Annotated in this window: 97 protein-coding genes and 1 pseudogene (2 of these 98 only partly in view); 48 read left to right on the forward strand and 50 right to left on the reverse strand. The window is 71.8% G+C overall.

Translation table 11 applies throughout. The features are described from left to right. Nucleotides 1-114, reverse strand: partial view of a M55 family metallopeptidase gene (locus tag ACIRJR_RS17290; RefSeq protein WP_403780742.1) — the start only. Its footprint begins 720 nt before the window's first position; 114 of the gene's 834 nt are visible here — the first part of the coding sequence; it begins with the start codon at nt 112-114; the stop codon falls past the left edge of the window. Between the two features lie 178 nt (nt 115-292). Continuing rightward, nucleotides 293-1,294 carry an aldo/keto reductase gene (locus ACIRJR_RS17295; RefSeq protein WP_403780745.1) on the reverse strand — a complete coding sequence of 334 codons (1,002 nt, stop codon included), beginning with the start codon at nt 1,292-1,294 and terminating at the stop codon, nt 293-295. Nucleotides 1,295-1,418: 124 nt separating this feature from the next. Here ACIRJR_RS17295 and ACIRJR_RS17300 point away from each other — a divergent pair, with 124 nt between their 5' ends. After that, a complete protein-coding gene (locus ACIRJR_RS17300) occupies nt 1,419-2,312 on the forward strand; it encodes a LysR family transcriptional regulator (RefSeq protein WP_403780748.1) in 894 nt (297 codons plus the stop codon). Between the two features lie 62 nt (nt 2,313-2,374). Here the strand turns inward: ACIRJR_RS17300 and ACIRJR_RS17305 are convergent, their stop codons facing one another. Next, nucleotides 2,375-3,376 carry a chitinase gene (locus ACIRJR_RS17305; protein ID WP_403780751.1) on the reverse strand — a complete coding sequence of 334 codons (1,002 nt, stop codon included), beginning with the start codon at nt 3,374-3,376 and terminating at the stop codon, nt 2,375-2,377. Nucleotides 3,377-3,659: 283 nt separating this feature from the next. Between ACIRJR_RS17305 and ACIRJR_RS17310 the strand changes: the two genes are divergently transcribed. The 3 genes and pseudogenes from ACIRJR_RS17310 to ACIRJR_RS17320 all read left to right on the forward strand — a co-directional run bounded on the left by ACIRJR_RS17310 (nt 3,660) and on the right by ACIRJR_RS17320 (nt 5,574). Next, nucleotides 3,660-4,229 (forward strand): hypothetical protein, encoded by a 570-nt coding sequence (locus ACIRJR_RS17310; protein ID WP_403780754.1) that lies wholly within the window; start codon nt 3,660-3,662, stop codon nt 4,227-4,229. After that, nucleotides 4,229-4,504, forward strand: a pseudogene (locus ACIRJR_RS17315) (bi-functional transferase/deacetylase); the annotation flags it as partial. The gene ACIRJR_RS17310 and the pseudogene ACIRJR_RS17315, both read left to right, overlap by 1 nt. Before the next feature lie 89 nt (nt 4,505-4,593). Next, the gene (locus ACIRJR_RS17320) at nt 4,594-5,574 is read left to right on the forward strand and encodes an acyltransferase (protein ID WP_403780757.1); all 981 of its coding nucleotides are present in this window, start codon (nt 4,594-4,596) and stop codon (nt 5,572-5,574) included. A 47-nt stretch (nt 5,575-5,621) separates the two neighbouring features. On the opposite strand, the gene ACIRJR_RS17325 is transcribed toward ACIRJR_RS17320, so the two are convergent. Both ACIRJR_RS17325 and ACIRJR_RS17330 read right to left on the reverse strand, forming a co-directional pair. Further along, complete coding sequence (locus tag ACIRJR_RS17325) at nt 5,622-8,102, reverse strand: MFS transporter (RefSeq protein ID WP_403780760.1); 2,481 nt, start codon at nt 8,100-8,102, stop codon at nt 5,622-5,624. 200 nt (nt 8,103-8,302) lie between these two features. Beyond that, a complete protein-coding gene (locus tag ACIRJR_RS17330; RefSeq protein WP_403780763.1) occupies nt 8,303-8,746 on the reverse strand; it encodes an SRPBCC family protein in 444 nt (147 codons plus the stop codon). 148 nt (nt 8,747-8,894) lie between these two features. Here ACIRJR_RS17330 and ACIRJR_RS17335 point away from each other — a divergent pair, with 148 nt between their 5' ends. From ACIRJR_RS17335 to ACIRJR_RS17345, 3 genes are all read left to right on the forward strand, one after another. Beyond that, a complete protein-coding gene (locus ACIRJR_RS17335; protein WP_403780766.1) occupies nt 8,895-9,926 on the forward strand; it encodes an Rv2578c family radical SAM protein in 1,032 nt (343 codons plus the stop codon). 127 nt (nt 9,927-10,053) lie between these two features. Then, entirely contained in the window at nt 10,054-11,628 is a 1,575-nt protein-coding gene (locus ACIRJR_RS17340; protein WP_403780769.1) for an alpha/beta hydrolase, read from the forward strand. 346 nt (nt 11,629-11,974) lie between these two features. Then, complete coding sequence (locus ACIRJR_RS17345) at nt 11,975-13,966, forward strand: HEAT repeat domain-containing protein (protein WP_403780772.1); 1,992 nt, start codon at nt 11,975-11,977, stop codon at nt 13,964-13,966. 21 nt (nt 13,967-13,987) lie between these two features. On the opposite strand, the gene ACIRJR_RS17350 is transcribed toward ACIRJR_RS17345, so the two are convergent. Further along, nucleotides 13,988-14,560: an adenylosuccinate lyase gene (locus ACIRJR_RS17350; protein ID WP_403780775.1), complete on the reverse strand. Its 573-nt coding sequence runs from the start codon at nt 14,558-14,560 to the stop codon at nt 13,988-13,990. 346 nt (nt 14,561-14,906) lie between these two features. Here ACIRJR_RS17350 and ACIRJR_RS17355 point away from each other — a divergent pair, with 346 nt between their 5' ends. From ACIRJR_RS17355 to ACIRJR_RS17405, 11 genes are all read left to right on the forward strand, one after another. After that, nucleotides 14,907-16,688 (forward strand): 3-hydroxyacyl-CoA dehydrogenase family protein, encoded by a 1,782-nt coding sequence (locus tag ACIRJR_RS17355; protein ID WP_403780778.1) that lies wholly within the window; start codon nt 14,907-14,909, stop codon nt 16,686-16,688. A 139-nt stretch (nt 16,689-16,827) separates the two neighbouring features. After that, nucleotides 16,828-17,643, forward strand: a complete 816-nt coding sequence (locus tag ACIRJR_RS17360; RefSeq protein WP_403780781.1) for a TetR family transcriptional regulator — start codon at nt 16,828-16,830, stop codon at nt 17,641-17,643. A 149-nt stretch (nt 17,644-17,792) separates the two neighbouring features. Further along, nucleotides 17,793-18,578: a GNAT family N-acetyltransferase gene (locus tag ACIRJR_RS17365; RefSeq protein WP_403780784.1), complete on the forward strand. Its 786-nt coding sequence runs from the start codon at nt 17,793-17,795 to the stop codon at nt 18,576-18,578. Nucleotides 18,579-18,943: 365 nt separating this feature from the next. After that, entirely contained in the window at nt 18,944-20,281 is a 1,338-nt protein-coding gene (gene ccrA / locus ACIRJR_RS17370; protein WP_403780787.1) for a crotonyl-CoA carboxylase/reductase, read from the forward strand. 8 nt (nt 20,282-20,289) lie between these two features. Then, nucleotides 20,290-22,302, forward strand: a complete 2,013-nt coding sequence (locus tag ACIRJR_RS17375; RefSeq protein ID WP_403780790.1) for a protein meaA — start codon at nt 20,290-20,292, stop codon at nt 22,300-22,302. After that, the gene (locus tag ACIRJR_RS17380) at nt 22,299-23,276 is read left to right on the forward strand and encodes an HpcH/HpaI aldolase/citrate lyase family protein (protein ID WP_403780793.1); all 978 of its coding nucleotides are present in this window, start codon (nt 22,299-22,301) and stop codon (nt 23,274-23,276) included. The genes ACIRJR_RS17375 and ACIRJR_RS17380 overlap by 4 nt, the downstream gene beginning before the upstream one ends. A gap of 1 nt (nt 23,277) precedes the next feature. Further along, the gene (locus ACIRJR_RS17385) at nt 23,278-23,805 is read left to right on the forward strand and encodes a MaoC family dehydratase (RefSeq protein WP_403780796.1); all 528 of its coding nucleotides are present in this window, start codon (nt 23,278-23,280) and stop codon (nt 23,803-23,805) included. 2 nt (nt 23,806-23,807) lie between these two features. Then, on the forward strand, nt 23,808-25,013 hold the full coding sequence (locus tag ACIRJR_RS17390; RefSeq protein WP_403704260.1) for an acyl-CoA dehydrogenase family protein: 1,206 nt from the start codon (nt 23,808-23,810) through the stop codon (nt 25,011-25,013). A gap of 182 nt (nt 25,014-25,195) precedes the next feature. Beyond that, the gene (locus tag ACIRJR_RS17395; RefSeq protein ID WP_014153043.1) at nt 25,196-25,843 is read left to right on the forward strand and encodes a phosphatidylserine decarboxylase; all 648 of its coding nucleotides are present in this window, start codon (nt 25,196-25,198) and stop codon (nt 25,841-25,843) included. After that, nucleotides 25,830-26,684 (forward strand): CDP-diacylglycerol--serine O-phosphatidyltransferase, encoded by an 855-nt coding sequence (pssA, locus tag ACIRJR_RS17400; RefSeq protein ID WP_103514475.1) that lies wholly within the window; start codon nt 25,830-25,832, stop codon nt 26,682-26,684. Before ACIRJR_RS17395 ends, pssA begins: the two co-directional genes overlap by 14 nt. 171 nt (nt 26,685-26,855) lie before the next feature. Further along, nucleotides 26,856-28,991 carry a SpoIIE family protein phosphatase gene (locus ACIRJR_RS17405; protein ID WP_403780800.1) on the forward strand — a complete coding sequence of 712 codons (2,136 nt, stop codon included), beginning with the start codon at nt 26,856-26,858 and terminating at the stop codon, nt 28,989-28,991. An 87-nt stretch (nt 28,992-29,078) separates the two neighbouring features. On the opposite strand, the gene ACIRJR_RS17410 is transcribed toward ACIRJR_RS17405, so the two are convergent. Beyond that, nucleotides 29,079-30,452 carry a glycoside hydrolase family 5 protein gene (locus ACIRJR_RS17410; protein ID WP_403780803.1) on the reverse strand — a complete coding sequence of 458 codons (1,374 nt, stop codon included), beginning with the start codon at nt 30,450-30,452 and terminating at the stop codon, nt 29,079-29,081. Between the two features lie 283 nt (nt 30,453-30,735). Here ACIRJR_RS17410 and ACIRJR_RS17415 point away from each other — a divergent pair, with 283 nt between their 5' ends. Further along, nucleotides 30,736-33,105, forward strand: a complete 2,370-nt coding sequence (locus tag ACIRJR_RS17415; RefSeq protein ID WP_403780806.1) for a discoidin domain-containing protein — start codon at nt 30,736-30,738, stop codon at nt 33,103-33,105. A 53-nt stretch (nt 33,106-33,158) separates the two neighbouring features. On the opposite strand, the gene ACIRJR_RS17420 is transcribed toward ACIRJR_RS17415, so the two are convergent. Genes ACIRJR_RS17420 through ACIRJR_RS17440 form a run of 5 tightly spaced genes read right to left on the reverse strand, consistent with a single transcriptional unit; the run spans nt 33,159 to nt 37,983 of the window. Next, nucleotides 33,159-34,412, reverse strand: a complete 1,254-nt coding sequence (locus ACIRJR_RS17420; RefSeq protein ID WP_403780809.1) for an ABC transporter substrate-binding protein — start codon at nt 34,410-34,412, stop codon at nt 33,159-33,161. Continuing rightward, nucleotides 34,409-35,533, reverse strand: coding sequence for a branched-chain amino acid ABC transporter permease (locus ACIRJR_RS17425; protein WP_403780812.1), 1,125 nt, complete (start codon nt 35,531-35,533; stop codon nt 34,409-34,411). The genes ACIRJR_RS17420 and ACIRJR_RS17425 overlap by 4 nt, the downstream gene beginning before the upstream one ends. Continuing rightward, complete coding sequence (locus ACIRJR_RS17430; protein WP_403780815.1) at nt 35,526-36,416, reverse strand: branched-chain amino acid ABC transporter permease; 891 nt, start codon at nt 36,414-36,416, stop codon at nt 35,526-35,528. The genes ACIRJR_RS17425 and ACIRJR_RS17430 overlap by 8 nt, the downstream gene beginning before the upstream one ends. Further along, the gene (locus tag ACIRJR_RS17435) at nt 36,413-37,198 is read right to left on the reverse strand and encodes an ABC transporter ATP-binding protein (protein ID WP_403780818.1); all 786 of its coding nucleotides are present in this window, start codon (nt 37,196-37,198) and stop codon (nt 36,413-36,415) included. The genes ACIRJR_RS17430 and ACIRJR_RS17435 overlap by 4 nt, the downstream gene beginning before the upstream one ends. Next, complete coding sequence (locus ACIRJR_RS17440; protein WP_403780821.1) at nt 37,186-37,983, reverse strand: ABC transporter ATP-binding protein; 798 nt, start codon at nt 37,981-37,983, stop codon at nt 37,186-37,188. The genes ACIRJR_RS17435 and ACIRJR_RS17440 overlap by 13 nt, the downstream gene beginning before the upstream one ends. Nucleotides 37,984-38,199: 216 nt before the next feature. Here ACIRJR_RS17440 and ACIRJR_RS17445 point away from each other — a divergent pair, with 216 nt between their 5' ends. After that, nucleotides 38,200-38,916 carry a PucR family transcriptional regulator gene (locus tag ACIRJR_RS17445; protein ID WP_403780824.1) on the forward strand — a complete coding sequence of 239 codons (717 nt, stop codon included), beginning with the start codon at nt 38,200-38,202 and terminating at the stop codon, nt 38,914-38,916. 48 nt (nt 38,917-38,964) lie between these two features. Here ACIRJR_RS17445 and ACIRJR_RS17450 read toward each other — a convergent pair whose 3' ends face one another. Beyond that, complete coding sequence (locus ACIRJR_RS17450) at nt 38,965-40,080, reverse strand: glycerate kinase (protein WP_403780827.1); 1,116 nt, start codon at nt 40,078-40,080, stop codon at nt 38,965-38,967. A gap of 131 nt (nt 40,081-40,211) precedes the next feature. On the opposite strand from ACIRJR_RS17450, the gene ACIRJR_RS17455 reads away from it, so the two are divergent. After that, nucleotides 40,212-40,706: an NUDIX domain-containing protein gene (locus tag ACIRJR_RS17455; RefSeq protein ID WP_403780830.1), complete on the forward strand. Its 495-nt coding sequence runs from the start codon at nt 40,212-40,214 to the stop codon at nt 40,704-40,706. A gap of 4 nt (nt 40,707-40,710) precedes the next feature. Here ACIRJR_RS17455 and ACIRJR_RS17460 read toward each other — a convergent pair whose 3' ends face one another. After that, the gene (locus tag ACIRJR_RS17460) at nt 40,711-40,911 is read right to left on the reverse strand and encodes a type II toxin-antitoxin system VapB family antitoxin (protein WP_403780833.1); all 201 of its coding nucleotides are present in this window, start codon (nt 40,909-40,911) and stop codon (nt 40,711-40,713) included. A 69-nt stretch (nt 40,912-40,980) separates the two neighbouring features. Between ACIRJR_RS17460 and ACIRJR_RS17465 the strand changes: the two genes are divergently transcribed. Beyond that, nucleotides 40,981-41,709, forward strand: coding sequence for an SIR2 family NAD-dependent protein deacylase (locus ACIRJR_RS17465; protein ID WP_403780836.1), 729 nt, complete (start codon nt 40,981-40,983; stop codon nt 41,707-41,709). 168 nt (nt 41,710-41,877) lie between these two features. On the opposite strand, the gene ACIRJR_RS17470 is transcribed toward ACIRJR_RS17465, so the two are convergent. After that, a complete protein-coding gene (locus ACIRJR_RS17470; protein ID WP_403780839.1) occupies nt 41,878-42,288 on the reverse strand; it encodes a (2Fe-2S) ferredoxin domain-containing protein in 411 nt (136 codons plus the stop codon). A 316-nt stretch (nt 42,289-42,604) separates the two neighbouring features. On the opposite strand from ACIRJR_RS17470, the gene ACIRJR_RS17475 reads away from it, so the two are divergent. Continuing rightward, nucleotides 42,605-43,189, forward strand: coding sequence for a TMEM165/GDT1 family protein (locus ACIRJR_RS17475; protein WP_403780842.1), 585 nt, complete (start codon nt 42,605-42,607; stop codon nt 43,187-43,189). A gap of 51 nt (nt 43,190-43,240) precedes the next feature. Here the strand turns inward: ACIRJR_RS17475 and ACIRJR_RS17480 are convergent, their stop codons facing one another. Together ACIRJR_RS17480 and ACIRJR_RS17485 are read right to left on the reverse strand one after the other, a co-directional pair. Further along, nucleotides 43,241-43,759, reverse strand: a complete 519-nt coding sequence (locus ACIRJR_RS17480; protein WP_403780845.1) for a methylated-DNA--[protein]-cysteine S-methyltransferase — start codon at nt 43,757-43,759, stop codon at nt 43,241-43,243. 19 nt (nt 43,760-43,778) lie between these two features. Continuing rightward, nucleotides 43,779-45,254, reverse strand: a complete 1,476-nt coding sequence (locus ACIRJR_RS17485) for an AlkA N-terminal domain-containing protein (protein WP_403780848.1) — start codon at nt 45,252-45,254, stop codon at nt 43,779-43,781. A 429-nt stretch (nt 45,255-45,683) separates the two neighbouring features. Between ACIRJR_RS17485 and ACIRJR_RS17490 the strand changes: the two genes are divergently transcribed. The 4 genes from ACIRJR_RS17490 to ACIRJR_RS17505 all read left to right on the forward strand — a co-directional run bounded on the left by ACIRJR_RS17490 (nt 45,684) and on the right by ACIRJR_RS17505 (nt 50,859). Further along, nucleotides 45,684-46,916, forward strand: a complete 1,233-nt coding sequence (locus ACIRJR_RS17490; protein WP_403780851.1) for a right-handed parallel beta-helix repeat-containing protein — start codon at nt 45,684-45,686, stop codon at nt 46,914-46,916. Between the two features lie 1,143 nt (nt 46,917-48,059). Further along, nucleotides 48,060-49,382 carry an ammonium transporter gene (locus ACIRJR_RS17495; protein WP_403780854.1) on the forward strand — a complete coding sequence of 441 codons (1,323 nt, stop codon included), beginning with the start codon at nt 48,060-48,062 and terminating at the stop codon, nt 49,380-49,382. After that, nucleotides 49,379-49,717, forward strand: coding sequence for a P-II family nitrogen regulator (locus tag ACIRJR_RS17500; RefSeq protein ID WP_403780857.1), 339 nt, complete (start codon nt 49,379-49,381; stop codon nt 49,715-49,717). The genes ACIRJR_RS17495 and ACIRJR_RS17500 overlap by 4 nt, the downstream gene beginning before the upstream one ends. A gap of 170 nt (nt 49,718-49,887) precedes the next feature. Next, nucleotides 49,888-50,859 carry a helix-turn-helix domain-containing protein gene (locus ACIRJR_RS17505; RefSeq protein WP_403780860.1) on the forward strand — a complete coding sequence of 324 codons (972 nt, stop codon included), beginning with the start codon at nt 49,888-49,890 and terminating at the stop codon, nt 50,857-50,859. A gap of 57 nt (nt 50,860-50,916) precedes the next feature. Here the strand turns inward: ACIRJR_RS17505 and ACIRJR_RS17510 are convergent, their stop codons facing one another. After that, nucleotides 50,917-51,867 (reverse strand): AraC family transcriptional regulator, encoded by a 951-nt coding sequence (locus ACIRJR_RS17510; RefSeq protein ID WP_403780863.1) that lies wholly within the window; start codon nt 51,865-51,867, stop codon nt 50,917-50,919. Nucleotides 51,868-52,098: 231 nt separating this feature from the next. Here ACIRJR_RS17510 and ACIRJR_RS17515 point away from each other — a divergent pair, with 231 nt between their 5' ends. After that, a complete protein-coding gene (locus ACIRJR_RS17515) occupies nt 52,099-52,941 on the forward strand; it encodes an alpha/beta hydrolase (protein ID WP_403780866.1) in 843 nt (280 codons plus the stop codon). A gap of 182 nt (nt 52,942-53,123) precedes the next feature. On the opposite strand, the gene ACIRJR_RS17520 is transcribed toward ACIRJR_RS17515, so the two are convergent. Beyond that, nucleotides 53,124-54,539: a phytoene desaturase family protein gene (locus ACIRJR_RS17520; RefSeq protein ID WP_403780869.1), complete on the reverse strand. Its 1,416-nt coding sequence runs from the start codon at nt 54,537-54,539 to the stop codon at nt 53,124-53,126. An 86-nt stretch (nt 54,540-54,625) separates the two neighbouring features. Here ACIRJR_RS17520 and ACIRJR_RS17525 point away from each other — a divergent pair, with 86 nt between their 5' ends. Continuing rightward, nucleotides 54,626-55,444: a nucleotidyltransferase domain-containing protein gene (locus tag ACIRJR_RS17525; protein ID WP_403780873.1), complete on the forward strand. Its 819-nt coding sequence runs from the start codon at nt 54,626-54,628 to the stop codon at nt 55,442-55,444. Here ACIRJR_RS17525 and ACIRJR_RS17530 read toward each other — a convergent pair whose 3' ends face one another. From ACIRJR_RS17530 to ACIRJR_RS17560, 7 genes are all read right to left on the reverse strand, one after another. Next, on the reverse strand, nt 55,445-56,290 hold the full coding sequence (locus ACIRJR_RS17530) for an inositol monophosphatase family protein (RefSeq protein ID WP_403780876.1): 846 nt from the start codon (nt 56,288-56,290) through the stop codon (nt 55,445-55,447). A gap of 45 nt (nt 56,291-56,335) precedes the next feature. Then, nucleotides 56,336-58,141 carry a gamma-glutamyltransferase family protein gene (locus ACIRJR_RS17535; RefSeq protein WP_403780879.1) on the reverse strand — a complete coding sequence of 602 codons (1,806 nt, stop codon included), beginning with the start codon at nt 58,139-58,141 and terminating at the stop codon, nt 56,336-56,338. Between the two features lie 89 nt (nt 58,142-58,230). Next, nucleotides 58,231-59,187, reverse strand: a complete 957-nt coding sequence (locus tag ACIRJR_RS17540; protein WP_403781913.1) for an ABC transporter ATP-binding protein — start codon at nt 59,185-59,187, stop codon at nt 58,231-58,233. 83 nt (nt 59,188-59,270) lie between these two features. Continuing rightward, nucleotides 59,271-60,440, reverse strand: coding sequence for an ABC transporter ATP-binding protein (locus ACIRJR_RS17545; RefSeq protein ID WP_403780882.1), 1,170 nt, complete (start codon nt 60,438-60,440; stop codon nt 59,271-59,273). Continuing rightward, on the reverse strand, nt 60,437-61,327 hold the full coding sequence (locus ACIRJR_RS17550) for an ABC transporter permease (protein WP_403780885.1): 891 nt from the start codon (nt 61,325-61,327) through the stop codon (nt 60,437-60,439). The genes ACIRJR_RS17545 and ACIRJR_RS17550 overlap by 4 nt, the downstream gene beginning before the upstream one ends. Next, entirely contained in the window at nt 61,324-62,277 is a 954-nt protein-coding gene (locus ACIRJR_RS17555; RefSeq protein WP_403780888.1) for an ABC transporter permease, read from the reverse strand. The genes ACIRJR_RS17550 and ACIRJR_RS17555 overlap by 4 nt, the downstream gene beginning before the upstream one ends. Beyond that, nucleotides 62,274-63,881, reverse strand: a complete 1,608-nt coding sequence (locus ACIRJR_RS17560) for an ABC transporter substrate-binding protein (RefSeq protein ID WP_403780890.1) — start codon at nt 63,879-63,881, stop codon at nt 62,274-62,276. The genes ACIRJR_RS17555 and ACIRJR_RS17560 overlap by 4 nt, the downstream gene beginning before the upstream one ends. A gap of 457 nt (nt 63,882-64,338) precedes the next feature. Here ACIRJR_RS17560 and ACIRJR_RS17565 point away from each other — a divergent pair, with 457 nt between their 5' ends. The 4 genes from ACIRJR_RS17565 to ACIRJR_RS17580 all read left to right on the forward strand — a co-directional run bounded on the left by ACIRJR_RS17565 (nt 64,339) and on the right by ACIRJR_RS17580 (nt 67,452). Continuing rightward, on the forward strand, nt 64,339-64,779 hold the full coding sequence (locus ACIRJR_RS17565) for a DUF6325 family protein (RefSeq protein WP_403780893.1): 441 nt from the start codon (nt 64,339-64,341) through the stop codon (nt 64,777-64,779). Nucleotides 64,780-64,804: 25 nt separating this feature from the next. Then, nucleotides 64,805-65,098: an SHOCT domain-containing protein gene (locus ACIRJR_RS17570; protein ID WP_403780896.1), complete on the forward strand. Its 294-nt coding sequence runs from the start codon at nt 64,805-64,807 to the stop codon at nt 65,096-65,098. 170 nt (nt 65,099-65,268) lie between these two features. Continuing rightward, a complete protein-coding gene (locus ACIRJR_RS17575; RefSeq protein WP_403780899.1) occupies nt 65,269-66,267 on the forward strand; it encodes a DUF389 domain-containing protein in 999 nt (332 codons plus the stop codon). A gap of 120 nt (nt 66,268-66,387) precedes the next feature. Continuing rightward, nucleotides 66,388-67,452, forward strand: a complete 1,065-nt coding sequence (locus tag ACIRJR_RS17580) for a biotin/lipoate A/B protein ligase family protein (protein ID WP_403780902.1) — start codon at nt 66,388-66,390, stop codon at nt 67,450-67,452. Here the strand turns inward: ACIRJR_RS17580 and ACIRJR_RS17585 are convergent. The 5 genes from ACIRJR_RS17585 to ACIRJR_RS17605 all read right to left on the reverse strand — a co-directional run bounded on the left by ACIRJR_RS17585 (nt 67,370) and on the right by ACIRJR_RS17605 (nt 75,169). Beyond that, nucleotides 67,370-68,818 (reverse strand): diaminopimelate decarboxylase, encoded by a 1,449-nt coding sequence (locus ACIRJR_RS17585; RefSeq protein ID WP_403780905.1) that lies wholly within the window; start codon nt 68,816-68,818, stop codon nt 67,370-67,372. The genes ACIRJR_RS17580 and ACIRJR_RS17585 overlap by 83 nt on opposite strands. A gap of 155 nt (nt 68,819-68,973) precedes the next feature. Beyond that, nucleotides 68,974-70,614 (reverse strand): helix-turn-helix domain-containing protein, encoded by a 1,641-nt coding sequence (locus ACIRJR_RS17590; RefSeq protein ID WP_403780908.1) that lies wholly within the window; start codon nt 70,612-70,614, stop codon nt 68,974-68,976. Nucleotides 70,615-71,015: 401 nt separating this feature from the next. After that, a complete protein-coding gene (locus ACIRJR_RS17595; RefSeq protein WP_403780911.1) occupies nt 71,016-73,235 on the reverse strand; it encodes an NADP-dependent isocitrate dehydrogenase in 2,220 nt (739 codons plus the stop codon). A 99-nt stretch (nt 73,236-73,334) separates the two neighbouring features. Next, nucleotides 73,335-74,027 carry a response regulator gene (locus ACIRJR_RS17600; RefSeq protein ID WP_403780914.1) on the reverse strand — a complete coding sequence of 231 codons (693 nt, stop codon included), beginning with the start codon at nt 74,025-74,027 and terminating at the stop codon, nt 73,335-73,337. After that, nucleotides 74,024-75,169, reverse strand: coding sequence for a sensor histidine kinase (locus tag ACIRJR_RS17605; protein WP_403780917.1), 1,146 nt, complete (start codon nt 75,167-75,169; stop codon nt 74,024-74,026). Before ACIRJR_RS17605 ends, ACIRJR_RS17600 begins: the two co-directional genes overlap by 4 nt. A gap of 169 nt (nt 75,170-75,338) precedes the next feature. On the opposite strand from ACIRJR_RS17605, the gene ACIRJR_RS17610 reads away from it, so the two are divergent. Continuing rightward, complete coding sequence (locus tag ACIRJR_RS17610) at nt 75,339-76,322, forward strand: carboxymuconolactone decarboxylase family protein (RefSeq protein WP_403780920.1); 984 nt, start codon at nt 75,339-75,341, stop codon at nt 76,320-76,322. On the opposite strand, the gene ACIRJR_RS17615 is transcribed toward ACIRJR_RS17610, so the two are convergent. Together ACIRJR_RS17615 and ACIRJR_RS17620 are read right to left on the reverse strand one after the other, a co-directional pair. Continuing rightward, nucleotides 76,288-77,799: an amidase gene (locus ACIRJR_RS17615; protein WP_403780923.1), complete on the reverse strand. Its 1,512-nt coding sequence runs from the start codon at nt 77,797-77,799 to the stop codon at nt 76,288-76,290. The two genes, ACIRJR_RS17610 and ACIRJR_RS17615, sit on opposite strands and share 35 nt — an antisense overlap. A gap of 174 nt (nt 77,800-77,973) precedes the next feature. After that, nucleotides 77,974-78,333, reverse strand: a complete 360-nt coding sequence (locus tag ACIRJR_RS17620) for a hypothetical protein (RefSeq protein ID WP_403780926.1) — start codon at nt 78,331-78,333, stop codon at nt 77,974-77,976. Nucleotides 78,334-78,532: 199 nt separating this feature from the next. Between ACIRJR_RS17620 and ACIRJR_RS17625 the strand changes: the two genes are divergently transcribed. Further along, the gene (locus ACIRJR_RS17625; RefSeq protein ID WP_403780929.1) at nt 78,533-79,294 is read left to right on the forward strand and encodes a hypothetical protein; all 762 of its coding nucleotides are present in this window, start codon (nt 78,533-78,535) and stop codon (nt 79,292-79,294) included. Nucleotides 79,295-79,390: 96 nt separating this feature from the next. Here the strand turns inward: ACIRJR_RS17625 and ACIRJR_RS17630 are convergent, their stop codons facing one another. After that, on the reverse strand, nt 79,391-80,080 hold the full coding sequence (locus ACIRJR_RS17630) for an HAD family hydrolase (protein ID WP_403780932.1): 690 nt from the start codon (nt 80,078-80,080) through the stop codon (nt 79,391-79,393). Further along, complete coding sequence (locus tag ACIRJR_RS17635; RefSeq protein WP_403780935.1) at nt 80,077-81,294, reverse strand: acyl-CoA dehydrogenase family protein; 1,218 nt, start codon at nt 81,292-81,294, stop codon at nt 80,077-80,079. The genes ACIRJR_RS17630 and ACIRJR_RS17635 overlap by 4 nt, the downstream gene beginning before the upstream one ends. Before the next feature lie 92 nt (nt 81,295-81,386). On the opposite strand from ACIRJR_RS17635, the gene ACIRJR_RS17640 reads away from it, so the two are divergent. Continuing rightward, the gene (locus ACIRJR_RS17640; protein WP_403780938.1) at nt 81,387-81,992 is read left to right on the forward strand and encodes a TetR family transcriptional regulator; all 606 of its coding nucleotides are present in this window, start codon (nt 81,387-81,389) and stop codon (nt 81,990-81,992) included. Nucleotides 81,993-82,020: 28 nt separating this feature from the next. Here ACIRJR_RS17640 and ACIRJR_RS17645 read toward each other — a convergent pair whose 3' ends face one another. Beyond that, nucleotides 82,021-83,076 carry a ScbA/BarX family gamma-butyrolactone biosynthesis protein gene (locus tag ACIRJR_RS17645; RefSeq protein ID WP_403780941.1) on the reverse strand — a complete coding sequence of 352 codons (1,056 nt, stop codon included), beginning with the start codon at nt 83,074-83,076 and terminating at the stop codon, nt 82,021-82,023. A gap of 233 nt (nt 83,077-83,309) precedes the next feature. On the opposite strand from ACIRJR_RS17645, the gene ACIRJR_RS17650 reads away from it, so the two are divergent. Next, nucleotides 83,310-83,954 carry a ScbR family autoregulator-binding transcription factor gene (locus ACIRJR_RS17650; RefSeq protein ID WP_403780944.1) on the forward strand — a complete coding sequence of 215 codons (645 nt, stop codon included), beginning with the start codon at nt 83,310-83,312 and terminating at the stop codon, nt 83,952-83,954. Between the two features lie 60 nt (nt 83,955-84,014). On the opposite strand, the gene ACIRJR_RS17655 is transcribed toward ACIRJR_RS17650, so the two are convergent. From ACIRJR_RS17655 to ACIRJR_RS17705, 11 genes are all read right to left on the reverse strand, one after another. Beyond that, on the reverse strand, nt 84,015-84,845 hold the full coding sequence (locus tag ACIRJR_RS17655; RefSeq protein WP_403780947.1) for an alpha/beta fold hydrolase: 831 nt from the start codon (nt 84,843-84,845) through the stop codon (nt 84,015-84,017). 37 nt (nt 84,846-84,882) lie between these two features. Further along, complete coding sequence (locus ACIRJR_RS17660) at nt 84,883-86,349, reverse strand: MFS transporter (protein WP_403780950.1); 1,467 nt, start codon at nt 86,347-86,349, stop codon at nt 84,883-84,885. A gap of 45 nt (nt 86,350-86,394) precedes the next feature. Beyond that, the gene (locus tag ACIRJR_RS17665; protein ID WP_403780953.1) at nt 86,395-87,600 is read right to left on the reverse strand and encodes a cytochrome P450; all 1,206 of its coding nucleotides are present in this window, start codon (nt 87,598-87,600) and stop codon (nt 86,395-86,397) included. A gap of 140 nt (nt 87,601-87,740) precedes the next feature. Next, entirely contained in the window at nt 87,741-89,300 is a 1,560-nt protein-coding gene (locus ACIRJR_RS17670) for an MmgE/PrpD family protein (protein WP_403780956.1), read from the reverse strand. A gap of 96 nt (nt 89,301-89,396) precedes the next feature. Further along, on the reverse strand, nt 89,397-89,765 hold the full coding sequence (locus ACIRJR_RS17675; protein WP_403780959.1) for a nuclear transport factor 2 family protein: 369 nt from the start codon (nt 89,763-89,765) through the stop codon (nt 89,397-89,399). Between the two features lie 103 nt (nt 89,766-89,868). Next, nucleotides 89,869-90,828, reverse strand: a complete 960-nt coding sequence (locus ACIRJR_RS17680; RefSeq protein WP_403780962.1) for a diacylglycerol/lipid kinase family protein — start codon at nt 90,826-90,828, stop codon at nt 89,869-89,871. Between the two features lie 171 nt (nt 90,829-90,999). Beyond that, nucleotides 91,000-91,767, reverse strand: a complete 768-nt coding sequence (locus ACIRJR_RS17685) for a thioesterase II family protein (RefSeq protein WP_403781916.1) — start codon at nt 91,765-91,767, stop codon at nt 91,000-91,002. A gap of 20 nt (nt 91,768-91,787) precedes the next feature. Then, nucleotides 91,788-92,888 carry an LLM class flavin-dependent oxidoreductase gene (locus ACIRJR_RS17690; RefSeq protein ID WP_403780965.1) on the reverse strand — a complete coding sequence of 367 codons (1,101 nt, stop codon included), beginning with the start codon at nt 92,886-92,888 and terminating at the stop codon, nt 91,788-91,790. Nucleotides 92,889-92,926: 38 nt separating this feature from the next. Then, nucleotides 92,927-94,519, reverse strand: a complete 1,593-nt coding sequence (locus ACIRJR_RS17695) for a fatty acid--CoA ligase (RefSeq protein WP_403781919.1) — start codon at nt 94,517-94,519, stop codon at nt 92,927-92,929. A gap of 44 nt (nt 94,520-94,563) precedes the next feature. After that, on the reverse strand, nt 94,564-100,305 hold the full coding sequence (locus ACIRJR_RS17700; protein WP_403780968.1) for an SDR family oxidoreductase: 5,742 nt from the start codon (nt 100,303-100,305) through the stop codon (nt 94,564-94,566). 32 nt (nt 100,306-100,337) lie between these two features. Next, on the reverse strand, nt 100,338-100,649 hold the full coding sequence (locus ACIRJR_RS17705) for an acyl carrier protein (RefSeq protein WP_403780971.1): 312 nt from the start codon (nt 100,647-100,649) through the stop codon (nt 100,338-100,340). 216 nt (nt 100,650-100,865) lie between these two features. Here ACIRJR_RS17705 and ACIRJR_RS17710 point away from each other — a divergent pair, with 216 nt between their 5' ends. The 11 genes from ACIRJR_RS17710 to serS all read left to right on the forward strand — a co-directional run bounded on the left by ACIRJR_RS17710 (nt 100,866) and on the right by serS (nt 111,575). Beyond that, entirely contained in the window at nt 100,866-102,497 is a 1,632-nt protein-coding gene (locus ACIRJR_RS17710) for an aldehyde dehydrogenase family protein (protein WP_403781922.1), read from the forward strand. Between the two features lie 35 nt (nt 102,498-102,532). After that, complete coding sequence (locus ACIRJR_RS17715) at nt 102,533-103,669, forward strand: acyl-CoA dehydrogenase family protein (protein ID WP_403780974.1); 1,137 nt, start codon at nt 102,533-102,535, stop codon at nt 103,667-103,669. 57 nt (nt 103,670-103,726) lie between these two features. Further along, on the forward strand, nt 103,727-105,010 hold the full coding sequence (locus ACIRJR_RS17720) for an aspartate aminotransferase family protein (protein ID WP_403780977.1): 1,284 nt from the start codon (nt 103,727-103,729) through the stop codon (nt 105,008-105,010). 2 nt (nt 105,011-105,012) lie between these two features. Next, on the forward strand, nt 105,013-105,495 hold the full coding sequence (locus tag ACIRJR_RS17725; protein ID WP_403780980.1) for a type II toxin-antitoxin system RatA family toxin: 483 nt from the start codon (nt 105,013-105,015) through the stop codon (nt 105,493-105,495). A 21-nt stretch (nt 105,496-105,516) separates the two neighbouring features. After that, nucleotides 105,517-106,050 carry a hypothetical protein gene (locus tag ACIRJR_RS17730; protein WP_403780983.1) on the forward strand — a complete coding sequence of 178 codons (534 nt, stop codon included), beginning with the start codon at nt 105,517-105,519 and terminating at the stop codon, nt 106,048-106,050. Further along, entirely contained in the window at nt 106,047-106,601 is a 555-nt protein-coding gene (locus ACIRJR_RS17735; protein WP_403780986.1) for a flavin reductase family protein, read from the forward strand. Before ACIRJR_RS17730 ends, ACIRJR_RS17735 begins: the two co-directional genes overlap by 4 nt. After that, on the forward strand, nt 106,598-107,581 hold the full coding sequence (locus ACIRJR_RS17740; RefSeq protein ID WP_403780989.1) for a VlmB-like protein: 984 nt from the start codon (nt 106,598-106,600) through the stop codon (nt 107,579-107,581). Before ACIRJR_RS17735 ends, ACIRJR_RS17740 begins: the two co-directional genes overlap by 4 nt. Further along, entirely contained in the window at nt 107,578-108,585 is a 1,008-nt protein-coding gene (locus ACIRJR_RS17745; RefSeq protein ID WP_403780992.1) for a beta-ketoacyl-ACP synthase III, read from the forward strand. The genes ACIRJR_RS17740 and ACIRJR_RS17745 overlap by 4 nt, the downstream gene beginning before the upstream one ends. Nucleotides 108,586-108,690: 105 nt before the next feature. After that, on the forward strand, nt 108,691-108,921 hold the full coding sequence (locus ACIRJR_RS17750) for a phosphopantetheine-binding protein (protein ID WP_010983730.1): 231 nt from the start codon (nt 108,691-108,693) through the stop codon (nt 108,919-108,921). Then, entirely contained in the window at nt 108,921-110,141 is a 1,221-nt protein-coding gene (locus ACIRJR_RS17755; RefSeq protein ID WP_403780995.1) for a beta-ketoacyl-[acyl-carrier-protein] synthase family protein, read from the forward strand. The genes ACIRJR_RS17750 and ACIRJR_RS17755 overlap by 1 nt, the downstream gene beginning before the upstream one ends. Nucleotides 110,142-110,297: 156 nt before the next feature. Next, nucleotides 110,298-111,575, forward strand: coding sequence for a serine--tRNA ligase (gene serS / locus ACIRJR_RS17760; protein WP_403780998.1), 1,278 nt, complete (start codon nt 110,298-110,300; stop codon nt 111,573-111,575). Nucleotides 111,576-111,648: 73 nt separating this feature from the next. Here the strand turns inward: serS and fabI are convergent, their stop codons facing one another. The 3 genes in view from fabI to ACIRJR_RS17775 are tightly spaced (at most 12 nt apart) and all read right to left on the reverse strand, a layout consistent with a single transcriptional unit that may run on beyond the window. Beyond that, a complete protein-coding gene (gene fabI / locus ACIRJR_RS17765; RefSeq protein ID WP_403781001.1) occupies nt 111,649-112,422 on the reverse strand; it encodes an enoyl-ACP reductase FabI in 774 nt (257 codons plus the stop codon). Next, nucleotides 112,419-112,745: a ferredoxin gene (gene fdxA, locus ACIRJR_RS17770; protein ID WP_403781004.1), complete on the reverse strand. Its 327-nt coding sequence runs from the start codon at nt 112,743-112,745 to the stop codon at nt 112,419-112,421. Before fdxA ends, fabI begins: the two co-directional genes overlap by 4 nt. 12 nt (nt 112,746-112,757) lie before the next feature. Continuing rightward, a protein-coding gene (locus ACIRJR_RS17775; protein WP_403781007.1) for an MFS transporter crosses the window boundary here: on the reverse strand, nt 112,758-113,559 show its 3' portion. 599 nt of this gene lie beyond the right edge of the window; the window shows 802 of its 1,401 coding nt (coding positions 600-1,401); its start codon lies off the right edge, out of view; it ends in the stop codon at nt 112,758-112,760.

Here is a 113,559-nt window from a genome sequence, read left to right on the forward strand (position 1 = left end):
GTCGGAGGTGAACAAGGAGCGGCACCGCTCCCACTGCGGGGTACCGGGCAGCACGTCGGCCGGCCAGGTGACTCCGGTGGCGCCTTCCATGTCGGCGCTGACGAGGATCTTCACGGTGCGCGGTCCTGTCCCTGGTCGGTCGCTCCCCACACCCGTCGCCGGGAAGAGGATCTTCGTGCCGGATCACGGTACGCGCCGGGACAGCGTGGGACCAGAGCCGTCGTGATCTGTCACTGGTCCAGTCCGGTGAAGCCGTTCGCCGCCCGGGTGCCGGGCGGCGGACGACACGGGTTCAGGGGCGGGCGGTCCCCTTGACGAGCTCTTCGATCCGGGCCAGCTCGTCGTCGCCGAACTCCAGTCCCCGGACGGCCTCGACGCTGTTCTCGAGCTGCGCGACGCTGCTGGCGCCGACGACGGCGGAGGTGACCCGGCCGCCGCGCAGCACCCAGGCGAGCGCCATCTGGGCGAGGGACTGTCCGCGCTCCCGCGCCAGATCGTTCAGCGCGCCGAGGCGGTCCACGAGGTCCGGGGTGACGGCCTCGGCGGAGAGGAAGGGGCTGCTCCCCGCCGCGCGCGATCCCTCCGGGATGCCGTGGAGATAGCGGTCCGAGAGGATCCCCTGCTCCAGCGGGGAGTACGCGATGGAGCCGGTGCCCAGCTCGTCCAGGGTGTCCAGCAGCCCGTCCTCGACCCAGCGGTCCAGCATGGAGTAGCGCGGCTGGTGGATGAGGAGGGGGGTGCCCAGCTCGTCCAGGATGCGGGCGGCCTCGCGGGTCTGCTCGGCGGAGTAGTTGGAGACGCCCACGTAGAGCGCCTTGCCCTGGCGCACCGCCGCATGGAGGGCACCCATGGTCTCCTCGAGCGGGGTGTCGGGGTCGAAGCGGTGCGAGTAGAAGATGTCGACGTAGTCGAGGCCGAGCCGGGTCAGGCTCTGGTCCAGCGAGGAGCGCAGGTTCTTGGCGGAGCCCCACTCCCCGTAAGGGCCCTCCCACATGTGGTAGCCGGCCTTGGTCGAGACGACCATCTCGTCCCGGAGTCCGGCGAAGTCCGTCTTCAGGGCGCGGCCCATGGCGGTCTCGGCTGAGCCGGGCGGCGGACCGTAGTTGTTGGCGAGGTCGAAGTGGGTGATGCCGAGGTCGAAGGCCCTGCGCAGGATCTCGCCCTGGCTCTCGGGGGTCCGGTCACCCCCGAAGTTGTGCCAGAGCCCGAGCGACAGCGCGGGCAGCAGCAGACCGCTGCGCCCGGTGCGCCGGTAGGGCATGGCGGAGTAGCGGTCGGCGGACGGAAGGTACATGCGGGCACTCCACGGGACACGGCGTAGCGCGCCAGGTCTGGTGCGCGATCCCAAGACTGACGGAGAAGGATCCAGCGGTCCAACAGGAGATTCCACTGGGATTCATCGGCTAGGTTGCTCAATCATGGAATTGCGCCAGCTGGAGCACTTCGTCGCCGTCGCGGAGGAGCAGCACTTCACCAGGGCGGCCGAACGTCTGGCCGTCTCCCAGTCCGGGCTGTCGGCCTCCGTGCGGGCGCTGGAGCACGAGCTGATGACGCCGCTGTTCAGCCGTACGACGCGCACGGTCCGGCTGACCGAGGCGGGCGCCGCCCTGCTGGTGGAGGCGGAGCGCACGCTGGCGGGGGCCAGGGCGGCGCGGGACGCCGTCGACGCGGTGCGGGGGCTGCTGCGCGGCACACTGACGCTGGGGGTGGAGCAGTGCGTGGCCGGGGTCAGCACGGCCCGGCTGCTCGCGGCCTTCCACCGGGAGCACCCGCACATGGAGATCAGGCTCCGGCAGGAGGGCACGTCCAGCCTGCTGGAAGGGGTGGCCGGAGGCCGGCTCGACCTCGCGTTCGCCGCGACCGTCAGCCCGCCGGAGTGGCGTGGCGAGCTCGTGCCGCTGGCGCGGGAGCCCATGGTCGTCCTGTGCGCCGCCGGGCACCGGCTCGCCGAGGAGGGCGCGGTCGCGGAGTGGAGCGAACTGTCCGGAGAGTCGTTCATCGACTTCCACCCGGACTGGGGGCCCAGGCGTGCCGCGGACGAGGCGTTCGCCGGGGCGGGGGCACGCCGTACCGTGGCGCTGGAGGTCAACGACGTGCACAGCCTGCTGGAGCTGGTGCACGAGGGCCTCGGCATCGCGGTGGTGCCGCACCACTTCTCCCGCAAGCCGGAAGCGCGCGGCCTGGTGGCCGTGGAGCTCGGCGGGACGCGGCGGCCGGTCTACGAGAGCGTCGTCGTACTCCCTCCCGCCCGGGCCATGAGCCCGGGGGCCAAGGCGCTGATGACGCTGGTCCGGGAGGCCCCGCTGCGCTGACCGCGGCCGGCCGCACGGCCGCTCTCACCGCTCAGCGCTTCCGCGAGGCCGCACGGCCGCTCTCACCCGCTCAGCGCCTCCGCGAACGCGCCCGTGTCCTGGTCGACGCCGCTGCAGGAGTCGGAGGCCGCCGTGGTGTCCTCGTCCGCGCCGCACTCCTGGTCGCGGAAGGACGCCCACAGCGAGAGCGCGCCGACCCCCCGGCGTGCGGCGAACGCCCGCAGGGACACGGCGTCGTCGAGGGTGAAGGTCTCCCCCGCGACATCGTTGACCCCGATCATCACGGTGATGTGCAGCGCCTTCCACGCCGCGTCCTGCGACAGGCCGAGCGCGTCCACGAGCTGGTCGTGGGACGCGGCGGCCGCCTGCTCCGCGTAGTCGCCCATGTCGCCGGTGTGGGACGTGCTGTAGTTCATCGCCATGATGTTGACCGCCGAGACGTCGACGCCCTGGTCCACGGCGTCCTCGATGACGGCGAGCCCGGTGTCCTCGAGACCCGTCGGCATGACGGGCAGCGTGTAGGTGACGTCGAGGTCGCGCTTCTCCTGGAGCAGGGCGAGGGCCTCGTTGCGGCGGGTGACGGACGCGGTGTCGGCGAGTGCGTCGCCCTCGATGTCGAAGTCGGCCTTGGTGGCCCCGACCGCGTCCAGGACCTCGGCGTAGGCGTCGGCCAGCTCCTCCGCACTGTCGCAGGCCAGCGCGGCCTCCGTTCCCGCGGCTCCGCCGAAGGAGACCCGGAGGTCCGCCCCGGCCCCGGTGAGCGCCTCGGCCCGGGACGCGACCGCGCCGCTCCCGGCCGCGGCGGTGCCGCCCCAGAGGGGGGTGCACCGCGATCCGGCGGTGGTGACGAACGCCAGGTTGTACGTGTCCGGGGAGCCCGCACCGTCCGCGCCCGCGGCCGTCGTGGCGCTCACGTACGGGGTGTACGCGGTCTCCGCCGCCGGTGGGGGCGGCGCCGATCCCTTCGCCTGGTCGGCGACGCCGCCCGTCGCGCAGGCCGAGCACGCGAGGCCGAGCGCGATCAGCCCGGCGGCGACCGAGGGAACTCGTGTGCGCCTTTGCATGACGTATCTGCACCTGCTCTCGAAGAGGTCGTCCACAACGGCGGCCGGTGCTGCCGGGACACCATGAACCTCTCACACCGAGGCGCTGCGCGAGGACACAGGAGACTCATGGGAAGCGCCCTCCCTGTCGGGCAATTCCCTTGCGGGGAAGGGGTCGAGGACCACGACGCCGGCCACCCCCGCGCGGCGCCCTCTCAGCACCCCGACAGGTTCGAGCCCGTTTCACAGCGCGCGGCCAGGAAAGCTCCAGACTTCGCACAACCGCCTTCGCCACCATGCGCACATGCAATCCGACACCGTCATCGAGAAGGACCCGGCGCAGCGCGGCCGACGCCGGGCACACGCCGGCCCGGCCCGCGCGGCCGGACGCCGACGCGCGGCGGCGCAGCCGCAGGAGGGGCCTGTCTTCGTCGACAGCTCCGGACGCCGGGCCAGGCTCCTGCGCCGCGCGGGCGTGCTGCTGGGCACCGTCTGCGTCGGCTACGCGGCCGTGCTGGCGCTCGCCTTCATGGGCGGCATCTCCCTGACTCCCTCCCAGCTCCTCCCCTTCGACGGCGGCCCGGCGGCGGAGGCAGGCCCCGGCGGCGGGACGCGGCCCGGCTACGGCCTGCCGCCGGGTGACACCGTGACCCCGGGCGGCGCGCCGGCACCGGGGCGGGCAGCACCGTCCGACCATGCCTCGGCTTCGGCTTCGGGTTCGGCCTCGGGCTCGGGCTCGGGCTCGGGCTCGGGCTCGGGCTCGGGCTCGGGCTCGGGCTCAGCGTCGGCTTCGGCTTCGGCGTCGGCTTCGGCTTCGGCTTCGGCTTCGGCTTCGGCTTCGGCTTCGGCTTCGGCTTCGGGCGGGGCGAACTGATGGCCGCTTCGCGCCGCCGGCACGCCACGCCCGGCAGGATCGGCCGCGTAAGGCGCCAGGCCGTCCCACGGCCCCGCGTGATCATGGCCCTGCTGCTGTTGCTGGGGCTCGTCTGCACGATGCTGCTGGACGGCTATCTGCGCGCCGAGGTCGGCGACGACCAGCGGGTGCGCTCCGACGCCCCGGCGGACACGGTGCCCGACGACGTACTGGAGGGCGGGCCCCTCCTGAGCTTCCCCGGCGGCACCGCCCGCACCCAGTCGGTGCCGGACAGGCGGGGGCGCACCGCAGGACGGCACTCGCGTCGCCGGCGGCCGCGGCCGCCGGCACCGGCCGCGACCGGTCCTTCGACGTGCTGCGGGCCGTGGCGCTCGTCCGCGTGGTCGCCTACCACACCTTCGAGTGGCCCTGGCTGGGATACGTCTTCCCTTCGATGGGCGTGATGTTCGCGCTCGCCGGCTCTCTCATGGCCCGCTCGCTGGAACGCCCGGCCGCCGGTGTGGTCCGCGGCAGGCTGCGGAGGCTCCTGATCCCCGTGTGGCTGTTCGGCCTCGCGCTCGGGGTGGCGATGCTCCTGCACGGCTGGGTGCCGGGGCCCGACGTCCTGCTCTGGGTGCTGCCGGTCGGCGATCCGCCGGGCGACGCGTGGGGCGAGCAGGCATGGGCGGTGCTCTGGTACCTGCGCGCCTACCTGTGGTTCGTCCTGCTCTCGCCTCTGCTGCTGCGTGCCTTCCGGCTCGCACCCCTCCCCGTGCTCGTCCTGTCGCTCGCCCCCGTCGTGGTGCTGGAGGCGGTGTCCGGTGTGCCGGACGGACGGCTGGGGAGTGCGCTCGGCGACGCCTCGGTGTTCCTGTTCTGCTGGCTGCTGGGGTTCGCACACCGCGACGGCGTGCTCGGCCGGCTGCGCGGATCGGGAGCGGTGGCCCTCGCGGTGCCACTGATGGCCACCGGTGCGTGGTGGGCGTCCGGGCACCCGGTGGACGGCTCGTTCGACCTGGACGACATCCCGCCGGCCCAGGCGCTGTGGTCGGCGGGGTTCGTGCTGCTCCTGCTGCGCTTCCGGCCGCGCTTCGACCGGCTCGCACGCCATCCGGTGGCCGACCGGACCGTCACGGTGTTCAACGCGCGCGCGGTCACGGTGTACCTCTGGCACGAGGTGGCACTGATGGCCTCGGTGCCGCTGATCGACCAGATGTGGAACGTACGGGCGCTGGAGCGGTATCTGCCGCTGGACAGCCCGTGGTGGCAGTTCGGTGTCGCCTGGGTGCTGATCGCGGTCGCCGTGGTGTGCGTGGGCTGGGTCGAGGACGTCGCGGCGCGGCGAAGGCCCCGTCTGCTGCCCTGAGCGGCGGGTGTGCGGCGCCCCGCGCACACCCGCCGCCCGACCGGCTCTCAGTCCTCGTGTCCCAGCTGGAGGTCGCGTTCGGTCCTGCCCCCTCCGGGGAGCTGGAGAACGGTGGCGACCGGCGGGTACCCGGCGGCGATGACGGTGTACTCACCGGTGGAGAGGTCCACGAACCGGAAGGCCCCGTCGGAGCCGGTGGTCAGGGTGTCGACCACGTTGCCCGCCGCGTCCAGGAGCGTGACCCTGGCGTCCTCGACGGCCCGCCCGCCGGGGGCGCGGACGATGCCGCGCAGCACGGCTCCGCCGGCCAGCTCGATGTCCTGCCTGGTCTCCCGGGCGGCCTGCACACTGACCGGGAGGGCGGCGGGCCGGTAGGCCGGCGCGCTGGCGGCCAGGGTGTACTCCCCGGCGACCAACTCGCTGATGACGTAAGCCCCTTCGCGCCCGGTCCGGGTCGTCGCGACGACTTCGCCCCGTACGTCGGTGAGGGTGACCGCCGCGTCGCGGACGGGGGCGCCGTCGGGCGTGAGGACCGCTCCCGCCAGCCGTCCCGCGCCGCCCAGGACCACGTCGAGCTCCACGGGCCGTTCGCCGACCGTGACACTGACGGCCTGCGGCTGGTGCCCGCCCGCCGCGGCGATCAGCACATAGGCACCGGCTGCGGGCGCGCTCAGCGCGTACCGCCCGTCGTCGCCGCTCGCACCGCGCCCGACCTGCCGCCCCTGGACGTCGATGAGGGTGAGCGCGGCCCTTCCCACCTTCGTGCCGTCGGGGTGCTGGACGCGTCCGCACACGGGGACTCCGGAGAGGGAGCCGGCCTGCGGGGGGCCGGCGTCGGGGCGCGCCGCCGGGATCGTGGACGGGCTCGCGGACGGGCTTGCGGACTGGTCGGCGGCCGTGGAGGAGATGGGGTGGGACACCAGGGGTTTCTCCTTGAGGAAGAAGGCGAGGAACAGGCCGAGCAGGAGCACCGGCACGAGGTAGAGGAAGATCCGCGGCATCGCGTCGGCGTACGCCTGGATGTAGGCGTCGCGCAGCGCGGGCTCCATGGCGTGGACCAGCTGCGGGGTGATCGACTCCGCGTCGGGCAGGTCGGCGCCGGAGGGGAGCCGCACACCGAGCGCGTCGGCGAGCCGTCCCGCGAACAGCGTGCCGAAGATCGCGGCGCCGACGCTGCCGCCGATCTGCCGGAAGTAGTTGTGGGCGCTGGTGGCGGTGCCGAGGTCGGAGGGACGTACGGAGTTCTGGACGGCCAGCACCAGGATGGACATGACCAGACCGATCCCCACGCCCAGTACGGCCTGCCAGATGCCGTACTCCAGCGCGGAGGTACCGGTGTCCAGGCGGGAGAGCAGCCACATGCCGACGACCGACACTGCCCCGCCGACGACCGGGTAGACGCGGTAGCGGCCGGTGCGCGAGACGAGCTGTCCGGAGACGACGGAGGCGACGACGATGCCTCCCATCATGGGCAGCATCAGGAGCCCCGACTCGGTGGCGGACACGCCCTCGACCATCTGGAGATAGGTCGGCAGGTAGCTGGCGGCCCCGAAGAGCGCGACCCCGACGACCGCGCCCACCAGCGAGGTGACGTTGAAGACCGAGTCGCGGAACAGCCGCAGCGGGATGATCGGTTCGGCGGCCCGGTGCTCGACGACGAGGAAGAGCAGGGTCGTTCCGGCGGCACCGGCGGCGAGCCCGAGAATGGTTCGCGAGCCCCACGCGTACTCCGTACCGCCCCAGCTGGTGAGGAGGACCAGGCAGGTCGACGCGGCGGCGAGCAGGAGGGCTCCCAGCACGTCGAGGCGGGGACGGACGGCCGGTTTGGGCAGCTTCAGTACGAGCGCGATGACGGCGAGGGTGACGATGCCGAACGGCACGTTGATGTAGAAGCACCAGCGCCAGGAGGCGTGGTCGGTGAAGAAGCCGCCGAGGAGGGGCCCCGCGACGGAGGCGAGGCCGAAGACCGCCCCGATGAGGCCCATGTAGCGGCCCCGCTCCCTGGACGGGACGATGTCCGCGATGATCGCCTGTACGCCGATCATGAGTCCGCCGCCGCCGATGCCCTGGACGGCCCGGAAGGCGATGAGTTCGTCCATGGTCCGCGACCAGCCGGCGAGGGCGGAGCCGATGACGAAGACGACGATCGCGAACTGGAAGACGCCCTTGCGGCCGAAGAGGTCGCCGAGCTTCCCGTAGATCGGCAGGCCGATCGTGGAGGCGAGGAGGTAGGCGGTGACCGCCCAGGACATCTTGTCCAGGCCGTGCAGCTCACCGACGATCTTCGGGAGCGCGGTGGCCACGATCATCTGGTCGAGCGCCGCGAGCAGCAGGGTGAGCATCAGGCCGAGAAAGACCAGCCGAACCCTGCGGGGGCTGATGTCGTCGGGCGGTGCGGGCGGTCCGCCGGCGGCCGGCGGTGCCGGCGGGCCGGGCTCCGCTTCGGCGCCGGACAGCGGCCAGGCACCGGGGGGCCCGTACTCCGTGCCTCCCGGCCCGTCCTTCACCAGAGTGATCCCACCCACCACGTGACGCTCCCCTCGTCGCAGCTGCGCCGCCCATTTCTCGCACCAGGTGGCAAGGCGGGGCAAACGCGACCGGGCGTGCGCACGGCGCACACAGAGGGCTTACGCCCCGGTGGGAGGCACTACGGCGCACAACCGGCCACCCCGGAAAACCACCCGTTCCGGTGAGGCCGGCCGCGACGCCAACAGCAGGAGGAGCAGGGTTACTTCTCGACCTCGGCGGCGAGGTTCTGCAGCAGTTCGTCGTAGATCCGGCCGAGCCCCTTGGGCGCGAAGGTCTTCTCGAAGAACCCGCCGATGCCTCCCGCGCCGTTCCAGACGGTGGTGACGACGGCCTTCGAAGTGCCCTCGCCCGCCGGGGTGACCGTCCACGTGGTGACCATCGTGGAGTTGCGGTCCTTCTCGACCAGCTGCCCGTCGGTGGGCTCGGTGACCTCGAGCAGGCAGTCGCGTACCCGCTTGCTGGTGGCCTGGAGCTTCCAGTGGACGAGGGTGCCTTCGCCGTCTCCGCCCTCGCGCACCTCGTACTCGCTGAAGTGCCCGGTCAGCACCTTGCCCCGGACCTCCTTGTAGTCGGCCAGCGCATCGAACACCGTCTCTGCGTCCGCCGCGATGATCCGCTCTGTCGTGGCCTCGACCTGCGCCATGCCTGCTCCTCCAGCACTCGGTTGTTCGGGGTGCTGCTGAGCCAACCACCTCGGGGACGGCCCCTCAAAATCGGGTCCGGCCTTCCACCGGGCACGATCAAGGGAACATATGTTCTATTCTCTGCGGAGTGCTACCGAGGAGGCGTTCATGCGCTGGGACAATCTTGCAGAGAACACCACAAAAACGGGCGACGGTGCCCTCTTCGCCGCGGACGCGGTGACCACACGCACCTTCGACACCCCGGAATTCAGGGGAATCACCTTCCACGAGATCCGGGCCCGCTCGATCGTGAACCGGGTGCCCGGCGCCTCCCGCATGCCGTTCGAATGGACCGTGAACCCGTACCGGGGGTGCAGCCACGCCTGCGTGTACTGCTTCGCGCGCAGGACCCACAGCTATCTGGACCTGGACACCGGGCTGGGCTTCGACTCCCAGATCGTCGTCAAGGTCAACGCCGCCGAACTGCTGGGCCGCCATCTGGCCTCCCGGCAGTGGCAGGGCCAGCACATCGCGATGGGGACGAACGTCGACTGCTACCAGCGGGCCGAAGGACGCTACCGGCTGATGCCCGGCATCATCGCCGCCCTGCGCGACCACGCGAATCCGTTCTCCATCCTCACGAAGGGCACCCTGATCCTCCGCGACCTCGACCTGCTGCGGCAGGCCGCGGAGGTCACCGAGGTCGGCGTCTCCGTCTCCGTCGGCTTCACCGACCCCGAGCTGTGGCGGACCGTCGAACCGGGCACCCCCTCCCCCGAGCGCCGCCTGGACGTCGTGCGCGCCCTGGCGGACAACGGGATCGGCTGCGGAGTCCTGATGGCACCGGTCATCCCCTTCCTCGGCGACCATCCCGACCAGCTGCGCGCCACGGTCCGCGCCATCGCCGCCGCCGGGGCGACGTCGGTGACCCCGCTCGTCCTGCATCTGCGGCCGGGCGCCCGTGAGTGGTTCATGCAGTGGCTCGCCCACCACCACCCGCACCTGGTGCACCGGTACGAGCGGATGTACGCGGACGGGGCGTACGCGCCGACGTGGTACCAGCGGGGCATCACCCGCCGGGTGCACGAGCTGGCCGCGGAGTTCGGCATCGGCCCGGCCGACCGGGGCGGCGCCCGGCGCACCGTACGCGAGACACCCGCGGCTCCCGCCGCCGGCGCCACCCAGCTGAGCCTGCTCTGACCGCATCCGTCTCCCGGCCCGAACGGGTCAACTCTCGGCCTCACGTGTCCTTCCGCTCCCGGATCCGGGAAGCATGCGGCGGGAGCTGTGCCCACCACAGCCGCGTTGCCCCACCACGGGAGGCCCCATGACGAAACGTGCAGGAATTCTGGTCGCCGTCGGCGCCACGGTCGCCGGTCTGGTGACCGCCGCGCCCTCCACCGCGTCCACACCGTCCGCCACCCCCGCCGCCGCGCCGCTCAAGTGGACCGGCTGCGGGACGAAGTCCTATCCGACGCTGCAGTGCGCAACGGTCACCGCGCCGCTGGACCATGACAACCCGTCGGGCAGGCCGGTCACGCTCGCCCTCTCCCGGATCCCCCACACGGCGAAGAAGTCGCAGGGGCCGCTGCTGGTGAATCCCGGGGGCCCCGGCGGCAGCGGACTCTCCATGGCCGGCTTCGTGGCGGGGTCACTGCCGAAGAAGCTCGCCGCCCAGTACGACGTGATCGGGTTCGACCCGCGCGGAGTGGGCAAGAGCCGGCCCGCGCTGAACTGCCTGCCGAAGTACTTCGCCCCCGTGCGCCCCGACTCCGTGCCGGACTCCTACGAGGCGGAGAGGACCGCGCGCGACCGGGCCGCGTCCTTCGCCACCGCGTGCGGCGAGAAGCACGGCGACCTGCTGCCGTACATGGACACCGTCAGCGCCGCGAAGGACCTCGACGTCATCCGCCGCTCCCTCGGCGCGAAGCAGATCAACTACTTCGGATACTCGTACGGCACCTACCTCGGGGCTGTCTACGCCAAGCTGTTCCCCGAGCGCGTACGCCGCCTGGTGCTCGACTCGGTGGTCGACCCCGACGGCGTCTGGTACGAGGACAACCTCGGCCAGGACCACGCGTTCGACGCCCGCCACAAGGCCTTCGCCGCCTGGGTCGCGAAGAACGACGCCACGTACAAGCTGGGCAGCGACCCGGCCCAGGTGGAAGCCGCGTGGTACGGGATGCGCGAGGCGGTGAAGAAGCACCCCGCGGCCGGCAAGGTCGGGCCGGGCGAGCTCGAGGACACCTTCATGCCGGGCGGCTACTACGACGGCTACTGGCCGCGCCTGGCCGAGGCGTTCGCGGCGTACGTGAACGACGACGACGAGGACGCGCTCGCCACCGCGTACGAGGACTTCGCCGCCGTGGACAAGGCCGGGGAGAACGGGTACTCCGTCTACGCGGCCGTGCAGTGCCGTGACGCCGGCTGGCCCCGCACCTGGAGCACCTGGCGCAACGACACCTGGGAGGCGCACGCGAAGGCGCCCTTCATGGCGTGGAACAACACCTGGTACAACGCTCCCTGCGCCACCTGGCCCGTCGAGCCCCTGGAGCCCGTGCGGGTCACCAATGACGAGATCGGGCCGGCCCTGGTCTTCCAGGCGACCGATGACGCGGCGACCCCCTACGAGGGCGGCGTCACCATGAGCCGCGAGCTCAGGGGCTCGGGCCTCGTCGTCGAGCAGGGCGGCGGGAACCACGGCATCACGCTGAGCGGCAACAACTGTCTGGACAAGCACCTGGTGCGCTACCTGACGGACGGCACCCTGCCTGCCGCCGCCGGCAGCGGGCCGGACGCGGTCTGCGCCGCCCTGCCGGAGCCGAAGGCGACTGCGTCCGCGAAGGCGGGTGCGAACACGAAGGGCAGCACCCTGCACGGCCTGCTGGGCTTCCGCGGCTGATGCGCGGCTGAGAGAGGCCGGGCCCCAGGCCGGGGGCGTACGCGAGGACGGACCACGTGACCACGCATCCCATTCCCGCGTACGCCCCCGGCCCGCTCATACGCCCGGAGCGCACGGGCACCGGGCGCACTCCCGGCCGAGGTGACGGCACGTGCCCGTGCGGACGGTCTCGTGAGGATGTCCCTGTGGGACCTCGAGGACACCGCCCGGGCCCGCCGCTTTACGGTCCCGGAGGTCAGGTACATGCGCGATCCGACGCGCCGCCCGAGCGGTTCGCCTTCGGCACACGGCGCGTTCACGGGTCCGGCCGCGACGCCGGCCGCCCGCCCCGCGTAGGGTCACCCGCATGTGGGGGGAACGGGACACGGTCGGCTGGGCCACGCTCAGGCACAACTACGGATCCGCGAAGGACGTGCCCGGCCTGTTGCGCCGGTGCGCGGGCCCGGATCCGCGCGACGCGGAGCGGGCGGCGGACGAGCTTCTCAACAACCTCTTCCACCAGGGCGGCTGGATCTGCTCCGCCGCCACGGCCGCGCTGCCGTATCTGCTGCGCCTGGCCGCTACGCCGGATGTGCCGAGCCGTCGGACGTTGCTGGGCATCGTGTCGAGGCTGGTGTCGGAGGTCGGGCGGGTCGCCGAGGAGCGGCTGGATCCCGGCTGGCCGGCGGCATGGGAGCGCGCGCTGCCGGAGGTACTCGCGCTGCTCGACGCCGCGGACCCGGCGGTGCGGCGGGACGCGGCCGACGTCATCGGTTCCTGCCGGAGTCCCGGAGAGCTCACGCTGCCGGCGCTGCTCCGCCGCTGGGAGGTGGAGGACGACGCGGCGACGCGTCTCGACCTGGTCCTCGCACTCGGACGCGCGGCGCTGCAGGAGCCGTCGGGCGAACACGGCGCCGAGGCCCGTGCGGTGCTCCGCGGGCTGCTCGACGCCCCCGAGGCGCAGACACGTCTTGCGGCGGTGCACGCGATCGCCCCTGCCGACCCCGGCCTTCCGGCACAGCGGATCGACATCCTGCTGGAAGCGGTGCGCGACCCGGACGTCGAGCTGTGGCAGCACACCAGCACGGTGGAGTCCGGTGTTCAGGGTGTGCAGCACTGGACGGCCGCCCTGCTCACCGGCCCCTCCCCGTCGTTCACGCTCGGCCTGCTGGACGACCACCCCGACGTCGAACAGCGCGTCGGCGGGCTGGCCCGTGCGGGCGGGCTGTTGGCCCGGTGGCGCTCGCCGGCCACCGCGCTTCTTCCGCGCCTGGCCGCCCGGCTGGACGATCCCGCCGCCGAGGTCCGCTTCCGGGCGGCCGAACTGCTGGCCTGCCTGGGGCCGGTGGCATCGCCGTACGCCGATGACGTCGCCGCGCTGCTCGGTGACACCGGCGTCCGGGACACACGCCGACGGGAGACCGTCGCCGAGGCCGCCGTATGGGCGCTGGCGCGGATGAACGACCCTCGCTGCGTGCCGGGGCTGATCGAAGCGGGGGCCAGGCCACAGTCCGGTTTCGCGTCGAACTCCGCCCACTACCCGTCCGCCGACTGGCATTACCCGGTCCTCCCCGCGCTCCATGAGGTCGTCGGCCACCTCCCCGACCACGCCGAGCCGCTCCTCCCGATGATCCGCGGCCGGCTCGACGCCGCCGCGGAGATCCACATACTCCGTTCGTACTGCGACGTGCTCGCGGACTGGGGCCCGGCAGCGGAGCCGGCGGTTCCCGAACTGCTAGGCCTGCTGGAGGACGACCGGGCCTGGACCGCGGCGGCGACGGCACTGGCCGGGATCGGAACACCGGGCAGGGTGGCACGGGAAGTCCTGTCGGCCCGTTCGCGGCCCGGCGACGCACACGCGGAACTCGCTGCCTGGGCCTGCTGGAAGGTCGGTGGCGAACCCGGTCCGGTCCTCGAAGCGCTGGACCGGACCCTCACCGCCGACGGCTTCCCCCGCCCCGCCCTACGCATACTCGCCGACCTGGGCGCGCACGCCGCACGCTACGCGGACCCGCTGAGGACGATGACCGCGGACACCGGGGCCTGGGCCCGTGTCGAAGCGGCGCACGCCCTGTGGGCGGTGACCGGTGACACCGAAAACACCGTCCCGGCGCTGACGACCACCGTGCGAGGGCTGGCCGAGGGTGCCTCCCGGCCGGTCGTGCTCCCTGCCCTGCGCCACCTGGCACGGATCGGCCCCGCCGCCCGGCCCGCCGCCCAGCTCCTGCGCGAGGTGCCGGCCCGTGACCAGCGGCTCGGCAGCGGCGGCGGCTGGCGGGGGTTCCTGGAGGACGAATCCGTCCGCGCCGCGGTCGAGGAGCTGCTGGCAGCGTGCGACGTGGAGGAACTCGCACCCTGAGGGCCGTCCGGCGCCCGCCCCTCACCCCGTCGGCAGCCGCCTGAGCGCCTCCGCCGCCGCCGTGCCGAGGCGCGGGTGCGGCAGGGCGGCTTCCAGGACCGGACGGGCCCTGCCGTCGCCCAGGGTGCCCAGCCCCTCGACGCAGGCGAGCGCGACGCGCCAGTGCGGCTCACCGGGGATCAGCAGCCGGTGCAGGGTGCTGACCAGAGCGGGTACCGCCTCGGGGGCGCGCAGGGCGGTGAGCAGACGCACCGGGTGCAGGGCGTAGGCCGTCCGCAGGCTGTTCGTGGCGAGCGCCGCCGCCGCGCGGGGTGTCCGGGGGTCACCGAGCAGCCGCAGGGCGTGCGCGGCCGAGACGCAGCGTTCGGGATCGCGATGGTTGAGCAGGAGCACCAGTGCCTCGAAGGCCCGGCTGTCTCCCTTGCAGCCGAGCCGGAACGCCGCGATCTCGCGGGCCCACAGCGGGCGTTCGCGCTCGACGAGCACTCCGGCCAGTTCCTCGTCGTCCTCGGTGGCGAGCAGGCGGCGGAAGGCCTCCGACCCACCCGCCTCGCCCTCGAGCCGGTCCGTCAGCGAGCGGAACTCCTCATTCATGACGGTGAGTTTATCCCTGCGCACGTTCCGTGTTCATGGAACTGTGTGCCAGCGCACAGACAGCCAGGGCTGGCGCGCTCGTTACTCGCCGGTTAATCTCAAGTGAGCGGGACACACTCCCCGCCGGCTCCGGTGGCCTGGTGACGCAGCCACCCGGAGTGCTTGTCGGTTCGGCAGTTGTGGACGCGGCCCGGGACAGGGCCCGTCACCTTTCACCCGGTGTGCCGTGCGCACCCGGGATCGTGCACCACGACACGCAATGTCCGCGCACAGAGCGCCGGTTGGGATTTCGGCCCCGCGCGCCGCCGTGCTCCTCCTCAGTCGTCACTCACCCTGGAGTCCCGTGATGGACACCCCGCTCACCACCATTGCCGTCGTCGGCCTCGGCACCATGGGAACCGGCATCGCCGAGGTCCTGGCCCGTGCCGGCCGCGAGGTCATCGGCATCGACGTCAGCGAAGCCGCCGCCCGTCAGGCCGTCGCCTCCCTGGAGGCCTCCACCGCGCGTGCCGTGCTCCGTGAGCGCATCACAGAGCAGGAGCGGCACGACGTCCTCGCCCGGTTCCGCACCTTCTCCGACCTGCAGGCCGCCGCCGACGCGGAGCTGGTCATCGAGGTCGTGCCGGAGACGTACGAGATCAAGCAGCAGGTCTTCCGCGAGCTCGACGCGGTCGTCTCCCCCACCGCGATCCTCGCGACGGGGACGAACGCCCTGTCGGTGACCCGGCTGGCCGCCGAGTCGAAGCACCCCGAGCGGGTCCTCGGCCTGCACTTCTTCAACCCGGCCCCCGCCATGAAGCTCGTCGAGGTGGTCTCGTCCGTCCTGACCGCCCCGCCGGCCGTGGAGAGCGTGACCCGGCTCGCCCGCGAGCTCGGCAAGGAGCCGGTCGCGGTCGGCGACCGTCCGGGTTTCGTCGCGGACGGCCTGCTGTTCGGCTACCTCAACCAGGCCGCGGCGATGTACGAGGCGAACTACGCCTCCCGTGAGGACATCGACGCCGCCATGAAGCTGGGCTGCGGGCTGCCGATGGGCCCCCTGGCACTGCTCGACCTGATCGGGATCGACACGGCCCGCACGGTCCTGGAAGCCATGTACACGGCGTCCCGCGACCGGCTGCACGCCCCGGCCCCGGTGCTCGGGCAGCTCAGCGAGGCCGGGCTGACCGGCCGCAAGGCGGGCCGCGGCTTCTACACCTACGACGCCCCCGGCGGCCAGGACGTGGTGCCGGACGCCCTGACCCCCGCGGAGAGCGCGGGCGCGGTGGCCGGACGCGAGGTCTCCTCGGTCGGTGTGGCCGGCTCGGGGACGATGGCGTCAGGCATCGCGGAGGTCTTCGCGAAGGCCGGCTACTCCGTGGTCCTCGCCGCGCGCAGTCAGGAGAAGGCGGACACGGCCAAGGCCCGGATCGCCAAGTCCCTGGGGCGTTCCGTCTCGAAGGGGCGGATGACGGAGGAAGCCCGGGACGAGACGCTCGCCCGGATCACCCCCGCGGGCACGCTGGACTCCTTCGCCGATGTCGATCTCGCGGTCGAGGCGGTCGCTGAGGACCTGGAGATCAAGCGGGAGCTCTTCACGACGCTGGACAAGGTCTGCAAGCCGGGCGCGGTGCTCGCGACGACCACCTCGTCGCTGCCGGTCGTGGCGGTCGCACGGGTGACCTCGCGCCCCGAGGACGTCATCGGGATGCACTTCTTCAACCCGGCCCCCGCCATGAAGCTGGTCGAGGTGGTCCGCACGGTGCTGACCGCCGACGACGTGCACGCCACCGTCCGTGAGGTCTGCCTCAAGGTGCGCAAGCACCCGGTGGACTGCGGTGACCGGGCCGGGTTCATCGTGAACGCGCTGCTGTTCCCGTACCTCAACAACGCGATCAAGATGGTCGAGGAGCACTACGCGACGCTCGACGACATCGACGCGGCGATGAAGCTCGGCGGCGGCTACCCCATGGGACCGTTCGAACTCCTGGACGTCGTCGGCCTGGACGTGTCGCTCGCCATCGAGAAGGTCCTGCACAGCGAGTTCCGCGACCCGGGCCTCGCCCCGGCGCCGCTGCTCGAGCATCTGGTGGCCGCGGGCTGCCTCGGCCGCAAGACGGGGCGCGGATTCCGCGAGTATGCCCGCCGCTGAGCGGTCGGCGGCAGGCGACGCCAGGTCGCCTGCCGCCGGCCCCTCCGGGCCGGGGGCCCGGTGGGGCGGGTTGCTCGGACCCCCGGGTGACCAGCCCCCGCAGGCGCACTCCGCCGCACCGATGGGTTACGTTCACCTCATGTCCCAACCCGCCAAGTCCCCCCGCTCCTCCGCCGCGACGGACGCCCCGGAGAGTGCCGCGAGCACCCGGGCCGCCGCGCAACGGCTCAAAATGCGCCGCGAGCTGGCCGCGGCGGCGATGGAACTCTTCGCCACGAAGGGGTACGAGGCGACGACGGTCGACGAGATCGCGGGGGCCGCCGGGGTCGCCCGGCGCACGTTCTTCCGCCACTTCCGCTCCAAGGAAGAGGCCATCTTCCCGGACCACGACGACACCCTCGTCAGGGCCGAGGCCGTCCTCAACGCCGCTCCCGCGCACGAGCACCCGCTCGACACCGTGTGCCGCGGCATCAAGGAGGTCATGAAGATGTACGCGGCGAAGCCCGCGGTCTCCGTGGCGCGCTACAAACTGACCCGTGAGGTGCCCACGCTCCGCGAGGCGGAGATCGCCTCGGTGGCCCGCTACGAGCGGCTGTTCACGCGCTATCTGCTGGGCCACTTCGACGAGCGCGACCACCACGTCGGCAACGACGACCCGCTGCTGGCCGAGGTGGCCGCGTCCGCCGTGGTGACCGCGCACAACCATGTGCTGCGACGCTGGCTGCGCGCGGACGGCCAGGGCGACGTCGAGACACAGCTCGACCACGCCTTCGCGATCGTGCGGGAGACCTTCGGCACGGGGATCGGCGCCGGCAGGACCGTGGGCGGCGACACCGGGAGGGCGCCCGCGGCGTCGGCGTCCAGGGAGGGCGAGGTGCTGGTCGCCGTGGCACGTACGGACGCGCCGCTCGACGAGGTCATGCGCACGATCCAGCAGGCCCTCAAGGAGGCCTGAGCCCGGTCCGGGCCGTCTCCCGGCCGTCGGCGGGCCGCACGTCCGCTCCCGCGTACCAGGGCGGTGGCGCGGCGCCTCGCTCCACGCGGTGAGACCGGCGGGAGGAAACCCGGTGGTCGGGGCGGTGGCCGGCGTGCTCGGATGCGTGCATGGAATCCGACGAGATGCTGGCCCTCTTCGATCACGAGATGCGCGAACACGCCCGCCCCGAAGGTCCCGGCGTACGGGTCGAGCGCCGCCCCGACGTCGTCCGCCAGGTCGGCGCCGCCGACGACTGGAACGGGGTCGTCTGGACGGCTCCGGACCTCGATGCCGTACGGGCCGAAGCGGTGATCGCGGAGCAGGTGGAGCACTACACCGCCCTCGGGCACGACGAGTTCGAGTGGAAGCTGTACTCCCACGACCGGCCGGCCGACCTCGGCGGGAGGCTGCTGGCCGCGGGTTTCGCGGCGGAGCCGCCGGAGACCCTGTTCGTCGCCCCGGCCGCCGGCCTGGCCACCCCCGTGGAACTCCCGGCCGGCACGGAGCTCAGGGCGGTGTCCGACGCGGCGGGGGTGGAGCTGATGGTCCGGGCGCACGAGCTGGCCTTCGGCACCGACGGTTCACGGCTGCGCCATCAGGCCCTGGCCCGCCTGACCGACGACACCTTCCTCGCGGTCGTGGTCCTCGCGGACGGCGAGCCCGTGAGCGCGGCCCGGATGGAGCTCCACCCGGGCACCGGCTTCGCGAGCCTCTGGGGCGGCGGTACGGCGCCCGAGTGGCAGCGCAGGGGCATCTACCGGGCACTGATCGCCCACCGGGCCCGTGTCGCCGCCGAGCGCGGCTACCTCTTCCTCCAGGTCGACGCGACGGATCGGTCCGCCCCGATCCTGCGGCGGCTCGGCTTCACGGCGCTGAGCACGACGACGCCGTACGTGTACCGCACCGCGCCGTAGCGCGCACAAAAGAGGGAGCACTGGGGCATACCACCCATGATGTTGCTCATGCGTGCCTACGAGATGACAACTGAGAGAAATTGTTGGCACTGGGTGCCTTGCCACCTGTCACGGAGTGCCATACGTTGAAGGCGTCCGGGCGGCCGGCGTGCAGAGATCTCTCGTACGCCGGCTGTCCCCGCAGACCACGTGTCAGCGCGCCCGGACGCCTGCGTCACAGGCAAACCCTTCTGCTCCACCGAGCAGGCACACAGCACCGCCCGCCGAACCGACGGCACACCTCCACACCGCACCGCTCCCCTGACCACAGGGGTCCTCCGGCGTTTCCCTCGACGCCGGAGACCCGATCTGCCGGAGGCATCACCGTGAAGGAAATCCTGGACGCGATCCAGTCGCAGGACAGCACCGCCGCCGACTTCGCGGCCCTGTCCATCCCCGAGTCGTATCGCGCGGTGACCGTGCACAAGGACGAGGCGGAGATGTTCGCCGGCGTCGCCAGCCGCGACAAGGACCCGCGCAAGTCCCTCCACGTGGAGGACGTGCCGGTGCCCGAGCTCGGACCGGGCGAGGCCCTGGTCGCGGTCATGGCCAGCTCGGTGAACTACAACTCCGTCTGGACCTCGATCTTCGAGCCGGTCTCGACCTTCGGCTTCCTTGAGCGCTACGGGAAGCTCAGCGACCTCAGCAAGCGCCACGACCTGCCGTACCACGTCATCGGATCCGACCTGGCGGGCGTCGTCCTGCGCACCGGGCCGGGCGTCAACGCCTGGAACCCGGGCGACGAGGTCGTCGCGCACTGCCTCTCGGTCGAGCTGGAGTCCTCCGACGGCCACAACGACACGATGCTCGACCCCGAGCAGCGCATCTGGGGCTTCGAGACCAACTTCGGCGGCCTCGCCGAGATCGCGCTGGTCAAGTCGAACCAGCTGATGCCCAAGCCGAAGCACCTCAGCTGGGAGGAGGCCGCGTCCCCCGGCCTGGTCAACTCCACCGCCTACCGCCAGCTCGTCTCGCGCAACGGTGCGGGCATGAAGCAGGGCGACAACGTCCTGATCTGGGGCGCGAGCGGCGGCCTCGGCTCCTATGCGACGCAGTTCGCGCTGGCCGGCGGCGCCAACCCGATCTGCGTCGTCTCCAGCGACAAGAAGGCGGAGATCTGCCGGAAGATGGGCGCGACCGCGATCATCGACCGCAACGCCGAGGGCTTCAGGTTCTGGAAGGACGAGCACAACCAGGACCCGCGCGAGTGGAAGCGCTTCGGCAAGCGCATCCGTGAGCTGACCGGCGGCGAGGACGTGGACATCGTCTTCGAGCACCCGGGCCGTGAGACCTTCGGCGCGAGCGTGTACGTGACCCGCAAGGGCGGCACCATCGTGACCTGCGCCTCGACCTCGGGCTACAACCACGAGTACGACAACCGCTACCTGTGGATGTCGCTCAAGCGGATCATCGGCTCGCACTTCGCCAACTACCGCGAGGCGTGGGAGGCCAACCGCCTGATCGCCAAGGGCAAGATCCACCCGACGCTCTCCAAGGTCTACTCCCTGGAGGACACCGGCCAGGCCGCGTACGACGTGCACCGCAACCTCCACCAGGGCAAGGTCGGCGTCCTCGCGCTGGCGCCCCGCGAGGGTCTCGGCGTGCGTGACACAGAGCTCCGCGAGCAGCACATCGACGCCATCAACCGCTTCCGGAACGTCTGAGGTCCACCATGACCGATCGTCAGAAGGACCGTCCGTGGCTCATGCGGACGTACGCCGGCCATTCGACGGCCGAGGCGTCCAACGAGCTGTACCGGCGCAACCTCGCCAAGGGCCAGACGGGTCTCTCGGTCGCCTTCGATCTGCCCACGCAGACCGGGTACGACCCCGACCACGTCCTCGCCCGCGGCGAGGTGGGCCGGGTCGGCGTGCCCGTCTCGCACCTCGGTGACATGCGACGGCTGTTCCAGGACATCCCCCTGGAGCAGATGAACACCTCGATGACGATCAACGCCACCGCGATGTGGCTGCTGGCGCTCTACCAGGTGGTCGCGGAGGAGCAGGGGGCGGACCCCGACAGGCTCCAGGGCACGACGCAGAACGACATCGTGAAGGAGTACCTGTCGCGGGGGACGCACGTCTTCCCGCCGGGTCCCTCCCTGCGGCTGACGACCGACATGATCACGTACACGGTCAACCGGATCCCGAAGTGGAACCCCATCAACATCTGCAGTTACCACCTGCAGGAGGCGGGGGCCACTCCGGTCCAGGAGATCGCGTACGCCATGTCGACGGCCATCGCGGTGCTCGACGCCGTGCGCGGCTCGGGGCAGGTGCCCGAGGAGCGGTTCGGCGACGTCGTCGCCCGCATCTCCTTCTTCGTGAACGCGGGGGTCCGCTTCATCGAGGAGATGTGCAAGATGCGCGCCTTCGGCCGCATCTGGGACCAGGTCACGCGCGAGCGCTACGGCATCGCGGACCCCAGACAGCGCCGCTTCCGCTACGGCGTACAGGTCAACTCGCTGGGGCTCACGGAGGCGCAGCCGGAGAACAACGTCCAGCGCATCGTGCTGGAGATGCTGGCCGTCACCCTCTCCAAGGACGCGCGTGCCCGTGCCGTGCAGCTGCCCGCCTGGAACGAGGCGCTGGGTCTGCCGCGGCCGTGGGACCAGCAGTGGTCGCTCCGCATCCAGCAGGTGCTCGCGCACGAGAGCGATCTGCTGGAGTACGAGGACGTCTTCGCCGGTTCGCACGTCATCGAGGCCAAGGTCGACGAGCTGGTCACCGAGTCGCTGGCCGAGATCGACCGCATCCAGCAGATGGGCGGCGCGATGGCCGCCGTCGAGTCGGGCTACCTCAAGTCTGAGCTGGTCTCCTCGCACGCCGCCCGGCGGGCCCGGATCGAGGCCGGCGAGGAGAAGATCGTCGGCGTCAACATCTACGAGACGACGGAGCCCAACCCGCTGACCGCCGACCTGGACGCGGCGATCATGACGGTGGACCCCGAGAACGAGGCCCGGGTCGTCAGCGCGCTGCACGAGTGGCGCGACAACCGCGACGAGGCCCGTGCCACCGAGGCGCTGACGGCGCTGAAGAAGGCCGCGGCGGGCACCGCGAACATGATGGAGGCGACCGTCGAGTGCGCGCGTGCGGGTGTCACCACCGGTGAGTGGTCCTGGGCCCTGCGCGATGTCTTCGGCGAGTTCCGTGCGCCGACGGGCGTCTCGTCCGCGCCGGTGGCCGTCACCGCCGAGCCCGGCACCCCGCTCGCGGTGGTCCGCGAGAAGGTGTCCCGCACCGCCGGGGACATGGGCGTGGGACGGCTGCGCCTGCTGGTCGGCAAGCCGGGCCTGGACGGGCACTCCAACGGGGCCGAACAGATCGCCGTACGGGCCAGGGACGCCGGCTTCGAGGTGGTCTACCAGGGCATCAGGCTGACGCCCGAGCAGATCACGGACGCCGCGCTGGCCGAGGACGTGCACTGCGTCGGCCTGTCCATCCTGTCCGGCTCGCACGCCGAGCTGGTGCCGGACGTGCTGAACCGGCTGCGTGAGGCCGGTGCGACGGACGTCCCGGTGATCGCCGGCGGCATCATCCCGGGGGCGGACGCCCGCGCCCTCATCGAAGCCGGCGTAGCCGCCGTCTTCACTCCGAAGGACTTCGGCATCACCGAGATCATCGGCCGTATCGTCGACGAGATCCGGAAAGCGAACAAGCTCGACCCACTGGAGGTCCCCGCATGACCACGCCCAGCCCGTCGCCCGTGAACCGTCTGCGTCCGCGGCGCTCGTGTCTCGCCGTACCCGGATCGAACCCGCGCTTCCTGGAGAAGGCCCAGGGCCTCCCGGCCGACCAGGTCTTCCTGGACCTGGAGGACGCCTGCGCGCCCCTCGCCAAGGAGGGCGCCCGGCACCACATCGTCGACGCCCTCAACAACGGCGACTGGACCGGCAAGACCCGGGTCGTCCGGGTCAACGACTGGACGACGCACTGGACGTACCGCGACGTCATCACGGTCGTCGAGGGCGCGGGCCCGAACCTCGACTGCATCATGCTGCCGAAGGTCCAGGACGCGCAGCAGGTCGTCGCGCTGGACCTGCTGCTGACCCAGATCGAGAAGACGATGGGCTTCGAGGTCGGGAAGATCGGCATCGAGGCGCAGATCGAGAACGCCAAGGGCCTGGTGAACATCGACGACATCGCCGCCGCCTCGCCCCGCCTGGAGACCCTGATCTTCGGCCCGGCCGACTTCATGGCCTCGATCAACATGAAGACCCTGGTCGTCGGCCAGCAGCCGCCCGGCTACCCCGCGGACGCGTACCACTACATCCTGATGCGCATCCTGATGGCGGCCCGTACGCACGACCTCCAGGCGATCGACGGCCCGTTCCTGCAGATCCGCGACGTGGACGCGTACCGCGAGGTCGCGGGCCGTGCCGCGGCGCTGGGCTTCGACGGCAAGTGGGTGCTGCACCCCGGCCAGGTCGACGCGGCGAACGAGGTGTTCTCCCCCTCGCAGGAGGACTACGACCACGCCGAGCTCATCCTCGACGCGTACGACTGGTGCACCTCGGAGGAGGGCGGCAAGAAGGGCTCGGCGATGCTCGGCGACGAGATGATCGACGAGGCCAGCCGCAAGATGGCCCTGGTCATCGCGGGCAAGGGCCGCGCCGCCGGCATGCAGCGCACCTCCAAGTTCGAAGCCCCGGAGGCCTGACATGCAGTTCGGACGCACGTACGAGGAGTTCGAGGTCGGTGCCGTCTACAAGCACTGGCCCGGGAAGACGGTCACGGAATACGACGACCACCTCTTCTGCCTGCTGACCATGAATCACCATCCGCTGCACATGGACAGCAACTACGCCGAGAAGACGACGGACTTCAAGAAGAACGTCGTGGTGGGCAACTACATCTACTCACTGCTGCTCGGCATGTCCGTGCCGGACGTATCCGGAAAGGCGATCGCCAATCTGGAGGTGGAGTCGCTGAAGCACGTCGCGCCGACCTTCCACGGTGACACGATCTACGGCGAGACGACCGTGCTCGACAAGACGCCGTCGAGGTCCAAGAGCGACCGCGGCATCGTTTATGTGGAGACCAGGGGCTACAAGCAGGACGGCACGCTGGTCTGCGTGTTCCGCCGCAAGGTGATGGTGCCCACCGAGACGTACATCAAGGAGCGCGGCGGGGAGCAGCCCGGCCGCCCGGAGATCGTGTCCCCGTCGAGCAAGAACGCGGAGAAGTAGCCATGAGCCGACTCGCGCAGACCGCCGGTCTGACGGACGTCCAGCAGGAAATCCTCTCCACGGTCCGGGATTTCGTCGACAAGGAGATCATTCCCGTCGCGACCCAGCTGGAGCACCGCGACGAGTATCCGACGGAGATCGTCGAAGGACTCAAGGAGCTCGGCCTGTTCGGGCTGATGATCCCGGAGGAGTACGGCGGCCTGGGCGAGTCGCTCCTCACGTACGCGCTGTGCGTCGAGGAGATCGCCCGGGGCTGGATGAGCGTGTCGGGCATCATCAACACGCACTTCATCGTGGCCTACATGCTGAAGCAGCACGGGACGCAGGAGCAGAAGGACACGTTCCTGCCCCGGATGGCGCTGGGCGAGGTGCGGGGCGCGTTCTCGATGTCCGAGCCGGCCCTGGGCTCCGACGTCTCGGCGATCACGTCGAAGGGCGTGAAGGACGGGGACGAGTACGTCCTCGACGGCCAGAAGATGTGGCTGACGAACGGCGGCACGTCGACTCTGGTCGCCGTCCTCTGCAGGAGTGACGAAGGACACCCCGAGGGAACGGCCCCGCACAAGTCGATGACGACCTTCCTCGTGGAGAAGGAGGCGGGCTTCGGCGAGGTCCGCCCCGGTCTCACGATCCCGGGGAAGATCGACAAGATGGGCTACAAGGGCGTCGACACGACCGAGCTCATCATGGACGGACTGCGCATTCCGGCCAATCGCGTGCTGGGGGGCACCACCGGCCGAGGTTTTTACCAAATGATGGACGGTGTCGAGGTGGGGCGCGTCAATGTCGCCGCCCGTGGCTGCGGCGTCGCACAACGTGCATTCGAATTGGGCGTTTCGTACGCCCAGCAGCGCCAGACCTTCGGAAAGCCGATCGCCCAGCACCAGGCGATCCAGTTCAAACTGGCCGAAATGGCCACCAAGGTCGAAGCCGCCCATGCGATGATGGTGAACGCAGCACGCAAAAAGGACTCCGGGGAGCGGAACGACCTGGAGGCAGGGATGGCGAAGTACCTCGCCTCCGAGTACTGCAAGGAAGTCGTCGAGGACGCCTTCCGTATCCACGGCGGCTACGGCTTCTCCAAGGAGTACGAGATCGAGCGCCTCTACCGCGAGGCCCCGATGCTGCTGATCGGTGAAGGTACCGCCGAGATCCAGAAAATGATCATCGGTCGCCGGCTGCTCGAGGAGTACCGGCTCCAAGGCTGAAATGTCCCTTACAGGGTGATTTGGCAGCGAAGAACATCACAGCCGGTCACCTCCGTCGGGAGCCTTTCAGCTGTCCGACTCGGCTCCTGGCTTGCCCAGTTGCCGCTCGCACCCGATAGCATCGCCGGAAAGCCGCCGTCCCCCCGTTGCCAGCGCGGCATCATCCGCTACGAAGGTCATCCATGCCCGACAGCCAAATCCCTGCAACGCGCGGCGGGGTCCGCCTCGCCCGTGGAGCATCGCCGTGGCTCCTCCCGACCGTCGCCACCGCGGCACTCAGCCTCGCCCGGGCCCGCAAGTCCGGACGCTGGGCCGCCGTGGCCGTGCCCACCACCGCGCTCGCGGCGGGCATGCTGTGGTTCTTCCGTGACCCCGAGCGCGAGATCACCCAGGGTCGCGTCATCTCGCCGGCCGACGGCGTGGTGCAGAGCATCATGCCGTGGAAGGACGGGCGCACCCGCGTCGCGATCTTCATGAGCCCGCTGAACGTTCACGTCAACCGCGCCCCACTGGCCGGCACCGTGACCTCGGTGGAGCACATCCCGGGAGGGTTCGTCCCGGCGTTCAACAAGGAGAGCGAGAACAACGAGCGTGTTGTCTGGCACTTCGACACCGAGCTCGGCGACATCGAGATGGTGCAGATCGCGGGAGCGGTCGCCCGTCGGATCGTCCCCTACATCCCGCAGGGCACGAAGGTGGAGCAGGGCGAACGCATCGGTCTGATCCGCTTCGGCTCGCGCGTGGACATCTACCTTCCGGAAGGTGTCGATGTCGCGGTCGAGGTCGGGCAGGCCACCACCGCGGGGGTGACTCGAATTGACCGTAGTTGATCCTGAGACGCAGGCCGGGTGGGTCCCGGAGGCCGACGAGGAGGACGACGCCGAGGACATGCCGCTCTCCATGCGGCTGTCGATAGCGGACACCCTCACCCTCGGTAACGCCACGTGCGGATTCATGGCGGTGTACTTCACCACCACGGGCATCCTCATCCCGCACCTCACCGGCAGTGACGAGTCGGGCATGGCCCGCCACTCCGCTGCCACCGCGGTGATCCTCATGCTCATGGCGGCGGTGTTCGACCTCTTCGACGGCCTCGTGGCACGCAAGCTGCGTTCCTCGCCGATGGGTGCGGAGCTGGACAACCTCTCCGACCTCATCAGCTTCGGCCTCGCACCGGCGTACTTCGTGCTGGTGTACGGCATGGTCGCGGACGACGCACACCAGCGGGTGTCGGCGCTCGCGGCGATCGTGGTGCTGCTGGCGGTGGTGCTCAGGCTTGCGCGCTTCTCGTGCGTGACCTTGAAGGACGGCATGTTCCAGGGCATGCCGAGTCCCTTCGGAGCGCTGACGGTCGTCTCGATCGTGCTCCTGGAGCTGCCCTTCGTGCCGACGCTGCTCGCGATCATCGGAGTGGCGTGGCTGATGGTCAGCCGGGTCGAGTACCCGAAGCCGCGGGGTGTCCTCGCGGTGGCGATGCTCAGCTGGATCGTGGCCGCGATGGGGCTCCTCGCCGCGTGGGCGTTCGACGCTCCCGGCGGGCAGCTGCTCCTGCAGACCGGCTGCGCCCTTCAGGTCGTCCTGGGGGCGGTGATCCCGCTCTTCGCCACGGCACGGCGGGTGAACACCTTCCGCGACAACCGGCGCGAGGCACGGGCGGCTCAGCTCCCGTAACCACGCGTGGACAGACTGCGACGAGGGCCCGGACGCTCCCCAGCGTCCGGGCCCTCGCGCGTACGGCGACGGGACGGCCCGGTACGCCACGCGCCAGGCCCCCGGCCGCCCTGCCCCGCTCACGGCCCGCAGCGGGTGCGCGGCCGCTCGTCGCGGGGGACGCTGGAGAGCGTGCAGGACCGCGCAGAGTCTGTCGCCGCCACGGGTTCGGGCACGGAGCTGCTGGACAGCGCCGTGGCCCACGTCGTGCGGGAGACCGGCGCGTCCGTGGCGATGCTGTACCTCCAGTCGGAGCGCGACGGCACCCTGCACCTGGCCGTGCTCGTCGGGGTGCCGGCCCAGCTGGCCGCCCCCTGGACCCGGGTGCCGCTGTCGGCTCCGATCCCCGTGGCCGACGCCGTACGCCTGCGCTGCCTGATCTGGCTCGGCAGCCAGGAGGAACTGGCCCGCCGGTACCCGCGCCCCGCGCTCGTCCTGCCGTACCAGTTCGCGATGGGCGCCGCTCCCATCCGGACGGGCACCACCGACCGGGGCGGCCTCGTGCTGATGTGGCCGGGCTCCCACTCCTCGGAGCTGTCCGCCGCGGAGCGGGCCGCCATGACCGGCGGGTGCCACGGCATCGGGATGCTCCTCCAGCAGGCCGAGGGCAGCGGCTACCCGGTCCGGCCGGGGAGCCAGCCGCGCGTGCTGCTCCCACCCGAGCCGCCCCGCCCCGAGCCCTCCGAGGCCGCCGCCGCGGCGGAATTCGTCCACCGGCTGCCCGGCGGGAGCTGCGCCCTGGCCCTCGACGGGAGGGTCACCTACCTCAACGACGACGCCGCGGCCCTCCTGGGCGCAGGCGCCGGGGAGGTGCTGGGCACCCTGCCCTGGGAGTCGCTCCCGTGGCTGAACAACCCGGTCGTCGAGGACTACTACCGTGCCGCCGTCATCGGCCGCCAGCAGACGTCGTTCACCGTGTTGCGGCCACCGGACCGGTGGCTGGCCTTCCATCTGTTCCCGAGCGCCACCGGGATCAGCGTCCGGATCCTGTCCATCCCGCGGCCCGGCCCCGCGGAAGCTCCGCCGCCCCGGCTCCCGCCGACCTCGGACGTCCCCAGCCGGGCCACCGCCCTCTACCACCTGATGCATCTCGCGGCGACGCTCACCGAGGCCGTCGGCACCCAGGACGTGATCGGCCTGGCGGGCGACCAGCTGATGCCGGCCTTCCGTATCCAGACGCTCGTCGTCATGACCTCCGCGGAGGGGCGGCTGAGGGTCGAGGGCCGTCGCGGCACCCATCCCGCGCTCATGGACCGCTTCGACGGCGCCCCGCTGACGTCGGCGACCCCCGCCGCACAGGTGCTGACGACGGGCATTCCCGAGTTCTACCCCACCTTCACCGAGCTGGAGCGCGCCTATCCCTCGGCGGGGCTGCGCAACGCCGTCGCCGCCTGCGCCTTCCTCCCGCTGATCGTCTCCGGGCACCCGGTGGGCTCGCTGGTCCTCGCCTACGACCGTCCGCACCCCTTCGAACCCGAGGAACGCGCGCTGCTGACGTCGATCGCGGGGCTGCTCGCCCAGGCCCTGGACCGCGCCCGGCTCTACGACACCAAGGACCGCCTCGCCCACAGCCTGCAGGCCCATCTGCTGCCCCAGACCCTGCCCCGCATCGACGGACTGGACGTGGCGGCCCGCTACCTCCCGTCGACCCGGGGCATGGGCATCGGCGGGGACTTCTACGACCTCATCCGGCTGGACGGGACCACGGCCGCCGCGGCCATCGGCGACGTGCAGGGCCACAACGAGAACGCCGCCGCGCTCATGGGCCAGGTCCGCACCGCCGTGCACGCGTCCGCGGGGGCACCGCCCGACGAGGTCCTGGCCCGCACCAACCGCCTGCTCACCGATCTCGACCCGGGACTGTTCACCAGCTGTCTCTACATCCACCTCGACCTCGCCGGGCACAGCGCACGGATGGCCACCGCCGGCCATCCCCCGCCGCTGCTGCGGCAGCCGGACGGGCAGACCGAGGTCCTCGATCTGCCGCCCGGCCTCCTCCTCGGCATCGATCCCGCGTCGCGCTACCCGACGACCGATGTGCCGCTCCCTCCCGGTGGGGCACTCGCCCTGTTCACCGACGGGCTGGTGGAGGCACCGGGGGTGGCGTTCGACGACGCGACCGCCGAGCTGGCCGCGCACTTCGCCCTCGCCCTCGAACAGGACATGGAGTCCGTCGCCGACACGCTCGTGCGGTACGCGAAGCGGGCCACGCCCGGCACCGACGACATCGCCCTGCTCCTCATCAACGCCCTGCGGCGGGAGCACTGACGGCCGGATGCGGGGGTGGAGGGTCCTGAGGTGCCGAGGCGGTGGGTTCATCGGCACCCCAGGACGTCGAGGGGTGATGCGGCGGAGTCAGCCGCCGTAGAGGTCGCCCAGGCTGATGCCGGTGGCACTGGCCGCGCCGCCCAGCCTGACCTCGTGGTCGAGGCTGACGAACTTCCCGCCCGACTGCCAGAGCGCGGGCTTGAGCACCGCGTACTTCGCCTCGTCCCAGGTGGCCCAGTCGTAGCCCAGCAGGCCGCCGGTGTCACCGGAGTTGGGGTTGAGGCACCAGAAGGTCTGGTGGATGCCGTTGTCCACGATCAGATCCCGCAGGGCGGTCATCCACTTCTGGTTCGGGCCGTTGTCGAGGTGGCCGCCCCACTCACCGATGAACAGCGGCGCGGTGCCGTCCTTGTGCAGGTAGAGCCAGTTGGGGTCCCAGACGTCGCGTTCCAGCGTCGTGCGGTTCCACTCGCCCTGGAACCAGGGCTGCTGGTAGACCGACGGCCCGTAGTCGTGCGGGGAGTAGACCAGCTGGTCCTGCTGCGCGCCGAGGTCGACCGGGTGGTCCTTCGCGCCTCGCAGGTTCCCGCCCCACCACATGCCGTGGTAGTCGGCCGCCGAGGTGGAGGACCAGTTCGCGCCGTCCTTGGGGTAGATCTCGATGCCTTCGCACAGGACGAGGACCTGCGGGTTGATCGCGAGGATCCGCTTGCCCGCGGTCTGGCAGGTGTGCTTGAAGTTGTCCTGGTCCGTGGACCCGTCCCACTTGGCGCGAGGGCTGTCGGACTGCTTGCCGTGCGGCTCGTTCTTGACGTCCATCGCCACGAGCGTGTCGTTGCTCCTGTAGCGCTCGGTCACCCACTCCCAGGCGGTGTAGAACTGCTCGGGGGTGATCGAGCCCTTCCACCAGACCGGGTGCACATGGCCGGAGTTGTCGGCCTCGGCGCTGTGCACGTCCAGCATGACCTTGATGCCGTACTTCTCGGCCACCCCGAGGAAGGCGTCGAAGACCCCCAGGGTCGTCTTGCCCGCGAGTTCGGGGTTGGCCCAGGTGTTGACCGCGCTGGAGGCCGCGGCCTGACCGTTCTTCCACTCCAGCAGGAGCTGGGTGGAGATGGGCACACGGACGATGTTGATGCCTCGCTCCGCCATCTGCCGGGTGACCGTGTCCAGGTTGGCCGACCAGAGCCCGTGGAAGACCCGCTCCGTCGCGTTGAAGCCGAACCAGTTGACCCCGGTGAGCCAGACCCGGTTGCCCTGCGCGTCGACGATCCGGTTGCCCTCGGTGTGCAGCCAGTCGGTGCCGGTGCCGGCCGCGGGCGCCGCGGCCGGCGGCCGGGACACCTGAGCTGCCTGTGCCGGCTGCGCGGCGACCGGGCCGGACAGCGTCATCAGCAGTGCGGTCGCGGTGACGGCGGCGGCGAGCGCCCTGCCCAGTCGTCTTCTCGTCCGTGGCTTCATCCGTTGTCGCCTTTCATGGGGGTGAGGCGGGCACGACGGGTGGGAGCGCTCCCACCTCCTTGTTCACATGAAGCCAGGACCACGGAACGACTGTCAATGGACATGACAACGTTCACTTCTTGAAGACGTATGCCCACCACGACCGCTCGCTATTCCCGCACTTGAGTCATTTATTTGAGCGATGCAGACGAAATCTTGCGCAGGACCGTGGACTTCTTTACTGACGTGCTCCTAGCCTGTGGGGCGTCCGAAGTGCCCCTCGAGCCGCAAGGACGACTCACACGTGACCCCACCACCGCCTGGACCACGACTCCTCAGACGCTCCCTCTCCGCATCCCTCTCCCTCGCCCTCACCGCCGCCGGTACCGCCGCGGCGTTCGTGCTGGCCGGCGCTCCCCCCGCACAGGCAGCCGCGGTTCCCGCGCCCTCCCCCGTCGGGATATCCGGTCGGGGCGCCACGGTCCCGTTCAAGGAACAGGAGGCCGAGTACGCCGCCACCAACGGCACCCTGATCGGCCCGAACCGCCTCTACGGCACCCTGCCGTCCGAGGCGTCGGGCCGGCAGGCCGTCACGCTCGACGCCGCCGGTGAGTACGTCGAGTTCACGCTCACGGCCCCCGCGAACGCGATGACCTTCCGCTACTCGCTGCCGGACAACGCGGCCGGGACGGGCCGGGACGCCTCCCTCGACCTGCGGGTCAACGGCAGTCCGCTCAAGAGCGTGCCCGTCACATCGAAGTACGGCTGGTACTACGGGGGTTACCCCTTCAACAACAACCCGGGCGACACCGACCCGCACCACTTCTACGACGAGACGCGGACCATGTTCGGGTCCACCCTGGCCGCCGGGACGAAGGTCCGGCTCCAGGTGGCCTCCACCGCCGCCTCACCGTCGTTCACCATCGACCTGGCGGACTTCGAGCAGGTCGGCGCTCCGGTCGGCAGGCCCTCGGGCGCCCTGGACGTGGTGAGCGACTTCGGTGCCGACCCGACGGGCGGGGCGGACTCCACGGCGAAGATCCAGGCCGCGGTCGACGCGGGCCGCACCCAGGGCAAGGAGGTGTACATCCCCCAGGGCACCTTCAAGGTCCAGGACCACATCGTCGTCGACAAGGTGACCCTGCGCGGCGCCGGTCCCTGGTACAGCGTGCTGACCGGACGTCACCCCACGGACCGGAGCAAGGCGGTCGGGGTGTACGGGAAGTACGCGGCCCAGGGAGGCAGCAGCAACGTCACCCTCAAGGACTTCGCCATCATCGGCGACATCCGTGAGCGCGAGGACAACGACCAGGTCAACGCCATCGGCGGAGCCATGTCCAACTCCCTCGTCGACAACGTCTGGATGCAGCACACCAAGTGCGGCGCCTGGATGGACGGCCCGATGGACAACTTCACCATCAGGAACAGCCGCATCCTGGACCAGACCGCCGACGGTGTGAACTTCCACTACGGCGTCACGAACTCCACGGTGACCAACACGTTCGTCCGCAACACCGGCGACGACGGTCTGGCCATGTGGGCGGAGAACGTCCCGAACGTGAAGAACAAGTTCACGTTCAACACGGTGACCCTGCCGATCCTCGCCAACAACATCGTCACGTACGGCGGCAAGGACATCACGATCTCCGACAACGTCATGTCGGACACCATCACCAACGGCGGCGGGCTGCACATCGCCAACCGCTACCCGGGCGTCAACTCGGGCCGGGGGACGGCCGTCTCGGGTACGCACACCGCTGCTCGCAACACCCTGATCCGGACCGGGAACAACGACTTCAACTGGCGCTTCGGCGTCGGTGCGATCTGGTTCAGCGGACTCAACGAGCCGATCAGCAACGCCACGATCAACATCACCGACAGCGAGGTCCTGGACAGCTCCTACGCGGCGATCCACCTGATCGAGGGCGCGAGCAACGGGCTGCACTTCGACAACATCAAGATCGACGGCGCCGGCACGTACGCCCTGCAGATCCAGTCCCCGGGAACAGCCTCCTTCAACAGGGTCGTCGCCACGCACATCGCACAGTCCAACCCGATCCACAACTGCGTGGGCAGCGGCTTCCAGATCACCCAGGGTTCCGGCAACTCGGGCTGGTACGCCGACCCGCCCGCCTGCACGGGTGTCTGGCCCGACCCGGTGTGGACCAACGGCGGGGTTCCGGGCGGAGGCGGCGGGCCCACCGACCCGCCGGACCCGACCGACCCGCCGGACCCGACAGACCCGCCCGAGGAGACCGGCAACCTCGCCCAGGGCCGCCCGGTCACCGAGACGAGCCACGCTGACGTGTACGGCGCGGGGAACGCGGTGGACGGCAACGCCAACAGCTACTGGGAGAGCCGGAACAACGCCTTCCCGCAGTCCGTCACCGTCGACCTCGGTGCCGCGAAGGCGGTCAAGCGGCTGGTGCTGAAGCTGCCGCCGGCCGCGGCCTGGGCGACGCGCACCCAGACGATCGGCGTCACGGGCAGTACCGACAACTCCACATACAACTCACTCAAGGCGCAGACGGGTTACACCTTCAACCCGTCGAGCGGGAACACCGCGACGGTGACGCTCACCGGGGCGCCGGTCCGGTACCTCCGGCTGACGTTCACCGCGAACAGCGGCTGGCCGGCCGGCCAGCTGTCCGAACTGGAGGCCTACACCAGCTGATCACGCACGACGGGCCCGGCCTCGCGGCCGGGCCCGTCACTGTGCGGGGTGGATCAGGGCTTGAGCGTGAAGGACTCGGCGGCGGGTGCCACCTCGGCCGGACGGACCACCTTGAGCCCGCCGGGCGCCTTGGCGTCCGGCTTCATGATGACGGTCTCCTTGGTGGACGGTGCCGCCGGGTCGGTGAAGTCGTGCGAGATCCCGAAGTCACCGCCGAAGTCCTTGATGGTGAGCAGGGCCTTGTCGACACCCTCGCGGGTCAGGTCCTTCGACTCGCAGGCCGCCTTCAGCGCCTCACCGAAGACGGTCGCCGCGTTGTATCCGGCGATGACCCCGTTGTCCAGGCCGTCCTTCGGGTACTTGGCCGCGTAGGCCTTGGAGAGCTTCGCCGGACCCTCCGCCGGGTCACCGATGGGCAGGGTGGAGGAGCCGATGAAGTAGTCCTTCTGCAGCGCCGCGCCCGCCTGGGTGGCCAGGAGCTGCGGTGCGTACGCCGAGTTGTTGCCGACCACCGGGACGTCGAAGCCCGTGGCGGCGGCCACGCCCACCAGCGAGGCCGCCTGACGCGGTCCGGCGCTGATGACGATCGCCTTCACTCCGGCCTGCTTGAGCGCGGAGACCTGGGCGGTCATGTCGTTGTCGGTCGGCTTGATCTTCTGCTCGACGACGGTCAGGCCCGCCTCCTTCGCCGCGTGCTTCGAGCCGGCCAGGGCGTTCTCGCCGTAGTCGCCCTCGAAGTAGACGTGACCGATCTTGTCGCCCTTGGCGATGCGCTTCTCGTCGAGCAGGAAGTCGATCAGGTTGATCGTCTCGACGTCGTACGTGGCGCCGATGACGCGGACGTACTTGGACCCGACGAGGTTCGCCGACCATGCCTGCGGCAGGACGATGCCCTTGTCCTGGCCGTCGATGCGCGACTCGACCGCGGAGACGAACGGGGAGCCGATGAACTGGGTGAATCCCAGCACGTCGGGTTCCAGCTCGGTGTAGGCGCCGATCGCCTTCTGGGGGTCGTACGCGTGGTCGCGGACGGTCAGCTCGATCTGCCGGTCGCAGATGCCGCCGGCCTTGTTGGTCTCCTCCACCCAGAGCTGCTGGGCCTGGGTGACGCTCTTGCCCAGCGAGGCGTACACCCCGGTCATGTCGGTGAGGGCCCCGAGGGTGATCTTGGAGTCGGTGACCCCCTTCCCCGCCTTCACACCGTCCTTGTCGGCAGCGCCGTCGTCCGACGACTTCGCCTTCTCGCTGCATCCCGCGAGGGTGAGGGTGAGAGCCGCGACGACGGCTCCGACAACACGTAGCTTCATTTCTTCTTCTCCCCTGGATTCTTCAGACGCGCAATGCCGCCGGGCAGGAACAGGACGACCGCGACGACCGCGGCGCCGTACAGATAGCGGGACGCCTCCCCGGGTGCGATGCCGCCCGTACCGGGGGCGGACACCAGGGGGAGGGAGTCGCTGTAGTGGGTGAGCACCTGAGGGAGCAGCGACACGAACGCGGCGCCGATGACGGCTCCCGCGACGCTGCCCAGCCCGCCGATGACGATCATGGCGAGGTATTCGAGGGACAGGATCATGCCGAAGTACTCCGGCACGGTCCGCTGGAAGACCAGCGCGAGCAGGACGCCCGCGAGGCCCGCGTACATGGAGGACAGGACGAAGACACCGGCCCGGTACCGGGCGACCGGCACACCCATCACGCCTGCGGCGATCCGGTGGTCCCGGATGGCGTTCATCGCCCGGCCGGGCCGGCCACGCAGCACCCCGCGGGCGAAGAGCCCGCTGACCAGGAGCGCTGCCAGCGCCAGGTACCAGAGCTTCTCGGAGGACTGGAAGGGCACTGCGGCGACGACCACTTCGGCGTCGTCGAAGGTGAACCCGAAGAGCGAGAGCGGGGGCACCGGGCGGCCGTTGAAGCCGCCGGTGAGCGCCTCCGCGTTGAAGAGCACGTGCTGGCCGATGAAGATCAGCGCGAGCGTGGCGATCCCGAGGTAGGCACCGCTCAGCCGACCCGCGATGGGGCTGAAGAGCCCGCCCGCGGCGCCGGCCAGCAACACGGCCAGGATCGCCGCCAGCCAGGTGGGCAGGCCCAGACCCGTGATGCTGTGCCCGTTCTCCGTGCTGCTCTCGCCCGCCAGGATGCAGTAGCCGTACGCGCCCACCGCGAGGAAGAAGGCGTGGCCCATGGACAGCTGGCCGGTCGAGCCGGTGAGCAGGTTGAGCCCGATGGCGCCGATCGCGGCGGCCATCGCGAACAGTCCGGCCTGGAGCCAGAACCGGTCCAGGTAGAACGGGAACAGGAGGAGCAGGACCGAGCCGGCCAGCCAGAGGTAGGGGGCGGGGCGGCGCAGCCGGCCGGCGAGCGGCGTCCCGGTGACGGGCACGGCCCCTGCGGGGGCGGGCGCGGTGGCTTTGGTGGCTTCAGACACGGGACAGCTCCTTCGTACCGAAGAGTCCCGCCGGCCGGACGAGCAGGACGACCACCATCACCAGGTACGGCGCGAGATCGCCGATGCCGCGTCCGAGGAAGGACAGGTCGCTCTGGTAGCCCGTCGCGAGTGACTCGGTGACACCGACGAGGAGCCCCCCGACGAGCGCCCCGGTCGTCGAGTCGAGACCCCCGAGGATCGCGGCGGGGAACGCCTTGAGTGCGGCGAGCGAGGTGGCCCGTTCGAGGCCGGGGGTCGGGAACACCGTGAGGAAGAGCGCGGCGACGGCCGCGAGGGCTCCCGCGACCGCCCAGGCGGACAGCGAGACCCTGCCGAGCCGGATGCCCATCAGGGCGGCGGTCTGCGGATTCTCGGCCGCGGCCCGCATCGACACGCCCCACGAGGTGAAGCGGAAGGCGAGCAGGAACACGGTGATCAGCAGCCCCGCGACGAGGAACGCCGCGATGCGGGTCTCGGCGAGGGTGACGCCCCCGATGGTGACCACGTCGTCGCCCCACGGGTCGCCCAGGGCCATGACGTCCGTCCCCATGCGCCTGACCAGCTCGGTGGTGAGGAGGATGTCGACGCCGATGGTGACGATGGCCAGGACGCTCTGGTCGCTCCCGCGGTAGCGGCGCATCACGAAGAACTCGACCGCCGAGCCGACGACCGCCGCGCCCGCGATCCCGACGCCGAGCGCCGGCCAGAAGCCGATGTCGTCGTGGAGCACGGCGGTGACGTAACCGCCCGCCAGGAGCAGCGAGGCGTGTGCGAAGTTGACGACCTCGGTCGCCTTGAAGATGACGACGAAGCCCAGGGCGATCAGCGCGTAGACCGAGCCGATGGACAGGCCGCCGAGGAGGAGTTCGATGAAGGTGGTCATTCCTGTGCCCCCAGGTAGGCCTGCACGACGGCCGGGTCGTTCTGCACCTCGGCGGGCGTGCCACCCGCGATCCTGCGTCCGAAGTCGAGTACGGTCACGGCGTCCGCGAGCCGCATCACCACCCCCATGTCGTGTTCGACCATGACGATCGAGATGCCGAGGCTGTCGCGTACGCCGGCGACGACGGCCGCGGTCCGGCGGCGCTCGTCGGCGGTCATGCCCGCGATGGGTTCGTCCAGGAGCAGTACCTCGGGCTCCATGCACAGGGCCCGGCCGAGCTCGACGAGCTTCTGCTTGCCGTACGGGAGAGCGCCCGCGGGGAAGTCGAGTTCCTTCTCCAGGCCGATGAACCCCGCGATCTCCCGCACGCGTTCGAGGTGCCGCCGCGCCTCACGCGTGGCGGACGGCAGCCTCAGCCCGGAGGCCACGAACCCGGCGCGGGTGAGCCGGTGGCGGCCGAGCATCAGGCTCTCGGCGACGGTGGCGTGCGGTGGCAGGGCCAGGTTCTGGAAGGTGCGGGCCACGCCGAGGTCGGCGATCCGGTGCGGGGCGAGACCGGTGAGTTCGGTGTCCCCCAGGTGCACGCTGCCCGAGGTGGCGCGGTAGACGCCGGAGAGCACGTTGAAGGTGGTGGACTTGCCCGCGCCGTTGGGCCCGATGACGGCGTGCACGCTGCCCGGTTCGACGGTGAAGGACACCGCGTCGAGGGCGGTGAGTCCGGCGAAGCGGACGGTCACGTCGCGCACGGCGAGGGGAGCCGGGGAGGTCGTCACGCGGACCACCTGCTCAGAGTGCGCGTGGTGCCTTCGGCCTGTGCGGCGTCCTCGGCGGCCGTCTCGTCCACGACGCCGAGGTAGCGGCGGCGTACCTCGTCGGAGGCCGCGAGCTCGTCGGCCGGCCCGTCGAGCGCGACCTCGCCGACGTCCAGGACGTACGCGGTGGAGGCGAGCCGCAGCGCGATGGCCGCGTTCTGCTCGACGAGCATGACAGAGGTGCCGCCCGCGTTGATCTCCTGGATCGTCTCGGCGATCTTCGCCGCCATCAGGGGTGCGAGGCCGAGGGACGGCTCGTCGAGCAGCAGCAGGCGGGGCGCCGCCATCAGGGCGCGGCCCATCGCCAGCATCTGCTGTTCGCCTCCGGACAGCAGACCGGCCCGCTGGTGCGCGCGCTGGGCGAGCACCGGGAAGAGCTCGTGCACGCGTTGGAGGGCGGTGGCCGCCGCCTTGCGGCCGCCGCGGGCTCCGAGGGCGCCCGCCCGCAGATTGTCCGCCACCGTCATCCGGGCGAACACCTGCCGCCCTTCCGGCACCTGGATCACTCCCGCCGCCACCACCTGGGCGGGGCGGAGCCCGTCCAGGGGGCGGCCGTCGAAGCGGATGGTGCCCGTGCCCGTACCGCGGTGGAAGCCGAGGGTCCGCGATACGGCCCGCAGCAGCGTGGTCTTGCCGGCGCCGTTGCCACCGAGTACAGCGGTGATCGCGCCGGCCGGCACGTCGACGGAGACGTCGCGCAGTGCCCGTACCGGGCCGTAGCCCACGGACAGTTCGCGGATCTCGAGCGTTGCCATGCGTCCTCCTCCTTCCGACTGGTCGTTGTGGTGCCACAGACCAGCAGTGGGCGCGGCGCCCGTCCACGGCCCCGAGCGCAATCGCTGCGGGTGACCAGTCTTCGACGGACCCCGTTGTGCGGGCGCACAGAGGGAGGTGATCCGCTGCCGTCCCCGGCGCGGCCGGTGGCATCCTCACCAGCCATGAGCGGCTGGGCTGCGGAACGGAGCGAAGACATGCGGCAGCGCAGTGACGAGCAGGGCCGGGCGATGCTCGACGCCCTGCTGGAGGGCCGGTCGGAGCCGGGCCTCGCGGGGCACGCGGCACGCTGTCTGGGCCTGCCGGAGCGCGGCCGCTACGCGGTGGCGGTGCTGCGGCCGGGCGGGCCGGCGGGCGTGGCGATGGAGGCGGAGGGTCTGAGGTTCCTGCGGAGGAGGCGGGCGGACCGCGAGGTGGTCGTCGTCGCCCTGGGTGACCAGGATCCGGCGGTGCTCGCGGCCCTGCTGGTGCGGTGGTGCCCGGGCCCCGGCGGAATCGGCCCGGTGGCGGACGGTCTGGTGGGCCTGGGTGCGGCGCTCCGGCTGGCCGAGACGGCGCTGCTGACCTGCCCGCCGGGCACCACGGAGATCGTCCGGCTGGAGGAACGGCTGCCCACGGCTCTCGTGGCGAGCCAGCCGGAGCTGTCGGCCCGGCTGGTCGCGGAGGTCTTCGGCCCGTTGCTGGCGCTGGACCCGGCCGACCGGACACTGCTGGTGCGTACGCTCGAGGCGTGGCTGGAGTGCGGGGGGTCGGCGGGGCGGGCCGCGGGGCGGCTGTACTGCCACCGCAACACCGTGCTCAACCGGCTGCGCCGGCTGGAGCGGCTGACCTCGCGGTCGCTGTCGAGGCCGCGCGAGCTGGTCGAGATGATGCTGGCGCTGGACGCGTTCAGGCTGACGGCACCGCAGCCGTGAGGGCCCAGGGTGAGGGGGCGTCCGCAGCGGCCCCCTCACCGTGGTGCGTCAGGACAGGAAGTCGCGGGCGATCGCCTCGGCCGCGCGTTCCAGCAGGGGGCCTGCCTGCGCCATGCTGACGGCCGGGTCGGGCTCCAGGTCCGACAGGGCGTAGGCCCGGGTGATGCCCGCCTTCACCAGTGCGTCCGCCGGCAGGGCGAGCCGTCCGCACACGGCGACGGCCTCCACACCGGCGGCGCGCGCCGCGGCGGCGACGCCGGCCGGGGCCTTGCCGTGGAGGGTCTGCTCGTCGAGCGAACCCTCACCGGTGACGACGAGCGTGGCGCGGGCCAGCGCGGGGGCGAAGCCCAGGACGTCGAGCATGACCTCGATGCCCGGCCGGAAGCGCGCGCCCAGTGCGACGAGCGCGCCGTAGCCGATGCCTCCGGCGGCGCCCGCTCCTGGCAGCTCGGCGGTCTCGGGCCCCAGCACGGACGCGTAGTGGACGAGCGCCGCGTCGAGGACCGCGATGTCGTCCTCGGTGGCGCCCTTCTGCCGCCCGTAGATCTCCGGGGCGCCCTTCGGTCCGGTCAGCGGGTTGTCCACGTCGCTGGCCAGGATCAGGTCGATGTCGGCGAGCCGGGGGTCGAGCCCCGACAGGTCGGCCTCGGCCAGCTCCGCGAGCGCGGCACCGCCGGGGCCGACGGGTTTGCCGTCGCCGTCCAGGAAGCGCGCTCCGAGCGCGGCGAGCATGCCCGCGCCACCGTCCGTCGTGGCGCTGCCGCCGACCCCGAACACGATCGTCCGGGCGCCCGCGTCGAGTGCGGCCGCCAGCAGTTCCCCGGAGCCGTACGTGGTCGCCGTGAGCGGGGCGAACTCCCCCGCGGGCAGGTGCTGGAGGCCCGAGGCCTCGGCCATCTCGACCACGGCGGTGGTGTCGCGCACCGCGTACGCCGCGTTCACCGGCGTGCCGAGCGGCCCGGTCACCCGCGCCTCGCGGCGCTCGAATCCGGCGGCCACCGCCGCCGCGACCGTGCCGTCGCCACCGTCCGCGACGGGCAGGGTCTCGACCCGTAGCCCGGGGACGACGCGCCGCAGTCCGGCGGTCACACGCTCCGCGACCTGTACGGCCGTCAGCGAGCCCTTGAACTTGTCCGCCGCCACGAGCACGTGGGGGGTCTCCATCACTGCTCCGTCCGCCACCTTGTATCCCTTTGCTTTCGAACAGGCAGTCGCGCCGCCCCGACCCTATCCGGAGCACCCCTGATCTGCCCATGGCTGTCCGAAACCACGTCCGCGCCGCCTACGCTGCCTCCGTGACCACCTCTGACTACGCCACGTACATCGCAGGCCTGCCCCGTGTGCTGGCCGGGGCCGCCACTCTGATCAGGGACGGGCGGGGCCGGATCCTGCTCGTCGAGCCGAACTACCGGGAGGGCTGGGCGCTTCCCGGCGGCACCGTCGAGTCGGGTGACGGCGAGAGCCCCCGGCAGGGTGCCCGCCGCGAGACGCTGGAGGAGATCGGTCTCGACCTGCCGCCGGGCCGGCTCCTCGCGGTCGACTGGGTGCGCGGTCCGGCCCGTCCGCCGATCGTCGCGTACCTGTACGACGGTGGTGTGCTGGAGCGGGAGCGGTTCGACGAGATCCGGATCCAGGACGACGAGCTCCTGTCCTGGCGGCTGGTGGACCGCGCCGACCTCGACGCCTATCTGCCGGATCGCCTCCGGCGGCGTGTGTCAGCGGCGCTGGAGGTGCTGGACTCCGGCGCGGGGGCGGCCGAACTGGAGGACGGCGTCAGGGTTTCGGCCTGAGGGGTCAGCCCTGGGGGTCCTGCGGCCTGGCGTCGGCCTCCCGCCGCGCGTCGTCCTGCCCGGCGGCCCGTGCCTCGGTGCGGTGGCCGCGCGCGATGTAGTCGCGCACGACGAGTTCGACGGCGTCCCGCGGGTTTCCGACACCCGCGAGCACCATGACCTCCACGACGAGTTCCGCGTCCAGACTGACGTTCACTGTGGCCATGCGTGGACCCTAGGGGGCGCCGGCGGAAAAGTCATCGCGGTGGGACCGGGCCGTCCGTAGGGTCGGGCCATGACTCTCGTCGCGATCCTCAGCGGCGCCGGCGTCTCCACGGACTCCGGCATCCCCGACTACCGCGGGCCCCAGGGCCTCTGGCGGAAGGATCCGGAGGCGGAGAAGCTCGTCACCTACGACTTCTACATGTCCGATCCGGAGATCCGCCGCCGGTCCTGGCTGATGCGCCGCGATGCGGCGGCGTGGGGCGCCGAGCCGAACGCCGCCCATCGCGCGGTGGCCGCGCTCGAACGGTCCGGTACCCCGGTCCGGGTCCTCACGCAGAACATCGACGGCCTGCACCAGCGGGCGGGGCTCTCCGCCCGCAAGGTCGTCGAGCTCCACGGCACGGCGCGCGAGGTGCTCTGCACCAGGTGCCACGCCCGGTCGGCGATGACGGCCGCGCTGGCCCGTCTCGACGCAGGCGAGGCGGACCCGCCGTGCACGGTCTGCGGCGGGATCCTGAAACCGGCGACGGTGATGTTCGGCGAGCGCCTGGATCCGGGGGTGCTCGCCGAGGCGATGGCGATCACCAAGGCGAGCCAGGTGTTCATCGCCGTGGGTACGACGCTCCAGGTGCAGCCCGCGGCCTCGCTGGCGGGGATCGCCGTGGAGCACGGCGCGCGGCTCGTCGTCGTCAACGCCGAGCCGACGCCCTACGACGAACTGGCTGAGGAGACCGTCCGCGAACCGATCGGGACGGCACTGCCCGCACTGCTGGAGCGGCTGTCCGCGGAACGGGGCTGAGGTCTCCTCTTCCGGACCGCCGTGCGCGGCCCCTGCCGCGGAAGCGCGCGTGGCCGACTGTGGGGCGCGGGGGCGGATCCGTATGCGCCCGGCAGCGCGCCGAGCGCCGTCACCAGCACCACGCGGGTCAGCCGGTTCCTCGTCCCGTTCCGCGGCGTGGCCGGTCCGTCACGCCCCTTCGCCGTCCAGTCCCGCCCGGATGCGGCGCGAGGGGCTGAAGGCGTACAGGTCCAGGATCTCCGGCGGGTCCGCGAGGCCGGGCCCGCCGTCCGCCGCCCACGTGGCGATGTCGGCGACGGCGTGCGGGTCGTTGACCAGCCCGAGCCAGACGGGGCGGCCGCCCGCGCGGCGGCCTTCGGCGGAGGGCTGTACGACGATGACGTTGCCGTGCTCGCACGCGTCCAGGCACTCCACCGCGCGGACGGTCGCGGCTCCGTCGAGGGACTGCCGCAGCTGTGCGAGCTGGCCGGCGTGGTCCACTCCGGGGATCTTCCCGGTGCCGCAGCAGCAGCCCCGGCAGACGCTGACCGTGGGGCGGGAGGGCCCGGTCGCGGCGGTCTTGCGGGGACGGCGGCTCATGCGGGTGCACTCCCGGGGACGGTGCGGATGATCACCGTAGGACTGTACCGATCCGGCCCCCGGCGGACCGGGTGGGGTAGTGTTGACGGCTGCGAAGGGGAGTAGCCCCGCAAACCGGTCGTCGACACACTGGAGCCCTCGGGTTCCCGGTGGCCGGGCTCGTAGATCCTTACGGGTGGGCGAGACCTTCGGTCAGGTATGACGCGCCCGCGCCCTGCGGGCGCTGCCGTCATGCCGGGCCGAGTGGTCCTCCGAAAAGCCCCTGGGGCACTTCGCGGAAGGCCCGGGGCCCGGCTCTCACAGAAGGCCACCCGGAATGCATCTCGCCCCCCTGGCGATCCTCACCGCCTTCGGGCTGATCTTCCTCGCGGAGCTCCCCGACAAGACCATGTTCGCCTCGCTGGCCATGGGCACGCGCATGCGCCCGCTCTACGTCTGGTTCGGAACGTCGTCCGCGTTCATCGTGCACGTCGCCATCGCGGTCGGGGCGGGCGGGCTGATCGGCCTGCTGCCCGACTGGATCGTCAAGCTCGTCTCGGCCTCCCTCTTCGCGTTCGGCGCGTTCATGCTGCTGCGCAGTGGCGGCGGGGACGACGACGAGGACGAGGAGGTCAGGACCGTCACCGGTTTCTGGCCGGTCTACTCGACCGCCTTCATGGCGGTCTTCATCAGCGAGTGGGGCGATCTGACCCAGATCACCACCGCGAACCTCGCCGCGAGCAACGGCGCCTGGTCGACGGCGATCGGTTCGGCCATCGCCCTGATGTCGGTGTCCGCGCTGGCCCTCCTGGCCGGGCGCTTCATCGCCAAGCGCGTGCCGCTGAAGACGGTGCAGCGCATCGGCGGTCTCTGCATGCTCGGCCTCGCGATCTGGTCGGTCGTCGAGATCTTCACGGGCTGAGCCGACGGGGGCCCGTGACGGGGCCGGGTGCCCGGCCCCGTCCGCCCCCGGTCAGAACAGGGCGGGCACCTCGTCCTCCGCGCCCCGCTCGAAGGCCAGGAGCCGCTGCTTGCGGTCCAGCCCGCCGCCGTACCCGGTCAGGCTCCCCGAGGCTCCGATGACGCGGTGGCAGGGAACGATGATCCCGACCGGGTTCCTGCCGTTGGCCAGGCCCACCGCGCGGGAGGCACCGGGCTTGCCGAGTCGGTCGGCCAGTTCGCCGTAGGAACGGGTCCGCCCGTACGGAATCCGTACGAGCTCGGCCCAGACGTTGCGCTGGAAGTCGGTGCCCTCCAGACGCATCGGCAGGTCGAAGTCCGTCAGCTCGCCCGCGAAGTAGGCCTCGAGCTGGCGGGCGGTCTCCCCGAAGGGCCGCGGGTCCGGTACGCCGAAGGTCTCCTCGGGCGGGCGGTGCCGCTGCCCGGTCATGTACAGACCGGACAGCAGGCCGTCCGTCGCGACCAGGGTCAGATCCCCGTACGGGCTTTCGATGACCGTGTGCTGTCTGGTCACCGTGGATGCGGTCGTCATGGTTCTCGTCCTCACGCCCTCAGGCGGGCAGGTGGTTGATGGGGTGGTCGTCGACGGTCCACAGGTACTGCACGGCGTAGGCGCGCCAGGGGCTCCACCGGGCGGCGCGCGCGGTGAGGGCCGCGGGGGTCGCCGGGAGGCCGAGCTGTCCGGCCGATCTGCGGATACCCAGGTCGGTGGGGAGGAAGGCGTCCGGGTCCCCGAGGGCCCGCATGGCGATGATCTCGACCGTCCAGGGGCCGAAGCCGGGCAGCGCGGCCAGTTCCGCACGGCTCCTCTCCCGGTCGGCCCCCTCCCCCAGGTGCAGGGACCCGTCGGCGAGCGCGCTCACGAGCCCGGTGAGCGTGGCGCGGCGGCTGCGCGGCAGGGCGAGCGACTCGGGGTCGAGCCCGGCCAGCGCCGCGGAGGACGGGAAGAGATGGGTCAGGCCGCCCTCGGGGTCCTCGACCGGAACTCCGTGGGCGCGGACCAGCCGGGCCGCGTGGGTGCGTGCGGCCGCGGTGGAGACCTGCTGGCCGAGCACCGCGCGCACGGCGAACTCCGCCGCGTCGACCGTGCGCGGCACCCGCCGTCCGGGAGCCGCGTCGACGAGGGGGGCGAGCAGCGGATCCGCGCGCAGTTGTCCGTCCACGGCGACGGGGTCGGCGTCCAGGTCGAGGAGTCTGCGGCAGCGGCTGATGGCCTGGGTGAGGTCGCGGGGGTCGGTGAGGGAGAGCCGGCAGTCGATGTGGCCGGCCCGCGGTGACAGCGCCACGATCCCGTGTCCGTGCGGAAGGGTGAGGGTGCGGCGGTAGGCGCCTTCACGCCATTCCTCGACGCCGGGAACGGCTGTCGCGGCCAGGTGCCCGAAGAGGTTGCTGGGATTGAGGGGGGCACGGTACGGCAGCCGCAGGGCGATGACGCCGGGGGCGGCGTCCGTCGCCCGGGTGCCGCGTATCGCGCGGGCGCGCAGCTCGCCGGGGGCATGCGCGAAGACCTCCCGCACGGTGTCGTTGAACGTGCGGACGGATGAGAATCCGGCCGCGAAGGCGACCTCGGCCATGGGGAGCCCGGTCGTCTCGATGAGTACCCGGGCGGTCTGGGCCCGCTGGGAGCGGGCCAGCGCGAGCGGTCCGGCGCCGAGCTCGGCGAGGAGCTGGCGTTCGATCTGGCGGGCGGAGTAGCCGAGCCGGGCGGCGAGCCCCGGGACGCCTTCCCGGTCGACGACGCCGTCCTGGATGAGACGCATGGCGCGGGCGACGGAGTCGGCGCGGACGTTCCACTCCGGGGAGCCGGGGCTGGTGTCGGGGCGGCACCGCTTGCAGGCCCGGAATCCGGCCTGCTGGCAGGCGGCGGCACTGGGGTAGAAGGTCATGTTCCTGGCCTTGGGCGGCACGACCGGGCAACTGGGCCGGCAGTAGATCCGGGTGGTCAGGACCGCGGTGAAGAACCATCCGTCGAAGCGGGCGTCCTTGGACTGTACGGCCCGCACGCAGCGCTCGGTGTCGGTGTGCATGGTCCAAGCATCGGGCACCGGAGGCGGCGGGGCTGGCGGAAATCCGACATCGACCTCATGGGGGACCGCGCACCGGTCCGGCTCTCGTGCGTACGCCCGATCCCGCCGCCGAACACCCCACGGACCCCAGAAATACGTGCAGCCACCCCTACAACGTTCAGATCGATGAACTGTAATCACGTACAGAACTATTGACGCGCTCACGACACGAGCCTACGGTCCAGGAAAGCGCTTACCACTTGTACCCCGTGCGACGCCGCCCTACCACCCCGTTCACACCCTCGAACGGATGGCTTCGCCGCGCCGACGTCCTGAAGGACGGGAGACCCCCGTAATCCCGCTCGGCCCGCCGACCCGGTTCCCACCGAGTCCCCCGGATCCGCCGCTCCGGCCCCCCACTGGTCACTCCCCCCAACCTGGAGACGAACGATGCAGAAGAAGAAGCCCGTCATCGCGTGCGTCAGCCTGCTGGCCGGCTCGCTCGTAGCACTGTCCGGCACCATGGCGCAGGCCACGTCGGCCCCCGAGGCGACGGCCACCGGCACCAGCGCGGTCGCCGCCCCGGCCGCGGTGGCCGCGGACGCGCTGTACGTGGCTCCGGACGGCAGCGACGACGCGGCGGGCACCGAGTCCGACCCGACCACGCTCTCCTCGGCGATCGCCCAGGTCTCCTCCGGTGGGACGATCTACCTGCGCGGCGGGACCTACGCGTACTCCGAGACGGTCACCATCCCGCCGGGCAACGACGGCACCGCGAGCGCCCGTACGACACTGGCCGCCTACCCAGGCGAGAGCCCGGTCCTGAACTTCTCCGCCATGAGCGAGGACCCGGCCAACCGCGGGCTGGCCGTGAACGGCGCGTACTGGCACATCGACGGCATCGTCGTCGAGCACGCCGGCGACAACGGGATCTTCGTCGGCGGCAGCGACAACGTCGTCGAACACGTCGTCACGCGCTTCAACCACGACTCGGGCCTGCAGATCTCACGGATCGCCTCCGACACCCCCGACGACGAATGGCCCGCGAACAACCTGATCCTGAGCTCGGAGTCGCACGACAACGCGGACTCCGACGGTGAGGACGCCGACGGCTTCGCCTCGAAGCTCACCTCCGGCCCGGGCAACGTCTTCCGCTACACGGTCTCCCACAACAACATCGACGACGGCTGGGACCTCTACACCAAGAGCGAGACCGGCCCCATCGGCCCGGTGACCATCGAGGACTCCCTCTCCTACAGCAACGGCACGCTGTCCGACGGGACGGTGAACGAGGACGGCGACCGCAACGGCTTCAAGCTCGGCGGCGACGACATCGAGGTCGACCACGTCGTCCGGCGCAACATCGCCTACGACAACGGGCACCACGGGTTCACCTACAACAGCAACCCGGGCTCGATGACGGTGTCGGACAACGTCGGCATCGACAACGCCGAGCGCAACTTCTCCTTCGACAAGGGCACTTCGGTGTACCGCGGCAACGTCTCCTGCCGCAAGGACGACGGATCGAACGACAAGACCGTGGGTGACGCCGACAGTTCCAACCAGTTCTGGACCGGCTCGAACGGGTCCGCGTGCTCCGCGTACTCCGGCGCGATGGACTGGTCCTTCGCCTCGGACGGCAAGCTCGTCGTGACCTTCGGCGGCAATGCCGTGACGCCGTAGCACTGCGGAACGGTCCGGCGGCGGGTCCGACACCCGGAGCCCCCCGACGGACCGAGGGATCGCGGCCGGACCGCACGGACGCCCCGCTGACAGGGACCGGCGGACCCGCAGGGTCCGCCGGTCCCTGTCGGGCCGGTCACCAGGTCTCGTAGTGGTCGGTCGGCCAGGCCCTCTGCGGCCTTCTTCCAGAAATGGGAACCGTCCAGGTCGCCCGGGAGCGCCTCGACGAAGGCGTAGAACTCTTCGAGCGCCGGCTTGATGACCGCCTCACGCGCGTCGTCGTCCTCGATGTCGTCCAGGGGCTCCAGTTCCCTGACGACGGCCGCGAGCAGGGCGACGGCGGCGCCGGCGTGGCCTTTGCTGGTGAACTCGTGTGCCGACGCCATCCCGGAGGCGTTGTCCCAGCCACTGGGGTTGTAGACCGAGATCTCACCGGCCGGCATCTCCATCAGGTGATACTCGCCCCCGTAGATGCCGATGCAGTGGCACGACTCCGGTATCTCGTCGTCCTTCTGGTAGTAGCCGGCGAAGATCTCGGCTGGTTCGGCAACCCAGCCGGCCTTGGCCTCGTAGCCGGCCTGGTCGATGGCGGCGTCGGGGAACAGCGTCTCCGACAGGCCCGTGCAGGCCTCCACCCACTCCTGGGAGGGGGTGCGCAGCCGGGCGATGACGGCATCGGGGTCACTCAGGATCACAAGGGGCACGGACGTCTCCATTTCGCTGCCGGACGGGCTCCCGGCGCGGGCGTGATGCGTGATCGTATCGCCGCCCGGGCGTCGTTCCGGGACTCATGTCCGCTGCTTCCAGCAGCTGTTGACGTTCCCTGCCACGGCCCGGGCATCAGGTTCCTTCCGTCCTGCTCCCCCGCCCTGCCCGGCGACACCGCCACCCGCGCCCGGAGGGACCGCCGCGAGCGCGCCGGGTCACCCGAATCCGCCCGCCCGCCCGCCCCGAACGACGTCCGACTTCGTCGGGATGGCACGGACGTGGTGAGCCCGGGGCCGGAACGCCGCCCGCGTGTGAGGATTCGGTCACCTTCACGCAATGAAACATGCCGGAAACGCGACGGCGTCCTCCGCGAAACGCACGCCCGCAACCCTCTTCGGGCCGGACCCCACGCCGCCCCGAGGAGGGACCTCTCTCTTGACCCCCGTGACCCTGGCCTCGGAAGGCCTCGACACCGGCGACACCGCCTGGCTCCTCGCCGCCACCGCCCTCGTGCTGCTGATGACGCCGGGCCTGGCCCTGTTCTACGGCGGGATGGTCCGCACGAAGAGCGTCCTGAACATGCTGATGATGAGCTTCGTGTCGATCGCGCTGGTCACCGTCGTCTGGCTGGCCGCGGGTTACTCGCTGGCCTTCGGCGACGACACCTTCGCCGGTCTCATCGGCGGGCTGGACCAGGTGGGCATGGTCGGCATCGGTCCCGACGACCTCACCGGCAGCGTCCCCACCCTGCTGTTCACCACCTTCCAGCTCACCTTCGCGATCCTCACCGCGGCGCTGGTCAGCGGAGCGATCGCGGACCGCATGAAGTTCGCGGCATGGCTGGTCTTCGTGCCGGTGTGGACCCTGCTCGTATACGTTCCCGTCGCCCACTGGGTATGGGGTCCCGGCGGCTGGATCAAGGACTCGCTCGGCGCCCTGGACTTCGCCGGCGGCCTGGTCGTGGAGATCACGTGCGGGGCGTCCGGCCTCGCCCTCGCTCTGGTCATCGGCCCCCGCATCGGCTTCAGGAAGGACGCGATGCGGCCGCACAACCTGCCGATGGTGGTGCTCGGCGCCGGCCTCCTCTGGTTCGGCTGGCTCGGCTTCAACGGCGGCTCGGCGCTCGGCGCCAACGGTCTGGCCGCGGCCTCCGTCCTCAACACCCTGGTCGCCGGATGCACCGGCCTGCTCGGCTGGCTCTTCGTCGAACAGAAACGGGACGGCCACCCGACCACCTTCGGCGCGGCCTCCGGCGCGGTCGCGGGCCTGGTCGCGATCACCCCCGCCTGCGGGACCGTCGGCGTCCTCGGCGCGGCGGTCGTCGGCCTCGTCGCCGGCGTCGTCTGCTCGTACGCCGTCGCGTGGAAGTTCCGGTTCGCCTACGACGACTCCCTGGACGTGGTCGGCGTGCACTTCGTGGGAGGTGTCGTCGGCACACTGCTCATCGGGCTGTTCGCGACGGCCACGATGACCGGTGGCGCGGAGGGCCTCCTCTACGGCGGCGGGGCGGGCCAGCTCGTCCGGCAAGCCGTCGCCGTGGCCGCCGTCGCCGCGTACACGTTCCTGGTGACGTACGGGATCGGCAAGGCGATCGACCGGCTGATGGGTGTGCGGGCCTCCGAGGAGGAGGAGCTCACGGGCCTGGACCAGACGGTGCACGCGGAGAGCGCCTACGATCACGGCGGCCTGGGCCATGCCGCCACGCAGTCCCCCGGCCACCCGGCCATTCAGTCCCAGAACAGGAGCACCGCCCCATGAAGCTCATCACCGCGGTCGTGAAGCCGCACCGCCTCGACGAGGTGAAGACCGCTCTGCAGGACCTCGGGGTGAACGGGCTGACGGTCACGGAGGCCAGCGGATACGGACGCCAGCACGGGCACACCGAGGTGTACCGGGGCGCCGAGTACCGGGTGGACCTCGTGCCCAAGATCCGGATAGAGGTGCTCGTCGAGGACGCCGACGCGGAGCCCGTCATCGAGGCGGTGGTCCGCGCCGCCCGCACCGGCAAGATCGGCGACGGCAAGGTCTGGGCACTCCCCGTGGAGACGGCCGTGCGGGTCCGCACGGGCGAGCGGGGGCCTGGGGCGCTCTAGCGGTTCCTCTCCCGCGCGAGCTCTGTTCCGAACGTGCGGAGGACGTCTCCCTCAGTGCGGGAGGCCTTCAGCCAGGGGATGCTCCCTGGCTAACCTGCGCTTCCGTAAGGGTTCACGGAGGGAGTCGTCCGGTGCCGGCGGTCCGCCGACGGCACCGGCCAGGGGGACACATGAGCATCACGTTCGACACGACCCGCATACCACCGGCCGACAGGGCCGAGGTCATACGCGACCTCATCTGGGATCGCGTCGTCCGTGTGGACATCCAGCACCATCCGCAGCAGGAGCGGATCCGGGCGGTCGGCACGATCAGCGACGTCGGAGCCATGAGCGTCTGCTCGGTGAGATCCAACGCGACCGTCATCCGGCGTACGCCGGCACTGGTACGCGACGACCTCGAACCGAGCGTCTTCCTCAGCCTTCAGGTCTCCGGATCGAGCATGGTGGTGCAGGGCGGCCGGGAAGCGGTGCTGCACCCTGGTGACCTCGCGGTCTACGACACCACCGAGCCGTACACACTGGTGAACGAGGGCGGGATCGACCAGTACTACTTCCGAATCCCCCGCCAGGAGCTGGCGCTGCCGGCCTCCGCCCTGAGCAAGGTCACGGCGGTGTGCCTGAGCCGGGACCACCCGGTCGCCGATCTCGCGTCGACGTACTTCGCGCGCCTTGCCGACACCCGGCTGCGGATGGACGCCCTGCAGACCGGAGCCGTGGAACAGCCCGGCGTCGACCTGCTGCGGGCGGTGCTCGCCACCTGTACCGGTGACTCGCGTCTCGCTCAGGAACCGCTCGAGTCCACCCTGCAGTACCGGATCACGCAGTACATGCGCGCCCATCTCGCCGAGCACGACCTGAGCGCGGCCCGTATCGCCCGCGCCCACCACATATCGGTGCGTTATCTCTACACGATCCTGGCCCGGTCGGGGATCGGTCTCGGCGACTGGCTCCGGGTCAACCGCCTCGAACAGTGCCGGAAGGACCTCGCCCGCCCCAGGAACAGATCGGTGACCGTCGCGGCCATCGCCCATCGCTGGGGCTTCACCAGCGCGAGCCACTTCAGCCGGGTCTTCAAGGAGGCCTACGGCCTGTCGCCCCGCGAGTGGCGGCAGTCGAGGAACCGGAGCAGCACGGGTGGCTGACCCGTCGAGCGGGACGGCACCGGTCCGGACACGCGGGCACGGGCTTGCCGTCGCCCGTCAGCTGTTCGACCTGCGCCATTCACCGGGGGTCAGGCCGTAGGCCGTCCGGAACCTGCGGGTGAAATGGCCCGCGTTCACGAATCCCCACCTCCGGGCGACGGCGGCGACGGTGGGGCGGCCAGGTCCCGGAGAGGCGAGCATGTTCCGCGCCCCTTCCAGCCGCTCGGATATGACCCACTGCTCCAGGCTGATCCCCGCACGCCGGAAGACCTCGTAGAGGTGACGCACCGATATGTGGTGCTCGGCGGCGATCCGTTCCGCGCCGAGTCCCTGGTCGGCGAGGTGGCGGCGCGCGTACGCCAGCATCCGGGTGAGGAGCGTGTCGTCCATGATCTCCCGGGTGAGTGGCCCACCGTCGTGCGAGGCCGACACCAGCAGGGCCCGCACCAGTTCGATGGTTCCGTTCGCCAGGGCCGGGGCGCCGGGGTCGGCGGCGAATCCGTCCGGGTCCCGCCACAGGGCTTTCACATGGTGCAGGACCAGGTCGTGCAGCGGGCTCGTCCTCAGCCGGAAGGTGGTGTTGCGCAGGGCGTCCATCGGCAGACCCAGCCGGTCGAAGTCGATCAGCAGGGCCTGGGACGCCCCCTGCCCCGTCCATCCGAACGCGCGCGGTGTCATCTCGTTGAACAGGCAGATGCCGTCCGGGCCGACGATCCCCTGTTCACCGTCGATCTCGGCGCGAGCGCACCCTCGGCTCTGCAACGCGACGGCCACGATCGGCCGGCTCTCCTGCCGCACGTGCCGGGCGGTACGCGTCAGCGTGAACCCGGTGTTGTGGGACGTGAACAGGTCGAGCGCACCGACCCGCCACAGGTGCATTCGTGCCTCGATCCCCGTCTCCGGCTCCTCGTGGGCGATGTGGTTGGGGACGGACGCGTGGGTCAGCGCGTGACGGAACGCCTCCACGCGATCGGCGCGAGGCACGGCATTCGTGTCCAACAGCAGCATGTCGCTCCCCCAACCCTGAGAAGTCGCATTATCGGCCATCGGATCCCGCATCCCCGAAGTCCGCGTGCGGCTCGGGGTGGAGAGCCATGTGTGCGCACCACCAGGACAGACCTGTGCGCGATCAGTCACCCCTGGGGAGCCGCTCGTCCCTAGCGTGAGCCCTGGACGCCGCACAGGGGGAAGTGCGAGCTTCCACCACTCCGACCTTCACCTATGGAACGGACCTACGCCATGCCCGCATCGCGCGACCTCGAACGCGTCGAGCAGATCAATGCCACCGGCCGCACCCCGGTGGTCTTCGTGCACGGCCTGTGGCTGCTGCCCAGCAGCTGGGACCGGTGGGCCACCGTCTTCGAAGAGGCCGGCTTCGCTCCGCTGGCGGCCGGCTGGCCGGACGACCCTGGGACGGTCGCCGAGGCCAACGCCCACCCCGAGGTCCTCGCGGGCAAGAGCGTCGCACAAGTCGCTGACCATGTCGCCGGGTTGATCGGCGCACTGGACCGCAGACCCGTGGTGATCGGGCATTCCTTCGGTGGTCTCATAGCGCAGATGATCGCGGGCCGAGGCCTGTCGGCAGCGACCGTGGCCATCGATCCGGCGCCCTTCCGTGGGGTGCTTCCCCTGCCGGTCTCCTCCCTGCGTGCCGCCCGGCCCGTGCTCTCCAACCCTGCCAACTTCCACCGGGCCGTCCCCCTGACCTACGACCAGTTCCGGTTCGCCTTCGCCAACGCGGTCAGCGAGGAGGAGGCCGAGGAGCTGTACGAGACCTTCGCAGTCCCGGCCCCCGGGGAGCCGCTCTTCCAGGCAGCCGTCGCGAACATCAACCCCTGGACCGAGGTGAAGGTCGACACGACCCACCCCGGGCGAGGACCACTGCTGATCATCTCCGGGGAGAAGGACAACACCGTTCCCTGGGCCATCGCCAACGCCTCGTACAAGAAGCAGCTGCGCAACGCGTCCGCCGTCACCGAGATCACTGAACTGGCCGGCCGTGGGCACGCGCTGACGATCGACAGCGGCTGGCGCGAGGTCGCGGCCACCGCTCTGGCCTTCGTGCAGCGCTCCACCGCCTGAGGACCGCACACGGCACGGCAGGCACAGGAACCTCGGCAGGGGCCGGAGCGAGGAGCCGGACATACCTGTCCGCGGGTCGAGCCGGACGCCGCCGCCGTGGTACTCGCCGGCGCCGGCACCTTCGCCCGCTCGCCCGGCGGGCGTAGGGCGGTGCGGGCCCCGCCGTCCGGACTCCCCACCTCTCACCGCGCTCTCAGCCGCCGCCACACCGCCTTCGCGGCGTGGTGTCCCGACATGCCGTGCACGCCCGGACCGGGCGGGGTGGCCGAGGAACAGAGGAAGACCGCGGGGTGCGCGGTGGCGTACGGCACGCGGGCCAGCTTGGGCCGGAGCACCGTCTGGAGTCCGGCGAACGCCCCGGTGGCGATGTCACCGCCGACGTAGTTGGCGTTCCGGGCGGCGAGCCCGGGCGGTCCCGCGACGGCGCGGGCCAGGACGAGATCGCGGAACCCCGGGGCGAAGCGCTCCAGTTGGCGCTCGATGACCTCGGTGGCGTCGCCCTCCCAGCCGGCCGGGACGTGCCCGTACACCCAGAAGACGTGGCGGCCTTCGGGGGCGCGGCTCGGATCGACGACGCTGGGCTGCGCGGTGATCAGGAAGGGGACGCTCGGGTCGCGGCCCGCCACCGCGGCGCGGAGGGACGCGTCGATCTCGGCGGCGGTGGGGCCGATGTGGACCGTGCCCGCCCGCCGGGCCTCCTGCGCCGTCCAGGGCACGGGGCCCGACAACGCGTAGTCGATCTTGAAGCAGGAGGGGCCGTAGCGGTAGCTGCCGTAGGCGTCGCCGAGACCGGCGATCCGGGCGAGCGCGGTCGGCGAGGTGTCGAAGACGTAGGCGCGGGCCGGCGGGAGTTCGTCGAGACGCCTGACCTCGATGCCGGTGCGGATCACACCGCCCTGCTCACGCAGGAAGGAGGCGAGGGCGTCCGAGATCGCCTGCGAACCACCGCGTGGCACGGGCCAGCCGTTCTCGTGCGCCGCGAGCGCGAAGAGCAGGGCGATCCCTCCGGTGGCGAAGCCGCTCGCCGGGGCGATGGCGTGCCCGGCGAGACCGGCGATCAGGGCGCGTGCCTTCGCTCCCTGGAACCGCCGGGAGAGCAGGGTGGCGGGCTGCACCGCGTCGAGTCCGAACCGCGCCCAGCGGTACGGGTCCCGGGGCAGGCCGTCCCAGGGGGTGCGCAGGAAGTCGGCGGCGAGGGTGTCCCAGTGGCCGGTGAAGGGGGCGACGAGTCTGCGGTAGGCGCCCGCATCCGCGGAGCCCAGCGACATGGCGCTCTCCCCGACGGACCGGGTGAGCACCGCCGCGGAGCCGTCCGGGAACGGGTGGGCGAGGGACAGCGGCGCCTGGAGCCATTCGAGGCCGTGCCGGGCGAGCGGCATCGCTCTGAAGGCCGGGGATCCGATGCCCAGCGGGTGCACGGCGGAACACGGGTCGTGGCGGAAGCCGGGAAGGGTCAGCTCCTCGGTCCGGGCACCTCCCCCGACGGTCTCCCCCGCCTCGAACACCTCTACGGCGAATCCGCGACGGGCCAGCTCGGCCGCGGCCGTCAGCCCGTTGGGGCCGGCCCCCACGACGACGGCGTCAAGCATCGATGGCACCTTCGGACTCCTTTGTCAGCCGGTGGCCGGGGTACCCAGGATATTCACGCGCACCGGCAACGGTCCTCCGGGTAGCCTCACGCCCGATGAACCCCACGTGCGAACCCACCCCCGCTGTCGCCGCGATGGCCTCCCGGCTCGCCCGGGTGTCCGGTATGGAGGCCGTCGTCCTGGGCGGAAGCCGGGCCCGCGGCACGCACCGCCCGGACTCCGACTGGGATCTGGGCCTCTACTACCGCGGCACCCCGGACCTGGCGGCGCTCACCGCCCTGGCGTCCGAGGCCCAGGGGGCGCCGGTCGAGGTGGCGGGCCCCGGCGGCTGGGGCCCCTGGGTGAACGGAGGGGCGTGGCTGACGGTGGACGGCGTGGCCGTCGACTGGATCCTGCGTGATCTGGACCGGGTGGAGTCCGTGTGGTCGGACTGCCGGGAGGGCCGCTTCGAGGTGGGGGTCCAGCCCGGTCACCCGCTGGGCTTCTGGTCCCCCTGCTACGTGGGCGAGGTCGCCCTCGCGCGGATCCTCCAGGATCCGCGCGGTGTGCTGGCGCCTCTTCAGGAGGCGACGCGCGTCTACCCCGAGCCGCTGCGCCGCGCCCTGACCGGTGCGGTGTGGGAGGCGGGCTTCTCCGTGGCCTCGGCCCGCAAGTCGGCCCCGTCCGGGGACACGCTCCATGTCGCCCTCTGCCTGTCGAAGGCCTTCGGGGTCCTCGCCCAGGCACTGCACGCCCACCACCGCGCCTGGTGCCTCAACGAGAAGGGCGCGCTCGCCTCGGCGGCCGCCCTGCCTGACACGCCGGCGGACTTCGCGGACCGGATCTCCGCCGCCCTGCGCGGCCTGGACGCGTCCGCTGTGGAGACGGCGGCAGGCGTCGTCCGCGACGTCGAGGCCGTGCTGGAGGCAGGCTGATCAACCGGCGTCCGGGCCGCCCCTCAGCGCCCGGAGGACACGGTCCGCCGTCGCCCGGTCCCTGGCCGCGGTGAACGGCAGGTCGTTCCCGCCGGTGATGCGGTACGGCACACCGGAGAGCGTCGACTCGGTGCCCCCCGCCTCGGTGACGAGGAGCAGCCCCGCCGCGTGGTCCCAGGCGAGCTCCCAGTTGAAGGCGACCGCGTCCTGCGCGCCGCACGCGACGGCGAGGTACTCGAGACCGGCCGAACCGCACGCGCGGGCGTCGATGCCGTCGGTACGGAGGCCGAGCAGGGCGCGCTTCTGGGCGTCGGAGGTGTAGTCGGGGTGGGACATGGCCACCTTGAGCACGGCACCGGGCGAGGGCGAACCGCTGCGCACGGGCCTGCCGTTGAGCGTGGCTCCCCGGCCCCGCACCGCGACTGCCATCTCGTCCAGGACGGGGGCGTACGTCCATGAGGCGTACACCTCGCCGTGCCGGGCGAGGGCCACCAGGGTGCAGAAGCCCGGCTCGCCGTGGACGAACTGGCGGGTGCCGTCGACCGGATCGACGATCCACACGGGGGCGTCGCCACCGAGTGCGTCGTAGACCGAGGGGTCGGCGTGGACGGACTCCTCTCCGACGACGACGGAGCCGGGGAGCAGCCGCGTCAGGGACCGGGCCAGGTGCTCCTCGGCCAGCCGGTCCGCCGCCGTGACCAGGTCGTGCGGCCCGCTCTTCTCGACGATCTCGTGCGCGGCCAGCTGCCGGTAGCGCGGCAGGATCTCGGCGGCGGCCGCTGCCCGGACCACCGCCTCCACCTCGGCCGTCGCCCCGGCGGTCCCGTACAGAAAGTCATCGATCATGACTCCAGCTAAGCACGGTCCGCCGGGTGCGCTCCGGGCAGGTGGTCAGCGGCCGACGGCGTACCCCTGCATCCCGCGCGGGTTGGCGGCGGCGGACAGCACACCGGTCTCCGGGTCCCTGGCGACCGCGCAGAGGCGGCCCTCGGACCACGGGTCCCCGACGGTGACGTCGTGGCCTCGGCGGCGCAGCTCCCCGACCACCTCCGGGTCCATTCGCTCCTCGACGGTGACGCTGCCCGGGCGCATCCCGCGCGGGAAGAACGAGCCGGGGAAGCTGTCGTTGTGCCAGTTCGGGGCGTCGATGGCGCCCTGGAGGTCGAGGCCGCCGCGCACCTCGTCACGCAGTGCGACGGCGAGGAAGAAGTGCAGCTGCCACTGGTCCTGCTGGTCGCCTCCGGGCGTGCCGAACGCCATCACGGGGACACCGTCGCGCAGGGCGAGGGAGGGGGTGAGCGTGGTGCGTGGACGGCGGCCCGGGGTCAGGGTGTTCGGCAGGCCCTCGTCGAGCCAGGCCATCTGCAGGCGGGTGCCTAGCGGGAAGCCCAGTTCGGGCACGACCGGGTTGGACTGGAGCCAGCCACCGCTGGGGGTGGCGGCGACCATGTTGCCCCAGCGGTCGACGATGTCGAGGTGGCAGGTGTCCCCGCGGGTCGCACCGTCCTTGGCCACCGTCGGCTCGCCCGCTCCGGCCGCGGGTATGCCCATGGCGTCGAAGCCGGGCTCGCCGGAGCCCACGGCGTGGGCGTGCGCGCTGAGAGCCGGGGTGCGGCCCTCGGGGCTGCCGGGGCGCAGCTCCAGGGAGGCGGTGTCCTTGATCAGGGCGCGGCGCTCGTCGTTGTACGGCCGGGAGAGCAGGGCGTCGAGCGGCACGCCGGTGGCGTCGCCGTACCAGGCCTCTCGGTCGGCCATCGCGAGCTTGCAGCCCTCGATGAGCAGGTGGACGTAGTCCGCGGAGCCGTACGCCGGGAGCTCGTCCGGGAGGAGGGCGAGCTGCTGGAGGAAGGCCGGGCCCTGGCTCCATCCCGCGGCCTTCGCGAGTGTCCAGCCGTTCCAGTCGTAGGTGGCGGGCGCCTCGTACGTCGCGGACCAGCCGGCCAGGTCGGCGGCGGTGAGGGTGCCGGTGTGGCGGGTCCCGCTGGTGTCCATGGTGGGGACGGCCGCCTGGCGGACCAGGGCCTCGGCGATGAAGCCGGTGCGCCAGACGGCGCGGGCGGCGTCGATCTGGGCGACACGGTCCTGACCGCCCGTCTCCTCGGCCTCCGCCACCAGCCGGCGCCAGGTGGCGGCGAGGGCCGGGTTGCGGAAGAGCTTGCCCGGTTCGGGCGCCGTGCCGCCGGGGAGGTAGACCTCGGCGGAGGTCGGCCACTCGGTCTCGAAGAGTTCGCGGACGGTCTCCACGGTCTGCCCGACGCGCTCGACGGGGGCGTGGCCGTCCTCGGCGTAGCCGACGGCGTAGCGCAGGACCTCCGCGAGGGTCTTGGTGCCGTGGTCGCGCAGCAGGAGCATCCAGGCGTCGAAGGCGCCCGGTACGGCGGCCGCGAGCGGTCCCGTGCCGGGGACCAGGTCGAGTCCGAGTGAGCGGTAGTGCGCGGCGGAGGCGCCCGCGGGGGCGGGTCCCTGGCCGCACAGCACCTGCACCTCGCCGTCCTTGGGCGCGAGGATCATCGGGACCTCGCCGGCCGGGCCGTTGAGGTGCGGCTCGACGACGTGCAGGACGAATCCGGCGGCCACAGCCGCGTCGTAGGCGTTGCCTCCGTCCTCCAGGACGGCCATCGCGGACTGCGAGGCGAGCCAGTGGGTCGACGACACCATGCCGAAGGTGCCCTGGAGGGTGGGGCGGGTGGTGAACACGGTACGGCTCCTTGCTGCGGCGTGCTGAAGGCGGGGGTGGGTGCGTTCGCGGATCGTACGTACGGGCGACGGGGCCCTGTACGGGCGGGTCAGGCGGCCGCGTCGGGTGCGGTGCCGTCGTCGGTGACGAGGTGGCAGGAGACCTGCCGCCCGCCGGGGATCTCCCGCAGTGCGGGGATCTCGGTCCTGCAGCGGTCGACGGCGAGCGGGCAGCGGGTGTGGAAGCGGCAGCCTGCCGGAGGATCGAGGGGGCTGGGCAGCTCGCCGTGCAGGACGATGCGTTCGCGGGAGCGCTGGGCCACCGGGTCGGGGACCGGGGCCGCGGAGAGCAGAGCCTGGGTGTAGGGGTGCTTCGGGGCGGCGAACAGCTCCGCGGTCGGGGCCTGTTCGACGATCTGTCCGAGGTACATCACGGCGATCCGGTCGGCGAGGAATTCGACGGCCGCCAGGTCGTGGGTGATGAACAGGCAGCCGAAGCCCCGGTCGCGCTGCAGGTCGGCCATCAGGTTGAGCACGGACGCCTGGACCGAGACGTCGAGCGCCGAGGTCGGTTCGTCGGCGACGACGAGGTCGGGGTCGCAGGACAGGGCGCGGGCGATCGAGATCCGCTGGCGCTGCCCGCCGGAGAGCTCGTGGGGGTGCCGGTCGGCGTGCTCGGGGCGCAGGCCGACCTGGCCGAGCAGCTGCTCGACCCGCTCCCGTACGGCCGCTCCGCGGGCACGGCCGTGGAGCCGGATGGGCTCGGCGATGATCTGGCCGACGGTCATCCGCGGGTCGAGCGAGGACGAGGGGTCCTGGAAGACCAGGTGGAAGTCCTTGCGCAGGGGGCGCAGCGCGCGGCGGGAGAGGTGGCTGACGTCGGTGCCGTTGATGTGGACGGTGCCGGCGGTGGGCTCGTCGAGGCGCACCGCGCACCTGCCGACGGTCGACTTGCCGCTGCCCGACTCGCCGACGAGTCCGACGACCTCGCCGCGGCCGATGGTGATCGAGACACCGTCGACGGCCCGGACGGTCCCGCCGCCGGAGGCACCGAAGTGCCGTTCCATGCCGCTGATCTCCAGCACCGGGGGGTGCGTGGCGTCCTCCGTGCCGTCGGCCTCGCGCGGGGCGGGGACGGCCTGTGCGGTGGTCACTTTCCGGCCTCCTGGTCGGGTCGCGCCTCGGTGTCCTCGGGCTGCTCGGGCTGCTCGGGCTGCTCGGGGGAATCGGTGGTTTCGCCAGCTGTGGCCGGCGCGGCCCCGGCACCGTCCGGCGGGTACGGGCCGTCGGCCTCGCCTTCCGCGTACGGGTGCCAGCAGGCGGCCCGGTGCGGAGCGTCTGCTCCGGCCTCCCGGTCGATGGCGCGGAAGCCGGGGCGGCTGCCCGCGCAGGTGTCGTCGGCACGGGAGCATCGCGGCGCGAACGTACAGGCGTCGGGCTGGCTGTCCAGGCTGGGTACCAGGCCCGGGATCTCGGGCAGCCGCCGTTTCCCCTCGCCGCCGGGCCGCAGCACGGCACCGAGCAGGCCACGGGTGTACGGGTGGCGGCCGGAGGCGAAGAGATCGTGCACCGGGGCCTGTTCGACCGCCCGGCCGGCGTACATGACGAGCACCCGGTCGGCCGCGTCGGCGACGACACCGAGGTCGTGGGTGACCAGGACGATGGCGGTGCCGAGGCGTTCGCGCAGGGACTGGAGGACTTCGAGGATGCCCGCCTGGACGGTGACGTCCAGCGCGGTCGTCGGTTCGTCGGCGATGAGGACGGCCGGGTCGCAGGCCACCGCGATGGCGATCATGACCCGCTGCCGCATGCCGCCGGAGAGCTGATGCGGGTACTCCTCGACGCGCCGGGCGGGCGCGGGGATGCCGACGAGCTCGAGGAGCTCGACCGCGCGCGCCCTGGCATCCTTGCGGCTCAGACCCTGGTGCCTGCGGAGCACCTCGCCTATCTGGCGGCCGACGGTGAGGACGGGGTTCAGCGAGGTCATCGGCTCCTGGAAGATCATCGCGATGTCCTTGCCGCGGACCTGCTGGAACTCCTTCTCGGACGCGCCGACCAGTTCCTTCCCGCCCAGCCTGATCGAGCCGCCGATCCGGGCGGTCGCCGGGAGCAGGCCCATGGCCGCCATCGAGGTGACGGACTTGCCGCACCCCGACTCCCCCACGACGGCGAGCACTTCGCCCGGCGCCAGGTCGTAGGAGACCCCGTCCACGGCGTGCACGGTGCGGGTGTCGGAGTGGAAGGAGACCGACAGGTCGCGCACGCTGAGCGCGGGTTCGGCCGACGTCTTCCGTACGGGTTCGAGGACGGTCTCGGTCATCGGGTGGCTCCTCGGGGGTCCAGGACGTCACGCAGGCCGTCGCCGAGCAGGTTGAAGGCCAGCGTCGCCGCGACGATCGCGAGGCCGGGGAAGACGGCGAGCCAGGGCGCGGGCGCCAGGAAGGACTGGGCGCCGGAGAGCATCACACCGAGCGAGGGGTTCGGCGGCTGGACGCCGAGGCCGAGGAAGCTCAGCAGCGCCTCGCCGATGATCGCGGCGGGGATGCCCACGGTCGCCTGGACGATCAGCGCGGAGGTGGCGTTGGGCAGGATGTGCCGGAAGAGGACGGTGCCGTCGCCGCCCCCGTTGGCGACGGCGGCGGCGACGTAGTCGACGTGCTTGAGCCGCAGCGTCTCGGCCCGGGTGATCCGGATGACGGCCGGGATCTGCGAGATGCCGATCGCGATGGTCGCGTTGGTGAGCGACGGACCGAGGATCGCGGCCAGTCCCACGGCGAGCACCAGGAACGGGAACGCCAGCATGGTGTCGGTGAGACGGGAGACGGCGGTGTCGGCGAACCGGCCGTAGTACCCGGCGAGCAGCCCCAGCGGTACGCCGACGAGGAAGGCCAGCACGACGGCGACGAGGCCCACCTGCATGGACGCGCGGGCGCCGTGGACGATGCGGGAGAGCTGGTCGCGGCCGAGGTCGTCCGTACCGAGCCAGTGCGCGGCACTGGGCTCTGCCAGCACGTTCCCGAAGTCCGGCTGCGCCGGGTCGTACGGGGCGATGAGCGGTGCGAGCAGGGCGGCGAGGACGAAGACGGCGGCGATGATCCCGCCGGTGAGCGCGAGCCGGTTCCCGCGCAGGGCGCGCAGTCTGCCGCCGCCGGATTTCCGCCTGCTCGTCGCGGGTGGGGTGGGGAGCGCTGTGGTCGCGGTGGTCACCGGGCACCTCCGAGCCGGATGCGCGGGTCGATGACCGAATAGACCACGTCGACCAGCAGGTTGATGAGGATGTAGGCGGCGGAGGTGCAGAGCACCACGGCCTGGAGTGTCGCGTAGTCGCGGGTGAAGACGGCGTCGATGGTGAGCTTGCCGAAGCCGGGGAGGACGAAGATCTGCTCCGTGACGACGGCGCCGGAGATCAGGTGTCCCAACTGGAGGCCGAGCACGGTCACGACGGTGACCAGCGAGTTGCGCAGCGCGTGCCCGCCGATGACGGAGCCCCTGGACAGGCCCTTGGCCCGGGCGGTCCGTACGTAGTCGGCCGAGAGCGAGTCGAGCATCGCGGCCCGGGTCTGCCGCATCACGACGGCGGCCAGGCCGGAGCCGAGCACGATGGCGGGCAGCACCATGCGGCGCAGGTTGTCGACGGGGTCGGTGCCGAAGGGCACGTATCCGGATGCGGCGAACACCGGGATCGCGATGGCGAATCCGAGGACGAGCACGATGCCGAGCCAGAAGGTCGGGATGGAGAGGCCGATCAGCGCGATGGCGTTGGCGAGCCACTCCTCCGGCTTCCCGCGCCGCACGGCGGCGACCACACCGGCGCCGATGCCGACGACGATCGCGAGGAGCAGGGAGAGGGCGGCCAGCTCCAGGGTGACGGGCAGGGCCTGTCCGATCGCGTCGGCCACGGGGAGGCCGGTACGGGAGGAGGTGCCCAGGTCGCCGGTGAGGGCGTGCCCGATGAACCGTGCGTACTGGACGACCACGTTGTCGTTCAGCCCGTAGCTCTCACGGATCGCGGCGAGGGCCTCGGGGCTGCGCTCCTCACCGGCCAGCGCGAGCGCCGGGTCGCCGGGCAGCGCCCGGATGCCGGCGAAGACGACGACGCTGACGAGGAAGAGTGTGATGAGGGACTGACGCATCCGCGTCAGCAGGTACTTCGTCATCGGGTGTACCCCGCGTTCTTGACCCGGACCAGTCCGTCGCCGTAGACGTGGATGCCGGCGACGTCCTCGCCGGCGACGACGTAGTTCTTCTGTCGGTAGAGGTAGATCAGCGCGTGGGCGTCCTGGACGCGCCGGGTGAGTTCGTCGTAGATCCGGGTGCGCCGGTCGGGGTCCGCGGCGCTGCGGCCGTCGGCGATCAGCTTGTCGATCGCCGGATCCCCGAGGCCGTAGGCGTTCATCGCGCCGGCGGTCTTGAGGAAGTTGGAGACGTTGCCGTCCGGGTCGAGCCGGCCGGACCAGCCGCTGGTGAAGACGTCGTAGTCGCCGCCGTCGGTCTCCGCGAGCATGGTCGCGTACTCGGTGGGGCGCAGCGACAGCTCGAAGCCGGCCTCCTTGACCATGGCCTGGAGCACCTGGCCGACCCGCCCCTGCTCCGGGGTGGTGGACGTCTTCAGCTCGATCTTCACCGGCGTCTTCACCCCGGCCTCCTTCAGCAGCTTCCTCGCCCGGTCGACGTCACGCCGGGGGCAGTCCTCCGGCGCGGGTCCGGGGGCGATGGCGGACTGCGGGGAGATGGGGCCGCAGGCCGGCTCGTACATGCCCTGGAAGACGACCTCGTTGAGCAGGTCGCGGTCGATGGCCAGCTCGAAGGCCTCGCGGACGCGGGCGTCCCGGCCGAGCGGCGTGTCGATCTTCCCGGGCTTCTGTCCGAGGCCCTTGACGTTGCCGACGTTGATCCCGATGCCCTGGTAGCCGAGCGAGGGCGAGTTGAAGAGCTGGAGCTTCGGCTCGGTCAGTGCGCTCTGTACGTCGACGGGCGCCATCTGGTCGCCGACCTGGAGGTCTCCGGAGCGCAGGTTGGCGAGCCTGACGTTGCCGTCGGGTATCGGCTTGTAGACCACGCCGTCCAGGTGGACCTTGCCGGCGTCGTAGTAGTTGGGGTCCTTCCGGAGCACGATCCGGTCGCCGCCGACGCGCTCCACGAAGCGGAAGGGGCCGACGCAGGAGGGGTGGTTCGTGAAGTTCTTCCCGTACTTCTTGAGCGCGGCCGGCGACATCACCATCCCGGCCCGGTCGGCGAGCACGCCGGTGAGCGGGACGTACGCGTGGTCGAGCGTCAGGCGGACCGTGAGCGGTCCGGTGGCCTCGGCCTCGCTGACCGGGGCCAGCTCGGTGCCGCGCGCGGATCCGGGCAGGTCCCGGTGGCGCAGCAGCGAGGTGACGACGGCCTCGGCGTCCATCCGGGTCCCGTCGCTGAACTTCAGCCCGGGGCGCACCTGGATCGTGACCGTACGGCCGTCGGCCGAGGTGGTGGGGAGCGACGCGGCGAGCTGCGGCACGAGGGTGCCGTCCTCGTCGATGTCGTAGAGCTTCTCGCACATGCCCGCGAAGACCGTGCGGCCCACGAGGGTCTGGGCGAGGCTGGGATCCAGTTTGTCCGGATCCGAGTTGAGGGCGACGGTGAGTGTCCCGCCGTCGCGTACGGACCGGTCATCGGTCATGCGCACACCACCGACGCGGGTCGCCGAGGACTGCAACGACGCGCAGCCCGAGGTGAGGGACACCAACAGAACCGCCACCAGGGCGACCGCTTTTCGGCGCACGGGGGCCTACCTCCCGCCAAGGGGTGATCAAGGAATATCGCAGACCGTATTTCGCATACAGTCCGCAAGGCAAGGGCTCTGCCCACATAGCGGACAGGATTTACCTGACGATCAGATAACGGAGCGGCACCGACGGGGCGTCATCCGCCCAGGTCCCACCCACTTCGGACCTGCGTCCGGGCCGGGCCCCCGGGAATCCGCTCCCGTTCGTATACGGAGTCATGGCTCGGCACTCCGCGCCACGGTCCGCCCTCCCGGACCCGGCAGCCGACCGCTCCGGGCCGCCGGGGACGCCAGGGACGCCGGGGACGCCGGGGACGCCGGGGACGCCGGGGACGCCGGGGACATCGGGGAAGCCGGGGCCATCGGCGAGGCAACCACGTCCGACGCTCACCGTGCGGCACGCTGTGAGCCACCATCTCCTCATTTGTGACGTTTCCTGGAAGGCGGCCCGCTCGTGCCCAGTGGTCTCAATCCCGACACCGTCGGCCCGGTGGATGTCGCCGTCATCGCCTTCGAGGGCAACCGGTTCGACGGAGGGATCGTCCCGGCACTCCGCGAACTGCAGCAGAACGCGACCGTGCGCGTCCTCGACCTGGCGTTCGTCTCCAAGGCGGACGACAGCTCGGTCACCGTCGTGGAGCTCACGGATCCGGGCGTGGCCGAGACCCTGCAGCAGGTCTCGGACGTCCAGTTCGACCTGCTGAGCGACGAAGACCTCCGGACCGTGTCCGACACCCTCGCGCCCCGGTCCTCGGCACTCGTCGTGGCCTGGGAGAACACCTGGGCCGGCCGGCTGGCCGCCGCCGTGCGGGGATCCGCGGGCGAGATGGTGCTGCTTGAGCGCATCCCACGGGCCACCGTCGTCGAGGCCATCGCCGCACTCGACGGCAACTGAACAGAGACGAAGGAGACGGCCAGCCATGCCACGACGATTCGGACGCCCAGGCCTGCTGGGAACGATCGCCCGTACCGCGGTGATCTCGGGCACCGCCACCGCGGTGTCCAACCGGGTGGAGCGGCGCGACATGCAGCGCCGGCCGGACTACCAGCCCCAGCAGATGCCCCCGGCTCAGGCGCCCGCCCCGCCCCCGGCCGCTCCGGCGTCGGGTACGGACCGCGTCGCCCAGCTGACCCAGCTCGCGGATCTGAGGACCCAGGGTGTCCTCACCGAGGAGGAGTTCGCCGCGGAGAAGGCCCGCATCCTGGGGTCCTGACGGCATCTCCCGTACGTCCGTGCCCCGGTCGTACGCGCCCGACCGGGCGGGAGGCGGGGGCAGGGAGGCCGTCCGCCCTGCCCGGTTCCGCGCGCCCCGCAGCGCGGCCGACCGGCCGGCCGGCCGTGTCCCAGCGGTCGCGGCGCCGCTCCCGTACCGATACTGACTCCATGCTCGGCCACCTTCGCGACAGAGTCCTGCCGGACCGTCAACGCCGCTCCATGGAAGACCTGCAGCAGGACCTCGACCTGTCGTCGGGAGACAGCCAGGCCAAGCAGTCGGCCTTCTGGACCATGCTCACGCTGTCCTCGGTCATCGCGGCGGGCGGGATCCTGACCGACTCCACCGCCACCGTCATCGGCGCCATGATCATCGCTCCGCTCTCCACACCGATCATGGGGATCGCCCTCGGCGCGGTACAGCGGCGCCGCAGCTCGGCAGCCGCCTTCGTGGCCCTCGGATGTCTGCTGGTCATCCTCGTGGGCGCGGTCGCCTCACTCGTGGTGCCGCCCGCCTACGACCTGCTGAGCGACAGCCAGATCTCCGGCCGGACCTCGCCGGGACTCCTCGACCTCATCGCGGCTCTGGCCACCGGGTTCGCCGGCGCGGTGGCCTTGGCACGCAAGGACGTCGCCGCGGTCCTGCCCGGAGTGGCCATCGCGATCTCCCTGGTACCGCCGCTGGTGGTGACCGGCGTGTGCGCGGGGCAGGCGGCGTGGTGGCTGGCCTTGGGTGCGCTGGTGCTCTTCGTGTCGAACCTCCTCGCCCTGGTCTTCGCGGGCATGGTCGTCTTCGCCGTCCTCGTCATCCCCCGGGCCGCCGAGGACCGCCGGCGGGCGCCACGCCGCGCCTACGTCATGCTCGGTCTCCTCTTCACCGCGGTGCTCCTCCCCCTGGGCGCCAACACCGTGGCCACCGTGCTGCTGAACACCTGGACCGCACGGACCAAGAGCTCCGCGCAGCGATGGCTCGCGCACACGCCCGGCGCGACGGTCACCAGCGTCGACGCACGGTCCAGGACCCTGTACGTGCACGTCCGCGGCCCCGGTGACCTCCCCCCGCTCGAGGACCTCCTGGACGATCTCGACGGGGAGGTCCCCGACGGCGTGCCGATCGTGGTCGACTCGACGCGTGGTGAGCAGATCACCGCCGGAAAGGTCGGGGAGTGAGGCGGTGCGCCGTGTCCGCGTCACGCCTTCCGGCCCCGCTCCGGCCGCAGCGGGGCTGCGCAACCGCTCGGCACGGGCGAGCATGGGGAACCGGACCGAACCGTCGAGAGGAACGAAGCCGTGCATGGTGAGTACAAGGTGCCCGGCGGCAAGCTGGTCGTGGTGGACCTGGACGTCGAAGGGGGCGTCCTTCGCCACGTCGGGGTCGCCGGTGACTTCTTCCTGGAGCCCGACGAGGCCATCCTCTCGATCAACGGAGCCCTGGAGGGAGCCCCTTCCTCGACTGACGCCGCAGGGCTGGCGGCCCGGATCACGGCAGCCCTGCCCGAGTCGACCGCCATGCTCGGCCTGACCGCGGAGGGCATCGGCATCGCCGTCCGGCGGGCTGTGGCCGGTGCGACCGAGTGGGGCGACCACGACTGGCAGCTGGTGCACATGGAGCCGCAGGCCCCGGCCCTGCACATGGCACTGGACGAGGTGCTCACCGCGGAGGTGGCCGCCGGGCGGCGGGCCCCCACGCTGCGCGTCTGGGAATGGGCCTCGCCCGCCGTGGTCATCGGCAGCTTCCAGTCGCTGCGGAACGAGGTGGACCCCGAAGGGGTGGCGAAGCACGGCATGTCGGTGGTCCGGCGCGTCTCCGGTGGCGGGGCCATGTTCGTGGAACCCATGAGTACCATCACGTACTCGCTGTCCGTGCCGGAGTCACTGGTCTCGGGTCTCTCCTTCGCCGACAGCTACGCCTACCTCGACGACTGGGTCCTGGGCGCGCTGGGTGACATGGGGATCAGGGCCTGGTACCAGCCCCTCAACGACATCGCCACCGACGCCGGAAAGATCGCGGGCGCCGCCCAGAAGCGCATGGTCGGCCCCGACGGCGGCCCCGGAGCCGTCCTGCACCACGTGACCATGTCCTACGACATCGACGCCGACAAGATGCTGGAGGTCCTCCGCATCGGCAAGGAGAAGATGTCGGACAAGGGCACCACCAGCGCCAGGAAGCGCGTCGACCCGCTCCGCCGCCAGACGGGCCTCGCCCGGGAGCAGGTGATCGAGAACATGATCGCCTCCTTCCGCGACCGCTACGGGCTGACCACCGGCGCGGTCACGACGGAGGAACTGGCCCGGGCCGAGGAGCTGGTGCGGACGAAGTTCGCCACGGAGGAGTGGACCGCGCGGGTGCCGTAGGCCCGGCCCCAGCACCGAGGGCGACCAGCGCGTCCGCGTGGGCGAGGCCGCTCTCCGCCGCGATCTCGTCGAGCGTCTGGGGTGTGCGCACCGTCGTCAGCCGTACGCCGCCGTTCCCTTCGGCCGTGAAGCCGTGGACCCCGGGCCGGGGCAGGCTGTTGTACGCCCAGTGCGTCGAGAAGTAGTAGGCGCCCGTGTCGTACAGGACGACGAGATCCCCCTCCGCGAGTTCCGGCAGTTCCCGGCCGTGGGCGACGACGTCACCCGCGAAGCAGCACGGTCCCGCGATGTCCTGGCGCAGCGGCGTACCGGTCAGGGGGGCGCCGTAGGCGTCGAAGGCTCCGACCCGCAGCGGCCACGCGTCGGGCATCAGGACGGTGCGCGTGGCGGTCTGCGCTCCCGCGTGGGTGACGGCGATGCGCCGGCCGCCGGCTTCCTTGGTGTACTCGACGCGTGCACCGATGAACCCGTTCTTGGCGAGCAGGGAGCGGCCGAACTCCGTGACGAGGGCGTAGCGGCCGTCGAAGAGGTCCGGGACGGCCGTGAGGAGCGCCCGGGTGTGGTCGGCGAAGGCCGGGCGCGTCTCGTCGTCGTCGAAGTTGACGGGCAGTCCGCCGCCGATGTCGAGGCTGGTGATCTGCCGCCGGCCCAGCGTCCGGTTGATCTCCTCGGCCAGCCGGTACGTCTCCGCGATGCCCTCCGCGATGAGTTCGAGCGGGCACCCCTGGGAGCCGACGTGGGCGTGGAGGCGGGTCAGCCAGGGGCGTTCGGTGAAGGCGCGTACGACGCGCTCGCGCGCGCCCGGATCGCGCAGCGCCACGCCGAACTTCGATGTCGCGGTCGCGGTGCTCATCGCCCCGATGGAGCCGCCTCCGACCTGGGGGTTGACGCGCAGTCCGACGACCGACGCGCTGTGCGCCGGGCGGAGTTCGTCGATGCGGCGCAGTTCGTCGAGGTTGTCGGCGTTGACCGCCACCCCCAGGGCGAGTGCCTCGCTGATCTCCTGCCGCGTCTTCGCCGGCGAGTCGAGGATGATCCGCGAGGGCGCGACCCCGGCGTCGAGCGCGATGCGCAGCTCTCCCGGGCTCGCCACCTCGCAGCCCATCCCGAGCCCGGCGAGCAGCCGCAGTACGGGGACCAGGGAGGCGGCCTTGACGGCGAAGGTGTGGAGCACGTCGGGGGCACGGTCGAAGGCGGCGTCGAGGTTCGCGACCGAGGTGCGGATTCCCTCGGTGTCGAGAAAGCCGGCGACCGGCTGTCCCTCCGAGATGAGCCCGGTGTCGACGGCCCCGCGCAGCACGGCGGAGACACGCTGTGCCGGGGAGAGGGCGGCGGGTTCCGGGGAGAAGTCGCTGGGAGATGTCATGGGGACTCTTTCCGGTGGGGCTGTGCCGAAGGGTGCGCGAGCGGTGTGTCCGGATGGGGAAAGGCTGCTCCCCGCGCCCCTCGCCCGTCTTCGTCGTCCAGGACGAAGCGGCACCCGTCTTCTGGCCGGCCGGACGAACACCATCCCGAATCCCCTCATATCACCCCGGTCAGTCGCACCGCCAGAGCCAGGACCAGCCGGGTGTCGGGGTCGTCGAGGTCGAGGCCGAAGCGCTCACGGACCCTCCGCAGCCGGTACCGGAGGGTGTTCGGGTGGAGCATCAGGCGTCTGGCGGCCCCCGGGACGTCCCCGGCGGTCTCCAGGTAGGCCGCGAGGGAACGCACCAGGTCACCGCCCGCGGCGAGGTCCGCGCGGATCAGCTCGTGCACGGGTCCCGCGCCCGCCTCCCACACGGGGCGCACCGCGTCGAGCATGCGCAGGGCGTCGATCGTCGTCTCCACGTCACCGGGACCCGCGTGCCGTACGGGGCGCGGGTCGCGCCCTCGGGCCTCCCGCTCGCGCAGTGCGCGGACGACCAGCAGCGCCCTTCGGTACGACAGCGAGGCCTCCAGCCCCGACCGCACGGTCTGTCCCGCGCCGATCCAGACGGGTGCCGTGTCCGGGATGCCGGCCGCCAGCGCGTCGAGCTCGCGGGCCAGGGCGAGGGCCTCACACCGGTCGGCGGCGTGGTCGGTGACGGGCAGCAGCACGGCGACCTGGTCCTGTTCGCGCAGGATGCGCGCCGTGGTCCGGGAGGCAGCGGCCTGGGCGGCGAGCACCTCCAGGGTGCGGTCGGCCCCCGCGACCTCGGCATCACCGCGTACGGCGACGACGACCGCGTACGGGGTGTCGGACGGAAGGCCGAGCGACCACAGGTGGGCGCGCCGGTCCCCGTCCCCGTGCAGCAGCCCGCGCAGGGCGTACGCCTCGCGGCGCGCGGTTCCGCTCTCGCGCAGCCGGTGCCGCAGCAGGTGGGGCACCGCGAGGGCGGCGGCGCGGCGCAGCACCTGGGCCGCGCCGGGCGCGAGCCGCCGGCCGTCCGCGGCCGCCCACAGCGATCCCAGCATCTCGCCGCCGCTGCGCACGGCGACGACGAGGCGTTCGGGGCTTTCGCCGTCGGCGGGCCGGTGGATGACGGCCTCGGAGGTCCACAGGGCGCGCAGCAGTCCGCTGCGGCGCAGTTCGGCGACGCGCCGGTCGGGGACCCGGCCGGTCAGGATCGTGGACCGGCGCACCCCGTCCGCGTCGGGGCCGGTCGCGGAGTGGGCGAGCACGCGGAACTGGGTGTCCTCCACCGTGATCGAGCCGTGGCAGTCACGGGCGGTGGCCGAGGCGAGAGCCGAGAGCCCTCCGCCGGCGGCGGAGTCCGCCATGGGGTCGCCGCGGCCGGCCGATGCGAAGGCGGTCGCGGAGCGCAGCAGCGCGAGGGTGTCGCCCCAGTCCGCCCATGCGGCGCGGGCGAGCAGCGCGATGCCGCACTCCTCGGCGGCCACCAGGGCCTCGGCCGGTACGGTCCCTCCCTCGGCCTCCCGCAGCACGACCGCGGCGGCGCCGCGCCGGGCGGCTTCCCGCACTGCGGCGGGGGCGGCCGTCAGGTCCGGCGGGAGCCCCGCCGCCAGCACGATCCGCCCGTCGTGCGGGCGTGCCGCCCCTTCGTCGCCGATGATCACGCCGTGGACCGCGAGGTCCTGCCCCGCGGGGGCGATCAGGAGGCGCAGGACGCCGTCCTCGTCGTGGGCGAGGATCCGGCGGAGCGTGACGTGGTCCGGGCCGCTGCCGGTGGTGCCTGACGTCATGCGCCGAGGATACGAGCAGGCGCCGGGCCGCGAGGCGCCGGCGCGGCCGTCGACGACCGCGCCCGCCGCGGGGTCGCCCCGCCATCCGCATCCGGCCAGCGCCGCGCCGAGGAGCAGCGCGCCCGCGAGGGCAGCCGGCCGTCTCCGTCCCGGTGCCCGGGGCCCGGCCCGGTGGAGAGGACCGGGGTGGGCACGGAGCCGACGGTCCGGGACACCTCATCCGACCTGTGCGTCATCGCGGACAGCTCCCTGTCGCCTCGTGCGGCCCGAGGGTGTCTCCGCCCGCCTTCGTCCACCCTCCCCGCACCCCTGCCCTGACCACGCACGACCGCCCCGGCGGGCGGGTGCCTGCCGGGGCGGTCGTGCGTACGGCGCGCGGCCGTGGCCCGCTGCCGGGGAGATCAGCCCAGGGTCGCGATGGCCTTGTTGAAGGTGGCCGAGGGACGCATGACGGCCTCCGCCTTCGCCGGGTCGGGCTGGTAGTAGCCGCCGATGTCGGCGGGCTTGCCCTGGACGGCGGCCAGCTCGCCGATGATGGTCTGCTCCTGCTCGGACAGCGTCTTGGCGAGCGGTCCGAACGCCTCGGCGAGCGCGGCGTCGGCGGTCTGCCGCGCCAGCTCCTGGGCCCAGTAGAGCGCCAGGTAGAAGTGGCTGCCGCGGTTGTCGATGCCGCCGAGCTTGCGGCTCGGGGACTTGTCCTCGTTGAGGAAGGTGCCCGTGGCCTTGTCCAGGGTGTCGGCGAGCACCTTGGCGCGCGCGTTGTCCGTGGTCGTGGCCAGGTGCTCGAAGCTGACCGCGAGGGCGAGGAACTCACCCAGGCTGTCCCAGCGCAGGTAGTCCTCCTTGACCAGCTGCTGGACGTGCTTGGGGGCGGAGCCGCCGGCGCCCGTCTCGAACAGTCCGCCGCCGTTCATCAGCGGGACGACGGAGAGCATCTTCGCGCTGGTGCCCAGCTCGAGGATGGGGAACAGGTCGGTCAGGTAGTCGCGCAGCACGTTGCCGGTGACCGAGATGGTGTCCTCGCCGCGCCGGATGCGCTCCAGGGAGAACGCCGTGGCCTCCTCCGGCGTACGGATGGAGATGTCCAGGCCGTCGGTGTCGTGCTCGGCCAGGTAGGTCTTCACCTTGGCGATGAGGTTGGCGTCGTGCGCGCGGCCCTCGTCGAGCCAGAACACGGCCGGGTTGCCGGTCGCGCGGGCGCGGGTGACGGCGAGCTTGACCCAGTCCTGGATGGGCAGGTCCTTGGTCTGGCACATCCGGAAGATGTCGCCGGCGCCGACGGCCTGCTCCAGGAGGACGTCGCCCTTGCCGTCGACGACCCGCACGGTGCCGGTGGTGGGGACCTCGAAGGTCTTGTCGTGGCTGCCGTACTCCTCGGCCTTCTGCGCCATCAGACCGACGTTGGGCACGGAGCCCATGGTCGACGGGTCGAAGGCGCCGTTGGCGCGGCAGTCGTCGATGACGACCTGGTAGACACCGGCGTAGCTGCTGTCCGGGAGGACGGCGATGGTGTCGGCCTCGTCGCCGTCCGGGCCCCACATGTGGCCGGAGGTACGGATCATGGCCGGCATCGAGGCGTCGACGATGACGTCGCTCGGCACGTGCAGGTTGGTGATGCCCTTGTCGGAGTCGACCATGGCCAGGGCCGGGCCCTCGGCGAGCTCGGCCTCGAAGGACGCCTTGATCTCGGCGCCGGCGTCCACGGAGTCGAGTCCCTTGAGGATGCCGCCGAGACCGTCGTTCGGGGTCAGGCCGGCCGCGGCGAGCACGTCGCCGTACTTGGCGAAGGTGTTCGGGAAGAACGCGCGGACCACGTGGCCGAAGATGATCGGGTCGGAGACCTTCATCATCGTGGCCTTGAGGTGCACGGAGAACAGGACGTCCTCGGCCTTGGCGCGCGCCACCTGGGCGGTGAAGAACTCGCGCAGCGCGGCGACGCGCATGACGGCCGCGTCCACGACCTCGCCCGCGAGGACCGGTACGGACTCACGCAGGACGGTGGTGGTGCCGTCGTCACCCGCGAGCTCGATGCGCAGCGATCCGGCCTCACCGATGACGACGGACTTCTCCGTCGAACGGAAGTCGTCGACGCCCATGGTGGCGACGTTCGTCTTCGAGTCGGCGCTCCAGGCTCCCATGCGGTGCGGGTGCGCCTTGGCGTAGTTCTTGACCGACGCGGGGGCGCGGCGGTCGGAGTTGCCCTCACGCAGGACGGGGTTGACGGCGCTGCCCTTGACCTTGTCGTACCGGGCGCGGACGTCCTTGTCCTCGTCGGTCCGGGGGTCGTCCGGGTAGTCGGGAAGCGCGTAGCCCTGCTCCTGGAGCTCGGCGATCGCGGCCTTCAGCTGCGGGATCGAGGCCGAGATGTTGGGCAGCTTGATGATGTTCGCGCCGGGAGTCCTGGCCAGCTCACCGAGCTCGGCGAGCGCGTCATCGATACGCTGATCGGCCTTGAGACGCTCCGGGAAGCCGGCGATGATCCGTCCCGCCAGCGAGATGTCGCGGCGCTCCACCGTGACCCCCGCGGTCGAGGCGTACGCCTCGATGACCGGCAGGAACGAGTACGTCGCCAGGGCAGGGGCCTCGTCGGTGTGCGTATAGATGATGGTCGAGTCAGTCACCGGGTGCTCCGCTCCACGTCTGCAACATTGCTTGACATCAAGATATCTCCTGACCGCCCCCCTCTCCACAGTGGCCCGCGCCCATGGCGGCGGAACCGGTCACTCCTGTCCGGCGGGTCGGCGGGTCCCGGCGGGCCCGCGCGCTTCGACCAGCCCGGACTCGTAGGCGAAGACGACCAGCTGGGCGCGGTCGCGGGCGCCCAGCTTGGTCATGGCCCGGCTGATGTGGGTCTTGGCCGTGAAAGGGCTGACCACCATGTGGACAGCGATCTCCTCGTTGGTCAGCCCTCGGGCCGCCAGGGCGGTCACCTCGCGCTCACGGCGGGTGAGCGCCTCCAGCCCCGGGGCGGTGGCGCGGTCGGGGGGCCGTGAGACGAATTCGCCGATCAGCCGCCGGGTGATCGCGGGCGAAAGCAGCGCCTCGCCCCTCGCCGCCACCACGATGGCCCGCAGGAGCTCGGCCGGTTCGGTGTCCTTGAGGAGGAATCCCGCGGCCCCGGCGCGCAGGGCGTCGAAGACGTGCTCGTCGAGTCCGTAATTGGTGAGGATGACGACGTGCACGTCGGCGAGGGCCGGGTCGGCGGCGATCTCACGGGTGGCCTCGATGCCCGTCATGACGGGCATCTGCACGTCCATGAGGACCACGTCCGGGGTGTGCCGGCGGACCAGTTCCACGCCGGCCCGCCCGTCGGCGGCCTCCCCCGTCACCTCGATGCCGTCCTCGGCGTCGAGCAGGGCGCGGAATCCCGCGCGCATGAGGGCCTGGTCGTCGATGATCACGACGCGGATCATCCTGCGGCCCCCCGCGGCGCCAGGGGCAGTTCGGCACGGACGGAGAAGCCGCCCCGGGCTCGTGGCGCGGTCTCCAGGGTCCCTCCGAGCGCGGTGACACGCTCGCGCATGCCGGTGAGACCGGTGCCGGGTGTCACGCGGTCACCCGGCGTGCAGGGGCCGTCGTCGTCGACCGTGACGACGAGCGCCGTGTCGCCGTAGGCGAGCCGCACGGACGTCCCCGCCCGGTCCGCGTGCCGGGCGACGTTGGTGAGGGCCTCCTGCACGATGCGGTACGCCGCCCCGTCCACGTCGGCCGGCAGCGGCCGCTCCTCACCCTCCACGGCGACGGCGAGCACGATGCCCGCGGCCCGGGCACGTCCGGCGAGCTCGTCGATCCGGTCGAGACCGGTACGCGGGTCCACCACGTCCGTGCGGAGCACCTCCAGCGTCGAACGGAGCTCCCGCATCGCTTCTCCGCTCGCCTCCTGGATGGCGAGCAGTGCCGGTTCCGCCTCCGCGCCCCTCTTGCGGGCGAGGTGGACGGCGACCCCTGCCTGGAGCTTCACGATCGAGATGGAGTGGGTGAGCGAGTCGTGGAGTTCGCGGGCGATGCGCAGCCGTTCCTCCCCGGCCCGGCGCAGCGCGGTCTCCTCCCGGGTCCGTTCGGCGTCGAGCGCGCGCTGTTCGGTCTGGCGCAGGTACGCCTGCCAGTTCTTGTCGATGAGGCCCGTGACCCCGGCACAGAGGAACCATCCGAGCAGGAGCAGTATCCGTTCGACGGTGTCCCGGACGTCCGGCGCGGCGACGAGCAGCACCGTGGAGTAGCCCACGAGGAACACCGCGCCGACGGCGGCGGCCTGCGCCCGGTGCCCGTTGCGCGCGGCGGCGTGGACCGCGACCACCACGGGCAGCGCCACCCAGCTCCCCGGGCGGTCGTGGACGGCGTATCCGAACATGCACACCGTGGTCACGACGAGCACCGCGCGCGGCAGCCGGCGGTGTGCGGCGAGTGCGAGGGAACCCACCACGACGAGCAGCAGGTCGAGGACCCCGGGCGAGGAGGCCAGGCACGCCGCTGTGACGACGAGCGTCCCGACGGCCGCCGCGCCGGCCGTGTCGAGCAGTGCCCTCCGGCCGGCCCGGCCGATGTCTCCCCGCATGAGCGGCACCCTAACGCTCCCGCGCCGGCGGGCGCGTCGTCCTGGGGGACGGGATGCGCACTGCTCCCGGGGGAGTAGTGCGGGTACCTCTGCGGTCGCCCCGGGGCAGCCGGGAATGTCTTCCGCCGTACGACGCCCAGGGCGGGTGGCGCGGGCGAGCATCGTCGGCATGACCGGACCCTTCCGATACACCTCGCCCGAACCGCCGAAGTCCGCCACCGGAGCGGTGGCGGACGTCTACGCCCAACTGGCCACCGACTTCGGCATCAAGGACGCCACCACGTTCGTCGTCCTGTCCGCCTCCCCTCCCCTGCTGACCGCGACCTGGGCCCTGATGCGGGAGTCACTGCTGGCGGGGCGTGCCTCGCGTACCGGAAAGGAGGTGGTGGCGGCGGGCGTCTCGCTGGCCAACCGGTGTCCGTTCTGTGTGACCGCGCACAGCGTGCTGCTGCACGCGACCGGTGACCACCGGCTGGCCGAGACGCTCCTGCGGGGGGAGGAGCCGGAGGACCCGGGCGAGCGGCGGCTGCTCGCCTGGGGCAAGGACATGAGCACGCCGCGGCCGTTCGCCGCGCAGGAGACCGCCGAGTACGCGGGAACGGCGCTGGCCTTCCACTTCATCAACCGGGTGGTGTCCTCGCTGCTGTCCGAACAGATGCTGCCCGGCGGCCTGGAGAAGTACCGGCTGGTGCGGAGTGCGGCGGGCCGTTCCCTGGCGGCCACCGTGCGCCGCGAGCTGCGGCCCGGCGCCTCGCTGCCGCTGCTGGAGACCGCGGGTGAGGCGCCGGCGTGGGCGGCGGACAGTCCGGTCGGCACGGCCTACGGTGCGCTGCGTACGGCCGCCTTCCAGGGGGCGGAGCTGCTGAGCGGCGAGGACGCCGCCCTCGTGCGGGAGTCGGTGGCCGGCTGGGACGGTGTCACCCCGCTGCCCCTGGCCGCTCCGCTTCCGGAGCGGACGGGCCGGCCGGGTGCCAGGCTCGCGCTGCTTGCCGCGCGTGCTCCGTACAGGATCACCGACGAGGACGTGGTGGCCTGGCGCGTCCCGCCGTTCACGGACCACTGCCTGGTCCAGCTGGTCGCCTTCGGCGCGATGTGCGCCGTCGAGCGGGTCTCAGCCCTCATGGGAGCCGCGGCCGGACATCGGCCGGGCTGAGCGGCGGCGTCCCCGGAGCGGGCGGCCGGTGCTCGTACCAGCGCCGGTCGTCCTCCAGCTGGGCGGCGAGGGAGATGAGCCGCGCCTCGCTGCGGGAGGGCCCCAGCAGTTGGGCCCCGAGGGGCAGGCCGTCGCGGGTGAAGCCCGCCGGGACGTTGACACCGGGCCAGCCGAGGACGTTCCAGGGCCAGGCGTAGGGGCAGGCCGAGGTCATCGCCAGGTCGGTGCGCCAGGCGCTGAGCCGGTCGAACGCACCGATCCGCGGCGGCGGGGCGGCCGTGGTCGGGGTCAGCAGCACGTCGTATCCGGGCCCGCCGCGTGCCGTGCCGTCGAAGAAGGCGCCGATCCTCGCGTGCTGCCGCACCTCCCGCGCGCGTGCGGCGCGTACGACCCGGCCACCGAGGCGGGTCCCGGTGCGCAGGGCGCTGCGGGTGCGCGGGTCCAGGAGGCCGGGGTCGGGGTGCCGCGCGGCGAGTTCGGCGATGCCGGCGGTGGCGCGGGGGACGAAGGAGAGGCCGATCAGCCCGTAGCGGGGGCGGGCCTCCTCGACGTGGTGGCCGAGCCGGGCGAGGGCTTCGGCGAGCTCGGTGACGGCCCGCAGGACCTCCGGGTGGGGTGCGTTGCGGGTGAGGGTGAGCGGAGGCCGCAGAGCGAGGCCGATGCGGAGCCTGCCGGGGTCGCGGCGCGCCGCGGCGGACGCGTCGACTGCGGGCGGGCGGTGCGGGTCACGGGGGTGCGGTCCGGCCGCGGCGTCCAGGAGGAGGGCCGCGTCCGCGACGGTACGGGCGAGGGGCCCGTTGACGGTGAGGCCCTGGAAGGCGTCGCTGTGCGGGTGGACGGAGATCCGGCCGCGCTGCGGCTTGATGCCGACGAGGTGGGTCCAGGCGGCGGGGATGCGGATGGAACCCGCGCCGTCCGATCCCAGCGCCGCGGGGACGAGTCCGGCGGCGACGGCCGCCGCCGAGCCGCCGGACGAGCCTCCGGGCGTGTGCGCGGTGCTCCAGGGGTTGCGGGTGAGGCCGAAGGCGGGCCCCTCGGTGAACGCCCACTGCCCGAGCTCGCAGGAGTTGGTCTTGCCGACGACGACCGCGCCGGCGGCACGGAGTCTGCGGACCGCCTCACTGTCGGCGGTGGCCGGGGGCAGTGCACCGTCACAGCCGAAGTAGGTGGGCATGCCGGCGACGTCGGTGTCGTCCTTGACGGCGACCGGGACCCCGAGCAGCGGGAGCCGCTCCCCCGCCTCCAGCCGTCGGTCGGCCTCGGCCGCCTCGGCGAGTGCGGCGTCGGTGCGCAGCTGGCGGAAGGCGTTGAGGGTGTGCCGGCTCGCCTCGATCCGCGCGAGTGCCGCGGCGACCAGTGCGTACGACGTCGTCCGGCCCTCCGCCAGCTCCCGTGCGCTGTCCGCGAGTCCGTGCTGCGCGGGCGGCTCCGTCGGCCTGACCGGTCCGGTCCGTTCCGTGGGGTCTGCTGAGGACATCGCCACCGCCTCCTCGCGTCCGCCGGAGCACCGGCCCCGGGGTGGCCCGGGGTAGCCCGAGCGGGTGTACTGGAGAGTAACGAGGCGGGAGGGCCCGCTCAAGCACGCCGGGCGCGGATCGGCGCCCGTCTCCCGTGGATGAGCCCCGGAAGCCGGGCGCCGCGAGCCGGCGTACTACGGCCGTACGTGGATCTCGCCGATGCCCGAGCCGAGCCCGGCGCAGTGGGCGGTCGACTGCCCGGACTCGCCCGGCCGGAGGGTGACGTGTTCCCCGTCCACGTCGGGGGACCAGCCGCAGACCAGGTGGACCCAGAAGACCTGTGTGGCCGAGCCGTTGTTCCTGCACAGCGCGTAGCCGGTGTAGTCGTCGATCGCGTGCTTCCCGGTGTCGCAGGACAGTCCGGGCGGGATGGCGGCGGGCGTCGTGGCGGCGGCGGGCGCGACGGCCGTCGCGGCGAGCGCGAGGGCCGCACCGGTGACGGCGGCGCCTCGCACCAGCGCGCGTACGGCGTTCCCCCTGAGCGTCTTCTTCATGGTCTCCCCTTGGTTGCGGTCGGGTGCCGACGATCTCCAGGGCTGCTCTGCCCCACGCTCCGTAGCCGAAAACAGCGCCGAACCTCACCCTCCGTGCACACCTTCGCCGCGCAGGCAACCGCGCGCGGGCGTACGCTCGCTGGAAGGGGTGAATTCCGTCCGCGAGGGCCCTGACCAGGGACGTTTCCGAGGAGGCTCCGTGACAGGACAGCGCATCGCCGCACGTGCCGCCGCCTGTGCGACAGCGGTCGTACTCGCCGTCGCCGGGGGCACGGCGGCCCGTGCGGACGACGACATCGAGTCACTGCCGGCCGGGCAGATCGCCGACCGCTCCCGGGACGCCCTGCTGGACGCCCGGTCCCTGCATCTGCGGGTACGCGGCGACCTCGGGGAGAACCGGTCCCCGATGACCGTCGAGCTCAGCCTGGACAGGGACGGCAACTGCGCGGGTGACGTCGACCTCGGCAAGGGCAAGGGCCGGGTCGAGATCGTCAAGCGCGGCGACGCGGTCTGGCTGAAGCCCGACGCGGACTTCTGGGAGAACCAGGTCCCGGTCGGCGGCTCGGCCTTCGAGGCGGTCCTCGCCGGGCGGTACATGAAGGGCGACGCCTCGGACTCCAGGCTGCGGCCCGTCGTGGAGGCGTGCGATCTGGGCACCTTCCGCGAACTGGTCTCCGACAACGCGGACACGGCCGCCGGCACACTCACCAAGGGGCAGGTGACGACGGTCGGCGGCGTGCGGACCGTCCCGGTCACCAGGACCCTCCACGGCCGGCAACTGACGGCGTACGTCGACACCGGGGGCGAGCACCACCCGGTGCGGATCACCGTGCGGGGCGACGGGGCGGACGCGGCCGTGGACCTCTCCGGCTTCGACCGGCCGGTGCCCACGGCCACGCCGCCCGCGGACGAGACGGTGGACGTCAGCGCCCTGCTCGGCCGGGCCCCGTCGCAGTCCTGACACCCTGGGCTCCGGCGAGGGTCTCCCGTCCGGATCAGGCCGGCACGATCCGGACGAGAGGCCCTACGCGGCCGGGCCAGGTCAGGTCAGGTCAGGTCAGACCATGACCGCCGGCTTCAAGGGCACGTGCGAGCCGTCGGGAGCCACGAGCATCGCGTGCCCGGCCATGTTCAGCATGGGCAGGTCGGAGGGGTGGTCACCGTACGCGTGGCAGTCCTCGGGATCGATGTGCGGGTGGAGGCCGATGAGTTCGCGTGCCAGCACGCACTTGCCCTCGCCGATCGCGGGCCGTCCCAGGAGTTCCCCGGTCAGGACGCGACCGCAGCGCTCCAGCCGGGCCCCGAGCACGTACTGCGCCCCGACCGCCTTCGCGACGTGGGACAGGACCGGCGGGAAGGATCCGGAGACCAGGGCGACGGCCGCCCCCGCGGCCCGGTGCCGGCGCAGGGCGTCGACGGTGTCGGCGATGTAGAAGTCCGCGGCCCGGCTGCGTTCCTCGTACCAGTCGCGGGCCCGGTCCTCGACGTCGTCGACCGGGGTGCGGCGCCAGGCCCGGTGGAACTCCCGGTTGGCCTCCTCGCGGGGCAGTCCGCGGTCGAGCCGCCCGTACAGGTCGGCGACCAGCTCGTCGGTCCGCCGAGCACCTTCGGCCCCGTCCCGGAGCTCGGCGTAGTGGCGGAGGAACTCGACGCCGCTCTTGCAGCGGATGAGGGTCTCGTCGACGTCGCAGAACACCAGGTAGGCGGGTCGGCCGTCGTTCTTCGGAGTCGTCGGCTGGGTGCTCATGACGCGGAGACCTCCTGCGGTGCGGTGGACCTGGACACGACCGTGGAGTCGCGTTCGGTGAGGGAGGAGAAGACGGAGGTCGCGTACGCCACGGCCGCCGTCTCCCTGCGCAGCATCTGGTGGGCGGCGACCGTGTGGACGTCCCGCCAAGCGCGTTCGAGGAGGCCGGGTCCGCCGCAGGCGTGTACACCGGCGGTACGGAAGAGCCGTTCGACGGCGTCGACGAGAAGATCCGCCGCGGCGGCCGTCCTGCGGCGGTTCCTGAGGACGTCGGCCTCGGCGCGGGTGCCCGTGTCGGCGCACCGGGCCGCGTCCAGGAGGAGCAGTTCGGCGGCTTCGATGTCGTCGGCCGAGCGGGCCAGGGCGTGGTGGAGGCGGCTGCCGTCGGGTTGCGGCAGTCCCCGGCTCTGGGCCCCGGCCGCCCAGACGGACCACTCCGCCAGGGCCCGGCGGGCGGCACCGAGCGCGGGGGCGCAGAAGAGGAGGCCGCCGGCGAGGTGGGCGGGCACGGTGTGGCACCGGGAACGCCCCGCGCCGGGTGTCCCCGCCATCAGGTCCGCCATGGCGAAGCCGCGATGGTCGGGGACCAGGACGCTCTCCAGGACCGCGGTGTGGCTGCCGGTGCCCCGTAACCCGCTGCTGTTCCAGGAGTCACGTACGAGGAAGTCGCTTCTCGGCACGGCGAACATGCGCAGCCCGGGCGGATCGTCCGCGCCGCCGGGGTCCTGTGCGCACACCAGGAGCCAGTCCGCGAACTCCACCCCGCTGACGCACTCCCACTCCCCGCTCAGCAGCCGCCCGGACGGCAGGGCCCTCGCCGCGCCCGACGGCCTGACGGCCGCGCAGACGCGTACGTCCGGGCCGGCCGACCACAGGTCCCGCTGCCCCTCGGGCGGCAGGTAGGCCGCGAAGCGGCTGTGGGCGGCCCACAGTCCCGCACACCACGCCGCGGAGGCGCATCCCTCCCCCACCGCGGCCGCCGCCGTGACCAGGCTGCCGAACGTGCCCTCCGTACCGCCCCAGGCGCGGGGGACGAAGTGCCGTGCGAAGCCCGCGTGTGTCAGGAGGGTGACAGTCTCGTCGCCTAGTCTGCGGATGTCGTCCGAGACCGCGGCATGACCTGCCGCACTCGCTGCCGCGGCGAGGACGGCCGGCGGCAGTTCCGGCGAAGTCCCGTCGCTCTGCTGGTCAAGCGGATTGTGACGCTGCATCATCTGGCAAGCACCTCATTCGGTGAATAGAATTCGTTCACGAACGTATTTTTTTTCTCGGTCCCGCTCCGGAGCCGGCACAGAAGGGGAACGTCATGCCCAAACAGGCACGTGCCCTGCAGACGTACGACCGCGTGCTCGACGCGGCCGCCCACGAGTTCGCGCGGTACGGCTACGCGAACGCGAACCTGCAGAACATCGCGGACCGCATCAGGCTGACGAAGGGCGCGCTCTACGGCCACTTCGCCACCAAGGAGGATCTGGCCAGCGCGCTGGACGACCATCTGTCCAGCGCGCTGGGGAACCTCCTCACCGGGGTCCGGGACTCACCGGACCCGGCACCGGACCGGCTGCGGACCCTCGTCCTCGGCCTGGGCCGGCTGTTCGGCACGGACGAACGGGCCCTCGCGGCCCTACGGTTGTCGGCGGAGTCGGCCCGCTCGGCGGCCGCGGCGATGCCCCTGCTGACGGAGACGCACGATCTCGTCCTCCAGTTGGTGCGGGAGACACAGGCAGCGGGGCGCTGGAAGACCTCGGTCCCCACGAAACCCCTGGCCGACCTCATCGTGGCCGCCCTCTTCGGCAGGTTCCTGACGGAGTCGGGCTCCAGGTCCGGCCATGACCGCGCGGGGCTCGACGCGACCGTCGACGCGATGTGGGAGGTCCTGACTCAGGCGCTCGACGACACCTCGGCGCACTGAGCACGGCCGGAGCCCGCCCTGCGGCGGATCACCAGGAGGCGAACCGGGACCAGGGGGCGCGGCTGCCCACGCACTTCCAGGTCATCTCCGCGCGGGCCAGGAGTGTTCCGCCCTGATGGGCGGCGACGCGCAGGGCGTACTCGCCGGGCGCGGGAACTTCGGGCAGGGGATGATCCCCGGACGCGGGGACTTCGGACGCCACCACGTCGGAGGGGCCCTTCTCGAGGGTCAGAAGAACCGTCTTCCCCATCTCACCGAAGGCGGCGCAGTCCAGGGAGAGCGCGGCCAGGGCGAAGGCCTGTCCGCCGTGCGCCGCGCCGGACGTCTCGTGCACGGTGAGATGGCCGAGCTGGCGGAACCCCTCCAGCATCACCATCAGAGGTACGTGATCGGTGGGGTGGTCGAACAGGACCGCGTGATCACGGTCGACCCGCAGCCCCCACTGATGGTCGGGCCGGTCCCGTTCCAGCACGCAGTCCTTCCAGCGCAGCCGGCCGACCCGGCTCGGTCGGGCGATCCCGGCGTCCGGTGCGGGACCAGGCGGAACCGCCTCGCCGCATGCGACCGGACGCCCGCGTAAGAGTCTGTAGCGCCGTTCGTCGAGCATGAGTCCCCTCGTGTGACCGCGCCCGCAGGGGCGGCCGTCGATCGTGAGCGTGACGTCCAGCCGCGCACCGGCCGGCCGGCCCCGCCGGTCGTGCTCCTCGGTCCAGGTGCCGTGCAGGACCACCGCGAGCGGAGCGGCGCCGACCCGGAGCCCGGCCGGGTCCGTGATGTCGAAACTCACGTCCTGGCCGATGAACCTGGACCCCAGCGGCACACCGAAGTACGTGTGGGCCCCGTAGAAGTGGGCCTGGCGCAGGGTCTCGGCGAAGAGCAGCGGATCATTCAGGCCGTTCTCGTCCGGGTGGTACAACGCGTGGTCACGCGGCCACTGGGCGCCGACGGAGAACGTGTGCGTGCCGGTGCGGACACCGCCGGTGACGAATACCTCGGCGATGGAACTGCGATGCACCAGTTCGCGGGTGACGGGCTGGAGGAAACTGAGTACCTCGGCTGCGGCACCTATGGACGGCGCCTTCATGATCCTAGAATCATCGAGTACGACAGACATCTGAATACCTCGCCTCTCGGCTGGAGTGACCCCTGCGAGCGAACAGACGTGCGAAGTTTCTCTCTGCGCGTCATTAATATACCTGCGCGAAGGTATATTGCAAGGCTAGATGCAGTGCGCTTCCATGGGTCAACTGCCAACTGCAGCAGGAGGGTTGGGATCGGTCAGAAGCAGACACGCCGGCGCAGCACGATTTGGACGTCATGAGTAACGAACGCAATGGACAGAGCACCCGACTCTCGGACACCCCCTTCGACGACACCTCGCACCTCAAGCAGCAGCGCGCCATCCGCACCCGCGGCATCATCCTCAACGCCGCCGCCAAGGCCTTCGCCACGGACGGCTTCCCCCAGGTGACCGTGAAGGACATCGCCGACGGCGCCGAAATGACCAAGGGGGCCGTCTACTTCCACTTCCCCAACAAGGAGGCCCTCGCCGTCGCCGTCCTGGAGGTGTTCTACGGGCGCATGCAGGACGCCATCAACGGCGCCCTGGAGCACCGCGACCCCTCGTCGACCGCGACCTTCGTGGCTGTGCTGAGACGCCTTGCGCGCGCCTTCCAGGAGGATGTCTTCATCCATGCCGGGGCGCGCCTCCAGATCGAACGTCCTTACATCAAGGCCGAGTTGCCTGTGCCGTACGTGGGGACGCTGGAGGTGCTGACGGATCTCCTGGACAAGTGCCGCAAGGCGGGCAGCCTCCCCGAGGACACCAAGCCCGAGGCCATGGCCCGCGCGCTGGGCTCCGCGGTCTTCGGCGCGCAGCACATCTCCTGGGTGCTCAACAACCGCGAGGACGTGGTGGAGCGGGTCGACGAGATCATCGAGGCCTTCGTGCCGTTGCGCTGAACGCCGCACTGCCCGGACCCGGTGAGGGTCCGGGCAGTCCGGTGTCGAGCGGTGCGGCCGTCACTCCTTCACGAACGTGAGGAGATCCTCGTTGAGCCGGTCGGCGTGCGTGGCGAACAGGCCGTGCGGGGCGCCTTCGTACGGTATGAAGCGGCTGCCCTCGACCAGTTCCGCCGTCCGCGGCCCGCACAGGGGATAGGGCGCCGCGAGGTCCGCGGTGCCGTGGATCACCAGGGTGGGCACGGTGACCGCGGCGGTCTCCGCTCGCTGGTCGGTGGTGAAGAGGGTGCGGTAGATCTCGGTCCCGGCCCGTGGCGAGGCCTCCAGACCGGTACCGACCAGCCACCGCGCGAGCTCGGCCGAGACCGGCAGGTCGTCGGGGTCGGCGCCCGGGCCGCCGAAGAACGGCACCGTGCACTCGCTGAGCCACTTGGCCCGGTCCTGCCGGATCGCCTCGGCCATCTCGTCGAAGACCTCGATGCCGAGCCCGTCCTCGTTGTCCTCGGTCCGCAGCAGGAACGGGGTCGTGGACGCCACCAGCGCCAGCTTGGCCACCCTGTCCGTGCCGTACCGGGACAGGTAGCGCACGGCCTCGCCGCCGCCGACCGCGTACCCCACCAGTACCGCGTCCCGCAGGTCGAGGTGGTCGAGGAGGTCCGCGAGGTCGGCGGCGAGGGTGTCGTAGTCGTAGCCGTCCCACGGTGCGTCCGAGCGGCCGCTGCCACGTCGGTCGTAGGTCACACAGCGCAGTCCGCGCCCGGCGAGGAAGGGGGCCTGGAACTCCCACATACGGGAGTCCATCATGGCGGTCCCCAGCAGGACGACGGGGCGTCCGTCGCCCCAGTCCTTGTAGTGCAGCCGGGTACCGTCCCTGGTCGTGGCGTACGGCATGGGCGTTTCCTTCCTCTGGTGCCGGCGGTGGGATGCCTCAGCCGCGCGCGGCCCGTCCGGGTGCGAGCAGCACCAGGGCGGCGGCGGCGAGGCCGAGGACGACGAGTGGGACGAGCGTGATCGCGAACGCGTCCGGATAGGCGTCGGCGGAGCGGCCCGCGTGGGCGAGCGCGGGGAAGAAGACCGATCCGGCCACCGCCACACCGAGGGCGGCCCCGCCCTCCTGGGCGGTGTTCAGCAGCCCCGACGCGGAGCCCGCGTGCTCGGGCACGGCGGCACCCAGCACCAGGTTGGTCAGCGGGCCGGTGGTCAGCCCCATGCCGAGCCCGGCGACGAGGAGCATCGGCAGCAGCCAGAGCACACTCCCGTCCGGACCGATCCCGTTCGCCGAGAGGGCGATCGCGGTGTAGCCCACCGCGAGGGTCAGCGGACCGAAGGCGACCGTCCGGGCGGACAGCTTGCCGGCGAACCGGGCCGACACCAGCGAGGCGCCGAAGTAACCGGCCCCCACCGCCAGGAACATGAGACCGGACTCCAGCGGCGTCAGGCCCATGCCCTGCTGGAGGTAGAGGGCCAGGATGAAGAAGAACGAACCCATGGCCAGGAAGTAGACGACCGTGGCGGTCAGCCCCACCGTGAAGAGCCGGACCCGGAACAGCGCCGGCTCGATCAGCGGCCCCGTGCCGTCGGCGGCCCGCCGCCGCAGGTGCTGGACGGTCAGCGCGACCAGGACGGCCGCACCGGCCAGGCAGCCCCAGACCCAGAGCGGCCAGTCCCGTTCCTGGCCTTCCAGGAGCGCGAAGACGATGAGTGCGAGCGATCCCGTGACCAGCAGCGCGCCGGTCAGGTCGAGCCGGGTCCCGCCGGTTCCGCGCGACTCGGGGATCACACGGTTGACGAAGGCGAGCGAGACCAGGCAGAGCGGGACGTTGATCAGGAAGATGGTCCGCCAGCTCAGGCCCGCCACATCGACGGTGATCAGTGCCCCGCCGATGAACTGGCCGAAGACGCCGGCCATTCCGATGATCAGGCCGTACACGTTGAAGGCGCGGTCCCGGGCGGCACCCGTGTAGACCGTGCCGATGATCCCCAGCACCTGGGGGACCATCAGCGCGGCACTGGCACCCTGCGCGATGCGGGAGACCACGAGGAAGTCGATCGTCGGCGCGAAGGCACAGGCGGCCGAGGCGAACATGAACAGCGTCATGCCCACGAAGAACATCCGCCTGCGGCCGTACATGTCGCCGAGCCGGCCGCCGGTGATGAGGCCCGCCGTGAAGGCGACGCCGTAACCGACGACGATCAACTGGGCCTGGGCCGCGCTCGCCTGGAGGTCCGACCGGATGGCCGGGACCGCGACGTTGGCGATGAAGAAGTCGAGAACGGTGATGAAGGTGCCCACCAGCACCACCACGAGGGCACCGGCCGAGGGGGCGCCGGCCGGTGCGGTGGCGGCCTGTCCACGCTCCTCGGCGGTGAGGTCCGGGCTTGCTTCAGAGGTCATTCCGACTGCTCTCCTGTGTTGTGTTTCGTGTTTCTTGATTCCCGGTCACCAGGTCACCGGAAGTCGGGTCACTCCGTGGAAGACGGTGCCGCGACGGAAGACCGTGCTCGGGTCGGCCGCCAGCCGGAGGGACGGGAAGCGCCGCAGAAGGGTGCGCAGGGAGAGTTCCATCTCCAGCCGCGCGAGCGGAGCTCCCTGGCAGTAGTGCGGGCCGTATCCCCACTGGAGGTGGCCGCTGGTGTCCCGGTCCGGGTCGATGGTGCGGGGGCAGGCGAAGACGGACTCGTCGTGGTTTCCCGCCGGGACGGAGATGACCACCGCGTCCCCCTTGGCGACCGCCACCCCTCCCAGGTCGAAGTCCTCCAGCGCCAGGCGGACCATCGCGTCCTGGGAGATCGACCAGTAGCGCATCGACTCCTCGACGTACTGCGGGATCAGCGCGCCGTCGTCGGCGGCCACCTTGGCGAGGAGGGTGTCGTCGCGCAGCAGACCCAGGATGTTGAGGGCTATCTGGTTGGTGGTCGTCTCGTGGCCGGCCACGAGCACCAGGCGTGCGATGCCGACGAGTTCGTCGAGGGTGATGTCACCCTTCGCCTGATGGACGGCGAGTCTGCTGAGCAGGTCGTCGCCCGGCTGCTTCAGTTTGCCGAGGGCCAGTTCCGCCAGGTAGGAGGACATCTCCACGAAGGCGGCGTACGACACGGCCGGGTCGCCCTGGGAGATGACGAGCCGGGTCTTCTCGATGAAGAACGGTGAATCCTCGTCCGGGACGCCGAGCAGCCGGGCGATGACCAGGGTCGGCAGGGTCTGCGAGAACGCCGCGTGCAGGTCCGCCGGCTTCTCCAGGTCCTCGAAGCGGTCCAGGAGATCGTCGATGAGCCGCTGTACCGGTTCCTTGAGTCCACGCACCCGGCGCATGGTGAACTCGTTCTGGATCAGCCCGCGCAGCCGCGCGTGCTCGGGGTCGTCCAGGCGCAGGAACGAGCTGGGGTTGCTGCCCGGCGGTAACTGGATGCGTACCGGCGCTCCGGGCAGCCGCTCGTCGGCGCTGAGCCGGGGGTCGGCCAGGGCCTGGCGCACGTCCGCGTACCGGGTCACCAGCCAGGCCAGGCGCGACTCCGCCGCGCCCTCCGGGATGCGTACGGCACAGGGCGGGGCCTTGCGCAGCTCAGCCAGTACGGGCGCAGGCTCACCGCTCTCGGTCCGGTCGAACGGCCAGTCCAGCACACGGGTCTGCGCGTCGAGCGACATGGGAACCCCTCTAGTAGGAAGCACTTCTCCGTCCACTGTCTCCTGACGGTCTGACGTGTACCTGACGTAGGAATGACTCCTTCCGCTCTCTCGCGCGTCCGTTCGATCCGGCTTTGACCGTTTGGCTTCCTTCATGCCGATCAGTCGAGAAAGGCCGACTCTATCCAGCGGCGTACGCCGCCCTTGCGCATGCGGTGCAGCCGCCCCACGGTGTCGGCCACCCGGCGCGGGCCGCCGACGGAGAGGAACTTCTCCTGGACCATCTCGGAGTGTCTGGCGCGGGTGTCAGGGCCCGCGGCGCCGACCGGGATCAGACGGGAGCGGGAGAACGTGCGGCCGTCGGTCAGCCGGACGACGACCCGGGCGCCGGTGGCCTTGGTGGAGCGGGAGAAGTCCCGGCCGCCGGCCTCCAGCGTGCCGACGAGGTCGACCAGGTCGTCGCCGCCGAAACCGCGCAGCCAGGGAGTGGCCAGCGGGCCCGCCTCACGCACCGCCTCGCCGAACGGAGCGTCGGACAGGAAGAGTTCGCGGGTCATCGCCGTGTCGTGCTCCAGCCGCACCTTGCGGGCCAGTGACCAGCGCACCGGGTCGTCCAGATGCGGCGCGGAGAAGTCGGCCACGGAGAAGTCGCCGGTCAGCAGGGTGGTGGCGACCGGGTAGGGGACGTCGAGGACGAGTGCGCCCAGGGGGGAGCGGGGACCGTCGACGTACTGCGCCGCGCGCTCACCCGCGAACAGCGTGTACAGGGACGCCTCGACGACTATCTCCCGCACGTCCTCCGGGCGGATCGGGCCGAGTTCGCGGTGGATGTCGGCGGCGCAGTCGACGGCCGCGTCGATGCCGGGACCACCGGGGTGCATCTTGAAGGAGAGGGTCTCGGTGTGCCATCGGCGGCCGAGCCCCTTGGCCACCGCCTGGGGCAGCGGAACCGTCGCGAACCGGGCGAGGAAGCCGTCCTGGTGCTCGATGATGTCGGGGGCGCCGCGCAGTCCGGCGGCGGCGGCGTCGCAGGCGTCCATCGCGGTGCGCACCGGCGTGAAGGTGTTGAACAGCCGGGCGTCGCTGGCCAGGAAGGCCCGCATCAGCGGCCAGTTGGGCATGGCGAAGGCGAGCCCGAAGGCGTTCTCCCACTGGTCGGCCGCGGCCCGGTCGCAGTGCAGCCGGCCGGCGACCGCCCCGGCAAGGTGGGTGTGCACGGCACTCTGTCCGCGCAGCGGGCCGAGGGTGGCGGACGCGGTGATCCGCGCCGCGCACTCGTTGGCCGCGACGACCGCGGTCAGCAGGGAGAGCCCGTCGAGCTGACGGGCGTACGCGAAGGCCAGGGGCACCGCGACGGTGGAGTTGGACAGGTGTCCGGCGTACGCCGTGTCGTCGAGGTTGAGCCAGGAGCCCAGGGCGGCGAAGACGCTCGCCGCCGTGCGCGGGTCCCGCTGCATGGGATGGCCGAAGGCCGCCACCAGGCGCCGGCCCAGGGGGTGCTCGAGGCCGGCCCGGATGGAGGCGATCTGGGACAGCACCTGGCTGGCCGCGAGCTTCAGGACGCGGCACGGGATGTGCTCCGGACGCAGGTTCGCCGCCCATTGGGACAGTTCACGCAGCGGTGTGTCCGAGGGCGGGCGGCCTCGGCCGGGCAGCACCCGGCCGTCCCACTGCTCGCACAGGGCCCTGGCCACGCTTTCGCTGAGTACAGCAGCCGTCATGGCGTGACACACCTTCTCTGCACAGGAACGCGGATGGGACGGCGGCGGGGGGGGGCACCGGTCCTCCCGGTGCCCCCCGCCGCCGCTCGCGTGGAATCAGGCGCCGGGGACCTTGTCCAGGAACCCGTAGACGCCGTTGATGCGGCCGTCGTCACCGGTGACGAGGACGTCGAAGCCGATCGCGACGGGCTCGGCACCGGGCTCGGTCACCAGGCCCCACTGGAAGCGCGCGATGTTGTGGTGGGTGTCCACAGCGCCGTGCAGCTCGAAGGAGAGACCCTTGAACTGGTCCTGCGCACCGGCGACCACGGCGCCGAAGCCGTCGTGGCCCTCGACCGCGGCGAGCGGGTCGATGTACGGGGCGCCGGGCGCGAAGAGCTCGGCGATGCCCGCGGCGCGCTTGTCGGCGTCCGTCTCGTTCCACAGGGCGAGGTACTGGGTGACGGTGTTGGTGAGGTCGCTCATGGCGGTCTCCTTCTCCTTGTACAGCGATTGCGGTGACTGCCGGGCCGCCAGGTGTGCCGGCTCGGCGGGTGATGGTCGTGAGGTCCCGGATTTCCGGGGCGGGTCAGGTCCGTCCGGTCGCGGGCGCCCAGACGGGGAGGATGCCGGGCATGACCTCGAAGGTCGCCGACGGGCCGATGCCGTGCTGGTACTCACCGTCGTGTTCCAGGGGCAGCCTGAGGCCGTCCGTGCGCTCCACGGTGATGGTTCGGCCGCGTGCGTAGACGGTGGCCGGGTGCTCCATGTGGGCCGCCGTCCGGGTGAGTTCGGGAACGTCCGCGGCGTGCACCCCTTCGCCGATGACGCAGACGTCGAGCAGTCCGTCGTCGAGGAGGGAGTCGGGGAGCACGAGGTAGCGCCCGCCCCGGTAGCGGCCCCCGCCGACGTTGGCGAGTACGGTCGGCCCCTCGTGCACCACGCGTCCGTCGACGGTGACCCGGCCCGGGTACGGGACGTACGCGGCCGCGGTGTCGGCGAACGCCTTGGTGTACAGGTCCCGGCCCGTCAGCGGGATGTCCTTGGCCGTGATCAGCGCGTCGGCGATCACACCGGAGCAGGCACCCAGGTAGACGTACTGCCGGGTCTCTGCCAGCCGGGCCAGGTCGAGGCGGCGCAGCCTGGCGCTGCCCCCCGCGCCCGAGTCGGTGAGGACCGCCTTGAGGGACTCGGTCCAGGGGCGTTCGCCCCACAGCATCTTGTAGCCGGAGTTGCCCGTGCCGCCGGGGACCACCGCGAGCGCGGCGTGGCCCGGGGCGAAGGCCAGGCCCTGCACCACCTCGCGGACGGTGCCGTCCCCGCCGATGACGACCACGAGGTCGGGTACGCCGTCGGTGCGCTCCAGGGCGCGGCACACGGCACCGGTGGCGTCCCCGGGAGCCGAGGTCAGGTGGACCTCGACGTGCTTCACGCTCCCGGCGCACAGATCGGTCACCTCACGGACCAGGTGCGGGCTGTGGCTGCCGGACGCGGGGTTGGCCAGCACCAGGACCCGGGCGGGACCCGGGGCTGCGGCGTTGTCTGCCATCGGGCGTACTCCTCGGGATCGTGGTGGCTGCGGATGGGGCCGCTCCCGGCCTGCGGGCGCGGCTTCCACAACTGTGCCAAGAGGGGCTGACGTGGCTCTGACGTGCGGCTGACGCCCGGCAGCCGGCCGCCCGCCGCCGTCGGGGACTCCGCCGGCGGGCACGGCCGGCGCTCAGCGCGCGGCCGCGGCGACGACCCGCTGCAGCCGCTGGGCGAAGTGCATGGTGACGGCCTGGGCGTGCGCGTCGATGTAGAAGTGGCCGCCCGGGTACTCGCTGTGGCCCAGGTAGGCGGGGCTGCGGCCGGCCCAGTGCTTCATGGCCTCCGGGTCCTCCTGGAGCGGGTCGGAACGGCCACCGTAGGAGGCCAGCGCGCAGCTGACCCCCGCCCGGTCGTCGACGTACTGCGCGGCGACCCTGAGGTCGGCCCGCAGCGCGGGAACGACCAGGGCGAGCATGGCCGGGTTGTCGTAGACCTCGGCGGGGAAGGACCCGAGCCGCTTGATCCACTCGATCAGCTCGGGCTCCGGCATCCGGCTCTGCTCCTCGGTGGGCGCGTACCAGCCCTGGGGCGACCAGCCGGACATGCCGATCATGATCGGCGACCGGCCTCCCTCCTCCTCCAGCCGCGTGGTCAGCCGGAAGGCGAGCTGGGCGCCGAGGCAGTGTCCGAAGAAGGCGAACGGCCGTTCGTCGAGGTCGTCGAGGACGGCTTCCTGCAGGGCGTCGAGCAGCGGGTCCCAGTCCTCGTACGTGGTCTCGTCACGGCGGTTGTGACGGCCGGGCAGGGTCACCGCCTGGGCGGCGATGTCAGCCGGGAGCAGCTTCTCCCAGTCGCGGTAGATGATGGCGCCGCTGCCCGCGTGAGGCAGCAGGAAGAGCCGTACGGAGGCGTCCGGGGACGGCTCGACGGGGTGGAACCACTGGCCGGTCCGGGACATCTCCGTGCCTATGACGCTGGTCACGATCGCGTTCCTCCATCGGTGAGGGTCAGGCCGAGCTCGCGTACCGCGGGGAGCAGCACCTCGGCGACTTCCTTCAGCTGCGGCTCCGGGTCGAGCGACCCGATCCGCAGGACGAGGTGCCGGGCGCCGGCGCGGACGTAGCCGCCGAGCCATTCGGCGCACTGCTCGGCGCTGCCCCAGCCGTAGGCCTGGATGGCCGACATCTGTTCCAGCGAGCGCCCGTAGTACTTGCTGATGTAGCTCTCCAGCTCGGCCTTGGCGGCGCCGGCGTCGCTGTTGACGGTGACCGTCGCGTAGAGCGCGGGGGTCACCGCGTCCGGGCCGCGGCCGGCGTCCGCGGCGAGTTCGGCGATCCGCCGGCAGGCCCTGCCGTACGCGTCGGTGTCCGGCAGGAAGGGCAGCCAGCCGTCGTAGCGGGTGGCGGCCCGTGCGAGCACCTTCGGGGTGTCGCTGCCGGCCAGCCAGAGCGGCGGGCCGCCGGGGGTGACGGGGCTCGGCAGCCGGTCCAGCCGGTCGGCCTGCCAGTACTTGCCCTGGAAGTCCGTGGGCCGGCCGGGCTCGCTCGCGGACCAGGCCGTACGCCAGAGGTCGGCGATCTCGTCGAGGCGGCCCACCCGCCCGGTGAAGGAGGCGCCCACGGAGGCGAACTCCTCCTCCGTCTCGGGCATCGGGAAGCCGGAGCCGAGCCCGAGGACGAGGCGGTCGCGTGCGACGTGGCCGAGGCTCGCGACCATGTTGGCGCCGATCAGGGGGTGGCGCAGCGCGGGGGTGAGGGCGGCGGTGCCGACGGTGATCCGCTCGGTGGCGGCCGCGGCGGCGGAGAGCACCACGAGGGGGTCGAGCCGGGGGCGGGCGGTCAGGGAGTCGCCGGCCCACAGGGAATCGAAGCCGAGGTTCTCCGCCTGGCGGGCGAAGTCCAGGAGGGGGGCTGCCGCGTAGGTGCCGTTGATGGCCTGTTCCCTGGTCGGGAGCAGGATGCCGATGCTCAGGGATCGGCCGGGTTGCTGTGGGCGGGTCGTCGGCTGCGCGTCGTCGGGGGCTGGTCGCGCTGGTCTGAGCGCCCCCTCCGGGGCCGGGCCGGGCCGTTCGGCGTCCATAGGTGCCGCTTCCTCTCTTTGACGTGCCGTCACTCGGTTCAGGTCAGCGGATCGCGCGCGGGGGCGGACAGCTGCTGCCGCACGGCGCGGCGCAGGATCTTGCCCGACGGGTTGCGGGGCAGGCTGCCGACGATGTGGTAGGTGCCGGGGATCTTGTAGTCGGCGAGGTGCCCCCGCAGGGACAGCAGGAGTTCGCGCGGCGTGGCGGTGGTGCCGGGGCGCAGGACGACGGCGGCGTGCACGGCCTCGCCCCAGCGGGGGTCGGGCAGGCCGACGACCGCGGAGTCGGCGACGGACGGGTGCGCGGCGAGCGCCTTCTCGACCTCGGCCGGGTAGATGTTCTGCCCGGCGACGATGATGGTGTCGTTCATGCGGTCGCAGAGGTAGAGGTAGCCGTCCTCGTCGAGGTAGCCGGCGTCGCCCATGTGCAGCCACTCCCCCACCAGGGTGCGGCCGGTGGCCTCGGGGAGGTTCCAGTAGCCGAGCATCCGGGAGGGGGCCTTGACGCAGATCTGGCCGATGGCGCCGGGGGGCAGTTCGGCGCCGTCCCGGCCGATCACCTTGACCTCGTTGCCGGGGCAGGGCTTGCCGACGGACTCCAGGACCGTGCTTCCCGGGTAGTGGGCCTCGGGAGGCAGGCAGACCGCCACGCTGCCGGTCTCCGTACTGGCGTAGATCTGCGCGAACTCGCAGTCGAAGGTCTCCAGGCACTGCTTGAGCAGCGTCTCGGACATCGGGGCGGCCCCGTAGCAGACCTTGCGCAGGGAGACGAAGGCGTCCGGTCCCGCGGTGCGCTCCCCCGCCATCATCTGCAGCATGGCCGGCGCGGCGAAGGTGGTGGTGACGCGGTGGGCACGGATCAGCCGCACCGCCTCCTGGGGGTCGAACTGCGGCATGATCACGCTGGTGCCACCGGCGTTGAAGGTGTGCATGAACCAGCCGATGCCCGCGATGCCGAAGCCCGGCAGGGAGATGAGGGCGACGTCCTCGGGCAGCCAGTCGATCCACGCCTCGCCGTGTTCGCGCATCGCCCGCGGCAGGGTGAAGAAGCTGCGGTGGGCGAGCACCGCGCCCTTGGGAAGCCCGGTGGTCCCGCTGGTGTAGATCTGCACGACCGCGTCGTCGGGTCCGCTGCCGGACTCCAGTTCGGTGTCCGGTCTGCTGGCGTACCAGGCGGGCAGGCCGGCGCCGCGGGCAGGCTCCCCGTCGGTGTCGGTGCCGTCGATCCGGATCATCGTGTGGAACTCCGGCAGGTGCGGCCGGACCTTGGCGGCGGTCTCCCAGAACTCGTCGTCGACGAAGACCAGGACGGCACCCGAGTCCCGCAGGATGTGGTCGACCTCGTCCGGCGTGAGCCGCCAGTTGACCGGGACCAGGACGGCGCCGATCTTCGCGCAGGCCAGGATCACCAGGTAGTAGTTCTCCGACTCCCGCCCGAGGTAGGCGACGCGGTCGCCGCGCCGCACACCGCTGGTGCGCAGGGCGTGCGCGGCGCGGTTGCTCTCGCGGTGCAGCTTGGCGTAGGTGGTGATCCGGCCCTCGCAGACGATCGCCGCGTGGTGCGGGCGGCTTCCGGCGTGGGCGCGGGAGGTGTGGGTGAGCGTCCAACTGGCGTTGTCGGTGACGGTCATGGTGGTCATGGGGTCCTCCCTTTCGTCCGGGACGAGTCGTGCGGTCATGCCGTGGGCACCGGGCACAGCTGCCCGTCGAGGAAGGCCGCGAGTTGCCGCACCGTCGGGTGGTCGAAGGTGATCGAGGCGGCCAGCGGCAGCCGGAAGACCTGCTCCAGACCCGACTTGACGGTCTGTGCCATCAGGGAGTCCAGGCCGAGCGAGACGAACTCGGCGGACTCGTCGAGCTCGTCGTCGGCCTCCATCTGGAGGACGGCGACGACCTTCTCCCGGACCACCTGGGTGATCAGGGCCCTGCGCTCCGCCGCCGGCAGGGCACCGAGCGAAGCGGCGTCGAAGCCGTCGTCGGCGGCAGTGTCCTGGCGGGCGAGACGGTCGTAGAACTGGTCTCCGGTGGCGCTGCCTGCCACATAGCGGTCCCAGTCGAACTCCCCCACCACCCGTTGGGTGCGCGGTCGGCCGCCCCACAGCCGGGCCAGGGTGTCCAGGGCCCGGGTCGGCGAGAAGAAGCGGACGCCGCTGCGTTCGATCTCACGGCTGAGGTGCTCCTCCAGCCGGGCGGACATACCGACCCTGGCCCAGGCACCCCAGTTGACGGAGAGGCCGGGCAGTCCCTGCCTGGTGCGCCACTCGGCGAGGCTGTCGAGACCGGCGCTGGCCGCCGCGTAGTGCCCCTGGGTGGCGCCGCCGAGGACGGAGGCGATCGACGAGTACGTCACGAAGAACTCCAGCTCCGGGAAGGAGTTCTGCGCGGCCTCGTGCAGCAGCCAGCCGCCGTACGCCTTCGCGGCGAGCTGGGCGTCGATGGACTCCCAGGTCAGTTCGGCGATCAGCTTCTTGTCGTAGGAGCCGGCCGCGTGCACGACCCCGCCCACCGGGTGGGGTCCGGCCGCCAGCTCCTCCACCAGCGCGCGTACCCCCTCCGGGTGGCTCACGTCAGCTCGGACGAGGGCGAGTTCGGCGCTCTCGGCGAGCTCCGCGAGCACCGCCGCGGCCTCGTCGGTGGGCTTGCCGCTGCGGCTGACCAGGGCCAGGCGCCGGGCACCCAGGGCCACGAGCTTGCGGGCGGTGACCAGGCCGAGGCCGCCGAGCCCGCCGGTGACGACGTAGGTCCGGTCGGGGCGCACGGCCGCCTCGGGTGCGGCGTCGGTGCCCTCGGCGGGCGCGGCCGGCTCGTCGTCGTACGCGCCGGGAAGATCCAGCCACACCTCGGCGACGGGGTCCGTCAGGGCGGTCCGCAGGGCCTCGCCCGTCTCGTCCAGGCGGAAGTGCCGGGTTCCGTCGTGCGGTTCGGGGTGCGGCGCGAGCACGACGGACGCGGACGGGACGGTGAGGGTGGAGCGCAGGGTCCCGTCGTGCCGTACGAGGACCTCGTCGCCCGCGGCGAAGCCGGATCCCGCGCCCGCCGCGCGCACCACGCCGGTGGCCAGGGAGCCCAGCACCGGCGGGGGCTCCTCCTCCTCCCGTTCGGCGCGACCGGTGTCCAGCGCGGTGCGGGCGTCCCGGTCGGTGAGGGCGACGGCACGCACCTCGACCTGGACCTCGTCGGTGTCCGGCACGCGTTCCGCGGCCGGCACCAGCGCGAGGTCGGAGAGGTCCCCGGAGTCGGGGGCGCGCAGTTCGTAGCCGCCCTTCCAGGTGAGCGTCGCGTCGCCGGCGAGGAGCCTGCGGACGTAGCGCCTGCCGGGCCGGTGCGCGATCTGGTACTCGCCCGGGGTCTCGGCCGCCCACTCCGCGAGCAGCGGTTCGAGGTCGCTGCCCGGGGCGAGGTCGGCGAGGGTGGCCCGGTACTGCGGGTACTCCGTGAGCAGCACGCGGCCGAAGCCCCACAGGGTGGCGGCGGCGAGGTGCCCGCCGTCGCCGGCCGGGTCTCCGGGGAGCCACTGGGCGCCCTCGGTCACCAGCCAGAGCCGGGGCGGCCGGGCCTGGCCGGCGGCGTCCATCGCGGCCACCAGGGCGAGCAGTTCGCGGTAGTTCTCCTCGCACTCGGCCCGCATCCGCTCAGCGGACATGGCTCCCGGGAGCTGCCGCCAGACCCGGCAGACATCGGTGACCGTGGGGTCGTCGAGGGCCGCCTTGAGCTCGGTGGCGTCGGGCAGCCAGGTCACCTGGAGTCCGGGCCGGCCGGTCGCCTCGGCCGCGCGGGCGGCGGCCGGGTCGAGCAGCAGCAGGTGGCGCACGCCGACGGCGTCGGGCTGTGCCGGGAGGGCCCTGCGCACCCACTCGGGCCGGTGCAGGAACTGGCGGCGGCCCGTCCGGCCCTCGGGCCGGGCGAGGCGGACGCCGAGGAGTTCGGTGACCGGGTCGCCGTTCTCCAGCAGGAGGATGTCGGCGACCCGGCGGTCCTGGTCACCGTGGACGCGGGCGAGGACCCGGAGCTGCTCCCCGCGGGGCTTCCTGAAGTGGCGTACGGAGGCGATCTCGCGCGGTACGAAGACCGGGCCCTCGGGGTCGAGGACGACCGAGGCCTGCACCGCGGCCTCCAGGAGTTCGGCGGGCACGTGCTCGACCGCGGTGGTGTCGCGGCCGGTGAGCTCACCGGTGACCAGTCCGTCCCGGTGCCGTGACGCGCGCAGCAGCATGCGCATGCGCGGGCCGTGGGGGCGGCCGACGGAGGCCAGGTCGGTGTAGATGTCCTCGTCGTCGATGTGCTGCCCGGCCGGGGTCAGTTCGGCGTCCAGCTCCGCGAGTTCCGAGACCGGCACGACCGGCTCGCGCTCACCGGCGATCCGGGCGGTGGCGTGGATGTTCTCCTCGCCACCGACGAGGGTGAAGACCTGCACGTCCGCCCCGCCCTCGGGGCGCGGACGCCACCGGGTCGTCAGGGCCACGGTGGCCTCGGGGGTCACGTCCAGGGGGGCGAGCAGACTCAGCTCACGGACCGCGGCCCGGGTGTGCCCGCTGACCGCGTCCTGGAGCGCGAGGAGCAGATCGACATAGGCGCCGGTCGGCAGCGTCGTACGGTCCCCGTCGGCGAGGTCGGCCAGCGCACCCAGGTCGTCGGCGGTGAACTCGGCGGTGAACTCCCGCACTCCGCAGGCGAACCGTTCCTCCGTACCGAGCAGCAGGTGGCGGGACCTGCCGCCGGCCGCGCCCGCGCGCCTGGGGCTGACCGAGGGCAGCCAGAAGCGCTTGCGCTGGAAGGCGTAGGTGGGCAGGGACGTCCTGGCGGCGACGGGGCGGCCCGCGTGGTAGTCGGCCCAGGAGACCGGCAGACCCGCGGCGTAGTACTCGGCGAGGGCGGTCAGAAGGGTCCCGGTGGAGCGGTCGCGGCGGCGCAGACTCGCCAGCCACACGTGGTCCTCGGCGGTCAGGCCGCGTCGGGCGAGGGCGGTCAGGGCCGCCTGCGGTCCGATCTCGATCAGCGCGTGCCGGCCGCGCTGGGCCACCGCGCGGATGCCGGCCAGGAAGCGTACGGGTTCGCCGATGTGCCGCACCCAGTAGTCGACGGTGCCGATCTCGCGGAGGCGGGCGGGCCGGCCGGTGACGTTGGAGATGAGGCTGATGGCGGGCTCGTGGAAGGTGATGCCGTCGAGGGCGGCCCGGAATCCGTCGTAGACCTCGGCCATCAGGGGCGAGTGGAAGGCGTGCGACACGGCCAGCCGGTCGACGCGGGTGCCACGCTCCTGGAGGAGTCCGACGATCTCGTCGAGGGCGTCGGAGCCGCCGGAGACCACGCACTGGTCCGGGGCGTTGACCGCCGCGAGGGACAGGTCCGGGTGGCCGGCGAGGAGGGGCTCGACGTCCTCGGCCGACGCGGACACCGCGGCCATTCCGCCCGGGGTGCTCACCGCCTGCATCAGCCGCGCGCGTGCGGCGACGAGCTTCACGGCGTCCGGCAGGCTGAAGAGACCGGCCACGGCAGCGGCCACCACCTCACCGATGCTGTGGCCGATGAGGACGTTGGGGCGCACACCCCAGGACATCCAGAGCCTGGCGAGCGCGTACTCCAGGGTGAAGAGGGCGGGCTGGGTGTACTCGGTGCGGTCGATCGCCTCGGGGTCGTCGGCGGTGCCGAGCACCAGCGCGGCCACGGAGCGGCCCAGGTGGGGGGCGAACAGCCCGTCACACAGGTCGACCTGCTCGCGGAAGACCGGGAAGCTCTCGTAGAGCGAGGCTCCCATGCCCGCGTACTGAGAGCCCTGGCCGCTGAACATGAAGGCGGTCCTGCGGATGCCGGAGGGGCCCTCGTGCTTCTCCTCGGCGGCCTTGACCAGGATCTTCTCCAGCGCCGCACGGTCGGCGACGGGTCCCGCGACACGGTAGGGGTGGTGGGTGCGGGAGACGTTGGCCGTGTAGCACAGCTCGTCCAGCGGGAGGCCGGGCCGCTCGTCCAGCAGCTGCGTGTAGTTGCGGGCCTGAGCGCTCAGGGCGGCGGCGCTCTTGGCCGAGAGGGTGAACATCGGGACACCGGTCGGCGCCGTGTCCGGGGCCGTCGGCACGGCCGGGGCGGGGGCCTGTTCCAGGACCGCCGCGCCGATGGTGCCCGCGAAGCCGAAGCTGTTGACGACCGCGCGCCGGACCTCGGCCTTCCAGGGCTCGCACTCGGTGGGCACCCGGACCGGGTAGAGGTCCCACGGGATGCGGCCGGACGGTGTGTGGAAGTTGAGGTGGGGGTAGACCGTGCCGGACCGCATCTGGAGCACCGTCTTGATGACGCCGACGATGCCGGCGGCCGGCTCCATGTGGCCCAGGTTGGTCTTCACCGAGCCGACGAGCAGCGGGGCGCTCTTGGTGTGCGAGTCGGCGAAGGCGTCGCCGATGGCGCCGAATTCGATCGGGTCGCCCAGCGGGGTGCCGGTTCCGTGCGCCTCGACGTACTGGATGTCCTCGGGGGCCAGGTGGCCGGCGGCGAGGGCGGTGCGGATGACCTTCTCCTGCGCGGGGCCGTTGGGCACGGTCAGGCCGGCGCTGTCGCCGTCCTGGCCGACGGCGGTGCCGCGTACCAGGGCGAGCACGGTGTCGCCGTCCCGGGTCGCGTCGCTGAGGCGTTTGAGCACCACGACGCCGCAGCCCTCGGCCCGGGCGTAGCCGTCGGCGGCCTCGTCGAAGGTCTTGCACTGCCCGTCCGGGGACAGCATCTGCGCGTTGGAGAACATCACCGAGGTGCGGGGGTGGTGCAGGGCGTTGACCCCGCCGCACAGGGCGATGTCGGACTCGCCCGCGCGAAGTCCCTGCACGGCCAGGTGGAGCGCGACCAGCGAGGAGGAGCAGGCGGTGTCGATGCTCATGCTCGGGCCGCGCCAGCCCAGGAAGTACGACAGCCGGCCGGACAGCGGGAACATCGTGATGCCGGAGGCGAGGTTGCCCTCCAGTTCCTCGTACGGCAGTGAGTCCAGCTCCATCGAGTAGTCGATGGAGCTGGCGCCTATGTACACGCCGCCGTTGCCGCGGCGCAGGGGCGCCGGGTCGATGTTGGCGTGCTCCAGGGCCTGCCAGGCGGTCTCCAGCAGCATCCGCTGCTGGGGGTCCATGTACTGGGCCTCCTTGGGCGAGATGTTGAAGAAGGAGGCGTCGAACTGGTCGATGCGGTCGAGGAAGCCGCCTGCCGAGGTGTGGATCTTCCCCTTGTCCTCCGGCGTCTCGGGGGTGAACGCGGCCACGTCCCACCGGTCGCCTGGTATGGGACCTATCCCGCTGCGGCCTTCGCGCAGGAAGGCGTCGAACTCGTCGGGCGAGTTGCTGCCGCCGGGGAATCGCAGACCGATTCCGACGATCGCGATCGGCTCGGGCGCCTGCGCCGGCGCCCGGTTCGTCTCTTCCGTGTCGGATTCCGTACGCGGCATGGAACGACTCCTTGGGTCCTGGGCCTGATCGGTCAGTGGGCGGACGGGGCGGACAGGGCGTCGGCCAGGTGGTTCACGAGATGGGTGACCGTCGGCTCGTTGAACAGCACGTTCACGTTGATGGACAGGTCGAGAAGCTGTTCGAGGCTCTGTCGTATCTCGGTCAGTCGCAGCGAGGTGAGGCCGAGGTCGAAGTAGCTGATGTCGACCGGAAGGTCCTCCGACTCGTCCATGAGGAGAACGGCCTTGAACTTCCGCACGACGAGTGTCTCGATCTCGTCAGCGAGCTCGGTGCGCGGCAGTTCGCGCAGCCGCTGGGGCACGGTGATCTCGGCAGGTGGCATGCCGGTCATGCAAGCAGCGGCGACTGACGCCCCGCTGACGGCCCGTCCGGCCGGTGGCTGGATCAGTCCGGTGTCAGCGCCGGGTCAGATTCGGCTGCCACGATCGTTTTGCTTCGAACATCAATTCCCCGAACCATCGCTCGACCGCGGAACGCCCCGCACCGGATGACCGACACGAGACACGTTCCCACATTCCGATATTCGGAAAGGCTGATGATGCTTCGCGAAGCTGCGCAGGAGGAGAGTGCTCCGGCACCTTCCGGATTGAAGAGCTACGACCTCTACATAGCCGGCAAGGACGTCGCCGGGGACGGTTGGGTCTACACCGTCAGCGGGCGCTCCCTGCTGGAAGACGTGTTCACCAGTGTGAGCCTCAAGCGCACCCTGGAGCAGGACCCCGAGTCGGAAGCGGCCCAGCACCCCTACGTCGTGGGACGCTGCGCCATCGCGGACGACGACGCCATCGATCTCGCCACGCAGGCCGCAGCGGCCGCCGCCTCCGACTGGGCGGCCGTCCCGCTGGAGCGCCGGATGCGGCTCGGCACCCGGTTCCGCGAGGAACTCATCAAGCACCAGGACGAGTTCCTCGAGATGCTCGTCGCCGAGTCCCACCCGGTGAAGCTGGCCCGCTGGGAACTGAGCTGCCTGCTCCAGATCTACGCGCCCGGCAGTCTGCGCTGGTACCTGAAGCAGATGCGGGTCGAGAAGGAGTACGCGGGCCGCAAGCTGATCCTGCAGCGCCAGCCGGACGGTGTGGTCGCCTTCAACCCGCCGCAGAACGCCCCGCTGCCCAGCGCCGCCCTGTCCGTGCTGGCACTGATGGCCGGCAACAGCGTCGTGGTCAGGGCGCCGCGCAGCATCGCGCTGAGCACCATGTGGCTGCTGCGCGACATCGTGGCCCCGCTGCTCGAGGAGATCGACGCGCCCCCCGGCGTGCTCAACGCGGTGTGCAGCAACCCCAAGCAGACCATGGACCGCTGGATCGCCGACCCGCTCATCAACGACATCTTCTACATCGGCGGCAGCCAGGAGGGCCTGCGCTTCGAGCAGCGGTGTGTGGCCCACGGCAAGAAGCCGATCCTCGAGCTGGCCGGCAACGACGGCATCGTGGTGTGGAAGGACGCCGACATCAAGTGGGCGGCCGAGGCCATCACCGAGTCCTTCTTCGGCTCCGGGCAGATCTGCATGGTGCCCAACTACGTGCTCGTCCACCCCGACATCGCCGAGGCGCTGATCGCCGAGGTGCGCGAGCAGGTCAAGGGCATCCGGCCGGGTCTTCCGGAGGAGGAGGACGTCCTGCTGTCGCCGGTGCGCCGCAGCGAGCGGTTCTTCCGGCTGCTGCGCCAGGCCCTGGACAACGGCGCCTCGCTGGTCACCGGCGGTCACCGCACGGAGCTGGACGGGACGCCCTCGGAGACGGGCGTGTTCCTGCAGCCCACCGTCCTGCGGGTCGACGGCCTGGACCGGGCCCGCACCTTCGACGTGGTGCGCGAGGAGACGTTCTTCCCGCTCATCCCGATCGTCGTGCCCGAGCGCGACAACGACGACGCCCTGCTGGAGTCCTTCCTCCGCTTCGTCAACTCCAACTCCTACGGGCTGCGCAACTCCCTGTGGTCCCGCTCCGACCACGTCATCGAGACCTTCGTACGGCGCGTCGTCAACGGCGGCCTGCTGAAGGTCAACGACTCCCACATCGGCTTCCTGCCGTACCTGCCCAGCCACGGCGGCACCGGCCGGACCGGCGGCGCCTTCGGTGAGGCCAACTACCCGATGCTCAAGACCTCGCACGTCCAAGGGGTCAGCATCGCCCGCGACATCAGCCCCTACGACGCGGTCTTCGGCGCCTGAGCGCCCCGCCCCGTCCGCCTTCCGGAGGTATCCCCGTGCGTTCCCTCGATACTGCTCGGGCCGTGTGCGAGCAATTCCACCCCGGTCTGCTCAAGGAGATCGAGCAGACCCCCTACGCCGACCGGGAGAAGCCCGGCGGCCCGGTGATCGACCTCTTCCGCATCCACGGTGGAGTCGGTCTGCTGATCCCCGAGGAGTACGGAGGCCACGGCGCGGCCCCGCTGGACGCGCTGCGCGTCCAGCTGGCGCTGGGCGCCGTGTCCCCGTCCCTCGTCGCGGCGGTCTCCATGCACCACTTCACCGCGGCCATGCTCTACTCGCTCGCCGTCAAGGAGGGCAGGCTCACCCCCGGGCAGACCAGGCTCCTGGAGCGGATCGTCCCCGACCAGCAGGTGATGGCCTCCGGCTGGGCGGAGGGCCGCACCGCACAGAACATCCTCACCCCCGCGGTGACGGCCAGGCCCGTCGACGGCGGATACCTGCTCTCCGGCGCGAAGAAGCCGTGCAGCCTCTCGGGTTCGATGAATCTGCTCACCGCGAGCGTCGCCATCCACCACGAGAACGGCACGGCCGAGCTGGCACTCGCGCTGGTGCCGGCCGACGCCCCCGGGCTGTCCGTCCACCCCTTCTGGGGCAACGAGCTGCTCGCCGGCGCGGAGAGCGACGAGGTCCGGCTGACGGACGTGTTCGTGCCGGCGGACATGGTCGTACGCGCCGGGGCGGACGACCCGCACCGGCTGGACGATCTGCAGACGGCCGGCTTCGTCTGGTTCGAGATGCTGATCGCCGCCGGGTACGCGGGCGGGGCCGCCGCGCTCGTCGAGAAGGTCCTGGAGCGCGAGCGGGGCACCGTCCAGGAGCGCGCCTCCCTCGCGATCGAGATGGACGCCGCACTGGCACTCCTCGAAGGCGTCGCGCGGGCGATCGGCCCGGAGGCGGACGAGGAGTCGGTCGCCCGGGTGCTCGTCGCCCGCTACACCGTCCAGAAGTCGCTGCCCGCGATCGCCGCCCAGGCGCTCGAGCTCCTCGGCGGGCTGGACTTCATCGTCGACTCCGGACACGGCAAGGCCGCCGCAGCGGTGCACGCCCTCGCCTTCCACCCGCCGGGCCGCGGCGCCGCGGCGGAGCCGCTGCTCACCTACTTCGACGGCGGCGCGCTGGTCCTGTCCTGAGCCATCCCCCCACGGGCAGCGAGCGGCAGCCCCCACGACTTATGGAGTGAGAGATCCGTGACCGTCATCCAGGAATCACCCGCCGAGACCGAGGCGGAGATCCTCGGCCTGTACCGGGCCCATCTCAGCAAGGGACGGGCCACCCTCGCCGAACTCTTCGGCAGCCACATGGAGACGGCGTCCGAGGGCGCCTGGCTCACCACCAGCGACGGTGAGCGCTTCCTCAACGCCGGCGGCTACGGCGTCTTCATCATGGGCGCGCGCCACCCGATCGTGATGGAGGAGGTGGAGCGCCAGCTGCGCACCCACCCCACCGCGACGCGCATCCTGCTGGAGCCCACCGTGGCCCGCGCCGCCGAGGCGCTCGTCTCCGTGATGCCGGAGGGCCTGGACCGCGTGCACTTCGCGCTGTCGGGTGCCGAGGCGGTGGAGACCGGCCTCAAGCTCGCCCGGGCCGGCGGCCGCAAGCGGACCATCTCGATGCGGGGCGGGTACCACGGCAAGACGCTGGGCGCGCTGTCCGCGACGGCGAAGGACGTCTACCAGGCGCCGTTCCGGCCCCTGGTACCGGACTTCCAGCACCTCCCGTTCGGCGAGACCGAGGCGCTGGAGGCGGAGCTCGCGGCCCACCCCGGTGAGGTCTGCGTCATCCTCGAACCCGTACAGGGCGAGGGTGGCGTGATCATTCCGCCCGCCGGCTACCTCAAGCGTGTCGAGGAACTGGTGCGCGCTCACGACGGATTCCTGATCCTCGACGAGGTGCAGTCGGGATTCGGCCGGCTCGGTGAGTGGTGGGGCGCCGACACCGAGGGCGTGGTGCCCGACGTGCTCCTCACGGGCAAGGCGCTCGGCGGCGGTGTGATGCCGGTCTCCGCCGCGGTGGCGACCCGCAAGGCCTTCCGCCCCTTCGACAAGGACCCCTACGTCCACACCGCCACCTTCTCCGGACAGCCCGTCCTGATGGCGGCCGTACAGGGCGCGATCCGCGCCATGAAGGAAGAGCGCCTGATCACCCGGGCCATGGACCTGGGTGCCCAGTTGCTGCCGCGGATAGCGGAGATCGCGTACCGCAACATCCCCGAACTCGTGGTGGACGTACGCGGCCGTGGACTGCTCATCGGCGTGGAGCTCGTCGAGGCAGGACTGGCCGGCGAGCTGCTGATCGAGCTGTTCAACCACGGCGTGGTCGCCAACCACTCGATGAACGGCAGCTCGGTGGTGCGGTTCACCCCGCCCGCCGTGATGAGCGACACCGATGTGGAGTTCCTCCTGAACTCCTTCGACCTGGCCACACGCGACCTCGTCCGGGGCGCGGCCAAGATGCCGGAAGGCGGTAACTGATCGTGCGTCACGTAGAGCTCGAAGCACTGATACCCGCGGAGCGGAGCACGGCGGTCTTCGACGCCGTACGGCGCTGGGAGCGGTACCCCGAACTGGCGCCGCATGTGAAGGCGACCACCGTGCACGCCACCTACCCGGCCGCGGACGCCAGCTCCAGCTGGGAGCTGCACTTCCGCAGCGGCCTGCTGCGGTGGACCGAGGACGACGTCTTCCTGCCGGAGCTGGGTGAGATCCGCTTCGAGCAGTCCGACGGGGACTTCGACTCCTTCACCGGCACCTGGGCCCTGACGCAGCAGGGGGACGACGTAGCGGTCCGCTTCGACGCAGACTTCGACTTCGGCATCCCGAGCCTGGAGGGGATCCTCGACCCGATCGCCGAGCGGGTCATCAAGGAGACCGTCGCGTGGGCCCTGACCGGCCTCTTCCCCGCCGTCCGCATCTCGGGCGGCATCGACCTCACCGAGCCCGCCGCCGTCGGCGCCTAGCACCGCCCGCAGGAGCTGACCATGGACCAGGCAAATCCCTTCGAGACACCGAGAACGTACTCGCTGCACCGCGCCGAGTACCTGGTGGGTCTCGCCGTCACCACCGGCCTGATCATCGCCCACTTCGGCGACATCCGCTGGTGGGTCGCGATCGTCCTCTTCCTCTACATCGACCTGATCGGCTACATCCCTGGCGCCATCGCCTTCAAACGCAGCGGCGGCCGGCCGATCTCCAAGACGTACTACGTGCTCTACAACGTGATGCACAGCCTGATCACGCAGGCCGCCGTCGCCGCACTGTGGTGCTGGCTGGTGGAGCCGGAGTGGGCGCTGCTGGTGCTGCCGTTCCATCTCTTCGGGGACCGCGGCCTGTTCGGCAACTTCATGAAGTCGTTCGCGCTGCCCTTCGAGCCGGTGCGCCAGCCCGGCTATCTGCGGCTCCTGGACGACCTGGGGCTGGCACACCCCAAGGCGGTCGGTCACGCCACGGAGCCGGTCCCGGTCGGTCACGTCCCGGCGAAGCCCGCCCCCAGGCAGCAGGAGGCCGTGCGATGACCGCGGCCACCGAGGTACGCGCTCTGCGGCGTCCCGTGCGCCAGGACCCGGCCGAGCGGCGACGGGCGCTGTACCACCTCGCCTCCCCTGTGTCGGTGCTGACGGTCGGGCCGCAGGAGCGGCTGCACGGCACCACGGCGAGCACCGTGACCCTGGTGTCGCGCGAGCCCCTGCTGGTGGGGGTCGTGCTGCGGGCAGGATCGTCCTTCGGGCGGCTCGCCGCCGAGGAGGGGCGGTTCGCGATCAACGTCCTCAGCGGCGAACAGGCCGACGTCGCGGCCCGCTTCGCGAACAGCGGCCGTCCCGACGGCAGCGCGCAGTTCGCGGGTCTCGCCTGGACGGCGGACTCGTACGCGAAGGCGCCGCTGATCGCGGGGGCGCTCGCCCACTACACCTGCCGGTTCCACTCCGCGCACGCGGCGGGCGACAGCGAGCTGCTGCTCGGCCACGTCGTCCGGGCCAGGACCGGTGACGGCCATCCCCTGTTCAGCTACGCCGGCGAGCTGTTCGCCGGCTCCCTGCACCCCGCGAAGGAGGCGGCCGCGTCATGACCGGTTCTGTGGCACCCGAGGCCGACTGGGACAAGGCTCCCGGTCTGCTCGACGGCGCGAAGGAGCTCACCCTCGGCCCCGAGGAGTGCGACCTCGCCTACTGGTTCACGTCGGTGGCGCAGGGCACGCTGCGCGACCGGGGCGAGACCGGGCACCACGTCGACGCCGTCGTCCCGGACTTCCTGAAGGAACCGGGCCCGCTGCGCGACGCCCTGGTCCTGGAGTTCGGTTTCCGCGGACTGTCGGAGGAGATCGCGACGCGGCTGCTCGGCCACTACGTCGCCATCGCACCCGGCGTTCCCGAGATGGAGTTCTACTCCACCCAGTTGATCGACGAGGCGCGCCACGCCCGGGTCTTCCGCAACCACCTGGTGGAGCTCGGGATCCCCGAGAAGACGCTCCTCAAGGACATCGACGAGATGGCCGCGGACTACCGCAGGCGGGTCCTTGACCCGGTCGTGGACTTCACCCTCGACATCGTCCGCGACCAGGCGGACTTCGCCGGCGGCGTCGCCGTGTTCGCCATCGTCATCGAGGGCGTGCTCGCCCCGGCGGCCGAGCTGAGCGAGCGCAAGTGGACGCCGCTCTCGCCGGCCACCGGCGAGATCTCCCGGGGTACCGCGATCGACGAGATCCGGCACCTCACGGTGGCCAGCACGATCCTGCGGGACCACGTGGCCGCGCACCCCGAGTACCGCCCGCGTCTCCTGGAGATCCTGCGGTCGGGTGTTCAGCTCTGGGACGAGATCCCCGACCGCGAGTTCGTCATCCACCGCGAGGAGCTCTTCCAGAAGGGCATGGCCCAGCACGCGGACAGGATCGGCGACTACGAGATCTGGCCGGGCGTCCGCATGCTCGACACGACGCCGGAGCAGCGCTACGACATGGCCGAGCAGTGGACCGACGAGATGGCCGAGTCCCGGATGGCGTACATGGGTCTCCCGCTCGAGGCCCTCAGCAGTCCGCGGGCCGGCGCATGAGCGGGGGGCGCGCCGCGGTGGTGTCCGGGATCGGGGCGTACCTACCTCCCGATCTGGTGACCAACGACGACCTCGCCCAGCGGCTCGACACCTCCGACGCGTGGATCCGCTCACGCACCGGAATCGCCGAGCGCTACATGGTCGCGCCGGGCACGGCCACCTCCGACCTGGCCGTCGAGGCCGGGCTGCGGGCCCTCAAGTCGGCGGGTGACGAGCGGGTGGGCGCGGTCGTCCTGGCCACCACCACACCCGACCACCCGTGCCCCGCGACCGCCCCCCAGGTGGCCGCGCGGCTGGGACTCGGGCAGGTGCCGGCGTTCGACGTGGCCGCCGTCTGCTCCGGCTTCCTCTACGGCCTCGCCACCGCGTCCGGGCTCCTCGCGGCGGGGGTCGCCGACAGCGTGCTGCTGATCGCCGCCGACGCCTTCACCACGATCATCAACCCCGAGGACCGCACCACGTGCGTCATCTTCGCGGACGGTGCGGGTGCGGTGGTGCTGCGCAAGGGTGAGGCCGGCGAACCGGGCGCGGTCGGACCGCTGGTCCTCGGCAGCGAAGGCGAGCTGAGCCATCTCATCGAGGTACCGGCGGGCGGCTCCCGCCAGCGTTCGTCCGGGCCCGTGACCGCGCCGGAGGACCAGTTCTTCCAGATGCTCGGCCGGGAGACCTACCGCCACGCGGTGGAGCGCATGACCGAAGCCTCCCTGAAGGCGACCGAGCTGGCCGGGTGGCGGATCGAGGACGTCGACCAGTTCGCGGCGCACCAGGCCAACGCCCGCATCCTCGAATCGGTCTCGGAGCGCCTCGGAGTGCCGGCCGAGAGGCAGTTGACCAACATCGCGCAGGTCGGCAACACGGGTGCGGCCTCGATCCCGCTCCTGCTGTCCCAGGCCGCCGCCGACGGCCGGCTCACCGCCGGGCAGCGGGTGCTGCTGACCGCGTTCGGCGGGGGCCTCTCCTGGGGCGCGACCACCCTGGTCTGGCCCGAGGTCCACGCGGTCTGACGGACCGCGGAACCACCGGCCGTGTGTGCAGTACGCCAGTTCGTACGCATTCGCGTACACCCGTCACGTACGCCGGTTTCGCGTACGCCTTCGAAAGGATCCGACATGCTGGAGCAGCTCAAGGAAATCCTGTCCAACAAGCTCAAGGTGTCGCCCGAGGCCATCACCCCGGAAGCCACCCGGGAGGACATCGAGCTGGACTCGCTGGCCGTGGTGGAGCTGTCGCTGCTGCTCAAGTCCGAACTGGACCTGGACGTCAGCGACGACGACCTCCTGGAAGCCGAAACCGTGGCCGACATGGTCCGGCTCATGGAGGAGCGGAGCGCGAAGGTCTGATGGCCGGCATGGACATCGCCGTCACCGGGCTCGGCCTGGTCACCCCGGGCGGTATCGGGGTCGGGCCCAGCTGGGCGGCGGTCTGCGACGGCAGGCCGGCCGCCGCCCTCGACCCGGTGCTGGCGAACAACCCCGTACGTCTCTCCTGCCGCGTCCCCGGCTTCGATCCCGACTCTCTGCTCAGCGCGCGGCGGGCACACCGCCTGGACAGGTTCGTGCAGTTCGCCCTGGTCGCCGCGCACGAGGCGGTGGCCGACGCAGGTCTCGATCCGACCACCTGGGACGGAGCTCGGGTCGGAGTGGTGCTGGGGTGCGCGGACGGCGGCCCCGGCACCGTCGAGGAACAGCACCATGTGCTGCGGGAGCAGGGCGCCGACCGGGTGTCCCCGCTGCTGCTGCCCATGCAGCTGCCGAACATGCTGGCCGGGCAGACGGCCATCGAGTTCGGGGCCACCGGGCCCAACCTGGTGGTGGCCACCGCCTGTGCCTCGGGCGCGACCGCCATCGGCATGGCCCGGGACCTGCTCGTCCTCGGCCGCTGCGACGTGGTGCTGGCGGGCGGCAGCGAGGCGATGATCACTCCGCTGGTCATGGCCGGCTTCGCCCAGATGGGCGCGCTGTCACGGCGCGAGGACGACCCGGCCTCGGCATCACGTCCTTTCGACGCCGACCGGGACGGCTTCGTCGCCGGTGAGGGGGCCGGGATCCTCGTCATGGAACGCGTCGTGGACGCCCGGGCCCGCGGTGCGCACGTCCACGGCCGGATCATCGGCTTCGGGGCCACCGCGGACGCCCATCACATGACGTCGCCGCATCCGGACGGCGCCGGCATCGAGGCGGCTGTCCGCGCCGCTCTCGCCGACGCCGGCGCGGATCCTGACGACGTGCAGCACGTGAACGCCCACGGCACGTCGACACCGCTCAACGACCTCGCCGAGGCACGCATGATCCAGCGGACCCTGCAGGGTGACCCGCTGGTCACCTCCACGAAAGGAGTCACCGGACATCTGCTCGGCGCGGCCGGCGCGGTCGAGGCGGCGTTCGCCGTGCTGAGCATCGAGCACGAGATGATTCCGCCGACCGCGGGCCTGGTCATCCCCGATGGGCGGATCGACATCAAGCTCGCCCAGTCGGCCACGTCGATGCCGATCGATCTCGCGCTCAGCAACTCGTGCGGGTTCGGCGGCCAGAACACGGCGCTGGCCATCGCTCCGGCCTGAGCGCCCAGAGGGCCGGCACCGGAAGCACGTGTGGGGGCGGACGGCCCGGAGCCGTCCGCCCCGACCGGCTTTCCGGGGCCCGCGCCACCTGGGCACCCACCACCTCACCGCGGCCGGCTCCCCCGGCCGTCGTCTCTCCTATCCGAGGAGTCCGTCATGCACGATCCCACCGAGCTGCTCGAGGACGGGCCGGCCGCCGTACGTCGGCTGGCCCGTCGCCGCTACGACCTCGACCTTCCCGCGCTGGAGACGGCGGTGCGCCGGCGGTCCGAGGCCCAGGCCGACGTGACCCGGCTGCGTACGGAGCTGAACCGCGTCTCGCGCACCCGCGGACGCACGGGGCCGCCCTCCGAGGAGGAGAAGGAAGCCGCCCGTGCGCTGCGGGCGGACGTCCAGCAGGCGGAGGCCGCCGCCAGGGACGCGGGCGACGACCTCTCCCAGCTGCTGCTCGGCATCCCCAACGTGCCTCTGGACCAGGTGCCGGACGGCGACTCCGAGAAGGAGGCCGTGGAGATCCGCCGCTGGGGCCCGGCGCGGCTCGACGAGGGCGCCCCGCACCACTCCGACATCGGCGAGTCGCTCGCCGTCCTGGACGGCCCCGCGGCCGCCAGGCTCTCCGGGTCCCGCTTCAGTGTCGGCCGTGGCGCCGGTGCCCGGCTGGAGCGGGCGCTGACCGACTTCTTCCTCGACCTGCACACCCGCGAGCACGGCTACACGGAGTACTCCGTACCGTTCCTCGTCAGCCGGGACACCATGACCGGGACCGGCCAGCTGCCCAAGTTCGAGGACGACCTCTTCCGAACGCGGGTGGGCGACCGGGAGCTCTTCCTGATCCCCACGGCCGAGGTGCCGCTCACCAACCTGGTGGCCCGGCAGCTCCTGGACGCCCGTGACCTGCCGTACGCCTTCACCGCGCGCACCCCGTGCTTCCGCGCCGAGGCGGGCGCCTACGGGCGCGACACCCGTGGGATCCTGCGCCTGCACCAGTTCGAGAAGGTGGAGCTGGTCCGCGTCTGCGCTCCCGAGGACGCTCCGGCGCAACTGGAACTCATGGTGGGGCATGCCGAGGAGTGCCTGCGCCTCCTCGAACTCTCGTACCGCGTCGTCCTGCTGCCCGCCGGCGACCTGGGCTTCTCGGCCCGGATGACGTATGACATCGAGGTATGGCTGCCCGGAAGCGGCTCCTACCGTGAGATCTCCTCGGTCTCCGACTGCGGCACCTTCCAGGGCCGCCGGGCGGACATCCGCCACAAGCGGGCCGACGGACGCAAGGGGCCGGCCGCCACCCTCAACGGTTCGGCCCTGCCCGTCGGCCGCACCGTGGCCGCCCTGCTGGAGCAGGGGGTCCAGGAGGACGGCTCGGTACTGATCCCCGAGGCCCTCACCCCGTACACCGGTTTCCGCCGGATCCTGCCGGGCGGGGCGACCGCCTAGCCGCCGCACGATGCGGAAGGGCCGGCGTCCCGGGACAGGTTCCCGGGACGCCGGCCCTTCCGCTTCGTGCGCGTCACGCGCCCGTCATGTGCACCCCGCCGTCCACGTGGACGATCTCCCCGGTGGTACGCGGGAAGAAGTCCGACAGCAGGGCGACCACCCCGCGCGCCGCCGGGTCCGGGTCGACGAGGTCCCAGCCGATCGGGGCACGGCTCTGCCAGACCTCGGCGAGCTCCCCGAAGCCGGGGATCGACTTGGCGGCCATGGAGCGCAACGGACCCGCCGCGATCAGGTTGCAGCGGATCCCCCGTTCTCCCAGGTCCCGGGCGAGGTAGCGACTGGTCGACTCGAGCGCGGCCTTGGCGACTCCCATCCAGTCGTAGTGCGGCCAGGCGACCTTCGCGTCGAAGGTGAGCCCCACGACGGATCCGCCGCGCCGCTCCATCAGGGGCAGGCAAGCGGTGGTCAGGGACTTCAGGGAGTACGCCGACACCTGCACGGCCGTCGAGACGTCCGTCCAGTCGCCGTCGAGGAAGGAGAAGGCGCCCTGAGGCCCGTACGCGATGGAGTGCACGACACCGTCGAGGCCGTCGAGCCCGTCGGCCGAGTCACGGATCCGGTCCGCGAGCGTGTCCAGGTGTGTCTGGTCGGTGACGTCCAGCTCGACCACCGGGACCGGCTTGGGCAGCCGGGCGGCGATCCGCTCGATGAGGGAGAGCCGGCCGAAACCGGTGAGCACCACCTCGGCGCCCTCCTCCTGGGCGAGCCGGGCGACGTGGAAGGCGATGGACGCCTCCGTGACGACACCCGTCACCAGGATGCGCTTGCCGGCGAGAAGCCCGCTCATGACCGGACCGCCTTCCGGGGCAGGGACCCGACCAGCGGCGAGTCGTGGTCGAGGACGCCGAGGGCCGTTCCTCCGCCGGGCGAGCCGAGGGCCTCGAAGAAGTCGGTGTTGGATCCGCGGTGCTCGCCCCACGCGTCGGGGACGTCGTCCTGGAAGTAGATGGCCTCCACGGGGCACACCGGTTCGCAGGCCCCGCAGTCGACGCACTCGTCGGGCTGTATGTAGAGGGCGCGACGGCCTTCGTAGATGCAGTCCACCGGGCATTCGTCGATGCAGGAGCGGTCCTTGACATCGACACAGGGCAGGGCGATGACGTAGGTCATCGTCAACTCCTCTTAAGCAGTAGGTTTGTACGACGATCCGGGGACCCGGTCCACGGAGACTCCGGTGGTGCGCTCGCCCAGCGTCAGCACGGTGACGGCCAGCGCGGCCATGGAGGCGGCGATGACCCCGAACAGCGCGCCGGGCCCGTGCGAGTCGAGGACGGGCAGCAGCACGAACGGCAGTGCGGCGGCGGTGAGTTTGGACAGCGAGTAGGCCATGCCGGATGCCGTGGCGCGGATCGCTGTCGGGTACTGCTCGGAGAGATACACGTGCGACACGCTGGAGAAGACGTTGCTGCACAGCGTGTAGACGAAGCCGAACGTGACGATGAGCACGGCCGAGCCGGTGAAGGCGAAGCCCATGCCTGCCGCGACCATCGCCGCGGCGGACAGCGCGACGAGTGTCTTCCGCTCGATGCGGTCGATGATGGGCAGCGAGAGTGCCGATCCGACGGGATAGCCGAGGAAGGACAGAGCCGTGAAGCCGAGGCCGGCCACGATGTCGTACCCCTTGGCCGCGAGGATCTGCGGGGCCAGGGTGCCGAAGCCGTAGTAGCCGACCACCGAGAGCGAGCAGAAGATCCACAGCATCACGGTGCGGCGTCGGAGCCCTCGGGCGAAGATGTCCCGCAGCCTGGTGCGCCCCGCCTCGGGTGCTTCGTCGTCGACCGGCGGCGCCTCTGCGCGCTGTCCGGCCGGGATCTGGGCCTCCATCCGGGACACCAGCAGGTCGGCCTCCTCCGTCCGGCCGGTCGACGCCAGCCAGCGCGGGGACTCGATCAGCCGCCGTCGCAGCACCCACACCACGGCCGAG

The sequence above is a fragment of the Streptomyces sp. NPDC102402 genome, assembly GCF_044765765.1.
Classification (GTDB): Bacteria; Actinomycetota; Actinomycetes; order Streptomycetales; family Streptomycetaceae; genus Streptomyces.

Excerpts from the sequence above, each read along its gene's own strand:
- ACIRJR_RS17295 (WP_403780745.1), bottom strand. The coding sequence starts at position 1,294 with ATGTACCTTCCGTCCGCCGACCGCTACTCCGCCATGCCCTACCGGCGC.
- ACIRJR_RS17300 (WP_403780748.1), top strand. The coding sequence starts at position 1,419 with ATGGAATTGCGCCAGCTGGAGCACTTCGTCGCCGTCGCGGAGGAGCAG.
- ACIRJR_RS17305 (WP_403780751.1), bottom strand. The coding sequence starts at position 3,376 with ATGCAAAGGCGCACACGAGTTCCCTCGGTCGCCGCCGGGCTGATCGCG.
- ACIRJR_RS17310 (WP_403780754.1), top strand. The coding sequence starts at position 3,660 with ATGCAATCCGACACCGTCATCGAGAAGGACCCGGCGCAGCGCGGCCGA.
- ACIRJR_RS17330 (WP_403780763.1), bottom strand. The coding sequence starts at position 8,746 with ATGGCGCAGGTCGAGGCCACGACAGAGCGGATCATCGCGGCGGACGCA.
- ACIRJR_RS17335 (WP_403780766.1), top strand. The coding sequence starts at position 8,895 with ATGCGCTGGGACAATCTTGCAGAGAACACCACAAAAACGGGCGACGGT.
- ACIRJR_RS17340 (WP_403780769.1), top strand. The coding sequence starts at position 10,054 with ATGACGAAACGTGCAGGAATTCTGGTCGCCGTCGGCGCCACGGTCGCC.
- ACIRJR_RS17345 (WP_403780772.1), top strand. The coding sequence starts at position 11,975 with ATGTGGGGGGAACGGGACACGGTCGGCTGGGCCACGCTCAGGCACAAC.
- ACIRJR_RS17350 (WP_403780775.1), bottom strand. The coding sequence starts at position 14,560 with ATGAATGAGGAGTTCCGCTCGCTGACGGACCGGCTCGAGGGCGAGGCG.
- ACIRJR_RS17355 (WP_403780778.1), top strand. The coding sequence starts at position 14,907 with ATGGACACCCCGCTCACCACCATTGCCGTCGTCGGCCTCGGCACCATG.
- ACIRJR_RS17360 (WP_403780781.1), top strand. The coding sequence starts at position 16,828 with ATGTCCCAACCCGCCAAGTCCCCCCGCTCCTCCGCCGCGACGGACGCC.
- ACIRJR_RS17365 (WP_403780784.1), top strand. The coding sequence starts at position 17,793 with ATGGAATCCGACGAGATGCTGGCCCTCTTCGATCACGAGATGCGCGAA.
- ACIRJR_RS17375 (WP_403780790.1), top strand. The coding sequence starts at position 20,290 with ATGACCGATCGTCAGAAGGACCGTCCGTGGCTCATGCGGACGTACGCC.
- ACIRJR_RS17380 (WP_403780793.1), top strand. The coding sequence starts at position 22,299 with ATGACCACGCCCAGCCCGTCGCCCGTGAACCGTCTGCGTCCGCGGCGC.
- ACIRJR_RS17385 (WP_403780796.1), top strand. The coding sequence starts at position 23,278 with ATGCAGTTCGGACGCACGTACGAGGAGTTCGAGGTCGGTGCCGTCTAC.
- ACIRJR_RS17390 (WP_403704260.1), top strand. The coding sequence starts at position 23,808 with ATGAGCCGACTCGCGCAGACCGCCGGTCTGACGGACGTCCAGCAGGAA.
- ACIRJR_RS17395 (WP_014153043.1), top strand. The coding sequence starts at position 25,196 with ATGCCCGACAGCCAAATCCCTGCAACGCGCGGCGGGGTCCGCCTCGCC.
- ACIRJR_RS17410 (WP_403780803.1), bottom strand. The coding sequence starts at position 30,452 with ATGAAGCCACGGACGAGAAGACGACTGGGCAGGGCGCTCGCCGCCGCC.
- ACIRJR_RS17420 (WP_403780809.1), bottom strand. The coding sequence starts at position 34,412 with ATGAAGCTACGTGTTGTCGGAGCCGTCGTCGCGGCTCTCACCCTCACC.
- ACIRJR_RS17430 (WP_403780815.1), bottom strand. The coding sequence starts at position 36,416 with ATGACCACCTTCATCGAACTCCTCCTCGGCGGCCTGTCCATCGGCTCG.
- ACIRJR_RS17440 (WP_403780821.1), bottom strand. The coding sequence starts at position 37,983 with ATGGCAACGCTCGAGATCCGCGAACTGTCCGTGGGCTACGGCCCGGTA.
- ACIRJR_RS17445 (WP_403780824.1), top strand. The coding sequence starts at position 38,200 with ATGCGGCAGCGCAGTGACGAGCAGGGCCGGGCGATGCTCGACGCCCTG.
- ACIRJR_RS17450 (WP_403780827.1), bottom strand. The coding sequence starts at position 40,080 with ATGGAGACCCCCCACGTGCTCGTGGCGGCGGACAAGTTCAAGGGCTCG.
- ACIRJR_RS17460 (WP_403780833.1), bottom strand. The coding sequence starts at position 40,911 with ATGGCCACAGTGAACGTCAGTCTGGACGCGGAACTCGTCGTGGAGGTC.
- ACIRJR_RS17465 (WP_403780836.1), top strand. The coding sequence starts at position 40,981 with ATGACTCTCGTCGCGATCCTCAGCGGCGCCGGCGTCTCCACGGACTCC.
- ACIRJR_RS17470 (WP_403780839.1), bottom strand. The coding sequence starts at position 42,288 with ATGAGCCGCCGTCCCCGCAAGACCGCCGCGACCGGGCCCTCCCGCCCC.
- ACIRJR_RS17475 (WP_403780842.1), top strand. The coding sequence starts at position 42,605 with ATGCATCTCGCCCCCCTGGCGATCCTCACCGCCTTCGGGCTGATCTTC.
- ACIRJR_RS17480 (WP_403780845.1), bottom strand. The coding sequence starts at position 43,759 with ATGACGACCGCATCCACGGTGACCAGACAGCACACGGTCATCGAAAGC.
- ACIRJR_RS17485 (WP_403780848.1), bottom strand. The coding sequence starts at position 45,254 with ATGCACACCGACACCGAGCGCTGCGTGCGGGCCGTACAGTCCAAGGAC.
- ACIRJR_RS17490 (WP_403780851.1), top strand. The coding sequence starts at position 45,684 with ATGCAGAAGAAGAAGCCCGTCATCGCGTGCGTCAGCCTGCTGGCCGGC.
- ACIRJR_RS17500 (WP_403780857.1), top strand. The coding sequence starts at position 49,379 with ATGAAGCTCATCACCGCGGTCGTGAAGCCGCACCGCCTCGACGAGGTG.
- ACIRJR_RS17505 (WP_403780860.1), top strand. The coding sequence starts at position 49,888 with ATGAGCATCACGTTCGACACGACCCGCATACCACCGGCCGACAGGGCC.
- ACIRJR_RS17510 (WP_403780863.1), bottom strand. The coding sequence starts at position 51,867 with ATGCTGCTGTTGGACACGAATGCCGTGCCTCGCGCCGATCGCGTGGAG.
- ACIRJR_RS17515 (WP_403780866.1), top strand. The coding sequence starts at position 52,099 with ATGCCCGCATCGCGCGACCTCGAACGCGTCGAGCAGATCAATGCCACC.
- ACIRJR_RS17525 (WP_403780873.1), top strand. The coding sequence starts at position 54,626 with ATGAACCCCACGTGCGAACCCACCCCCGCTGTCGCCGCGATGGCCTCC.
- ACIRJR_RS17530 (WP_403780876.1), bottom strand. The coding sequence starts at position 56,290 with ATGATCGATGACTTTCTGTACGGGACCGCCGGGGCGACGGCCGAGGTG.
- ACIRJR_RS17540 (WP_403781913.1), bottom strand. The coding sequence starts at position 59,187 with ATGGAACGGCACTTCGGTGCCTCCGGCGGCGGGACCGTCCGGGCCGTC.
- ACIRJR_RS17545 (WP_403780882.1), bottom strand. The coding sequence starts at position 60,440 with ATGACCGAGACCGTCCTCGAACCCGTACGGAAGACGTCGGCCGAACCC.
- ACIRJR_RS17555 (WP_403780888.1), bottom strand. The coding sequence starts at position 62,277 with ATGACGAAGTACCTGCTGACGCGGATGCGTCAGTCCCTCATCACACTC.
- ACIRJR_RS17570 (WP_403780896.1), top strand. The coding sequence starts at position 64,805 with ATGCCACGACGATTCGGACGCCCAGGCCTGCTGGGAACGATCGCCCGT.
- ACIRJR_RS17575 (WP_403780899.1), top strand. The coding sequence starts at position 65,269 with ATGCTCGGCCACCTTCGCGACAGAGTCCTGCCGGACCGTCAACGCCGC.
- ACIRJR_RS17585 (WP_403780905.1), bottom strand. The coding sequence starts at position 68,818 with ATGACATCTCCCAGCGACTTCTCCCCGGAACCCGCCGCCCTCTCCCCG.
- ACIRJR_RS17590 (WP_403780908.1), bottom strand. The coding sequence starts at position 70,614 with ATGACGTCAGGCACCACCGGCAGCGGCCCGGACCACGTCACGCTCCGC.
- ACIRJR_RS17600 (WP_403780914.1), bottom strand. The coding sequence starts at position 74,027 with ATGATCCGCGTCGTGATCATCGACGACCAGGCCCTCATGCGCGCGGGA.
- ACIRJR_RS17605 (WP_403780917.1), bottom strand. The coding sequence starts at position 75,169 with ATGCGGGGAGACATCGGCCGGGCCGGCCGGAGGGCACTGCTCGACACG.
- ACIRJR_RS17610 (WP_403780920.1), top strand. The coding sequence starts at position 75,339 with ATGACCGGACCCTTCCGATACACCTCGCCCGAACCGCCGAAGTCCGCC.
- ACIRJR_RS17615 (WP_403780923.1), bottom strand. The coding sequence starts at position 77,799 with ATGTCCTCAGCAGACCCCACGGAACGGACCGGACCGGTCAGGCCGACG.
- ACIRJR_RS17620 (WP_403780926.1), bottom strand. The coding sequence starts at position 78,333 with ATGAAGAAGACGCTCAGGGGGAACGCCGTACGCGCGCTGGTGCGAGGC.
- ACIRJR_RS17630 (WP_403780932.1), bottom strand. The coding sequence starts at position 80,080 with ATGAGCACCCAGCCGACGACTCCGAAGAACGACGGCCGACCCGCCTAC.
- ACIRJR_RS17635 (WP_403780935.1), bottom strand. The coding sequence starts at position 81,294 with ATGATGCAGCGTCACAATCCGCTTGACCAGCAGAGCGACGGGACTTCG.
- ACIRJR_RS17640 (WP_403780938.1), top strand. The coding sequence starts at position 81,387 with ATGCCCAAACAGGCACGTGCCCTGCAGACGTACGACCGCGTGCTCGAC.
- ACIRJR_RS17645 (WP_403780941.1), bottom strand. The coding sequence starts at position 83,076 with ATGAAGGCGCCGTCCATAGGTGCCGCAGCCGAGGTACTCAGTTTCCTC.
- ACIRJR_RS17650 (WP_403780944.1), top strand. The coding sequence starts at position 83,310 with ATGAGTAACGAACGCAATGGACAGAGCACCCGACTCTCGGACACCCCC.
- ACIRJR_RS17655 (WP_403780947.1), bottom strand. The coding sequence starts at position 84,845 with ATGCCGTACGCCACGACCAGGGACGGTACCCGGCTGCACTACAAGGAC.
- ACIRJR_RS17660 (WP_403780950.1), bottom strand. The coding sequence starts at position 86,349 with ATGACCTCTGAAGCAAGCCCGGACCTCACCGCCGAGGAGCGTGGACAG.
- ACIRJR_RS17665 (WP_403780953.1), bottom strand. The coding sequence starts at position 87,600 with ATGTCGCTCGACGCGCAGACCCGTGTGCTGGACTGGCCGTTCGACCGG.
- ACIRJR_RS17670 (WP_403780956.1), bottom strand. The coding sequence starts at position 89,300 with ATGACGGCTGCTGTACTCAGCGAAAGCGTGGCCAGGGCCCTGTGCGAG.
- ACIRJR_RS17675 (WP_403780959.1), bottom strand. The coding sequence starts at position 89,765 with ATGAGCGACCTCACCAACACCGTCACCCAGTACCTCGCCCTGTGGAAC.
- ACIRJR_RS17680 (WP_403780962.1), bottom strand. The coding sequence starts at position 90,828 with ATGGCAGACAACGCCGCAGCCCCGGGTCCCGCCCGGGTCCTGGTGCTG.
- ACIRJR_RS17685 (WP_403781916.1), bottom strand. The coding sequence starts at position 91,767 with ATGTCCCGGACCGGCCAGTGGTTCCACCCCGTCGAGCCGTCCCCGGAC.
- ACIRJR_RS17690 (WP_403780965.1), bottom strand. The coding sequence starts at position 92,888 with ATGGACGCCGAACGGCCCGGCCCGGCCCCGGAGGGGGCGCTCAGACCA.
- ACIRJR_RS17695 (WP_403781919.1), bottom strand. The coding sequence starts at position 94,519 with ATGACCGTCACCGACAACGCCAGTTGGACGCTCACCCACACCTCCCGC.
- ACIRJR_RS17700 (WP_403780968.1), bottom strand. The coding sequence starts at position 100,305 with ATGCCGCGTACGGAATCCGACACGGAAGAGACGAACCGGGCGCCGGCG.
- ACIRJR_RS17705 (WP_403780971.1), bottom strand. The coding sequence starts at position 100,649 with ATGCCACCTGCCGAGATCACCGTGCCCCAGCGGCTGCGCGAACTGCCG.
- ACIRJR_RS17710 (WP_403781922.1), top strand. The coding sequence starts at position 100,866 with ATGCTTCGCGAAGCTGCGCAGGAGGAGAGTGCTCCGGCACCTTCCGGA.
- ACIRJR_RS17730 (WP_403780983.1), top strand. The coding sequence starts at position 105,517 with ATGGACCAGGCAAATCCCTTCGAGACACCGAGAACGTACTCGCTGCAC.
- ACIRJR_RS17735 (WP_403780986.1), top strand. The coding sequence starts at position 106,047 with ATGACCGCGGCCACCGAGGTACGCGCTCTGCGGCGTCCCGTGCGCCAG.
- ACIRJR_RS17740 (WP_403780989.1), top strand. The coding sequence starts at position 106,598 with ATGACCGGTTCTGTGGCACCCGAGGCCGACTGGGACAAGGCTCCCGGT.
- ACIRJR_RS17745 (WP_403780992.1), top strand. The coding sequence starts at position 107,578 with ATGAGCGGGGGGCGCGCCGCGGTGGTGTCCGGGATCGGGGCGTACCTA.
- ACIRJR_RS17750 (WP_010983730.1), top strand. The coding sequence starts at position 108,691 with ATGCTGGAGCAGCTCAAGGAAATCCTGTCCAACAAGCTCAAGGTGTCG.
- ACIRJR_RS17755 (WP_403780995.1), top strand. The coding sequence starts at position 108,921 with ATGGCCGGCATGGACATCGCCGTCACCGGGCTCGGCCTGGTCACCCCG.
- serS (WP_403780998.1), top strand. The coding sequence starts at position 110,298 with ATGCACGATCCCACCGAGCTGCTCGAGGACGGGCCGGCCGCCGTACGT.
- fabI (WP_403781001.1), bottom strand. The coding sequence starts at position 112,422 with ATGAGCGGGCTTCTCGCCGGCAAGCGCATCCTGGTGACGGGTGTCGTC.
- fdxA (WP_403781004.1), bottom strand. The coding sequence starts at position 112,745 with ATGACCTACGTCATCGCCCTGCCCTGTGTCGATGTCAAGGACCGCTCC.